The sequence below is a fragment of the candidate division Zixibacteria bacterium HGW-Zixibacteria-1 genome (genome assembly GCA_002838945.1).
Lineage (GTDB): Bacteria > Zixibacteria > MSB-5A5 > GN15 > PGXB01 > PGXB01.
In genome coordinates this window covers 115,343-203,741 of sequence record PGXB01000001.1, presented here as the reverse complement: position 1 = coordinate 203,741, position 88,399 = coordinate 115,343, and the positions used below count along the sequence as shown (strand labels likewise).

70 protein-coding genes are annotated in these 88,399 nt (G+C 49.7%); 20 read left to right on the top strand and 50 right to left on the bottom strand.

Features of this window, described 5'->3' with window-relative positions:
- Positions 1 to 194: 194 nt before the first annotated feature.
- Positions 195 to 938: a hypothetical protein gene (locus tag CVT49_00790; protein PKK85111.1), complete on the bottom strand. Its 744-nt coding sequence runs from the start codon at positions 936 to 938 to the stop codon at positions 195 to 197.
- 535 nt (positions 939 to 1,473) lie between these two features.
- Here CVT49_00790 and CVT49_00785 point away from each other — a divergent pair.
- On the top strand, positions 1,474 to 2,499 hold the full coding sequence (locus CVT49_00785; GenBank protein PKK85110.1) for a hypothetical protein: 1,026 nt from the start codon (positions 1,474 to 1,476) through the stop codon (positions 2,497 to 2,499).
- A 605-nt stretch (positions 2,500 to 3,104) separates the two neighbouring features.
- On the opposite strand, the gene CVT49_00780 is transcribed toward CVT49_00785, so the two are convergent.
- From CVT49_00780 to CVT49_00735, 10 genes are all read right to left on the bottom strand, one after another.
- A complete protein-coding gene (locus CVT49_00780; protein PKK85109.1) occupies positions 3,105 to 3,953 on the bottom strand; it encodes a hypothetical protein in 849 nt (282 codons plus the stop codon).
- 33 nt (positions 3,954 to 3,986) lie between these two features.
- The gene (locus CVT49_00775; GenBank protein ID PKK85108.1) at positions 3,987 to 4,649 is read right to left on the bottom strand and encodes a hypothetical protein; all 663 of its coding nucleotides are present in this window, start codon (positions 4,647 to 4,649) and stop codon (positions 3,987 to 3,989) included.
- A 214-nt stretch (positions 4,650 to 4,863) separates the two neighbouring features.
- Positions 4,864 to 5,331: a hypothetical protein gene (locus CVT49_00770; protein ID PKK85107.1), complete on the bottom strand. Its 468-nt coding sequence runs from the start codon at positions 5,329 to 5,331 to the stop codon at positions 4,864 to 4,866.
- Positions 5,332 to 5,472: 141 nt separating this feature from the next.
- Positions 5,473 to 6,537, bottom strand: a complete 1,065-nt coding sequence (locus CVT49_00765; protein PKK85106.1) for a hypothetical protein — start codon at positions 6,535 to 6,537, stop codon at positions 5,473 to 5,475.
- A gap of 427 nt (positions 6,538 to 6,964) precedes the next feature.
- A complete protein-coding gene (locus tag CVT49_00760) occupies positions 6,965 to 7,429 on the bottom strand; it encodes a hypothetical protein (protein PKK85105.1) in 465 nt (154 codons plus the stop codon).
- A gap of 2 nt (positions 7,430 to 7,431) precedes the next feature.
- Entirely contained in the window at positions 7,432 to 7,860 is a 429-nt protein-coding gene (locus CVT49_00755) for a hypothetical protein (GenBank protein PKK85104.1), read from the bottom strand.
- A 26-nt stretch (positions 7,861 to 7,886) separates the two neighbouring features.
- On the bottom strand, positions 7,887 to 8,144 hold the full coding sequence (locus tag CVT49_00750; GenBank protein ID PKK85103.1) for a hypothetical protein: 258 nt from the start codon (positions 8,142 to 8,144) through the stop codon (positions 7,887 to 7,889).
- A gap of 18 nt (positions 8,145 to 8,162) precedes the next feature.
- Complete coding sequence (locus CVT49_00745; protein PKK85102.1) at positions 8,163 to 9,182, bottom strand: hypothetical protein; 1,020 nt, start codon at positions 9,180 to 9,182, stop codon at positions 8,163 to 8,165.
- Between the two features lie 254 nt (positions 9,183 to 9,436).
- Positions 9,437 to 9,634 carry a hypothetical protein gene (locus CVT49_00740; protein PKK85101.1) on the bottom strand — a complete coding sequence of 66 codons (198 nt, stop codon included), beginning with the start codon at positions 9,632 to 9,634 and terminating at the stop codon, positions 9,437 to 9,439.
- Positions 9,635 to 10,133: 499 nt separating this feature from the next.
- Complete coding sequence (locus CVT49_00735; protein ID PKK85100.1) at positions 10,134 to 11,075, bottom strand: hypothetical protein; 942 nt, start codon at positions 11,073 to 11,075, stop codon at positions 10,134 to 10,136.
- A gap of 452 nt (positions 11,076 to 11,527) precedes the next feature.
- Between CVT49_00735 and pepF the strand changes: the two genes are divergently transcribed.
- The gene (pepF, locus tag CVT49_00730) at positions 11,528 to 13,438 is read left to right on the top strand and encodes an oligoendopeptidase F (protein PKK85099.1); all 1,911 of its coding nucleotides are present in this window, start codon (positions 11,528 to 11,530) and stop codon (positions 13,436 to 13,438) included.
- Between the two features lie 9 nt (positions 13,439 to 13,447).
- Here pepF and CVT49_00725 read toward each other — a convergent pair whose 3' ends face one another.
- Together CVT49_00725 and CVT49_00720 are read right to left on the bottom strand one after the other, a co-directional pair.
- Complete coding sequence (locus CVT49_00725) at positions 13,448 to 14,032, bottom strand: hypothetical protein (GenBank protein ID PKK85098.1); 585 nt, start codon at positions 14,030 to 14,032, stop codon at positions 13,448 to 13,450.
- Between the two features lie 279 nt (positions 14,033 to 14,311).
- Entirely contained in the window at positions 14,312 to 19,177 is a 4,866-nt protein-coding gene (locus CVT49_00720) for a hypothetical protein (GenBank protein PKK85097.1), read from the bottom strand.
- A gap of 416 nt (positions 19,178 to 19,593) precedes the next feature.
- On the opposite strand from CVT49_00720, the gene CVT49_00715 reads away from it, so the two are divergent.
- A complete protein-coding gene (locus CVT49_00715) occupies positions 19,594 to 22,716 on the top strand; it encodes a hypothetical protein (protein PKK85096.1) in 3,123 nt (1,040 codons plus the stop codon).
- Positions 22,717 to 22,749: 33 nt separating this feature from the next.
- Here the strand turns inward: CVT49_00715 and CVT49_00710 are convergent, their stop codons facing one another.
- The 16 genes from CVT49_00710 to CVT49_00635 all read right to left on the bottom strand — a co-directional run bounded on the left by CVT49_00710 (position 22,750) and on the right by CVT49_00635 (position 43,044).
- Entirely contained in the window at positions 22,750 to 23,448 is a 699-nt protein-coding gene (locus CVT49_00710) for a hypothetical protein (GenBank protein ID PKK85095.1), read from the bottom strand.
- Positions 23,445 to 23,978 carry a hypothetical protein gene (locus CVT49_00705; GenBank protein ID PKK85094.1) on the bottom strand — a complete coding sequence of 178 codons (534 nt, stop codon included), beginning with the start codon at positions 23,976 to 23,978 and terminating at the stop codon, positions 23,445 to 23,447. The genes CVT49_00710 and CVT49_00705 overlap by 4 nt, the downstream gene beginning before the upstream one ends.
- A gap of 201 nt (positions 23,979 to 24,179) precedes the next feature.
- Positions 24,180 to 26,831 carry a hypothetical protein gene (locus tag CVT49_00700; protein PKK85093.1) on the bottom strand — a complete coding sequence of 884 codons (2,652 nt, stop codon included), beginning with the start codon at positions 26,829 to 26,831 and terminating at the stop codon, positions 24,180 to 24,182.
- An 18-nt stretch (positions 26,832 to 26,849) separates the two neighbouring features.
- Positions 26,850 to 27,902, bottom strand: coding sequence for a hypothetical protein (locus CVT49_00695; protein ID PKK85092.1), 1,053 nt, complete (start codon positions 27,900 to 27,902; stop codon positions 26,850 to 26,852).
- Positions 27,903 to 29,168 carry a hypothetical protein gene (locus CVT49_00690; protein ID PKK85091.1) on the bottom strand — a complete coding sequence of 422 codons (1,266 nt, stop codon included), beginning with the start codon at positions 29,166 to 29,168 and terminating at the stop codon, positions 27,903 to 27,905.
- 337 nt (positions 29,169 to 29,505) lie between these two features.
- Positions 29,506 to 30,726 carry a hypothetical protein gene (locus CVT49_00685; protein ID PKK85090.1) on the bottom strand — a complete coding sequence of 407 codons (1,221 nt, stop codon included), beginning with the start codon at positions 30,724 to 30,726 and terminating at the stop codon, positions 29,506 to 29,508.
- Positions 30,723 to 31,934: a hypothetical protein gene (locus CVT49_00680; protein ID PKK85089.1), complete on the bottom strand. Its 1,212-nt coding sequence runs from the start codon at positions 31,932 to 31,934 to the stop codon at positions 30,723 to 30,725. Before CVT49_00680 ends, CVT49_00685 begins: the two co-directional genes overlap by 4 nt.
- Before the next feature lie 80 nt (positions 31,935 to 32,014).
- Entirely contained in the window at positions 32,015 to 32,650 is a 636-nt protein-coding gene (locus tag CVT49_00675) for a hypothetical protein (protein ID PKK85088.1), read from the bottom strand.
- Positions 32,651 to 32,718: 68 nt separating this feature from the next.
- Entirely contained in the window at positions 32,719 to 34,371 is a 1,653-nt protein-coding gene (locus CVT49_00670) for a hypothetical protein (protein ID PKK85087.1), read from the bottom strand.
- 39 nt (positions 34,372 to 34,410) lie between these two features.
- Positions 34,411 to 35,481, bottom strand: coding sequence for a hypothetical protein (locus tag CVT49_00665; GenBank protein PKK85086.1), 1,071 nt, complete (start codon positions 35,479 to 35,481; stop codon positions 34,411 to 34,413).
- Between the two features lies 1 nt (position 35,482).
- The gene (locus CVT49_00660) at positions 35,483 to 36,049 is read right to left on the bottom strand and encodes a hypothetical protein (GenBank protein ID PKK85085.1); all 567 of its coding nucleotides are present in this window, start codon (positions 36,047 to 36,049) and stop codon (positions 35,483 to 35,485) included.
- A gap of 22 nt (positions 36,050 to 36,071) precedes the next feature.
- Positions 36,072 to 38,150, bottom strand: a complete 2,079-nt coding sequence (locus CVT49_00655; GenBank protein ID PKK85084.1) for a hypothetical protein — start codon at positions 38,148 to 38,150, stop codon at positions 36,072 to 36,074.
- Between the two features lie 16 nt (positions 38,151 to 38,166).
- Complete coding sequence (locus CVT49_00650; GenBank protein PKK85083.1) at positions 38,167 to 39,603, bottom strand: hypothetical protein; 1,437 nt, start codon at positions 39,601 to 39,603, stop codon at positions 38,167 to 38,169.
- Between the two features lie 116 nt (positions 39,604 to 39,719).
- Positions 39,720 to 40,787 carry a hypothetical protein gene (locus tag CVT49_00645; GenBank protein PKK85082.1) on the bottom strand — a complete coding sequence of 356 codons (1,068 nt, stop codon included), beginning with the start codon at positions 40,785 to 40,787 and terminating at the stop codon, positions 39,720 to 39,722.
- The gene (locus CVT49_00640) at positions 40,787 to 41,962 is read right to left on the bottom strand and encodes a hypothetical protein (GenBank protein PKK85081.1); all 1,176 of its coding nucleotides are present in this window, start codon (positions 41,960 to 41,962) and stop codon (positions 40,787 to 40,789) included. The genes CVT49_00645 and CVT49_00640 overlap by 1 nt, the downstream gene beginning before the upstream one ends.
- Positions 41,963 to 42,285: 323 nt before the next feature.
- A complete protein-coding gene (locus tag CVT49_00635) occupies positions 42,286 to 43,044 on the bottom strand; it encodes a hypothetical protein (protein PKK85080.1) in 759 nt (252 codons plus the stop codon).
- Between the two features lie 412 nt (positions 43,045 to 43,456).
- Between CVT49_00635 and hemA the strand changes: the two genes are divergently transcribed.
- The 6 genes from hemA (at position 43,457) to hemN (ending at position 50,147) form a co-directional block, all read left to right on the top strand.
- Positions 43,457 to 44,725, top strand: a complete 1,269-nt coding sequence (hemA, locus tag CVT49_00630; GenBank protein PKK85079.1) for a glutamyl-tRNA reductase — start codon at positions 43,457 to 43,459, stop codon at positions 44,723 to 44,725.
- A complete protein-coding gene (locus CVT49_00625; GenBank protein ID PKK85078.1) occupies positions 44,722 to 45,639 on the top strand; it encodes a hydroxymethylbilane synthase in 918 nt (305 codons plus the stop codon). Before hemA ends, CVT49_00625 begins: the two co-directional genes overlap by 4 nt.
- On the top strand, positions 45,636 to 46,337 hold the full coding sequence (locus CVT49_00620) for a hypothetical protein (protein ID PKK85077.1): 702 nt from the start codon (positions 45,636 to 45,638) through the stop codon (positions 46,335 to 46,337). Before CVT49_00625 ends, CVT49_00620 begins: the two co-directional genes overlap by 4 nt.
- 87 nt (positions 46,338 to 46,424) lie before the next feature.
- Positions 46,425 to 47,732: a glutamate-1-semialdehyde-2,1-aminomutase gene (gene hemL, locus CVT49_00615; GenBank protein ID PKK85076.1), complete on the top strand. Its 1,308-nt coding sequence runs from the start codon at positions 46,425 to 46,427 to the stop codon at positions 47,730 to 47,732.
- Positions 47,723 to 48,748 carry a uroporphyrinogen decarboxylase gene (gene hemE / locus CVT49_00610; GenBank protein PKK85075.1) on the top strand — a complete coding sequence of 342 codons (1,026 nt, stop codon included), beginning with the start codon at positions 47,723 to 47,725 and terminating at the stop codon, positions 48,746 to 48,748. The genes hemL and hemE overlap by 10 nt, the downstream gene beginning before the upstream one ends.
- 1 nt (position 48,749) lies before the next feature.
- On the top strand, positions 48,750 to 50,147 hold the full coding sequence (hemN, locus tag CVT49_00605; GenBank protein PKK85074.1) for an oxygen-independent coproporphyrinogen III oxidase: 1,398 nt from the start codon (positions 48,750 to 48,752) through the stop codon (positions 50,145 to 50,147).
- Between the two features lie 17 nt (positions 50,148 to 50,164).
- Here hemN and CVT49_00600 read toward each other — a convergent pair whose 3' ends face one another.
- Positions 50,165 to 50,866, bottom strand: a complete 702-nt coding sequence (locus tag CVT49_00600; GenBank protein ID PKK85073.1) for a DNA-binding response regulator — start codon at positions 50,864 to 50,866, stop codon at positions 50,165 to 50,167.
- Positions 50,867 to 52,201 (bottom strand): hypothetical protein, encoded by a 1,335-nt coding sequence (locus tag CVT49_00595; protein ID PKK85072.1) that lies wholly within the window; start codon positions 52,199 to 52,201, stop codon positions 50,867 to 50,869.
- A gap of 320 nt (positions 52,202 to 52,521) precedes the next feature.
- On the opposite strand from CVT49_00595, the gene CVT49_00590 reads away from it, so the two are divergent.
- Complete coding sequence (locus tag CVT49_00590) at positions 52,522 to 53,187, top strand: hypothetical protein (GenBank protein PKK85071.1); 666 nt, start codon at positions 52,522 to 52,524, stop codon at positions 53,185 to 53,187.
- Between the two features lie 148 nt (positions 53,188 to 53,335).
- Entirely contained in the window at positions 53,336 to 53,527 is a 192-nt protein-coding gene (locus CVT49_00585) for a hypothetical protein (GenBank protein PKK85070.1), read from the top strand.
- A 224-nt stretch (positions 53,528 to 53,751) separates the two neighbouring features.
- On the opposite strand, the gene CVT49_00580 is transcribed toward CVT49_00585, so the two are convergent.
- Complete coding sequence (locus CVT49_00580; GenBank protein PKK85069.1) at positions 53,752 to 54,759, bottom strand: hypothetical protein; 1,008 nt, start codon at positions 54,757 to 54,759, stop codon at positions 53,752 to 53,754.
- Positions 54,760 to 55,144: 385 nt separating this feature from the next.
- Here CVT49_00580 and CVT49_00575 point away from each other — a divergent pair, with 385 nt between their 5' ends.
- The 3 genes from CVT49_00575 to CVT49_00565 are packed head-to-tail and all read left to right on the top strand — an operon-like array spanning position 55,145 to position 58,683.
- Positions 55,145 to 55,366: a hypothetical protein gene (locus tag CVT49_00575; GenBank protein ID PKK85068.1), complete on the top strand. Its 222-nt coding sequence runs from the start codon at positions 55,145 to 55,147 to the stop codon at positions 55,364 to 55,366.
- Positions 55,367 to 56,749 (top strand): SAM-dependent methyltransferase, encoded by a 1,383-nt coding sequence (locus CVT49_00570; protein PKK85067.1) that lies wholly within the window; start codon positions 55,367 to 55,369, stop codon positions 56,747 to 56,749.
- Complete coding sequence (locus tag CVT49_00565; GenBank protein ID PKK85066.1) at positions 56,746 to 58,683, top strand: hypothetical protein; 1,938 nt, start codon at positions 56,746 to 56,748, stop codon at positions 58,681 to 58,683. The genes CVT49_00570 and CVT49_00565 overlap by 4 nt, the downstream gene beginning before the upstream one ends.
- Before the next feature lie 16 nt (positions 58,684 to 58,699).
- On the opposite strand, the gene CVT49_00560 is transcribed toward CVT49_00565, so the two are convergent.
- Both CVT49_00560 and CVT49_00555 read right to left on the bottom strand, forming a co-directional pair.
- A complete protein-coding gene (locus CVT49_00560; GenBank protein PKK85065.1) occupies positions 58,700 to 60,163 on the bottom strand; it encodes a hypothetical protein in 1,464 nt (487 codons plus the stop codon).
- On the bottom strand, positions 60,160 to 60,855 hold the full coding sequence (locus CVT49_00555) for a macrolide ABC transporter ATP-binding protein (GenBank protein ID PKK85064.1): 696 nt from the start codon (positions 60,853 to 60,855) through the stop codon (positions 60,160 to 60,162). Before CVT49_00555 ends, CVT49_00560 begins: the two co-directional genes overlap by 4 nt.
- Before the next feature lie 184 nt (positions 60,856 to 61,039).
- Here CVT49_00555 and thrC point away from each other — a divergent pair, with 184 nt between their 5' ends.
- The 3 genes from thrC (at position 61,040) to CVT49_00540 (ending at position 63,379) form a co-directional block, all read left to right on the top strand.
- Positions 61,040 to 62,227 (top strand): threonine synthase, encoded by a 1,188-nt coding sequence (thrC, locus tag CVT49_00550; protein PKK85063.1) that lies wholly within the window; start codon positions 61,040 to 61,042, stop codon positions 62,225 to 62,227.
- 95 nt (positions 62,228 to 62,322) lie between these two features.
- Positions 62,323 to 62,520 (top strand): hypothetical protein, encoded by a 198-nt coding sequence (locus CVT49_00545; GenBank protein ID PKK85062.1) that lies wholly within the window; start codon positions 62,323 to 62,325, stop codon positions 62,518 to 62,520.
- A gap of 79 nt (positions 62,521 to 62,599) precedes the next feature.
- A complete protein-coding gene (locus CVT49_00540) occupies positions 62,600 to 63,379 on the top strand; it encodes a hypothetical protein (GenBank protein ID PKK85061.1) in 780 nt (259 codons plus the stop codon).
- Here CVT49_00540 and CVT49_00535 read toward each other — a convergent pair.
- The 4 genes from CVT49_00535 to CVT49_00520 form a co-directional block, all read right to left on the bottom strand.
- Positions 63,376 to 65,700, bottom strand: a complete 2,325-nt coding sequence (locus tag CVT49_00535) for a hypothetical protein (protein ID PKK85060.1) — start codon at positions 65,698 to 65,700, stop codon at positions 63,376 to 63,378. The genes CVT49_00540 and CVT49_00535 overlap by 4 nt on opposite strands.
- Positions 65,700 to 66,296, bottom strand: a complete 597-nt coding sequence (locus tag CVT49_00530; GenBank protein ID PKK85059.1) for a hypothetical protein — start codon at positions 66,294 to 66,296, stop codon at positions 65,700 to 65,702. The genes CVT49_00535 and CVT49_00530 overlap by 1 nt, the downstream gene beginning before the upstream one ends.
- 689 nt (positions 66,297 to 66,985) lie before the next feature.
- Positions 66,986 to 67,900: a hypothetical protein gene (locus CVT49_00525; protein PKK85058.1), complete on the bottom strand. Its 915-nt coding sequence runs from the start codon at positions 67,898 to 67,900 to the stop codon at positions 66,986 to 66,988.
- Between the two features lie 17 nt (positions 67,901 to 67,917).
- Entirely contained in the window at positions 67,918 to 68,793 is an 876-nt protein-coding gene (locus CVT49_00520; GenBank protein ID PKK85057.1) for a lysine decarboxylase, read from the bottom strand.
- Positions 68,794 to 68,993: 200 nt separating this feature from the next.
- Here CVT49_00520 and CVT49_00515 point away from each other — a divergent pair, with 200 nt between their 5' ends.
- Both CVT49_00515 and CVT49_00510 read left to right on the top strand, forming a co-directional pair.
- The gene (locus CVT49_00515) at positions 68,994 to 69,653 is read left to right on the top strand and encodes a hypothetical protein (GenBank protein ID PKK85056.1); all 660 of its coding nucleotides are present in this window, start codon (positions 68,994 to 68,996) and stop codon (positions 69,651 to 69,653) included.
- Between the two features lie 201 nt (positions 69,654 to 69,854).
- Complete coding sequence (locus CVT49_00510; GenBank protein ID PKK85055.1) at positions 69,855 to 72,347, top strand: hypothetical protein; 2,493 nt, start codon at positions 69,855 to 69,857, stop codon at positions 72,345 to 72,347.
- A gap of 85 nt (positions 72,348 to 72,432) precedes the next feature.
- Here CVT49_00510 and CVT49_00505 read toward each other — a convergent pair whose 3' ends face one another.
- The 8 genes from CVT49_00505 to CVT49_00470 all read right to left on the bottom strand — a co-directional run bounded on the left by CVT49_00505 (position 72,433) and on the right by CVT49_00470 (position 80,130).
- On the bottom strand, positions 72,433 to 72,813 hold the full coding sequence (locus CVT49_00505) for a response regulator (GenBank protein PKK85054.1): 381 nt from the start codon (positions 72,811 to 72,813) through the stop codon (positions 72,433 to 72,435).
- Between the two features lie 16 nt (positions 72,814 to 72,829).
- Positions 72,830 to 74,263 carry a histidine kinase gene (locus CVT49_00500; GenBank protein PKK85053.1) on the bottom strand — a complete coding sequence of 478 codons (1,434 nt, stop codon included), beginning with the start codon at positions 74,261 to 74,263 and terminating at the stop codon, positions 72,830 to 72,832.
- 23 nt (positions 74,264 to 74,286) lie between these two features.
- Positions 74,287 to 76,050 (bottom strand): hypothetical protein, encoded by a 1,764-nt coding sequence (locus CVT49_00495; protein ID PKK85052.1) that lies wholly within the window; start codon positions 76,048 to 76,050, stop codon positions 74,287 to 74,289.
- A gap of 36 nt (positions 76,051 to 76,086) precedes the next feature.
- Positions 76,087 to 76,770, bottom strand: coding sequence for a hypothetical protein (locus tag CVT49_00490; GenBank protein PKK85051.1), 684 nt, complete (start codon positions 76,768 to 76,770; stop codon positions 76,087 to 76,089).
- A gap of 10 nt (positions 76,771 to 76,780) precedes the next feature.
- On the bottom strand, positions 76,781 to 77,317 hold the full coding sequence (locus CVT49_00485; protein ID PKK85050.1) for a hypothetical protein: 537 nt from the start codon (positions 77,315 to 77,317) through the stop codon (positions 76,781 to 76,783).
- Positions 77,318 to 77,406: 89 nt separating this feature from the next.
- Positions 77,407 to 78,171 (bottom strand): hypothetical protein, encoded by a 765-nt coding sequence (locus tag CVT49_00480; GenBank protein PKK85116.1) that lies wholly within the window; start codon positions 78,169 to 78,171, stop codon positions 77,407 to 77,409.
- A gap of 200 nt (positions 78,172 to 78,371) precedes the next feature.
- Entirely contained in the window at positions 78,372 to 79,145 is a 774-nt protein-coding gene (gene xth, locus CVT49_00475) for an exodeoxyribonuclease III (protein ID PKK85049.1), read from the bottom strand.
- 28 nt (positions 79,146 to 79,173) lie between these two features.
- Positions 79,174 to 80,130, bottom strand: a complete 957-nt coding sequence (locus tag CVT49_00470; protein ID PKK85115.1) for a UDP-glucose 4-epimerase — start codon at positions 80,128 to 80,130, stop codon at positions 79,174 to 79,176.
- A 204-nt stretch (positions 80,131 to 80,334) separates the two neighbouring features.
- Between CVT49_00470 and CVT49_00465 the strand changes: the two genes are divergently transcribed.
- Positions 80,335 to 81,201, top strand: a complete 867-nt coding sequence (locus tag CVT49_00465; protein ID PKK85048.1) for a hypothetical protein — start codon at positions 80,335 to 80,337, stop codon at positions 81,199 to 81,201.
- Here the strand turns inward: CVT49_00465 and CVT49_00460 are convergent.
- From CVT49_00460 to CVT49_00445, 4 genes are all read right to left on the bottom strand, one after another.
- On the bottom strand, positions 81,196 to 84,387 hold the full coding sequence (locus CVT49_00460) for a pyruvate, phosphate dikinase (protein ID PKK85047.1): 3,192 nt from the start codon (positions 84,385 to 84,387) through the stop codon (positions 81,196 to 81,198). The genes CVT49_00465 and CVT49_00460 overlap by 6 nt on opposite strands.
- Entirely contained in the window at positions 84,384 to 86,138 is a 1,755-nt protein-coding gene (locus CVT49_00455; protein PKK85046.1) for a hypothetical protein, read from the bottom strand. The genes CVT49_00460 and CVT49_00455 overlap by 4 nt, the downstream gene beginning before the upstream one ends.
- A gap of 155 nt (positions 86,139 to 86,293) precedes the next feature.
- Positions 86,294 to 87,550: a glutamate dehydrogenase gene (locus tag CVT49_00450; GenBank protein ID PKK85114.1), complete on the bottom strand. Its 1,257-nt coding sequence runs from the start codon at positions 87,548 to 87,550 to the stop codon at positions 86,294 to 86,296.
- Between the two features lie 316 nt (positions 87,551 to 87,866).
- The gene (locus tag CVT49_00445) at positions 87,867 to 88,073 is read right to left on the bottom strand and encodes a hypothetical protein (protein ID PKK85045.1); all 207 of its coding nucleotides are present in this window, start codon (positions 88,071 to 88,073) and stop codon (positions 87,867 to 87,869) included.
- Positions 88,074 to 88,399: the final 326 nt, after the last annotated feature.

Below are 88,399 nucleotides of genomic sequence, written 5' to 3'. Positions count from 1 at the left end.
AACGCCGTCATTCGAGCCTGGGTTTTAAAAATCCAGTTGACTTCGAACGGGCGGCTACCCTATCTTAACTATGTGTCCATTTTTTTAGGGGAAGACCATCTGCCCCTTTGGCGTTGATACGATTCAGACAAAAGTCCTCAAAGTGATATTCTATTTATGAAACCAGGACAAGTCCATCCGGGTCACCGCTGGCTTTACTTCTTGTCGCCCGTCAGCGATTTGCCCAGATCCTCGAGTTTGTCCGTCGCTTCGGTCTTAATTTTCTCCATACCCTGATCCTTCAAATCGGTGAGATTCTTCCCGAATCCCTCCGGAAACAAACCGCTCCCGGCGGCCAGCGCTTTGGTGATGAGCGTCTTCACTACCGTGGCAGTTACCTCGCTTATTTTCGCCCCGTTATCACTGCCGACATCATGCAATGAGAAATTATCGAGTTTGAATGACTTCTCAGTTTTCTGTCCAAGAAGACTGAGCGAGCCGGTTACGTTTATATCACGCAGCGCGATCAACCCGATGCGGAATTTCTGGGATTCTCCCGATGATGACATATCCAGCTGCTTGATATGGTCGAGCAATACCTGATAATTTCCCTTTTTATCAATCTGTTCGAGATTGAGCGTGATACCCTCAATGATAAACGAATCGACCATGACTTCATCGTCCAGTACTGATCCGGCAACGACATCAACCATCCCTTTGCGAAGCGACAGAAAATTCTCCGCCGTGAATCCTTCCGGGTTGCTGATTTCGAGGTTGTTTAATTCCAGACTGCCGCCGCTTATTTCGAGGGAGGCCGAACCGAGGTCGGTTTCCACACCGAGGGCATAAGCGGAGCCGGTTTCAACCGCTTTTTCGACCAGCATATTGCGGCCGAAGTACGCAACCACCAGCGCGACAATTACAAGGATAACTACAGAAAGAACGATTTTCTTAAACATAGCGACAACTCCATTTATAAATTACATACCGGGCTCAAACAGCCAACGGCCCATCTACTGCAAGTAACCCAAAGCAGGTAGTGGGGCACCCGCGCTGATATCCCCCATGATTATTCAGAATTTAAATATCTTGATACAAGATAACCGTATTATAATTCAATATCAATAACCTTTGTTTTCTCCCTTTATTCGATTTCGATTATGTCAGCGGCACTCGCCGAGCGCAACAGATAGCCCACAGCCCGCCGAGGCGGGTGGGGCACCCGCGCCGTGGGGATGTCGACCTTTCCTATTATCCTGCAGTAAAGTGTGGGTTACGAATTCGCACCGCGAGCGGTGCGCCACCGGCCGAGTCTAAGTTTCAAAAATCCAGTTGACTTCGAAAGGGCAGATACCCTATCTTAACCATGTGTCCATTATTTTGAGGGAAGATCATAGGAACTATAAGTATGGCTGGGATGCCTATTGAGAAGGAGATTAAACCATTATAAAATCGGATCTGACGCGTTTTGTGTCAAGAACAGGCAGTTGCCTGTTGCTGCTGTTGGTGATTGGTGATAATGTTTGGTGCTCTGATATGTCAAGAGATTCAATTTCGGCCGGGATGATATATGTTCAAGGCGGCAGTTATGAAATGGGCGATGTATTTGGCGATGGCAGAGAAAACGAAAGGCCGGTCCACCAAGTCACGATAAATGATTTCTACATCTCGAAGCATGAGGTGACGGTTGGACAATTCAGAGCCTTTGCCGGGGAAGCCGGATATGCCACATCGGCTGAATGCCCTGATGACTCAGCAGCGCGCATGGCGATCATGGAGCAATTCTCCTCACGTGATCTAACGCCGCAGAAAAGGTCAGAACTCCATGAACGCCTATTGCAGTTGTCGGGTGCCGGATTCTGGGATGCGGGTAAGAGAGACTGGACGGGGTACAACCCACTCACCAACTGGAAGAATCCCGGCATCGAGCAGACGGAAGATGACCCGGTACTGGCAATCTCACTGGATGACGCCATATGCTATTGTAACTGGCTCAGCAAAAAGGCTGGTTTGCCTGTTGCCTACGATTTGACCACCGGAGGGATCCTGGATAAAGATGGCAACCCAACTCTTGATGTAACTGCTGTCAGAGGTTTTCGATTACCGACTGAGGCCGAGTGGGAATATGCGGCAAGAGAAGGTGGTCGCAAAGTGAGGTTCGGGAACGGCAAGGACATTGCCAAGTCCTCCGAAATAAACTTCCGCGGTGATGAAGGTGAATACAAGTACCTTGACCGCGGAGAGTATTTTGGAGGAACGAAACCGGTTGGGAGTTTCCCGCCAAACTGCTTGGGTATATACGATATGAGTGGAAACGCCTGGGAATGGGTGAGCGATAAGTACGCAGCCTATGGCGGCGAAGCTCAAGAGAACCCTTACGTGACCACCGGTAGCAAGCATATCCTGCGGGGTGGAAGATGGGGTGGTGATGCTTCCGAGGCTCGAGTATTTCATCGTAGTGCTTGGCCTAGAAACGACCGCTGTAATAATTCCGGTTTCCGAATAGCAAGATCGAGATAAGAGATGACGGCGATTCTTGGGTCTGTACGGCCTCTGGTCAGGGGAGTTTCCGATATGGCTGAATGGAGCGCTAAAGCCCAAATCAGATAATGCTCTTTCTAACACTTTTCTAACAAAACAAGCCAAAACACCCTAAAATAAAGGAAAACACCAGACACTTAGTTTCCTGTAAGTTATTGCTATTACTACAGGTTAGTGTCTGGTGCTTTCTTTTGTTCGGACACCTGAGCTGGCTCATAACCCGAAGGTCAGGGGTTCAAATCCCCTCCCCGCTACCATAATTCATTACATCGCAATTAGTTATACGTTCTCATGAGGAAACAGTCTGTCAAGGCTCCAGCCCCAAGGTCAAAATAATTTTACCTCTTGTTTTATGTTGACCTTTTTTAACTGGAAATTCTTCGCATTGTGACCTTCGGGTTCTTCATAACTACACTGAATAAAAATTTTTATCTACAAAGTGAATTGCCTATTGACGGTGAGGACCATACTGATTTGGTGGCTGGATAAAGTCTTGTGAGTAGCTTGTGATGGCCCTTTTCTTCTTTTAATCGTGAATTTATTTCATATTTCGAGGCTTTCAATTAAAATTTGGCTCAATACATTTAATCTAATTCGCGGATTTTCGCTGATGCTTTTGCCGCAATTGCACATGATTGAGGCGCAAGCTCAAAGCAGGCTCTATAATCTGCCAGAGCCCTGGCATTATCGCCACAACCTTCGTATGCCTGTGCACGTTCGTAGAAAGATTCATAGTCTGGCTCCATTTCCAAGACTTTCGAATATGGTTCGATTGCCCTGCAATATTCCCCGTTTTCAATATACGCCAAACCTCTAAAATAATAACTCCAAAAACTGTTTGGCTCCAATCGATAGGCCATATCAAAGTCCGAAGTTGCCTTATCGGTTTTTCCCAATAAATAGTAGGCTGCTCCTCGCATTGCGATAAATTGAGCCTTAGACGAGGAAATTTCTATTGCCCTGGAACAGTCATTAACAACATTGCTGTAGTTACCCAATGCCATATTGCACAGGGCTCTATTTATATATGCCTCCACGGTCTCTTCAATGGTCAAGGATTTGGTGAAGTCTTTTACTGCCAAGTCATCTCGACCAAGTTCGATATTGACAAGCCCTCGGTTGTTCAAAGCCTGGTAGCTGGATGGATTAATCGTTAACGCCTGATCAAAATCGTTATTGGCTTTTGCATATTCACCAATAAGATAGTACGTCTGGCCGCGATCAATATATGCGATCTCAAATCTGCTATCAGCAGAGATGGCATTATTGAATTGTCCTATAGCCTCTTCGAATTCACTCGTGGCAAGCAACATCTCGCCCTTGAGGCAGTATTCTATAGCCTTATTTCTGTCGGCCAGAATTAGACCGCTGTGTATCATAAGGAATACCAATATGAGAATAAGCAGTATCCCTTTCCTCTTGACGGCATTCATAGCTTTGCCCCTTTCTTTCCAAAAAGATGACTATCACTTGACTTCGGCTGTGAGTTGTATTTTAATCCATTTATAGCCGAACTGGCGTCTGGAGTCTGGCAAGTCCGACCACTTTTCGTCAATCTCATAGTCCAGAATCGTAAAAGTATATTTTACATTTTCAAATCTTACGGACTCTTGGTGCCCAATTGCCGGGCGCGTGCCTTTGGCTTGTCCAAGTCGTGTAAATGTTAAACAAGTATCTCGCTTTCTGTCGAAATCTTCACTATATGGGTGGATTTCAAGCATAAACATCTTTGCCATAGGTGCGTAATTACCATCTACCCGATCATAATCCAACCCTTGCTTGTTTTGTGGTGTGGATAAATCCGATTTGTATACCCGGACGGCATCTGACAAATCTGTAATTACCAATGAAAAGTTATATGCCCGATCATCGTCATCAATATATGTATAAATATCCTGATTTTCCAGATCATACAGTGGCTTAAGATTAGGCTCCCAGGTGCCAAGTTTTCCCTGAACAACGCCTTGAACCGTGAACTGCCTATCCACGAGAACACGCTCCTTGGAATCTGATTGAGCCGATACCATATTCGCCGGATGCAAAATCAAAATCCCAAGTAATATTAAAACGAAAAAGGAAGATACAAAATAGCCTGAAGCGTTCTTTGATGGCAAAAGATATCCACACATGATTACACCTCCTCAATTATATGGTAGATTTACTATTTCATCGCTTTGCAATGAAACCCTTGAATTTCAATCTCGTCCAACGAAATCATCATCCCAAACCTGCCAGAGATATAAAATCGTAAGCTGCGCGTATCTGAATAGGTCCATGACTGAATATATTAGGGCGGTACGATATGCATGACACCGCCCTGATCCATAAACATGGTTTATTCTGTCAATGGGTAGATAGCGTTCCAATTTTGCTTTTCCAGCCACCTCCTTCGACTTCCACGTGGTTTTGCCCAGCATCAACCCCCATCGCTTGAGTTTGGACAAGGTATATTTTATGAGTTGCATTTTCCGATGGGTAGTTTACAGTAAAGGAGACAGAAACATCCTGGTACTTTTCAACCGCAGACTTCCTGCGGACCCTGTTAAAAACGCAATCATATACTTTGTTGTTAATACAAACATAAAGCTGAGTGATAGGAGTACGTTTGTTATTCCAAACCTTCAAATCAAAGGATAGCGAGATCGTATTCTTCTTGACAGAAATATCAAGATTTTTCCACGCGTAGCCGACATTACCATCCTCTTCCAAATATTCACCCTTGCTTTTGGTGACATCTACCGAATACGAAGAAGTATAGGCATAAACTAAAGCGCTGGTCAAAAATACACACAGAAAGAATGACCAAAACATTACTCTCGATGAATTCCCTCGTATTTTGAGTTCCTCCTTTTAATAGGTTATTGTTTATAAATCATATACCCAACTAAAGATTTGGGCAAATCATCGTGACCTTGTTAGTTGACTATGATTTATATTCTGACAACATTTCCACTACCTCCCGATTCCTGACAAAAAGGAGATGATATCTACCGCGGCGAGCTGAGCGCTTTCAGGCGCTTCAGTCGTCTTCGCCTTTTCGAAAATCGGGATAAGAACATCTCGGCTAAATTTTCGAGATAATAAACTTGCTTGATTCATTCCCCCCATTTCAGCGATGCCTTGATCATGCGCGGTCAGGCCGCGCCTATATACACTTAATCCCTCACTCTCACGATTAGCATCGACCATTTCATGAGTTTGGGCAACCCAAATAAGAAGTCCCTTAAACAGAAAATCTCCCTGCTTGCGGAGATTATCTTGCGCGATGGCGTAATTGTTATAAAGCCTCCTTGAAAATCTCTCTTTCGGATCAAGTCTTATGTCCAAACCTACCAAATAATTTTCAATGGGCGGAACCATATGACCCTGATCAGCATCCGCAACGTATCGCTTTGTGGCCTCGAATCTCGCTTGGATTTCCCGCTCCATACCAGCCAAAGAAGATAGGGTTCCAAGCTTTACTTCGATTCGTCCCAGGTAATACATATATTCTTCATACCTACTTACCGCCCGATCATAATCCCTGCGGTTATTTATGGGCATAGGAACCTGTATCGCCTTTGATGCCTTTTGAATGTCGATATCTTGAGAGACTACCATTTCAGGAGTAGTATTTATAATGGCTTCATATGCTCGGATTTCAGCAGCGCTGCTCTGTTGTGACTTTCCGCTCTCCGATGATTCGACTACCGCAATAGTGAAATCGAGCATATTATTATTTGTGAATCTCAACTGTATATAGGGAGAGCCATATTCTTTTTGGAGATATATGGGGTGATCTTTACTCAATTCAAGTGAACCCGACTGGGTTGCACCTCCAACAATATCCACTCGTATTCTGTCATTTACCCAATTATCCGACGCAAGATTAACATTCAAAGCTTCAAATCTAATATCCTCGCTGGTTCCGGGGTGAATAACTATTTTATAATCCTTTTCACTGGAAAAGACTAAGGATGTAAAAACAAGAAGAATTGATAGCGAGAACGAAGCAATCAGTTTTTGATTGGCAATCATCAAACCTCCTATTGAAAATATAATTTACTGAATCCAAGGCATTTCTATTTAGAATATACCTAATCGTTTAAAATATATAGTCACAACTCCTGACTTTTGCAGAAAATATTTTATGATTGCGAACCTCAATTTAAACATATAGTCTAATATAATAATATATTAACGCAAGTCCACATTTGTCTACACCTCTTTCTAACAATTTTCAAACAGAATAAGCCAAAACCGGCAGAGGCCGGGTTTATTTAATCTATTGCCATTAAGACGGTTAGTGTCTGGTGCTTTCTACTGTTTGGACTAATGTACAGGCTCATAACCCGAAGGTCGCAGGTTCCCTTCAAAGGCTCAGGATCTTCGCTTCGCTGCGACAAATCCTCTCCCCCGCATTCTGAGTGACTGCGGGGGGGATAATATCCAATTAAATTATCTGCTAAGTTCCTGTCGTTCCGCAAATCGGCGCCGGACCGCCTTTATACAGATAACTGATCAAATAGGTCACATCCAGAATATTGATTACATTGTTGCCGTTGGCATCAGCTTTATCGCTGCAGACCGGGGCCGCTCCACCCTTATAAAGATAATTGATTATGAAAGTCACATCAAGAATGTTGACAGCATCATTGTTGTTGGCGTCACCCGCCACTTTACAGCAACCGGGACCGCCGGATTCAAATCCCTGCCAGAAACCATGGTTGAGACCATAATTTGTCGATGATCCGGCTCCGGTGGCAGTTTGAGCAACGGTGCCACTTAATTGATAATTCGTCGAAGTACCATTGATACTCCCACCAGATGATATCACCTGCCAGTTGATTTCCTCGCCGACTCTTTCGTTGGTATAGGCGATCATGGCCAGAATCACTATTGCAAATAAAATCAATATTGAGATTTTCATGATTATTCCTCACTGCGTTCCGGATGATCCTGCAAGTCTTGATGATTTATTTTATTGGTTGATTTCTCCATACCGAATCCAAAAAGTTCGGGATTCCTATATAAGCCGCGTTCATCATCAGACTTATATTCTTCGACCGATTTGCGCATATTGACTGCGAAAGCATCTTTGCGGATTCCGGTCACTTGCCATGAAACCTCGACAAATGGTTTGTCCGTTTTAATGGAGAACCGATTATCTTTTATTTTTTCACTAATGATTGCCTGGGCAAAAGTGCCCATTACCGTCAATTGATAACGGAAATCAGAATTTAAGGATTCAAAGTAATTCGGTAAATCAACAGCAGCATTTCCATCAGCATCAGTAGTAACATTGCCGTTATAAATATTCATCATATCTGGTGAGCTGACATCGGAGTGAATAAGATACATATTTTCCGGATCATCAGGGTGATCTATTATGAATTCCCCGCCGCCTTTGCTGTAGACACCGGTTGCATCCACATTACCATAGAAGTAACCACCGTAGTTTCCTGTAGAATTACCACAGGAAGCGTATATTCCATAATTATTTGTCGCAGAGGATCCCCGAGCCCATACACCATAGGCTGTTGCTCCATCCCGTCCTTCTGAGTATAAACCATAAGAAGTCCCGGTTGCAATGCTAGTAGTGAGGGCTTGTGCATAACCATAAAGAGCATATCTGTTATTACCATCTGTCGTATAGGAACCTCTTATCGCATATCCATACCAACCGTTCCAGCCGTTGTATGGTTAATCTCGCAGTCAACGCCATATAATATACCTGTACTTGAGTTACTTAAATTCACCTTTAACCCAACTCGAGAGGCTGGAATGTCATAGTCGCTCTCACGATAGATTTGACTATCAAATGTTTTGGTTCCAGTAATGGTTTGTAATGAACTTAAGTTAACCGCCGTGCCGCTTATCTTTGAAGTCGAGATGCTGGCAGAGTTACTAATGTCGGCATCAACGATAGCGCCGTCAGCAATTTCGGCGCTGTAAACGGCATTGTCAGCAATTTCATCTGAACCAACTGCGTTGGTAGCAATTTCATCTGAACCAACTGCGTTGGTAGCAATTTCGCTGGAGCCAACGGCATCGTTTGCAATATAAATTGCGGTAATGCCATTAGCGGCGACCGCTACGGTTACGCTGCCCGATGTACCGCCGCCCGTTAGACCAGAACCGGCCGTAACTCCGGTAATATCGCCACTCCCGACATCATCGATACCATCGGCAAACCCGGCCGGGACATTGGTCATATCGCCCCAATTAAGGTAGAAATCCGGCCCTTCACCTGCAAGGGTTTCAGCATTGTCGGCTAAATTGGCATAATCAGCATTTTGCGAATGAGATGCATATGGAACGGATACCAATTGAATTCGAGGCGAAATCTCCGCATCAGTTCCAACCGTAATTCCCAGGTAGCGGGCGGGTGTTGTAAACAAATTGGCGGGCATAGAAATTGATGCACCCAATTTATAATCGAATAATCCATCAGTAATGGTCACCGCCTGAAAACCGCTTGACCATAGCGAATCAGTACCTGTTGGAGAACCATAAATTTTGAATTTGATCAGGTAGGGTCCGTCAGCAACCGGATCACCGGCCGCATCTGTCAAACGACCCTGATAGTTAATTGTCTGCGGCACATCGGCCATGACAGATACGGCCAGGGCCGACATAATAAAAAGCAAAAACAGCTTTTGAAGGTTAACAAATCCGGCCATGTCATCCTCCTTATATCGTTTTTGATTAAATTATATTCAATACAGATTATTTACTCCAGGCTGTATAAAAAACTACTGAAATAATACTACTATTTCGATCGCTATTCTCGTTTTTAGACCTTGGCATATATATTCACAGTCTGCCGGATTCTGTGATGTGCTCTTATTAAGATGTTTAGAAACCAGATATGAAAATTTGGTCTATTAATGTAAATATATGAAAGCTATTGCTTTTGTCAAGGCAGAAAATGTGTTCACAGGCGGTTATATGACTCAATCATCCGCAGGTCGATCTTTTTGGTTTCCCGCCCATTATTCACCTTCTTCTCCACCCACTTCTCCACATCTTTCTCCTTAAACCGCACGAACTTGCCGATCTTGATATGGGGGATATAGCCCTGGTGTGTCCACTGGTAGATGGTCGAGGGCTGGACGCCCAGGACTTCGGCTATTCAAATGGTCTCGCAAAGCCTGCCCAGCTTATGCAAGCGGCTTAAATAAGACCCATCTAACATCGCGCAGACTAAGTGAACAAATTGATGACTTTCCTTGCCCTAAATGGTCATAAATAGACAAGGGAAATAGCAAAATGAATAGGCGTTTTAATTGCCATGAATTGGCCTTATGTACCACACATAGTAGTATTTATTTAGATCATTGTCGCCCAATGACCCGAGGGAAAGCAACGGCCTTTCCCGGATACTCTTATTTCCGCATTAACATTAAGCCGCCATTATAACAACCCTGAAAAGCGGAATATCAGCTTCCAATTTAACGAATTGCGCCGCCCCGCTACCAAAATTATTATTCCACAATCAGTTATGAGAGTGCACAGAATCCAATTACCTTAAGACTGCCAACCCGAAGGTCGGGGTAGTTTTATCTGGTATTTTCTACTATTGGGATTTTTGCATAGTCTTATAATCCGAAGGAGTGAATTGCCACCCCTCACTATATGTCGAAATACCACTCCGCTGTCTTGTCTGAGTTCAGTATCAATTTTGACTTGTTGTTGAATATTTCCGTTTGCGGTTCATACCGTTTGTCAGTTAAGGAAAACTTGATTCTGCAGATACCCGCTTGATTCTCTGATTTGGCTCGAAGAATTATCCGAATATCCGGCCCATTTGCTACGGTTAACGCCCCGTTCTGCTTTACCTGATAACCATAATTCTTAAACTCATCCAACAACTTGCTATAATCAGGATCGTCCACGGCTAGTTCGAGTTCTACAATATCCTTCAATAGCAAATCGCTTCGGTACTCCTCTTGATTATAACATTTTCGTGTGATGTCAAGAGAGTCATGGTTGCGGTCCGGATACTTGGATATCATATATTCGTTCTTATACTCCATGGCCCAGGTATTGGTTATGAAACTGAGAGTAGTATCTTCACTTAAGAAACCGAACATTTGGAACCAGGGAACTTCTTTGTCATCGATCTGTCGATACCTCACGTTTTTCCAGATATTTGTCATCCCTGAGTCGGTGAACTGTTTATGGAGATGCTCGATCCCGTTTTCAACTTCAACACCAAAGCCTATTCCGGAATATCCTTTGTTCTCATACTCTCCGATATTGAAGAATTCGATGTAGGTGTTTTCGCCCCAAACATAAGTACCGGTCCAAGATTGTCCGCTGTCGGCAGCAATTGTCTTTGTGATGCAGGCGCTAAAGATGTCTTTTAAGAAATCGGAATTACTTACAGAGGAATAGGTGGCACTGTCAAGGGTAACATATACATGGTTTACATATACCAAGGGTTTGGAATTATTTACTTCCCCGTGACTCATACCGGGCAGAATAAGTAGTATTAGGCACAAAAGCATGAAACAATATCTCATCATGATATTCTCCTTTTGTCTGATTAAGAAATTGCAGCAATAATTCATAGGCTCTCACTTGTCCGGTAATATTATTCCTGGCACAAATACTTCAATCTCATATATGAGAGGACTGAGACCGTTACAAATATAGCCAAAGCGAAACAACTAATGCAAGTCCAACATTTTTCTAACAGAATTAGCCAAAACCGGCAGAGGCCGGGTTTATTTAATCTATTGCCATTAAGACGGTTAGTGTCTGGTGCTTTCTGCTGTCAGGACTATTGTACAAGCCCATAACCCGAAGGTCAGAGGTGCCTTACCCGGACTGCTCACAGTGTTAATGGATAATTCCACTCTCTTAAATAACTCACCGCCCGGTCTTGCCGCTTACGGTCTTTTCTGTTATATTATGCCATCCGGCTTGGCCCGGCGAACCGGCAAGGGGCTGGGGGTGTGGGCAGAAGACAACTACCGCATTGGTAAATAACGGCCGCCACGGCATTAAAAGAGGACAGGTTATGCTTTCGAGGAAAAATTTATTCCCGGCTATTCGGGTTCTGGGTCTGACTGTAATAATAATGATTTTTGTCTCCGGTCTTGTTTCCGCCGAGGAGCGGATACTGGTCAGGGATTCTATCCCGGATTCATACAAGTGGGATTTCAGCCACATCTACCCCGACTGGAAGACATGGGAAAGCGACTTAGCCCGGCTCGATTCGCTGGTCGATTATTTCGCGACACTCCAGGGGACGCTTGCCGAGAACCCCGATAACCTCCTTAAGGTCTTCCGCTCCCGCGACCGGATCGATAAGCTTAATGACAGTGTTTCCTCGTATGTCGGTCTGCAATATGCCGTCGATGTGAAAAACAATGAAATAGGCGGGATATATCAAAGGGTGCGGGCCATCGGGAAAAAATACCGGATTGCGCAATCATGGTTCACACCGGAACTGCTCAATTTAAACCGGGATATTCTTCAGTCATGGATGTCTGCGAAACCGGCCCTCAAGGAATACCGGGTGGAAATCGAGAATGAATTCAGGCGCCAGGCGCATACACTCGACGCCGCGCAGGAGCAGTTGCTGTCGTATTTCTCCAGTTTCCAGGGTTCGCCGGTGCGTACTTACGATGCCCTGACCACGGCCGATGTCAAATACCCGACTATTACCACTTCCGACGGTCAGGAGGTCAAGCTGACCGAGGGGCGGTATATGAATCTGATCGTGACCGATCGCGACCCGGAAGACCGGCGAATGGCCTTCGAAAGCACCATGACGATCTACAGCACCAACCGCAATACTTATGCGACTATATATGGATCCGTGCTGGAACGTGACTGGGCGACCGCCCAGGCGCGCAAATATGCCACGACGCTCGAAAGTTATCTGGATAACGATAATGTCCCGACCGAAGTCTTCACCAATTTGATCGAGACCGTCAAAAAGGGCTCCGCGGCGATCAGGCGGTACTTCAATCTGAAAAAAGAATATCTCGGCCTCGATTCTTTTCATATGTACGATCGGTATGTTCCGATAATTGACTTCGAGAAAAAATACGAATATGATGAAATAAAAAACTGGATTACCGAGTCAGTGGTGCCTCTTGGCGAGGAATATCAATCCAAACTTCGTAACGGATTCGATGACCGCTGGGTGGATGTGTACGAAAACGACGGCAAGAGCACCGGCGGCTTCTGCTCCGGTGTTTACGGGGTGCATCCTTATATTCTTGTCAATTACAATGAAACGATGGGTGAGATGTTCACCGTGGCCCATGAAATGGGACATGCCATGCATTCGGTGCTCGCCGAAGAAAGCCAGCCATATCCGACCTCCGGCTATTCGATATTTGTCGCCGAGGTAGCTTCCACCGGAGGCGAGCAGTTGCTGCTTCGCTATCTTCTGGACAAGAGCCAGGATCCGAAAGAAAAGATTTATCTTCTGCAGTACACCATCGATGATCTTTACAAGACTTTTTATCGACAGGTTTTATTTGCCGATTTCGAATGGCGGGCGCATCAGAAGGTGGAAAAAGGTGAGCCGGTCACGGCGGAAACGCTGAACGAATTGTACCTACAGGTTGTCGATGATTTCTATGGTGATGCCATGGCCAAAGATTCGCTGCTCGGTTATTACTGGGCGACCGTCCCGCATTTTTACTTCGGCCCCTATTATGTTTATAAATATGCCACGAGCTACGCCGCTTCCACCCGCCTGATAAGTGATGTCATGTCAAACACGGGTGAAGCGAGAGAGGCGGCCGTCAACAGATATCTTGGCCTGCTCAGGGCCGGCGGCAGCGACTACCCGATGAATCTCCTGGAGCGGGCCGGTGTCGATATGGCCGATCCGCATACATACCAGGCCATCATCGATCTGACCGATGCCCTGGTGACACAACTCGAAACGGAGCTTCACAAATTGCAGTGAGCCGGGATTTCAGCTCTTCCAGCCCGAGATCCCGTCGTTCAGGGCGATTTCGTCGATAGCAGCGGCATAGACCCCGGCCAGCCCGTCCAAATCCTCCTGCGCCCGCGCCAGATCATCGTTATTGCTGATAAAAAACGACTCGCCGATGAGGCAGGGGGCCTTGGTATATTTTAAAAGATATCCCCCCCGTTCCTCGGCATTTTTGGGTTTGATGCCGCGGTCTTTCAGCTGAAGGTGCCTGACCAGATGTTTCTGCAGTATCTTTGCGGCACTTTTCCCCCGGTCGGATTTATGATAGTACAGCACCTCCGTCCCGGTCGCCTTAAGCTGGAATGAGTTGCAGTGAAGACTGATGATAAAATCCGGATTGAGTTCGTTAAGGTCATGGGGAAGCGTATCATAGGTACGGCGGTACACTCGCTGCACATCGGCCCCGGTCACCTTGTGTTCGATCATAACAGCCAGTCGATCATTAAATTCAAATTCCGACAGACCGCTGTCGGCATTGACCGCACCTCCGGAGTTTTTCTTATGCCCTATCACCAGAGCGCAAAGTCTTCTGATCCCGGTTTCGGCGTTGTCCGAACCATTCATGAGTAATCCTCCTTTGTTTCTATAATATTAAAAGTCTACAATTGGATTCCAGCTGCATGTCTTCGCCGTCCGCCATATCTTATAATCGAACTGACAGCTTCAGCCCTGATTCCTGATCTGCAAACTTATGTTTATATTCGGGATGTCGTGCCGAGTCGTGTCTTAAAATTATTATCAGAATGAGTGGATTGTCAAGGGATTCGCCAAAAAAAGTGATGGGTAATTTGGGGGATAAAAAAGGGCCGCTGATGCGGCCCTGTTAAGCACAGCATAATGATCTTACTTCTGTAAAATCATCTTTTTCGAGGAGGTGAAATCTCCGGCAGTCAAGCGATAGAGATAAATGCCGCTGGAGACATCGTTGCCGTCATTATCCCTCCCGTTCCAGATCACCTCATAATGGCCGGCCGGCTGAGACTCATCGACAAGAGTCGCGACATGACGGCCGAGAATATTGATAACGTCTACCTTCACCTGAACCGGTGACGGAAGATCATAGGCGATTTTAGTGCTGGGATTGAACGGGTTGGGATAGTTGTTATAGAGCTGGAACTGATTCGGCATGAGATGCGTAAATACCGAATAATCGGGATGATACCGTCCGACGGCACGTATAATATAATCGCGTGTCATCGACGGATTATCGATATTATCGACGTCGAACGAGAACTCGATAAATTCGTCTCTTCGGAGTTCCAGCCTTCCGGATGTTTCAAAACCCTGCCATATCTTCGGCGCCGGATTCTTAAGATTCAGCCTGAAATTATCGGCCGCCAGGGTTCTGATAAGCGGGGTCTCATCGGATGGAATGTACTGTCTAATTTCATCGGTGCTGAAGCGGCCTTCCCAAGTAATGCGGATCGTGATATTTTCAGTATTTCCGGCAAGGGAAGGATCATTCATAATGAGAGCGCCGGCAGGATTTTCCCGTGAGGGAACATCGCTGAGGACAACCCAGCTGCCGTCGGCCGTCAATTGTTCGACGACCATCGAACTGGGGGTGTAGTTGTTGACCGCGGCTTTGGGAGGATCACCCGGGTCCTCATACGGGCACGGGTTCTTGGTAACCGCGTCAATACTTATGCCGGCCGAACTTTCGATATTCGGAAAAACGACGAGCAATGCGCCCGAAATTTCCGAGGCAAACGATTCGCCGTCGCTTTCCTGAACAATCGCCGTCCAGTCGGTGCCATCCTGATCGATCACCGAAAGCGGGGCGATCGATGTTTGATAAGTAAATATCCGGCCGTCGACCGAACAGCCGACGCCGGTGGACTTACTATGATCTACCGTAATCAGCTCGAAGTTATCCAGGTAGGTAATTTCATCTTCAACTTCCTTGAGCTGGAAGGTCACTTTGTCGTTGACCGGGACGACTTCATTGTTGACATGGTAATAGTCGGTGACGATATCGACATAGCCGGATTTTTCGCAGGCAGTCAGGAGCGGATTTTCCTCGATGAATTCCCGGCCGTTATAGCTGAACAGGACCGGGCAGGAGGATCCGCCGCCATTTGTGACGACTATTGTCCAGACATCCGACCATTGACCGTAGCCGCAGCTGTTTATTGCACGCGCATGCCAGTAGTAGGTTCCGGCACTTAGGGATTGGGAAACTGTCCATTGCGATTCTGCAAGAAATGTTGGCGAAGAAATTGGCGAGCCAAAATTAGGATCATCATCTATCTGGAAATTATAGTATAAGGCAGTCGCTACATCATTACAATTCAAGGTTGGCTGGGCAGGTGCCAGCAGTACCTTGCCATTGACCGGTGAGTATAGCACTGGCGCATCCGGGGGGCCGAAATTCTTCATTACCGAAATGGTTCCATTATCGTCGATGTTGACCGTAAAGAGATCAATACTGCCTTCGCTGTCCAGATCAGCCGCGACAATGTCAACACCGCTGCAATACATTTGGGTATCGCAATAGTCATCAAGAGCATCTATGGTGAAGCTCGCACTGCCGTTGTTCCAAAGGATAGTAACACTCATGTCGTCACGATTCGCGGTAACAAGATCCATATCGCCGTCACCATCAAAATCGGCCGCATTGATGGCCTCAGGGCCGTAAAGCGGGCTGACCGTCGAGTATAACCCGAAACCGCCGTTACCGTCATTCATATGGATTGTGACCTTATTATCGGTCTTATTGCTTACTGCGAAATCCACGAAGCCATCCCCGTTGAGATCGGCAGTCGCAATTTCAAGCGGTCGGTCCCCGGTATAATAATCGACTCTGGGGCCAAAGCCTCCCTCTCCGTCGTTGAGAAAGACACAGGCTGAATCGGACCAGGCGTTAACAATGACCAGGTCAAGGGCGCCGTCATTGTTAAAATCGGCCGCCTTGGGATCAAAGGGGTTATCAAGAACCTCCAGACGAGTCAGCTGGCTGAAGGTGCCATTGCCGTTATTATAAAAAACGGCAATGTAATCGGGAGTCCCACTGCCGATGCCTATGACGAGATCAATATGACCATCCCCATTCATGTCGGCCGGGTAGCACCCGCCATGGATGTCGACCACCTGATATTCACCCTGAATCGAAAAAATGCCGTTTCCATTATTGGCGAGAATGGTGACATTATCGCTGGCATAATTCGAAGTCGCCAGATCGATATAACCATCACCTGTGAAATCAGCCGCGCAAATTCCATTGGGCCCATGACTATCGCCAAGATATATATCTGTATGGGTCGGGAAACCGCCGCTGCCATTGTTCAGGAGTATCGAGACATAATTCCTGGTCTGACTGCTTGTGGCGATATCGACAAACCCATCACCGTTGAAATCAGCGGCGGTGGCCTTATTCGGATTGGCATAGGTGGCATATTCGATGCTTGGACCAAAATCGGCGGAGGCACAGCTTGCCGTCGTGAATGACCAGGTGTAGCCGTTTTCCAGCGGCAGACCGCCGCTTGTTTCCAGACCGTCCGTCAGGACGACGGTTATTTCTTCGCCTTCCTTAAAATCGACGGTATGAGTGAACGTGGCGTATTGACTACCGGTCGCATAGAATACCGTTCCGGGATATTGTCCGGTGGTTTTGCCAATGACCTTGAATGTGGAATTGTTGAATGTCGAGCCGTCCATTTCCTGATTGAAGACGACAAATATCGGAGAGGTTTTCATGACATCCAGCGCGTTTTGGGATGGAATAACAAAGGAAATTGGCTCCTGATAGCCAATCGGCAGGGCCGCGATATATGGCTCCTGGTTGAAGGCGGTCACTGTCAGAGTGATCTCGCCGCTTGCCGGCAGGGCGATATCAATCGGAATAATCGCTATTCCCGATGAATTGGTATATGCGGATCCATGAAGGATACCATTCTCATAAAGAGCGCACAGGGCGCCTTCAATCCCGCTCACGGTGACGTCGAATGTGACCGCATAGGGTTCGATGTACGTATCATGAGATACCGCCATAACCGCCGGGGATTTAGTGAATAACTGAACCGAAGGGTCGCCGAAGATATGCCAGGTCTTGAACATCTGAACACTATTGTAATTTTGAGCGTAGGTTTCCATCATTTTACAGGAACCGTTGTAACAAATCCCGCCTATCGTCGATTTGGCTTCACTGACTATCAGGAAATTCGCCTCATCCTGAGCTTCCATGGGTTCATACCATGACTGTGATACCGATGACATATAAGCGGCGATGGCTCCGGTCGGATTGCCGTTGTTTGTAGCGCGAAGCCACGCCTCGGCAAAACAGGTTTGACCGACAAAATCGCCATTATAACAGGCGACGCTGATAATCAGTGGAAGCATGAACTCATTCGTCAGGCTGTTTACATGCGAGATATAAAAACTGGAAGTGACCCAGTGATCATAGTCGCCATGGCCGGTATAATTGACCAGACTGCGACCATTATTGAGGGCGGTCGTGACCATAGAGCTGGTCGCGGTCGGGTCATAGATCTGATCGACCAGGGTATAGCCATAGCTCAGGAGACCGGTCCTGATATTATTGAGATGCTGGTAATCATATTCGCCGTCATCGCCGGGTCCGAGATTGGAGGCAACCCCGGTCGCCTTCTGGTACCAACTGCCGCCAAACGGCGTCTTTTCATAATTGACCGTCCTTAATATCTGTGTTTCCAATTCAGTATTATTGGACGCAGACAGGCGCCCGACAAAGATTTCGGGCCAGTTGTCGGTGCCGTCAAGTCTGGAATAATAAGGATCGGAATCGCCCTGGTCATATGGAACCGCCACAAATTCGGCGTCACCGACCAGAAGGACGAAGGCCAGGTTATGGGTGTCGTAAAACTGGTCGATGTAATTGTAAATCTGTGACACGGTATTGCCGATCGTCGAGACGTTGACCAATGTCGTCTTAATCCCTTTTTGAAGTTTCCAATCGACCAAAGGCAAAACCAGATTATGAAATGCATCCGCCGTAATAATGAGTATTTCTCCCGTTTCATCTACAACCGGATATCTGCCGGTATTGTAATCATAATTAATAAAGCGGCGTTCATACATTTGTTCAAAATCGGGTATCAGTTCCAATTCGCTTCGACTTCTGGTAAATACATTGATTCCGCCGGGGCCGGTGTTGACCACCTCCAATGTTACCGAATTGTAAACACGCAGGACCGTGTCCTGGTGATTATACTGAAAGGCATTCAGTTCGACTATCAATCCCCTGTAATCCCTGAAGATAAAGGGTTCGCCGATTTCCGCCAGAGTCGCCGGGGACCAGCCCGGACTGAAATAGGCATCACCGAAGGTATAAGGAATGGTGTCCGGCAACACGGTTCGCAATAAGCTTCCTTTCGATGGTGCAACCGGGGTGCCGTGATAGTCAATAAAGTTCGATGATAAAACATTGACAGCCATTTGGGCGTCATCAGGGATAATAATACTTCTGCAGATCATCGGTAATTCCGGGGCGCCTTCATTCAGAATTTTGCCCTCTTCGCCGCAACTGATCTTGTAGTAAATATCTCCACTAATATTGACTTCTTCCCTGTCATATGCTCCGATATCAAACTTAATCACGGTTCTTGTATCGCTGGATTCCAACACCGTGACCACGATATCTGCGAGCGTGCTGTCCACTACGATGCGCTCGGCATTGGCCGTAATCGCCGCTAAAAACAGCATGATTACCGAAAAAAATAACAATTTTCTCATCTTTCCTCCTAAGGTATAAGACTTCCTAAAAGTCCTATTAATTGATCCCACGCATTAACCGGATTGCCCTGTCTCCGGGACCGACATCTGTGTGTCCTTTTAAACCTCCTTTCTTTTTAAATTTATTAAGCGATGCGGACAGCGAACTTCAGAACGTGGATTATGCTAATAAGTTTGCCCAAATGTGTTTATGGTGTTGCCGTGTGGTAGTTTTCATCCCCGGTCGTTGTCAAAGATTTCCCGTGCTCATATTATGCTCTTCATGAATCCAATCAGTTAAGCGGCCCGAATCTTACAGAAAAAAATATTGTTTGAAAAAAATATCGTAAAACGCCGGCGGTTAGAGTGCTATTGGGAAATGGTTATTATAATTTGCCTGCGATCTTTTGTCGAAAATGCTTGCATGATTCGCCTTCATGCATATATTTAAATTAAACCGGATTGGTTTGACTCACTCTGATTTTTCATCCCGGTGCTTTGGCGCACACTTTATCACACAGGATTGTGGCGTGGATAAACGATTTATATTCGCAGCAGTGGCGGTATTATGGCTGTTTTTTAACATGCCGGTCATGGCCGATCAGTGGGAGGATTATCTGAATCTGGCCGACTCACAGGCCACGGCGAGAAATTTGGACTCGGCCCGTGTTCTGGGCGCCCTGGCTTTGCAGGAGGTCGAGCGTATTTGCGGGCCGGATGACAGCCTGGTCGCTTATGTGGTGTGCAAGATCGGTTCATATCAGCTATATAATTATGACTATATTGCGGCCGAATCATCGTTTGTGCGGTCCCTTGAAATAACAAAAAGGCGCTGCGGCGAAATGCATTATGATGCCGCCAGGGCGTATCATTATCTGGGAATGCTCTGCGACGAGACCGGTCAGACCGACCGGGCCCTGGCCTTTGAGTATAAGTCCCTTGAGATCTGCGAAAATATTTTCGGAAAAAGTCACTTTCAAGTTGCCAAGGCACTGCATAATCTGGCGCTTACGAATATGAACAAGGGATTATTGGAAACGGCAGAATCTCAATATATCCGGGCACTGAATATTTTTGAAGACAATCTGGGCCAGGATGATCCCCAGACCGCGGTCTGTATTAGAAACCTGGCAGTACTATATGAAAAAAGAGGGATGTATTCCGAGGCTGAGCGGATGCACAAAAAAGTCCTTAAAATTCGTGAAGAGGCTTTTGGGCGGGAAGATTTCATAACGGCCAGTGCCATACTCAACCTGGCCAACTGCTACAAGATGACCGCGCGGTTTGAAGACGCCGAGAAATATTATCTTGAAGCGATCGATATCTGGGAAAAGACGGTCGGGCCGGAGGATCTGTATGTTGCCAAGGGTTTTTCCAGCCTGGCCGGGCTGTACATTTTCCAGAAAAAATATGATGAAGCCGAAGCGATGCTGCTGCGGGCGCTGGCAATAAATGAAAAGGTTCTCGGCCCCAACCATCCCCTGGTAAGCGATAACTTGAAAATATTGGGAATCCTTCTGGACCGGAAGGGAGAATTCGATGAGGCCGAAAAATATCTGTTGCGGGCACTTGAAATTAATAAAAATTCCTTCGGCCCGGATCATGCCTACACCCTGTATATAACCAGACAACTTGGGGATCTTTATTTGAGTTGTGGTAAACTGCAACAGGCCGATTCACTGTTGAATTACGGTTTGAAAATCGCCGAAAGCAATTACAAGAATAACTTTATGCTTCTCGTAAACTACTACAGTGTTTTAAGCAGGTTATATGCCGCCCGCCATGATTCAATAAATGCTTTTGAGTACGCCTTGCGGGAGACCGACATGAGATTTAGTGTTCTTCATGATGACATAATCACCATGTCGGAAAGGGATGCCCTGGCTTATTCTCAATATGCCCGAATGTCACTGGACGGGCTGCTGTCGCGATATTTTGACGGCCGGGAGTGGGATCCCGGAACAACCGGCAAGGCTCTTGACCTGATTCAGTTCACCAAGGGGCTGATTACCGATGGAATCTTTGAAAGACAACGCTCCACCATGATGCGAAAGGATCCGGAAACGGCCCAAATACTGGATTCTCTCAAACTCATAAAATATAAATTATCAAATTTATTCACGGCCGGGTCGGATAGAAATACGCCATTCTATAAACAGGAAATCGATTCACTTGAAAATGTAATTAAAGATTTGGAACAGACTCTGTCGATGCGCAGTGCGGATATCAGAAAGTGGCTGAATGACAAACAATTAAACCTGAGGCGCGTCATTGAATCTCTCTCGGATACGGATGTTTTTGTGGATTTCTACAAATTTAACTATAACAATGTCCTTCCCGATACTTCGGCGCCCCACTATCTGGTCATCATAGCCTCCAAAAAGCAACCGGCGAAAATAATCGATCTCGGTGAAGCCCGTGAAATCGATAACTTTATCGAGCGCTATCGTGATCACATGAATCATATCGCCGCGCTTGGCGGAGTTACTATCGATTCCGACATGAAAGAATATGCGAAAATCAGCAACTGCATCTATCGGAAGCTCTGGCAACCTTTTGAAGACTGCCTTGAAGGCGCCGGTATGATCATGATTGCACCGGATGATGCCCTGAATTTGATTTCTTTTGCCGGGCTGTCCGACGATGATGGAAAATATCTGATCGAGAAATATACGGTTCACTATTTGTCATCAGGACGGGATCTGGTTCGTCTTGAAGAACCATCCTCGTCCGGCGAGGGTCTTTTTGCTCTTGGGGATCCGGATTTCAACGCCACCGCGTCAGAGCGAATTTCGACGGGGACTTATCCAAATAACGGCGGCGATGAGTCGGCGCCGCCTGTGGCGGGAAATGTCAGGTCGGTCTGCGGGATGTTCGATGAAATAAGATTGAGCCCCCTGCCGGAGACAAGAAAAGAAATCAAAATGATTGCGGATACCTGGAAAAAATATAATGATGAACCGGCCGAAATTTACCTTGGACATGCCGCTTCGGAAGATTATTTCAAATCGTACTCTCCCGGTAACAGAGTTATCCATCTGGCCACCCACGGATACTTTTTTGACGGTGGCTGCCATCCGGATAATGCCGGCAATGGAAGCAGCTCTGAGACGCCCTATGTCGGCGAAAATCCGCTGCTTCTAACAGGTCTGTTTCTGGCGGGAGCCAATAATCGTCCTGAGAGCGCCGACAGTGCCGGCCTTGAAGACGGCATCCTGACCGCCTGTGAAGTTTCCGTGCTGGATCTGAGCGGGGTCAGTCTCGTGGTTCTGTCGGCCTGCGAAACCGGTCTCGGGCAAATTCAGGGGGGCGAGGGGGTCTTCGGATTGAGGCGCGCTTTTCAGATGGCCGGAGCGAGAACGGTCATCAGCACACTCTGGCCGGTAGTCGATAAATCAGCCATGGAAATCTTCTCCGGATTGTACCGCAGCAGCAATATGTCCCTGGCTGGAAGTGTGCGGCAGATACAACTTGATAAAATCAATGAGCTCAGAAAACAGGGTCGGAATGATCACCCCTACAACTGGGGCGGAGTGGTTATTTTTGGGGATTGGAAGTGATGCTGCTCTCCGATGTAGGGATGTCGAACAGGGTTACTGAATGCCGAATTCATATCGGCATAGCAAATGTGTGGAATCGGCGGTGGATTCCCTGATAATTAATTGATAATTCCCGTTTTTCATCAATTTCCACGGAAGGACCAGTTGGGCGGTCCCTCGTTCGTCGAATTTATCGAAATCATCAATAACCAGTACCGGAAGATTGCTTTCGGTAAGAATTTCCAGAATATAACTGTTATTTTTATCAACTCCGGGGCAGGCGATGAAAATGACTCCATCCGTTTCTTTGCCGCTTTCAAATACATTCTTAACGGGGGTCCGCGTGGGAGTGAGGTATATCATCTGAACCGGCTTAATCTCCTTTCCGTACTCATATTCAGTTATTTTTTTCAAACCCATATAAGAAGGTACCAGCAGTACCAAAATCAGAAAATATAAAAAGGCAGGTTTGAGTATGAGCGGCAATCTTGGCCAGAGATATTGAGACAGTTTTTTTCGAGACGACGGTTCCGTCCCGATATCTGCCAGTTTTTCCTGCAGGGCCTTTTTAACATCCGCCGCCCTGCCAAGCATTAGACCGCGGGGCATAAATTTCTTCACTTCAGCATAACAGTAATCACATGACAGAAGATGGGTCTCGAATCGGTCCTTTTCTTCAGTGCTCAGTAGTCCCAGTTCATAGGCATGCAACAACGTCCCGGCCGTTTCATCGATACATTTGTCATCCATCATTCGGCACCTCCGTCGAAAACACAGTCTCTCATAATCTTACGGCCCCTGTTAAGCAGCACGTAGAGATTGTTGCGGGAAATATCCATGCGGCCGCATATTTCATTAGTGTTATAGCCAAGCTGAACCAGATTTATAACTCGCGCGTATCTGGGAAATGAATCGACCAATTTCTTCAGACATTTGATCAGAATCTGCATAATTTCATTATTTTCAGCAGACGCTTCGACCAGATTTTCGAGATTATCACGATGATTTTCCGAGAAAATACGGTTTTCGACCGATTTTCGCTGAAAATAGCTGGCGATTTTGTTTTTCAGTATTTTTTGGGCCCACGCATTATATTCGAAAGGACTTTTAAGAGATTTATATTCGGTCAAGATCACGGCACAGGCCTCCTGGGCAATATCCCTGGCATCTTCTTTACATATTACTAATCCGGCCAGAACTGAAAATCTTTCAAGGAGGTGCCGAGAAAGTTTCTTCTCTGCCTCGATATCGCCCAAAGCCGCTTTTTTCCAGAGTTCTTTCAATTTGCCTTGATGGAAATTTCAACATATTCCGTTTTATTTTGAGACAATCAATTAAACCGCAGAGGCCTTATCAAGCAACACTTTTTTTGTCGGAAATATAGTAAAGCTTCGAAATCAGAATATCTTTGAAAATTTCAAAGAATAGAACCATGTAATTGCAGGCCAGGCCGGCTTTGGCACCGGGGCGGTTGTATTCAACTATTAATTGGAATACCAGCTTTTGGTTCCGTGACACTGCCCCGGCAAGCCCGAACAGGTTCCATTGTTATAGGTCCCCTGAAATGAGAAGACGACCGTCTTGACCCCGTCGACATGCACATCATTGCCGATAATGTCCTCCTGGGCATTAACCGTGGCAAAGTGGCAATTCATGCAGGCAACATCTTTATCCGTAATGTGCTTCTGGTGTCTTCCGCTGAGATCCCGGGGGTTAGAACCATCATCATGGCAGGAACCGCAGCCGGCCTGATTGGCCGCTGTCCAGATCGGTGCATTGGCAGTGTAGCCGCCGCTGAAATTGCCGTGGCAATAGGTTGAACTGCATCTGGAAGTACTTCTGTTCCATGATGACTGACTGCCGGCGAGTGAACTCCAGGTCATCTCGGCCACCGAATCAATCCCAAGATGTCCCGGTGCCGTCAGCGAATTCGGAACGAGGTGGCAGTCGGTGCAACTGAAGGCGTCGGCATAAGTGCCGCCTTCTATATGTTTCGTGTGGGCCCCGACCGCACGCTGGGTGGTCAATGTTTCGCCGCGCAGGCCGAGCGGCGGTGCACCGGTCGGATTGTCGGTGCCGCCGTGACACCTGCTGCAGGCCTCGGGGCTGAATCCGTGACAGTCGACGCAAATGGCCGCATCACGCGTGAGGGTATCGACAATGCCGTTAATATGCCGATCCGGGCCGACAATGGTCAGCGATAAATCGACCACATTGGCATGACAGTCGGCACATGCCAGGCCGCCGGTCTGGATATGATATTCATGTTTCCACAATAAATCGGCCGGTGCATATCCGATATCATGGCATGAGCTGCAATGCGCCTGGTTATTAGCCGTCCAGACCGGAGCATTGTCGGCGTAACCGCCCGCGAAATTGCCATGGCAGTAAGTGTTGCCGCATGATTCGCTGTTACGATCCCACGACGATTGATTGCCGGCCAGAAGGCCCCAGGTTATTTCGGCCACCGAGTCCGCACCGAGATGTCCCGTGTCGATGAGCGTGCCCGGCACGATATGACATTCACTGCATTCGATGCCATCGGACAGTTCGCCGCCATCCATGTGCCCGGTGTGGGCTCCCACGGCCCGCTCGCTTGTCAATGTTTCGCCGCGAAGTCCGACCGGCGGCGCGCCGGTCAGATTATCGGCGCCGCCATGACAACTGGTGCAGGCGGCCGGGCCCGATCCATGACAGACAGCGCAGACGGCGGTATCGCGAACCATTATGTCGGTTTCACCATTGACATGCAGGCTGATATCGGTGACAGCCAGAAGGGTATCAACAACGCTTGCATGACAATCGGCACAGTACAAATTAGCCGTATTTATGTGAAAAGCGTGTTTCCAGTGCAAAGTCGCCGGATTATCGCCGATATCATGACAGCTTCCGCAAACCGCTTGATCCGCCGCCGTCCAGACCGGCACATTCGAATTATCGCCGCCGTCGAAATTGCCGTGACAGTATGTATTGGAGCAAGTCTCATTATTCCTGTCCCACGATGACAGGTTGCCGGCCAGCAGACCCCAGGTTATTTCGGCCACCGAATCCGGATCAAGATGACCGGGGGCGCTGAAGGAAGCCGGTACAATATGACACTCGGAGCAATTGAAGGCATCGGCCAGGACGCCATCCTCCAGATGCATCGTATGGGCGCCGACAGCCCTGTCGCCGGTCGCCAGCTCTCCCCGCAATCCTTTAGGCGGAGCGCCGGTCTGATTATCGATACCACCATGGCATGAGACACAGGAGATGGTTCCGCCGCTGTGGCACGCTTCGCAAACCGCTTTATCCCTGGTGAGGGTATCGACCGTGCCGTTGACATGAAGAGTCGGTTGCACTATCGCCAATGAGCTATCGACAACATTGGCGTGGCACTCGGCACATTTTAGTCCGGCCGTAGTCACATGGAACTCATGTTTCCACTGCAGTCTTGAGGGATCGTCACCGGTGTCGTGACATGACCCGCACTCCGCCTGGTTTTCGGCGGTCCAGGCCGCAACATTGCCCGTGTTGCCGCCGTCGAAATTTCCGTGGCAGTAAGTCGCGGAGCAGGCCCGCGCGTTCCGGTTCCAGGCGGCACCACCGCCGTCGGAATAACCGTGCCAGACAATCTCGGCGACAGAGTCGGTTGATAGTCCTTCCGAAAGATTGTTACTGTCATAATGCGCCGAATCGAAGACAAAGGCCGGAACATTGTGACAGGCATCACACTCCAGAGCCGCAGCCAGAGATGAACCTTCCATATGAATCGTATGCGCGCCGACCGCAAGCGTTGTATCGTCGGTCTCGTCTCTCAGGCCGTATGGCGGCGCCCCGGTGCTGTTATCATACCCGCCGTGACAGCCGGTGCAGAAGCCGGTCAAATTTGTGTGGCAGTCAATACATGATACTTCCACCTTGCCGCCGTCCAGATCGCTTCCATGACACTTTTCGCAGCTTCTTGATCCGGTTGCAAGAACGACATCGCCATGAAAATCGGATGAATTACTATCCAGCCAGCTATCCGGGTGAGCCCCGGGTAGGGTTGGCTTGTCGCGATCGGAACCGCATCCGATGATAAATCCGACTATAAGAGTCAGGATTATCGCCGGATATATTCCGAACAGGCTGACTTTTTGTCTGGAAGTGACCATAAAATTTATGCCCCTGTCTTAATCTCCGGATTCATGGCAGTAACTGCAGAAGCCCCCACCGGTCGCCCGGGTGCTGGTGTGGCACTGAAAACAGAAATAACCGTCATCCCCGTGCCAGAGACCTTTACTTTGAAGAAAAGCCATATTCCCCGTATGGATGCGCGGATCGGTGCCCCTGATGCCGTCGATATCACGATGACAACCGCCCCTGGCGCAGGTCGGATCACTCGAGTCGTGGCAGGAAGCGCAGTTCTCGATATCATTGCGCGCCGCCAGGCCGTGTTCCGACAGCCAGTTCAAGGTCGAGTGTTCCAGCGGGATGCGGTTTTGTCTCTCATGGCAGGCATTGCAGAAAAGTTTTCTGTCATGACAGCGGGCGCAGTCCTTTTCCTTGCTGCCGGCATCGAGCCCGTGCGTATATTCATAATTAAGGTCGTGAATGTTCCCCTCGAGATTATCTTCGCGGTGACATTCGGCACAAAATCTTTCACTGCGGTGGCATCCGCCGCAAAATTCGGGATCGCTCGTGGCTCTATCGCCATGCTGATGCCGCCAGTCCTGCGGGTGAATATCCAGCAGCGTGATTCTCTGCCCGTGACACAGGGCGCAACTGTTGTCGGCTTTGATGCCGTCGTGACACGTCATGCACAGCGGCATGGTCGGCATGTAGGTGGTGCTCGACTCCCTGCTTTCGGCAATGCCGTCATGGCAATGAGTACATTTTATCTTTTGCTCGAAATGCTTCTTATGGTTGAATTCAATCGGTCGGTCAGGATTGGGCAAGGCCTGAGGGTCATCAATACTGCGATGGCAGGTGCCGCATCCATCGACCTCTTCGATGTCATGACAATCCCCGCATACTTCCATCGCCGGATACAGTTTATCCTGTGGGGACACACTCGTTTCGGCTCCGGCATGGCAGGTGAGACATTCCAGGTCGGTGTGATTGGCATGGGCAAACTTGATATCGCCGGGAGGAACGGTCAGTTGCGTCGATGGATAACCCCATGCCAGCCAGGCAAGAGACAGGACCGATACAATCATAACTATGATGATTTTCCAATGTTTCATCTACTCTCCATCCTCTCCATGCGAAGCAAAAGAAAATCCTTTGACAAACCTGAAATAGAAACGGGTGTCATCGTTTCTAACGGCATTGCGAAGGTACTGCCCCTCCGCCCTGACGGTTGTGCTTTTACCGAAATTTTTCTGAATTCCCAAAGTCGTCATATATGAATCGCTGAGTTCCTCCTGCATATCCTGAACGCGATACCGGCTGAAATTGGCGCTGGCGTAAAGTTCCAGAGTCGGGTAAAGCCGAATATTGGTGAAGCCGACCAGTCCGTCATTGTCACCGCCGTAGCCCGTCTTGTGCCGCCATGATAACGACCAGATGCCGCCGTTCAGGCCGAGACTGGCATTCCAGGAATCTTCTTCCGTGAAGAAATCATAATTGAACCTGGTCACAAGCCGCAAATGCTGCCATAAGGCACGATTCAATTCCAGCCTGATCTGTTTGTAGCGATTAAATTCGACCAGGGTGAATAAGGTATTGCCGGGGACCGACGGTTCACGCCAGTTGAATTCCCCCGAAATATACCATTTGGATCGGGTCCATGAAACTCGGGACAGGAACTCGGCAAGTCGTAGATTGGCCGCATTATATGAAACACGATTATACATATTCCAGGCCCGGCCGCCGCTGTTCAGATCGAAGCCGACGCGATGATACGCTATTGAACCGTCGGAACGCCGCATCATCCAGTTCAGGCCAAAAACGTTCGAGCGACCCAAAATATATGACAGGCGCATCCCGGCAACCGCATTATCCGACAATGACTGCACTTTTTCCGGCTCGGTTCCGGATACGTTACTACCGCCGTACATGTCAAATTTGAATGCACGGGATACATTATATTTGAATCGAAGACCGTCGATAAAAGCGCTCCCCGCCGCCGAATAAACAAATTGCCGTCCGAGATAAATATTCGATCCGGAAGGATACCCGGCCAGCCGGAGATATGAATCATATATATATGTCTGAGGATCGGTCGCAAATTTGTCGGACAGATCGGTTGTCCAGCGAAGGTACGTATGAAACGACAACTGTCGATACGGCTCGGGCCTCCAGGCGATTAAATCGGCCCGGATACTTTCATAAGGGCGGATATGCGAGCTGTCGCCCGCTTCCCAGAAATACATCTCGCTGGAAAGGCTTCCATTCAATTCGGCCGCATATAATGGGCGGAAAAACATCGAAGCCATTCCCAGAATCAGGAAAATGGCAATTAGAATGAAACGATGCGAGTTGGGATTGGATAAGTGTCTGTCAGTCATACGATAAAGACAGGAGAAATAAGACGATAGTAGTCTTGGTTGTGAATTCATACTCTTATTATCGTGTTTTTTTGACATAAAAGTTAGATTTTTTATTCAGGATTTATTTTTGTCGGCAAAATGGCCTGTTTTGACCCCCGTTTATTTGATATAAGATTATGCAGGAGTTTGACGTAAGAGATTTATTCATATTTCTCCAGATCGTCCTGCCCCCTGTTTTTAAGATAAGAGAAACGGTCTATTTCTGCAATATTTAAACAAAATACGAAGCAATAAAAAAACCGGCTAATATATGAATTAACTCATATTAGCCGGTTAGTGTTTTATTCCCGTTAGCTTATTTCCGGTGGCACTGGATGCAAAGGTCTCCCTTGGGATTCAGCGGCAGATACGGCTCAAAATCGGCGCCGTGGAGCCAGTGGCAGCTCCGACAGATAACCGGCTTGCCGGTTCGCTGATCGATGACATCCTCGCCGACAGGGTGCGAGCTTCTGTGTGCATCGCCGTGACAGCCGTCGCATGTCTTGATCCCATCCCCGGCCAGGTATCTTTCATTGTTCGATCCGTGCGGGGTGTGGCAGTTGGTACAGTCTATTCCCTTATGAGTAATATACTTGTTCTTGTCCTTGCCGGCATATTTTTCACCGTTGAAATGGCAGCGCATGCACAGGACCTTCTGGTCCGCCGCCAGCATAGACTGGGTCGGTGAAGCATGCGGGTTGTGGCAATTCAGGCAGGAGCGCTCGTCATCCAGATTGTGATGATAAGTCAGCGCGGTCTGATCCTTGAGACCCCGATGACATTTGAGACATAACGTCTTAACATCGGACACCAGTTCGAACGAGGATGTTGCGCCCTGGGTGGCATGGCAGGTACTGCACTTGCCGCCGCTGAACGGTGAATGTTGATTGGCCATCAGCAGGTTGGGCTGTGTCGCCGAATGAGGATCATGACAGGTAACACAATTGGCATCGCTCAGATTATACCCCTTATGGGCGGTACTGAAAGCGGCGTCCTGTTTATGGCAGCCGAAGCAGAGTTTCGGAATGTCCTGTGTCAGCAGCTTGCCGGAATTCGAGGCATGCGGAGAATGACAGTTTTGACAGTTGTCGGCGACCGGTTGATGCACATATGACCGCTGCAGCCAGGTCTCGACGTTTTCATGACACCGCAGGCAGAGCTTGGAGCCCTTCTCCTTCAATTGATCGGGCAGAGCCGAAGCATGAGGGTCGTGGCATGCAAGACATTCCCCCTGCATGGCCGGATTATGAACCGTCGTCATCTGAAGCTGCGATTTTATATCGTCATGGCACTCCAGACAAAGGTCCCTGGTGTCATCATTCAGCAGGGCGGCATGTTTCGAGGCATGCGGGTTGTGACAATCGGAGCATTTGCCGCCTTCGAAAGCAGTGTGGCGGTGCTTCTGCGTCATCAACTCCTCGATCTCGGAATGACACATCAGGCAAACCGCCGGCTCATCGACCTTCACGACCGAGGCCATGGATGGCGCCATAAAACAAAGTATCGCCGATAGTATGATAAATGATGTTGTTCTCATCGCTTGTCCTCCTGCTGATGGCAGGCATAGCAGTCGCCGCTGCCGAAGGGGTCGTGTGAATGGGCATTCATGAGGACGCCTTCATTGGAAACATGCGGATTATGGCACTTCCGGCAATCGATCTGGCTGCCGCTGAGGCTCAAATGTTTGGATTTGAATTCGGAATCATCGCCGTCATGGCAGTTCAGGCACTGGGCCGGTACATCCTCGGTCAGAAGCGATACGAATTGACTATGATGCGGCTGGTGGCATCCCAGACATTCACCGTCTTCAGCCGGTGCGTGCACCATGCCGCCTTCGGCATGCTTAAGAATATCGGCGTGGCAGGACAGGCACAATTGTTCCGGTTTATCCAGCAGAAGTCCGTTGATCTTCGACATGTGCGGCTGGTGGCAGCTAGTGCAGGAACCATTTTCAACCGGTTTATGGTTGCTGTGAGTGCCTTCGGGCGGAGTGACAACATCGTCATGACATTCGCCGCAGATTTTATTCTGATCGGCCGACAGCAGACCCTTTATATCGGAGCCGTGCGGCTGGTGGCAAAGGTCACATTCTTTTTCCTCGAAAGGCGGATGCAGGGCGAATCCTTCGCCCTCCTTAACCAGGCTTTCATGGCAGCCAAGGCATAAATCGCTGCGCGTTCCTTTCAGCAGGGCCGCCTGCGACGACGCATGCGGCTCATGACAGACATTGCACTGCCCGGCTCTGACCGGAACATGCGGACTTTTCATGACGACCCATTTGTCGATATCATCATGACATTCACCGCAAAGATCAAGGCGGTTGCTTTTCGTCAACTTCTCGAAGGTCGAACCGTGCGGGGTGTGGCAGTCAAGGCAGCTTCCATCGACAAAAGGATAGTGCGTATATTCAAGCGAAGCCGATTCCTTCACATCCTGATGGCAGTCACCGCAGAGGGTATTGATATCCTTGCTGATCAATTTATCGGCAACCTTGCCGTGCGCGGAATGACACAGGGTGCAATCCTGGCGGGCCGGTTTATGGTTGGAGCTCATGACCAGTTCATCCTGCACGTCATCATGACACTTAAGACATAGTTTTATCGGCGCCTCGGCCAGCAGGGCCTTATATTTCGAACCGTGCGGGTTATGGCAGGTCAGGCACTCGCCGTCGGCAACCGGATCATGCGTTCCTTTTTCCGGTTCATCATGACATAGGAGACACATCTCCGAACCGGCGGTAGTCACGCCGAACTGGTCCGGGCCGCCGGGCGGATTGTGGCAGCTTTCGCACGCGCCTCCCTGTACCGGGCCGTGTATCGAGGTGGTCAGCAGGCCGGGCTGATCGGAGGTATGAGTGGTGTGGCATGAGCTTTGGCAAAACCGGCCGCCCTGGTATCATGGCAGTCGCGGCATAAATCCTTTTCATCCTTGACCAGCAGACCCTTATGATCACTGCCGTGAATTTCGTGGCATGAGAAACAGCCTTTTTCGAGGGGCTTGTGTTTGTGAACGCGCTCGAAGTCGGACTGGTCATGACAGCCGTAGCAGAGCTGCGGCGACGCTTCCTTGAGAATTCCCTTGCCTTCACCGGCATGCGGATTGTGGCAGACCGTGCAATCACCGTCCGCCACCGGTTTGTGCAGAATCTTCCTGTCCAGTCCCAGAGCTGTTTGGTCGTGACATTCAAGACATATCGTTTTGATATCGTCCTTCAACCTTAAGACACCGACAATTCCATGCGGCTTATGGCAGGAAAGACACTTGTTCTCCGCAAAAGGTTTATGCTTGGTACCGCCTGCGAAGTCGGCCTCCTTATGACATTCGAGACAGTTCCCCTTGCTGGAAAAACGCTTGCCTTTTTTCACCTGAGCGGCGGCATCCTGCGGCGAAAATTGTATCAACAATCCTGCCAGCAGAAACGCCGTCAATGTCAGCGATGAAAGTAAGCTCCTGATTCTCATATCCTAAATTACCCTTTTCAGGAAAATATCCGTGTAATTATTATTTACATCGTGCAAAAAATATAACCTCATGACCCCTCACCGAAATATTTGCCTATGGCCGGCTCATTGTATTCGATCTCGGACCCCGCCTTTATCAAGGTAAGAGCCTTGTCGAGCAATTCATCGAATTTTCTCTGGAACATGATTTCCCGAATTTTCATTTCCACTTCACTCATCTCTTTTACCCGTCCGGGCCTCCTGCCGCTGACATGAAAGATCATCAATCCCTCGGATGTCGGAAAAACCCGGCTCGATTCGCCGATTTTAAGAAGTTCCAGTTCGCTTTTGACCTGATCGGGAAGTACCTGGAGCGAAATCCATTGCGTCTTTTCCTCCACGACATCGGCGGTGCGTCCGTATTCCCGCGCAATAAAATCATAATCGGCCCCATCTTTCAATCTTTTCTCGATCTCGGCGGCCGTTTTTTCATCGGGAATATCCAGTCGTCCCAGTTCAATCTCATCCGGTTCGCGGAAATCATCAAGATGTTCATTGTAATAGGCGTCGAATTCGGCATGATTGAACGTTATTTGCGAAACAACCGTCTCTTTAATGTAGGTTTCAATCAATGAACTGTCAAGGCTGTTGATATATTGAGAAACCACTTCGGGGCGTTCCAGGTAGCCGTCCTCTGATGACGCCATGGTCAGGACAAATTCATCCTTGGCCGAAATCAAGCCTATTTGCAACAGAGAGTCGAAGGGCAGGTCGCCTCGTTCCATCGCAAGGCGCGAGACTCCCGTGCGAACCTCGGCCTCGGAGTAAGAATATTGACCGCTTCCGACAAAAATCGGATCACCTGAGCCATCGGTAAAATCCGGAGTGTACAATTTTGCACTATCGGCTTTGATTCGGGCAATTACGGCTGAATCGGTCCGGAATGGATAACGCTTTTCAAGTCCGTCGATAAATTCTGTCCATTTCGCTCCGCGCACTTGTTGCTCAAGAACCGACCTGATTTTTTTGGCATACGTCGCCAGCTCCGATGTGTCGGCGGGCATGGTCTTTTCCACGCGGAGGAAAGCATACACCTGCCGATACCTGAACGGTGCCGAAATGCCGCCGGGTTTCAATTTATCGGCCTGATCCCGCAGTTCTCTCTCGACGTCCGCATAGTATTTTAGATTGTGCAGGCCGCCTTTATAGCGATACATATCCATCGATGATGCTTCGGCGATGCTGTCCATCGGTGCACCGCCCTTGATGGCGGCGATAAATGTCCGCGCCAGGGCGGAGTCCTGAACCGATATTGTCCGCAACTGAAGTTTCGCATAATACTTATTGAAATAATCGAGCACATCCTTGTCGCTTATCTCAGGGGCCGCTTTGAATTGTTCCCGGGCATAGAGACGCATGGCATTGTTTTTCCGGCTTTGCCCGAGCTTGTCAAGCAGCCGGTCATCCTGATCCAGCCCCAGCGCCGTCGCCTCCTGAATTATCAGGCGGTCATTAATCATTTTATTCAACAATTTGCGGTAATCGAAATTTTCCTTGCGCTCTTTGTCCAATTTGGAATGCAGATTCATAAATATCTGATCCATGGCCGCGACATAAATGGTGTCATCGTTTACGACCGCCAGGTAAGATTGATCACCTGGATCCTTTTCACCCGCTGATAATATGTCCGCTGCTCCCAGAAGTATTACAAGTCCGATTATTGCAGTCAGATAATATTTCATTTTAAAAAACCTTTTCCCCTTTTATCACACACCAATATATTACTTAATATCTTTTTTCACTTTTTTGACAAAATCCTCGACCGCGTCCCGTGACAGTTCCCCCAGCGAATTGGTCGATCCGGGGCGAAGCAGCGCGGCGGAATTGGTACCGCGCCGTGAATATTCATAGGCCCCGATAATTCGCCCATCCTCGGAATCCAGGCATCGTCCGCCAAACTCCACTTCGGGTCCGGAGCCTTCGACTCCCCCCGGTCCCGCTTTGAAAAGATTGACGCTGCCGGTAATAACATAATCGGCGTTCAGCCCGCTTCGCAATTCGGTTATCATATCGAAGTCGATTTCGCCGCGCAGCGCCCGATTGTGCGACCGAAACAGTTCACCCACCGTCCCCGGTTCTATTACACTCATTCCCCGGTCAACAAGTTCGGTCAATAGAATCGTCGAGATTACATCTCCGGCGAATTTTTGGGCCGACAGGTTATCGAAAGGAACGAGAGCAAATGTCGGCGAGGATTTGCCCGTCTCATTTTTCCGAATATAAGCATTGATACTTTTTTCGAAGTTTTTGAAGGCGCCGCCGACCAGCTTTTCCGCCAGTTTGTCGATCTCCCGGATTTGTCCGATTCCCAGCAACCCGGTGAAATCATTGCCGCCGGCCGCTTCGGATACGGCCCAGAATATTTTCATATTTTTTACATCCAGACACCTGGCGGAAAACCCGGTTTCGGGAAGGTCATTTTCGATGAAGACATCGATTGATCCGAGCAATAAAAAGTCAATGCCCAGCTCATCCGCTATTATAGAGGCGTCGGATGTATTGATGGCGCCGGATGAGCGGATGCGGTGCTTGCGGAGAGTCTGGCGCAATTGGGAAGAATCAACGACAATCAAATCGCTCCCGGCGACCCGGCTCTGAATCAGGGGCATCAGGACCTCTTCACCCCGGGTCTCACCCGAGAAATTGACAAAGGGAAGAATCGCAATCGTGTATTTCCGCGTGGTCTTGGCAGCCTCCTGATCGCTTTCGGGGCTGCTTTGGGCGCACGGCATGACACCGATAAACGTAATGATTAGCAGTGCAATAATATATTTAAGCCGAATAATTTTCATTCTACTTTATCAGTGTTTTCAAGGTTCCCTTGACGCAATCGCGCATGGCTTCGCTTTCGGATTTATCCCCGGTTCCGAACAGGGACGAGAAAAAGCCCTTCTTACCGGAGGTATTCGTGGCCGACCAGACCGTCATGCCGGTCTCGGTTTCGACCATGCTTACCACCATCGTAACCGTGTTGGTCGTCGAGGCGCCGCTTCTGAATGTCGAAACTTCGGTGACATTGCCAAGGATGATTCCCTGCACTTTAAGTTCCTTGCCGATATTGATGATCTGTTCTTTTGTCAACTGGCTGGTGCGCACGGTGGCATACTTCTCCAGTGCCTTGGTGACTTCCCCCGGTTCGACGACATCGAACGCCCTTTCCGACAGCAATTCCGAAATGAATATTCTTGATGCCCTGGCGCCCGCCCCCTGATCCGATGACAGGTTGTCGAAAGGAACCACGGCCACTCTTTCCAGATACTGGAAATTGTATTCATCATGGATAAAAACCGATGGCGACATGCCCCCGCAGCCCCCGATTAAAATAATTATTGCCGCCAGAAGCAATCCCGTTCTTATCATTTTATGCACCTTCCATTCATTGTCAAAATCCGGATTTCAAACCGATCTGCAACGACGTCGTCCGGGTTCTGTCAGCCAGAGCGAATTCATTCCTCGTGTAACTGAAAAACAGCAGACTACCATTACTGATTTTATAATTTATCCGCATATTGGCCCGTTCGCTTCTCACACCACTATCGCCGTCATTTAACGTCGCCAAAGCTCCAATTGTGATACGGGGTGTGAGATTCCAGCTTAAGTTATATTCCTGGTAAAAATAATCAAGGTTTTCTTCATCGTCGTATGTGAGCGATCCCCGCATTAAAATCGTCCTGGTCAGGCGATAATTCAGATCGGCGCTGTATTGCCGCCTGATCCGCGTCGTTTCGTCCGACAAGCTGTTGGTCGATTGATACAACACATTAAATATCGCATCCAGGGTGCGATGCACTTTCGCATCGGCCGACAACCTGTAGGTCCAGCTGTCGTAGGCCGTCCTCGAGTCAAATTGATTATTGCGATTGTAGCCTGCCTCAAGCGACAGATCCAGCCCGGCCAGGAGATTTCCACTGGTCTGAAAAAACAGGTTATTGGTCTCCCTGGTCTTTATTTTATCAATATAATCGGTTCTTGTCAGGGCGGCAAAGGAAAACGAGAGAGTCGGCAGCGGCGACATCAGGAGGCTGTATGACAGGGAGCGGCTGTCGTTGCGGGTGCCGCCATCCGTGAGATTCTCATACCCGGACTGGTAACGAACCAGTTGCGAAATCGCTGAGCTCGGCCGATGCCGGCCGGTCAAAGAATAAAATATTTCATCCCGGCTGTTGCCGAAACCGCCGCCCGGTTCACGGCGGAGAGTCAGGTCGGCCGAGGTCTCGAAAATCCGCGAAAAGGCATAATTAGCCGCCAGATCGACCAGGTGCGATGACGAACTCTTGCTATCCTTTACAACATTCTGCTTTTCAATAAGTGGTTGAATTTCTGTCACATAGACACTTATGACGTCGTTCAATCCGGAATTGACCGCCTTGATGTATCGGGTGGTCTGAGGCGGGAAAAATATTTCATACCGGTTAAAACTGGTATTGAATTCGGCAAAGACCGCGGAAGTAACCGGGTTCCAGATTAGATTGTCGTCGGAAACATAAATCCGCCAGCTCAACTGTGCGCCTGATGGGCGGTCGGTATATATATAGATGGCGCTGACCTCACGCTCGATGGCAAAATCGAAACCCATATTTCGATCCAGCAGGCCCTCGCCGATAGCAATCGTCGGCTGAGCCGGATCGGTGATGTTGCCGTCGGCCAGGGTGCTGACACTGTCGAGCTCACTCAGGTCGGGCGTGGGATCAATGCCATATAGGGCGCGCGAGAAAGGCAGGCTTTCGAGCAGTTTGTCGCCGCCGAGGTTTTCGGTTTTCTGGGAACGATAGTTGAAGTCATATCCGGAACTGAAACGCAGCCGATTATCGAGCCAGTATGATGATTGGTTCCAGCGGAATAGATGCTGGGTCTCGGTGATATCGAGGTTGCTGCCGGCATTCGCATTATCCCTGCGAACCAGGTTGTAATAGAAACTCTGTCGCTTAAAATTGTAATTAAGACCGGTTTGCAGGCGGCGCTCCCGGGTGTCGCGCTCGATCCGATTCTTGTCATTATAAGTGTGGTTCCAGTCATAACGCACCTCCAGCATCGGATATTTCACCGAATTGGTCGTAAAGGTTAGGCCGGAACTGTTGCGTATCAAATTGGTGGTCTCATTGCTGCTCGTGGTTTCCTGCCGCCGGATTATTCCGCCAAGGGTAAAATAGGGATGTTTCCAGACCAGTTCACCGGCCGGCTGGTAATCATAGCGCCAGACATTGGCCGACTGGCTCTGATCGATCCCGAGATTATGATAACGAAGCGAGGCCCTGGTTAAAATATATGGTGTAAAATATTTCGTCCAGTTGATCGAATATTCCTGATTGAGCGACTTGGTGGTTTGTGCTTCCGATTCCGAACTGACCCCCGTAATCTGAAGATTTCCGCGGAGATTATCGGAGATAAGAGCCTGAGCCGGCCGCCCTGCCGCCAAGATTATCAGCAGGAAAAACGATATCATTATTGTATGGTGCTTCATATATTTCAAAACTTTATCACTCCGGAACTATTGCCATATACGGCCGCTCCCCGACCTCGATTTGTGCCATCACTTCCCTGCTGACAACATTGATTACCACCAATTTGTTCTCCTCCGGCATGACGACCAGCAAGAACCTGTTTTCCGGATCGAGCGTAATCAACCCGGGGCGGCCGGGAACGAGAATCTGCCCGAGCTTGAGCCCGTTTTCCGGTTTTATTATGGCGATTTCGGAACAGTCGGCCATCGCTGTGTAGAGTTGACGCGAGCCGCGATGATAGGCCAGGCCGACCGCCGGGGAGCAAATATTAAGCGTCCCCAGATTGTTTCCGGTGCGCAGGTCGATAAAAGATATTTTTCTTTGTCTGTCGAAAGCCAGGTACAAAACCCTGTCACGATCATCAAGGGCAATTTCGGACGGCGATCCGCCCACGGCCAGCGTTGTCGCGACCGCTTGCTCGATCGGCTGGTAAACCGAGACATCCTCCGAACGCAGGTTGCTGATATAAACATTGCCGCTGAGCCGGTCGGAGACTATCGCCGCCGGCGCAGTTCCCAGAGTCACTCGATCCATTTCCTGGAAGGATTGGGTATCATAGACCGACATCGTGTTGGAACCATGGTTGACTACATACAATTGCTGCTCATCAGGCGACAGGGCCATACGGCCCGGCTCGTCGCCGTACCGGAGCAAAACCGTCCGCAACGTCTGGCGTGTGTTCAAGTCGATGACAACGACGCTGTTGTCTTCCGAATTGGCCACATACAATTGACGATTGAGACGCGAATAAGCCATTCCGCGCGGGGCAGTACCGGTTCTGATGACATCGACAATGCGGTAGTTGAACCGGTCTATAACCGTCAGATTATCCGAACCTTCATTGGCGACAAAAATCAAGCCCCCTGAAGGTGGAATGTCATTCGGCAGCAGCTTGAAACGCGGGCTAAAAACCACTTGTTCGTCATCATTGACATGCAATTCCGGCGACCATTGAAGAAAGATGGTTTCCGCCGTTTCTCTGACAATATGCACATCGATAGCGACAGTAACGCTTTCGGGCGGATCGGGCAGCTCCACCATCCCGCCTTTGATCATAACTTTAACTTTCTTAAATGCAAAGATAAGAGAATTATAGTGGCCCGGCGGTATCGCGGCTTCCGACAGGAGCACCTGTTGGCCGGAGCCGACCGGGATGTTCAGTGAGGCATGTCTCACCGGCAGCTCGACCATGCCCTGATTGCCGGACAATCGAAGTGAGGCCAGTTCTGTTTCCACCCGGTCGGGAAATGATTCTCCCGTCTCGATATAAACAACAATCTGGGAGTCGTCAGAAACGCCGGATGTTTGTGAAAAAGCGGATAGCTGCAAGATAAGAAAAGGGGCGCCGATCAGCAGAAATGCAATAAACGACCAGGCAAACCCTGCTGTCGATGTTTTTTTAATGAACCGCATTCTTAATCCAGACCCCTTTTTCTCGCACGAAACGCCCGAGTGTAAGACTCGGGCGTCGCGCGAATAAAACAGACGAAAAGAATAAATCAATGATTCCGTCGTAAGCGTGTCGCACCTTACGGAACAACAACAGTAACGATTTCGTCATTGACGTCTTTGACGTGACACTTGTTGCACAGCGAGCGCTGGTTGGGGCTGTTGTAGGGATCAGGAATCGCATAGGAACCTGATTCCACACCATCCTCTTCGAGAAGAGTGACGGCAAATTCCCAACGGCCGGCATTCGGAGCCGACGAAGCGTGCGCGCGATGGCAGCTCAAGCACATGACCTTACTGGTGGAAGAAGGACCGGCAGTCGATGTGGTCGTCGTGGCCGCATCTTCGAACGGAACGTCCGCCAGGTAAGCGGTCGCCGCAGCACCACCAGTGATGTCTTCGGTGCCATTGTAAAGGTTGTAATTGGTCGCAATGGTAGCGCCGAGAGTATGATCGGTCGGGTGCTTCATGGTGCTGCCGACATTGTGGAAATCACCGTGGCAGTTTCCGCACCAGGCGCTCATGCCGCTGTGGTAAGCGGTATGATTCGAATTGGACTCGACGCCGCCGGAAGAACCGGTGGACAGACCTTCGGCATCAGGAGCGGCATTGGTAAAGGTGAACAGGCCGTCCTGGATGGAACCGGCGCCATAGAGCAAACGGAAATTGGTATTTCCGTGCGGATCATGGCAGCTGGAGCAACCCAGTTCGGATGACGGGAAAGCGCCGCCCGGTGAGGACAGCAGGGTTCCGTCGCCGGCAACGCCTTTGGACGGAGCGTTGAGATTGTGACCTGCGGCATCACCATTGATAGGATTGGTAGCGCCGCCGTGGCCGTCGTTAAGGTTGTCTTCCAGAAGGAAAACAAAGTTGCCGCCGCCCTTGGTGGTCGGCGGGGCCAGCGGGTCGGCCGTGAAGACAGCGCCGCGGCTGGTGGCATGGCATGAAAGACAGACATCACTGGGTGTCGCGTCTTTCAACAGCCAGTCATTGCCGTTCGGGCTGTCGGGATCGACCAGCGCGCCGTCCTTACTGTTGTGCATAGTGTGGCAGCCGGCACAGTATGCGACGCCGGCATCGTGGAAGGCATAAGCACTTCCGCCGAAAACGAAGCAGATGGCTGCTACAAGTAGAAACATTCTGCGCATTAGTGAACCTCCTTAAGCGCATTAGAGTTGATTCCGGGCAGGTCTAGATCCTGCCGGTGTACAGAATGTGATGAAAAAAATAAGTGTTGTTGTGTTCCAGGTTCCATCGCTGTTCCGTTTGAGAGTTCAGGATCCGGTTCCAAATGAATCTTTTGGCCGCCGGTTGCCATTTGTGGATCAACCTCGCGGTTTGAATTATTGCTGTGTATCTGTAAATGTCGGTCCACAATAAATTGCGGCAGCCGACAGACCTGGACCATATTATTGTAAGTTTGGCCGATATAAATTTCGTTTTCCGGACCGATCGCCAGCCAGGTGGGATGATAAAACCATCCGGCGCGCATTCCCTTGCCGCCGAATTCTCCCAAAAACCGGCCGGATTCGGTGAAACAAACGACATTGTAACGGTGCTTATTGAGAACTGCAATGATACCGTCATCGGAAACACTAACCGATACGGGAAATCCCAGCTCGCCGACACCGCTTCCTTTATAACCCATGGACGGCAGCTTCTCGCCGCTGATATTAAAACGGAGAATTTCACCCTGCGAAGCGGCCGGCAGGTAAATCACCTCATTCTTTATGGAAAGCGAACCGAAAAAGAGCTCTTCCCGCAGCGTTTCATCCATCTCGTTTTCAATCTTTATTTCCGACTCGAGGTTACCATTGAAGTCAAAACCGAGAAGGCGCGGCCCGGAAAGATCCAGTACATATAGTTTGTCTCTATCACTGATGGCGAGACTGCCTGTATTAATTTTTTGCCCGTCAGACAGCGCCGGATTGAAAACCTTGATAAATTTTCCATCAAAATCATAAATGAATATCTTTGGCCCTTCCAGCGTCGTGCCCAAAACATATATATACCCCTGGGAATCGACGGCCAAATCGGTCGGCGCCCCGCATTGATCGACCGTGGAAAATTCATATAAGAAGATACCCTTGGAGTCGAAAATTGTCACCCGGCTGTTGCCCGGATCGGCGACATATATCTCATTTGTATTGGCTTCGATTAGAATTCGCCCCGGCCGTAAAAGGTGATTTTCGGTCCCGGGAACGGTCAGAAATCGCACAAACTGAGCCGGCACCGAGAGCGATGTTTCGGACTGCGCCATAATAGAAATCGGAGAAAACAGGCCCAGCAGCCAGACAGTAGCTGTTATCATTATGCGGTTCATCAATTTAGTCCTGCCTTCCTGACAGACATTATTCGGCGCAGTAGCCCTGTGAATATTTTCACAATCTTTCATGGTCTAACTTAACGGCGAGTAAATTGCCCTAATATGTATCTCTTTTATCCACGCTGGGCCAAATCTAATATATAATCTGGAAAAAGCAAGTCTTTTTTGTCCGGTTTGTCAAAAAAAAGATAAATTCAGTATATTTTGCACCTATCCTGGACAAATTCAGTACATTTATAGATTATTATAAAGTACAGATTATTATGTCAAACTGTACTTTTTCAAGAAACGTGCAGTGCAAAGCACTTATAATGTACTAATCAGTGGGGATGACACACCCGGCAGGTTTCGCCGGGATATTCGAATACGGCCAACTCGCCGTTTTTGGGGTTCTCGAATTCATGACATGACTGGCATTCGATCCGGCCTTCATATAAAACGACCTTCTCTTCATTTATCTCAACTCCTCCCGCTTTGGCGGAGACCCCAAACGGATGGCTGGCATGTTCGTCGAAAGAAGGCGGGTTCAATCCGGCCTTCACCAGGTCGGGGAAGGCATCGGAGCGGGTCGAGTGGCAGATAAGGCATTTTTCCGATGGGGATAAGAATGTCAGGGCCGGGTTATCGGAATGGTACACCGCTGCGGCCGTCTTGTGTCCAGCCGACAGATTATCGAGACTTACCGAATCATTATGGCAGGTAAGACATTGAAACAGTTGTGATTTTGAGTCGAAATCGAGCGCAAACACACGGGAGCCTGCCTTGATCATAGCTTTTTTATGAAATTGATGGCAATCCAGGCAGTTGCCGGCGGCACTATTATGAAAATTTAGGGGATATGCCGAAGGCTCCAAAGTGGAAAGCGTATGGCATCCGGTGCAATTGTCACTGCGGTTGCGGCTTTCGGCGGTCGCGTCGGCTTTGGTTTCTGCAAATGAGTGGCACTGCGGGCAGCTTACATTATTATGATCAGCCTTCTCCTTCTTCTCATCATCCTGCGGTGCGGCCGCAGAAAGTGTCAGTAACGCCAGAAGCACCATGCCGATACCCGAAATCCGTAATGCCGTCCCGATACTCATATGGTCATTATCGGAACGATCTCCGGCGACTATTTGTTATATATCGCGGCTTGTGGAAAATCAGATGTCTCAAGGCTGAATTTGGTCAATTATTGCACCCGCGATGGATCTGCATGAGAAAATTGTCCTCAATTATATGGTGCTTTTTCAAAATCCGAATACTGTACGATAATGTATATATTATAATTCTTGTTGCGGCTATATTGGATTAAGTTTGTCGATCATAATATATTGAATCGTAAGGCAATACAATCTCCTGCGGAGTCGAAAAAGGAGTCGCCCGGTTAATAATTATGTGAAAAAATTCATTTTTTTCGATTCTGTGACAATTCCATGACAATTCTAATTGGATTTTATTTACTTTTGGCGCAAGTAATGACGAAGCTAAAATAAAAGATCGGGATGTAAGAAGATGGAATTCGGAATAATCGGCTCATCAGTCTGGCAGCAGAACCTTCCACTGCTTGAATGTCTGACCCTTGACCGTGACGAGAAAATCGATAAGCTTCATCAGTTGAAATCATCGCTTGAGATAAGCGAGCTGATTTATCTGGCCACCTGCAACCGGGTCGAGTTTATATATGCCTCAACCGGTAAATATTCCAGCAGCCAGATTTTTTACCGTCTGCTGGATTTCTTTTTCTCGGGCGGCCATGCCATCAGCTTTTTCCCGAATGATTTTTATCATTATGTCGGCCGTGATGCCATCACGCATCTTTTCCGGACCGTCTCCTCGCTCGAATCGCTGGTGATGGGTGAAGCGCAAATCGCCGGCCAGTTCAAGAATGCCTACCAGGAAGCGATCGAAGCCGGTCTGGCCGGGCCTTTTCTGAGCCGCCTTGGTGATGAAGCGCTCAATGTCTCCAAAAAGATCAAGCGCGAGACCGAGATCGGCAAAGGGGCGCAGTCGATGGCTTCGCTGGCGTTCGCCGAACTCGAAAAACATCTCAAGAAGAATAAAGATGCCGTTATCGCCCTGGTCGGGGCGGGTGAGATGACCAATAAATTCGCCAAATACATCCGGAATGCAAACCTGGGAAATATTTTGTTTGTCAATCGTTCGCTGGATAAGGCCGAGAAACTGGCCGCGGAATTCGGCGGACAGGCGGTGGCTCTGGATAAGTTCAAGCAATCACCGGCTAATGTCGGAGCGATTGTCTCCGCGACTGCCTCGCCCGATCCGATTTTCGGCGAATCATTCCTGGCGCTGTTGCATGCATCCGAAACTCCGGTGCTTTGCATCGATCTGGCGATTCCGCGCGACTTCGCGCCCGAATTCGCCGCTGATGAAAAAGTCAGATTGATCGACATTCCGTATCTTAAAGCCAGGTCCAACGGTAATCTCAGGAAGAAATTTGTCGAGACCAGCAAAGCCAATGATATTCTCAAGCAGTCGGTTCATCAATTTCTGAGTGATCGGATGGAAATCTCGATAAAGCCGATCTTCCGCGAAAGTTTTAATGAATCCATAGAGCTGGCCCAGACCGCGCTCGAAGATCTCTTCGCCAAGAAAGTGACTTCATTGAGCGATGAGGAAAAAGAAGCGGTCCTGAGACTGGTCACCAAGCTCATCGGACATTCCGCCTTTCAGCCGGCACGCAAACTGTCCGACCATCTGGCGCAAATGTACTCCCAAATGAATCTTAAGGATTTCGTCTTCCCCCAGAAGAGCGCCGTTTGAAACCTGTCAATATTACCATCGGGACCAGAGGCTCGGATCTGGCGTTATATCAAGCTCATTTCATCAAAAAGATTCTTGAAGAGCAGTTTGGATGCTGTGTCGATATTAAGATCATCAAAACTTCCGGCGATAAAATCGACGATCTCGCATTCGACAAAATGGAAGGCAAGGGCTTTTTCACCAAGGAAATCGAGGACAGCCTTCTCAATGGAGAAGTCGATCTGGCGGTACATTCGCTGAAGGACCTCATGACCACCCAGCCCGAAGGTCTGAAATTGGGCGCGGCCGGTTATCGCGCCGACCGCCGCGAGATGCTTCTAATCAGAAAAGGCTCAAATGCCGGTGAAGGTGTTGTTCCCGTCAGGCCGGGCGGTATCATCGGCACCAGTTCGGCCAGGAGAAAATGCCAGATTGCCTTTTATAATGATTCCCTCGAAATCAGGGAACTGCGCGGCAATGTCCCGACCCGGATCAGAAAACTTCGCGAAGGCATGTACGACGCTATTGTCATCGCCGCCGCCGGTGTCAAAAGACTTGAACTTGATTTGAGCGACCTTAAAGCTATCGAGCTGGATCCGGAAGATTTCCTTCCTGCCCCCGCGCAGGGCATTCTGGGGCTCCAGATTCGCCATGATGATCCAAAAACCGAGGCGGTTGTTTCGAAGATGGGTTCGCCGGATGCATTGATCGAAGCCTCGCTGGAACGCGGACTGCTGGCCAAATTTAATTCGGGGTGCTCGCTTCCTCTCGGCGTCTATTCGGAAATCAGGGGGGAACAGCTCAGGCTGAAAGCAGTGCTGGGGATTCCGAAAGATGACGGCTGGGATGGAATGGTCGGCGTCGATCTTACCGGCAATAATGTCAATGAACTGGTCGAAAAAGCCTTCATGGCTTTGTGTAAGGAGCAAAAATGACGCGCCTTGCCATCACCAGACAGCCGGATCAACTTGATGAAATTACCCGGATGGCTCATGCCCGCGGGGTTGAGATTGTCCCGCTGCCGCTCATGAATACCGAATATATTAAATTCAATATTAATGATGATGTTATCAATCGACTGGACTGGCTCTTTTTTACCAGCGCCAATGGTGTCAGATCGTTTCTCGACAGGCTGGAAAAGCTTAATATCCCGCTGTCTGATAAAACAAAAATAGGTGTTGTCGGAAAAAAGACCATGGAAGCGCTTGAGGAATATGGATTGAGCGCCGACTTTGCCCCGGCCGAACCCTATGGAAAAAATCTTTTTCTTGAGTTTGTGACCAATATCGCTGCCGGAAACGAGACGGTTCTTTTCGCCCGCGCCTCGAAAATTGTCTATGATCCGGAATATTTATTCAATCTGGCCGGGCTAAGATATTATTCCATCATATGTTATGAAACGACCGAGGGCGCCGTTCCGGCGGGTAATGTGATCGGTTTATCCGAATCCGATTTTATTCTTTTCACGGCTCCGTCGGCGGTAAGATCATACCATAAAACATTCGGAGTGCCGCTGGCCCGAACGATTGCCATCGGCCGGACAACGGCTTCCGAAATGAGTCTGCACAACTGGCAAATTTTCAAAATAATGGATATTCCTGACGTAGATATGGTGTTGGATTATTTATATTAGTATAATTTATGGAAACAATCCGGCGCCGGAAATGTTATTAAAATCGGCTGGGATAAACCGGGAAAAATAGTAGAGGGATTGATAATAATGGACGGCAAAAAGTTCAGCACCGAGAAATCGCAGGAGCTTCTGGAAAAATCTTCCAAAGTCATCCCCGGCGGCGTCAATTCGCCGGTTCGGGCCTTCAAATCAGTCGGCGGAATTCCGCGTTTCATCGAAAGAGGCGAAGGGGCCTATCTTTATGATGTTGACGGTAACCGCTATCTTGATTTCTGCTCTTCCTGGGGACCGCTGATTTTGGGGCACGGCGATCCGGATGTGGTCGCCGCCGTCAAGAAACAGGCGGAGAGGGGAATGACTTTCGGCGCCTCGACGGAACTTGAATACAAGCTGGCCGATTTTATCGTCAGGCATGTCGAATCAATCGAAAAAATTCGTTTTGTCTCTTCCGGAACCGAAGCGGTTATGTCGGCCATCCGCACCGCCCGCGGTTATACCGGGCGCGACATGATTCTTAAGTTCGAGGGCTGCTATCATGGGCATTCGGACCATCTGCTGGTTAAAGCCGGTTCCGGGCTGGTTACTTTCGGGCAGCCGTCATCGGCCGGGGTCCCGGAAAGCATTACCAGCCAGACAGCGGTATTGCCGCTCGATGATGAAGAAGCTCTGGAAAGTTTTTTCAATGAACATGGTGATAAACTGGCGGCGGCCATTATCGAAGGCATCCCCGCCAACAACGGCCTGCTGGTTCAGCGGCATGATTTCATGCGTTTGCTGCGCGCCCTCACCGAAAAGCACGGCGCCCTGCTGATTCTCGATGAAGTCATCACCGGTTTCCGGCTGGGACTTGAAGGCGCCGCGGCCTATTACGGGATATTCCCCGACCTGATCACCTATGGCAAAATTATCGGCGGCGGCATGCCGGTCGGCGCCTTTGGCGGCCGGGCCGATATCATGGATGTCCTCTCGCCGCTCGGGCCGGTCTATCAGGCCGGCACCTTGTCAGGTAATCCAATGGCCATGACGGCGGGATTGGCGACGCTTAATAAATTAGCCGATGGCAAAATATACAGCGATCTGGAACGAAAAAACCGCTTGTTTGTCAGCGAATTGACCGAGAAACTCAAGGGCTATACTATCAATGTTGCGGGAGTGGCTTCGATATACTGGATTGTCTTCCAGAATGACCTGCCGCGCCGCGCCGACCGAATCGACTCCGACGGTATCTCGCATTATAACCGTGTCCATGAAAAAATATTGAACAGCGGCATTTACCTGCCGCCATCGGGGTATGAAGTCTGCTTCATTTCGGCGGCGCATACCGAAGTGATGCTCAAGGATGCCGCATCGACTCTGGCCGATGCCATCCGGCAGGAGGCGCATAAGTGGCAATAGCCGACAGCAACTTTATCAAAGCCTGTTACGGCCGCAATGACGGGCCGATTCCGGTCTGGATCATGCGCCAGGCGGGGCGTTATTTGCCCGAATACCAGGCGATTCGTGACAAAGTTTCGTTTCTGGAGTTGTGCCGGACACCGGAACTTATCGCCGAAGTTGTCAGGCAGCCGATCGCGCGATTCGATCTCGATGCCGCCATTCTCTTTTCCGACATTCTCACGATTCTGGAACCGATGGGCGTCAAGATTGATTTTCCCGACGGCGGCCCCGAAATCGAAGCGCCGATAACCAAACCGGAAGACATCGACCGCCTGATCGAATTCGATATTGCCGCCGAAATGCCTTATGTGCTGGACGGCATCAGGAAAATAAAAGAGATTCTTCCCGATAAACCGCTGATCGGTTTTGCCGGCTCGCCCTTCACGGTAGCCTGCTATCTTATTCAGGGCAAAGGCTCCAAAAATTTCGATATCGCCAAAAAGTTTATACATCAATATCCATCGGCGGCAAAACGATTGATCGATTTTCTTTCGAAAATCACCGCCCGTTATCTCGAGGCACAAATCGAGGCCGGTGCCGATACGGTGCAATTGTTCGAAAGCTGGGGCGGGGTGCTTTCCCGCGATGATTTCAAGACCATGTCGGTCGATGCCGTCAATAAAATATTTAGTTCAATCGCCGGGAAGAATGTCCCGCGTATTTTATTTGTGAATAATATCGCGCCATATATCGATATGATTAAAGATGTCGATTGCGAAGTGGTCAGCATCGATTACCGCATGAATCTGGCGGCCGCGGCCAGGATGCTGCCCGGTAAAGCGATGCAGGGGAACCTGGATCCGGCGGTGCTCTTCGGTTCGGTCGAGCATGTGCGGGAAAAAACGAAGGCGCTTCTGGACAGTGTCGATGATCTCTCGCGGCTGATTTTCAATCTCGGTCATGGCATTATGGTCAAAACCCCCATCGAATCGGTTCATACCATGGTAGAAACAGTGCGCAATTACAGGAAATGATATGTCCGACAACAATGGTTCAATAAAGGTGCCGGTCGAGTTGCTCCGTAAGTACGACCGCCCCGGCCCCAGATACACGAGTTATCCGACGGCGCCGGTGTGGTCGGACAAGGTAATCTCCGAAAATTATGCGGCGGCCCTGAAAACGGCCTCGAAGCAGACCGACCAACCGCTAGCGGCATACGTGCATATTCCCTTCTGCCGCAGGCGATGTTATTACTGCGGATGCAACACCTATATAACCAAAAGTTCCGATCGTGTAAAAAAGTACATCGATGCCCTGATTACCGAAATAAAGCTGACCGCCGAATTGCTCGGCGGGCGGAAAAAAATCAGCCAGCTCCATTTCGGAGGCGGAACGCCGACCTATGTCGAGATCGATGATTTCAATCGCATTCTCGGTGCTCTCGAAGAAAATTTCGAATTTATTCCGGGATGTGAGAAATCGCTGGAGATCGATCCGCGCGTCACCACTTTCGAGCAGCTCGATTATCTGGCGGGCCGCGGTTTCAACCGTATCTCGGTCGGGGTGCAGGATGTCGATCCGACCGTCCAGGAGGCCATCGGCCGCATCCAGTCATTCGAACTTGTCAGCGAAGTAGTCGAATACTGCCGCCAGCTGAAATTCAAGGGTATCAATATTGATCTGATTTATGGGTTGCCGAAACAGACCATTGAGCGGTTCGACGGGTCACTTCTAAAAGCCGTCCAGCTTAAACCGGATCGGGTCGCTCTTTACAGCTTTGCTTATTTGCCGGATGCCAAAGCCAACCAGAAAAAAATCAGCCCCGATGATCTTCCCGCCACCGAGATCAAGTACCGCCTATTTGCCGATGCCGTCAAAATATTCACCGGTCACGGTTATCGCCAGATCGGCATGGATCATTTTGCGCTTCCCGAGGATGAGCTGTCGATCGCGCAGGAGGACGGCCGCCTGTACCGAAACTTTATGGGCTACACGGTGCAGTCATCGCCCGATATGATCGGTCTGGGGATGTCGTCGATCGGCTATATCAATCATTCTTTCTTCCAGAATCATTCGAGCCTTGACGCCTATATGAATGTCATCGGTGAAGAGCGTCTCGCGACTTATCGCGGGATGATACTATCCTATGACGACCTCATCCGCCAGAACGTCATTATGTCATTGATGTGCAATTTCCGCCTTGATTTCAATGATCTCAAGGAAAAATTCGGTATCGATTATCATACTTATTTCACGGATGAACATCAAAAACTGGCCGAGTTTTTTACCGATGATTTCCTCGAAATGCACAACGGCGGTATCAAAGTCACGCCGGTCGGCCGGACCTTTATCCGGAACATCGCCATGACCTATGACAACTACCTTGGCGGCCGACTTCCCGGCAAAAAACCGACTTTCTCAAGAACAATTTAATCCGATTAGCAGCCCGGTCATTCGCCGTCGGGAGTGAATTTATACCCGGCTCCGCGAATGGTGTGAATATATTTGGGATTGGCCTGATCCGGCTCGAATATTTTGCGCAGCCTGACGATAAAATTATCGACCGTCCGGCTTGATGGATAAACATTGTACCCCCAGACGGCGTTGAGCAGCATGTCGCGCGTGACGACCTCATCGGCGTGTTCGGCCAGAAATTTCATGATCATGACTTCTTTCTGGGATAGCTCGATCTCGCCGTCGACGCCGGATGCTTTGTAGGTGTTGGTATCGACCCAGAAATCACCGAATTTGACCTGGTTATCATCGAGCGGACTGGTGCTGTACCATACCTGTCGGCGGAAGATGGCCGCTACTCTGAGAATCAATTCCTTGAGATTGAACGGTTTGGTCATGTAGTCATCGCCGCCGGCCAGCAAACCGGCGACACGATCATCCTCGCGGTCGCGGGCCGACAGAAACAGCACCGGAACGCGCCCGGCCTCTTTGCGAATGGTCCGGCACACTTCGAGCCCGTCCCTGCCCGGAAGCATGATGTCGAGAATTATCAAATCGAAACCGCCCTGCCGCCAGTAGTCCAGCGCCATCTGGCCGTCGGAGGCAATGACCGTCTCATACCCCTCCGCTTCGAGATTCAACTGAAGCCCGTCGGCGATATGCTCTTCGTCCTCGACAATCAAAATCTTTTTTTTCATCTATTGCACCAGGGGCAATTTAATCGTGAACACCGAGCCGTGGCCGATGCCTTCGGATCTGATTTCGACCGTGCCGCCATGCGCCTCGACCGCCTGGCGCACCAGGTACAGCCCCAGCCCGGTTCCCTTGACCGTTCGGGTCGATTCATCACCGATACGGTAAAAACGGTCGAAAATATATTTTTGTTCTTTTACCGGGATGCCGACGCCGTTATCGGTGATGTCGATGCAGGCAAAGGCGCCCTGCCGCGACAATGATACGCTGATTTTTCTATTTTCCGGCTTCGAATATTTCAGGGCATTTTCGATAATGGCCCGAACCGCTCTTTCGAGCGCCTGATAATCGGCTCTGACCGTGATATTCGGCTCGAGATGCCGCTCGATTTTTCCGCCCAACCCGTCAAGCAGCGGCTGGAGATTGTCGAGATATTCACCGAGGTCGCCGGTCAGATCGGTTTTTTCCAGATTAAGGCGGTAATCCTGCCGGCCGGAGCGGCCCGCCTCGAGAACATTATCGACCATGCCTTCCAGCCGGTAGCAGTCATCAAGCATCTTACCGTACAAATCATGCTTCTTGTCGTCATTCAGTTTTCCCGACTGAAGCGTCTGGATGTACAGCCGCAGTGAAGTCAGCGGCGTGCGAAATTCATGCGTCACGGCATGGATAAAATTCTGCTGGCGAAAAGTCAACTCCTCGGATCGCTGCAGCGTCCGGTATATCAGGAAGGCCCCGAATAATGTAATCAGGACAAAAAAACTGCCCTCGGAAGCGAACATCATTATCCGGCCATGAGTCGATCGAGTCAGTTCTTCCTCCACCTCGGGAAGAACCGCGAACATGGCGGGATCGACCCAGGTCATATTTTTGCCGCCATGTTTTCCGGAAGGATTGTAATCGATGGCGTCCTTTGCGTCTCCAAGCAACTGTCCCGGGAATTTCGGATCGAAGAAAATAGTTGTCCCGCCGCCGATATCGGCATAGAAGGTCGAATCAGCCCGCCCGGAGTTTTTCGCGGTTCCCGCCGGAACCCCGCTTGACGAATATCCGATTATGATGCTGTCGGCCAGCAGGCTGTCGAAAAATTTTCCCTGATCCTGCGCCATATTCATGGCATATGTAATCACGCTTATTCTTTGCTGAAAACAGCGGTTGGCGGTCAGTCCGATGATTTCGATGCGCTGATCCAGGAGTTCCGTCTGGTGACGGCTCAGCTGTTTGCTTAAATCGATCTGATAAATTATCCACCAGGATAATTGGGCGACGCAGAAAATAATCAGCCCCACAAAGATATAGAGGGCGAATCTGGTCGGCTTGATATCCCGTCTTGTTTTCATCCTGATCCCTTCGCTAAACAACTAAGCGGCCGTGAAATTTATACTTATACGCATCGATTCCCCGTCCCACGCAAACGGCCCGGTGTTTAAGTTATTACTAAACCGATTTGTTGTCAACAAGAGGAGTTTACTCCTTCGGGTGCTTGGCTTTATTCTGGAACTTTCTGTTAATTTTCGGTAAAATTAATTAGTGGACAAATGTCGAATTCCTTTGTATGATTGTTTTGTGATTATTGGGAAGTGAGAGTGAAATTCATTATCCTCAATGATTTAACCGGTCCGCGCAAAAGGGCTAAAGCAACGGGGAGGTTATTTATACCATGAAACGTCTGTTAATTATCCTGCTGGCCATTTTAATCTGTGTTCCCAGCGTCTTTGCCCGGAAGAAATCAAAAAAATCGGGCGATCTCGAAAATAATGTTTATACCGATGCCGCGTATGATTTCCAGATCACTTGTCTTGGTAACTGGAAACCGGAACTTCAAAAACCGGACAAGGAACTTCGCCTGGTCTTGACCCAGCAACAGTATGAAATCCCGCCGGAACTTATGCAGTATCCGGCCATGGCCAGGATTCCGATTTTGAATATTCATGTCGATGAAGTCGAATTTACGCCGGCTGTGTATGTTGATTCCCTGATCAGGAACTCTTATTCGTCCAAAGTCAAAAAAGAAGTTTTGAAAGATCTTCAGCCTCTGGAGGAAAACCTTTCTCTCGAAGGGCTCAAAACAGTCGCCAAGGATTTTATCAAGGTTGATGACTATGAGGCCAGCCAGTGGCAGGGAACCGTCCATTATCTCAAGAAATTGGGTATGGGCGAGACGATCCCGAGAACCTACAGCGTCGGTATTGTGGCTATCAAGAAAGATAATTTAATGATGACCTGCCTGCTGTCATGCGAAAGTGTGTTCTTCCCGAAAATATTCAAGGAAGTGCTGGAGATGGTTAAAACCATCAAGTGGCAGGATATTCCCGAGGGCGAATAAAACTGTTTTTGGCAGGCGGGGGTATTAACTCCCGCCTGTTTTATATCAAAGAATAGTGTTGCCTCATTCGTAACTTTAATACTGTGCTGTAAATCAGCAGGAGAATTAAATGAATATCAGTATAAGATACTGCGTTGAGTGAAATTACCTGCCACAAGCCGCCGGTCTGGCGGAAGCGATAAAGGCCAAATTCGGACTTAAGGCCAAATTGGTTGACGGCCACAACGGGATTTTCGAGGTATCGATTGACGGAAAAGCGGTTTATGACAATAAAGCTGAATGCGGGCGTTTCCCGACCCATGTAGAGATTTTTGAATTGATAGAAAAGAGTAAACGTTAATGAAGGTTATAACTAATTGAGATTGCGTTTTATTAAATGGCTATCAAAAAACCGATAGATAAAAAAGAATGTGCCTGTAAGAGCAAGTCGAAAAAAAACATCCCGGAAGCGATCCAAAAGTCAAATAAGCCGGAGGGTTTGAAAATCCTGCCGCTTTTGAATAACTCCTCCTGTTCCTGCGAATAGAAAATTTCCCTCTATTTTCGATGTCGGGGCAAAGTATTTCAAATGTCGCTTTGCTTTTTCACGTCGGCAATCAGTTTATCCCGAACGTTCTGATATTTGGCGTTGTCTTTATCCCAGTCGCGGGCGTCAGCGATTACCTTTTTGACCACATCCGCCTTGCGTTCATGCTCCCACTTTTCGAAAATATAATCATCAATTCGCACCGGGAAAAGGACATCAGTCTCGCCGTCATATTCACCCTTGTTTTTCCGCCCGATTAATTCCCGCTCTTTTTGAATAGCCCGCTCGATCTCATCGCCCACATAAGGGCTCTTCAGTGATGATTCGCTCGCAATCAGCACCAATTTATTGAATTGTCTAATTGCATGATCTATCTCGCCCCAGATACTCTTGCCGGTTCGGGCATCTTTATCCCATTTCCAACATCTGATTCCGGCTCCCTGGAAATCATTGTACAAGCGTGTTGCGAATTTCTCATCGGCGGTGCTGTAACTGATAAAGCAAGTATAGAACCTTATCGGTTTCCCCACCTGCGCCCGGAAATAAGCGATTTCTTCATCACGCAACCCACAGCCTCGAAGAAATTTTTCCGGCAGATCGCCTTTGAATTTAAGCAAAGAGTTTACGTCAATAAATGACTCAGCATCGTGCATTGTCTCATCCAGACCAATTGCCTCTGATAGATCTGATGACAAGATAGTATTGCCCAATTGCGCCCTAATAAAAGTGGTTTTTGAAAGTAATGTATTTTGAAATCTTGTGTAATATATAATTGCACCGCTGAGATTGGCATTTCGTAAATCGGCGTTTCTAAGATCCGCAATTCTGAGATCAGCATCTCTCAAATCAGCACCTCTTAAATCAGCCTTCCAAAGGTCAGCTATTCTGAGATTTATACGGCTGAGATTAGCATTTCTGAGAATGGCACTTCTGAGATTAACATCCAAAAGGTTTGGTACATTTTCGCCCTCTACCCTCCTCCTGTTCCACTCCTCAATCCCCTTCGGGCCACCCCGTAGTAATTTCACCGCCTCGTCTCTATCCATTACTGCCTCCCGATTATTTTTAATAAATATCCACCGACAAACTGAACCCGCGTTCAATTTAAATTTGTAAACCCTTACGCATAAAATAAGATATTCCCCGCCATAAAGCAACCTTTGCCAGATTCGGGCGTATTTAATACCATAATATTAATGGTATGCACGTCTATAAATATAAATAGGCGCCAATAATACAAATAGGCGCTTGACAGAAACGGAAAAGATTATATAATCACTGCGCCCGGTGTGAATGGGCAGGAGAATTGAACCAGTAGATTACTTACGAAGCTGCTGTTAATACTTGCCGCGATGCCTCACCGCCAAACCACCGATCGTGAGGGCAACAAATAGCTGCGACTGTCGTGAGTGGGACGAAGCGAGGTTGTGGATGATTGTCGTGAAAAAAATCGTTGAATTGTCGGTTATTTCGATATTACTAATCTTCATTTTTACTCCGCGGGCCAACGCCTATATCGATCCGTCATCGGGAAGTTACTTCATACAGATCCTCATGGCCGGTGTGCTGGGCGGAATATTCGCCGTCAAGATGTCGTTCGGCAGAATCAGGGAGCGCGTCTCCCGTCTCCGCCGGAGAGACAAGGCCGAATAAATGCGCGCACCAGCCGACAGCCGGGTGGCCGGATCTTTCCGCGACCCCGCCGGTTTTATTTTCAGCCATGGAAGCGCGCTCTATCGCCAGGTTAACCTCTCTTACCGCGATAACTATGACCATTTGATTGATTCCGGGCTGTATCGCAGGCTGGTGGAGGCGAACCTTCTGGTTGCGCACGAAGAAACCGATCATCCGCCAATCGAGCCCGAAGCGGCCTATAAGGTCATCAAACCGCGCCGGATAGAATTTATCTCGTATCCGTATGAGTGGTGTTTCAGCCAGCTCAAGGATGCCGCTCTGGCCACCCTCGAAATACAAAAACAGGCTCTTGAGTGCAGCATGACCCTCAAGGATGCCTCTGCCTATAATATCCAGTTCGACAACGGCCGCCCGATTCTGATCGACACCCTTTCTTTCGAAAAATATATCGAGGGCGAGCCATGGCTCGCTTATCGCCAGTTCTGCCGGCATTTCCTGGCGCCGCTGGCTTTGATGAGTTACCTCGATATTCGCTTCGGGCAGTTGATGCGGGTGCATCTTGACGGTATCCCGCTCGATATGACCGCCGCGCTTCTTCCCTGGCGGACATGGCTGTCGCTCCCGCTGCTGGCCCATATTCATCTTCATGTCCGGAGCCAGCGCCATTTCAAATCGAAAAGCATACATAACGGCGGCGGTATGGTGAGCCGAAACGCCATGTTGGGATTGATCGACAGTCTCGAATCGGCTGTCCGAAAACTGAAATGGCGCCGAAAGAAAACGCTCTGGGCCGATTATTACGATAACAACAATTATGATTCCGCGGCGCTGGAGCACAAGCAACAGCTTGTCTCACAATATATTGATATGACCATGCCGACCCGTCTCTGGGATCTGGGCGCCAACAACGGCCGTTTCAGCCGTCTGGCGGCCGAAAAAGGCGCCTTCACGGTGGCTTTCGATCTCGATTACGGCGCGGTCGAGGAAGATTATATTGAAAATATTCGCGCCGGCGAAAGACGGATTTTGCCGCTCGTGCTCGACCTGGTTAATCCCAGTTCCGGGACAGGTTGGGCGCACCGGGAACGGATGTCTCTTCTCGAGCGGGCGCCGGCCGATACCGTTATGGCCCTGGCCCTGATACATCACCTCGCTATCGGCGATAACCTGGCCTTCGGGCAGATAGCCCATTTCTTTCGTGCCATCGGACAGAATCTCATCATCGAATTCGTACCTAAGGATGATTCACAGGTGCAGCGGATGCTGGCCAGCCGCCGCGATATTTTTGATGATTACACTCAGGAAGCCTTCGAGAAGGCCTTCGCCGAGCATTTCAATATCATAAGGTCCGAGCCGATTATCGACACCAGAAGAACTCTCTATCTCATGTCCGGCAGATGAAATCGCGCGGCAGCCGTCCATACATCCTGCACCCGTTTTTATTCGCCCTTTTTCCGGTTTTCTTTCTCTACGCCCTTAATGTCGGACAGACGTATTTCAGCGACATTTTTTTTCCGGCGTTTCTGATTATTATAACTGCTTCGGCCGTCGTGTCGATTTTCAATCTAATACTAAAAGATTGGCTCAGGGCCGGATTGATTACTTCAGTCATGACGCTTTTCTTCTTCTCCTACGGTCATCTGGCCCGCTCGCTTAATAATTATATCTCGCCGTGGCTGCTTCTGGTGATTTGCACGTTCGTACTGCTGATAATTATCTTCGTCATCATCCTGAAAAAGCCGAAACTGAATCAAACGACAAGAATTCTGAATATAGTTGCGGCAGCACTGCTGCTTATTCAGATAATCCGAATTGGAATCGTGTTTATTTCGAGCGTTTCCGCGCCGGACATAATATCGGAAAATTCGCAAAGCATCAAACAAAGTGAAAATCTTCCCGATGCTTATTTCATTGTCCTCGATGGCTATGCCCGCGCCGACGTGCTTTCCGAAATATACCAGTACGACAATTCGGAGTTTATCGACTTTCTCAGAAACCGCGGTTTCACCGTTGCCGACAGCAGTCATTCCAACTATGGACAGACCCTGCTGTCATTGGCTACGACATTCAACATGGATTATGTCCCGAATCTGGTTTCATTGGATTCGCTCTCGAGCGATCGCTTGCGCTTGTATGAGAGATTGCGCCATAATAAAGTTCTGGAACTGTTCAAAAGAGCTGGTTATACGACTTCAGCTTTTTCATCGGGATACGGCCTTTCGGAGATACGCGAGGTGGATAATTACATCAGCGCTTCATGGATGCCCGGTGAATTCGCCAACATGCTGTTATCATTCACACCGCTGCCGGTGATCCTGAGCCGCATCTATTCGCCGTTCGAAATTCATCACAACCGCATTATGCATATCATAGCGAATCTTGCCGATCGCAAAAAAGCCGCCGCGCCGCAATTTGTCTTTGCCCATATCATCTGCCCGCATCCGCCGTTTGTCTTCGGCCCGAACGGCGAGAGCCTTCGCCCGGAGCGGCCGTTCAACATGGAGGACGGCTCGCATTTCCTCAATGAGGGCGGGACAGTCGATGAGTATCGAAACGGCTATATCAATCAGGTGAAATTTATCAATGGACAAATGGAAGCGGTCATTAACCACCTGCTTTCCATCGATCCCGAAAACCGGCCGATCATCATCATACAGGCTGATCATGGGCCCGGCTCGGAATTAAGCTGGGTCGGATCGGCGGAGACCAATCTTAAAGAACGCTTTTCCATTCTCAATGCCGTCCTGCTTCCGCAAAGTGACAGCGCTTATGTTTATGATGCCGTCAGTCCGGTCAACACCTTCCGGGTCATAGCCAATATCCTGTTCGACTGCCGCTATGATCTGCTCCCTGACCTGAGTTATTACAGCACCTGGGAGCACCCTTTTGGCTTTATGCCGATTACCAACGACAGCGGCCGCATATATGAATATTTGCTTGATTACTATTTGTCTCTGTCGCCGGGAAAAATTAAGTACCTCCATGTCAGTCATCCGTTGCCTGCAGGGACCAATCCCAATTCCGGGCAGTGCATACGGATGACTCCTCAGGGTCTGTGCATCGATCTTGAAAGAATGTATCATTCGACATTGATGGAAATAACCGCCGATCGCAATGATGAGTACCTGGTACGGTTCCGAAAAGGCGATACTGATCTTGTCGAGATGATGCTTCCCGCTCTGAATGTCACCGGCGATGCCCTGCGTATCGATACCTTGGCCATTCCGCAGGAGACGGCCTATGCCGGCTATGACAATATTTTGATTATTCCCCGCAATGGCGACGGCCGTTATGCGCTGGGCCATATCCGGCTCGGCGTCCCGGCCAGACGATAATATCGATTAATGATTTCTATTCGGTGCGAAGGGCCTCGACCGGATCGACTCGTGCCGCCCGCGAAGCGGGATAAAATCCGGCCGCAAGACTGACAAGCAGGCCGAATAATAGCGCGGTCAGTATTAGCCATGGCGGCAGGGCGAACAGCTCCATTTCGGGTATATCCTGTTTCTGCATGATAATCTTGATCACCATGGATGCCACCCTCGTGATAACCCACCCGAAAATAATTCCAAACGAGGCTCCAATGGCGCCGATCAAACCGGATTCGGCCAGAAACAATAGCCGGATATCGCGCTCATCGGCGCCGAGCGATTTGAGAATGCCTATCTCACGGCGGCGTTCGATAATCGACATCACCATGGTGTTGACAATACCCAACGAGGCCGTGATCAGCGCAATCAAGCCAATAACGCCGAGGGCCATATCGAAATAGATAAAAAATTTCTGCATTTGGGCGAATTCCTCGGCAAAGCTGAAGGTCCGGTATCCGAGTGCTTTGATGGTATCGCGAACCGAGGTATACGGTATATTCGGTTCGAGATCGACGGTTATTTTCGGGTATGACCGGCCGTCCTGATTGCCGTCGGCGGTCAGCAACGTTCCGCTCTGAAGCGAGGCAAACAATGCCGTCGGGTCATCGGTAATGCCGCCGGCACTGAATCGGGCCGCTGTCGCCGCTGGAATAATCAGCGGGTTGACGCGAATCGGGCCGCCATGACGGCTCTCCAGTACTCCCCTGATAATCAATGTATCGCTGACCAGCGCTTTGGCATTGAAGAAACCATCCAGAAACCTTCCCATGGCATAGCCAAGTTCCTGTCGAACCACCCTTTTGATATAGGCGGCGTGAATCAGCGAATCGAATTGTATCTGATTGATCCTCTGCTTGAGCGTGCTGTCCATTTTGGGAATGATGTGCACAATGCCGCTGTCGATACTGGCCACGCTGACCGATATAATCAGCTGTTTCCCGATCAGCGAGTCGGCCTTGTCGATGTCGAGCATTCTGAGCAGTTCTTCGGTAACGACAACTTCTTTGGCGCTGTCGTTTTCGAATGCCGAGCCGGCGGCGAAATTCGAGTATGCTTTGGTTTTCATGGCGTCGATCGGGAGCGCCTGCGCCGAAAGCGACAACTGCGTGTCGATAATGCCGGCCGTTACCGTGAATGAATTAAACGGATAGACCAGCCGTACACCCGGGATTTTGGAAATAGCTGCGACCGCTTTGCTGTCGAGAATAACTGCCCCCGTGGAATCGGAGGGCTGGTTGTCTTTCGGCGGAAAGACCTGCATGGTCGTTAACAATCCCAGCTTTTGATACTGCTCCGATACGTTTTTCTGCATTCCGGCGCCGAAGGAAAGCATCGCCACGAAAGCGGCGATGGCAATGACCACGCCGGATATGGTCAAAAAGGCCCGCAGTTTCATCCGCCACAGGTTGCCGGTCGAGATGGTCAGGAAGTCGTGCAATTTCATTTTGCCGCCTCCGAATCATCGATTACCCGGCCGTAATTCATACGTACCATCCGTGCCGCATAGCTGCCGGCCATATCGAGATCATGCGTAACCATGACTATGGTGAGCCCGCGACGGTTGAGATCGGTTATCAAATCGGCTATCTGGATACTGTTGTCCCGGTCGAGATTGCCGGTCGGCTCATCGGCGAAAAGTATTTCCGGATTCTTGACCAGCGCCCGCGCCACCGCCACCCGCTGCTGCTCGCCGCCGGAGAGATCGGCCGGGTGATGATCGATACGGTCGCTCATGCCCAGCCGGTCAAGAATCTCAAGAGCCATTTCTTTGCGCCTGCGCCGTGGTGTATCATTGAAAAAAAGCGCCCGCTCGACATTTTCCAGCGCCGTCAAATGCGCCATCAGATTAAAGGACTGAAATATCATGCCGACTTTATGGGCGCGATATGATGCCAGCTCCTTGCGGCTGAGACTGTTCAAAGCGATTCCCTCGAATTCGATCCGGCCCGCCGTCGGGCTGTCAAGCCCCGCAATAAGATTTAACAGCGTCGATTTTCCTGATCCGGAAGCGCCGACAATCGCCAGGAACTCCCCCTTCTCCAATGAAAGGCTGACATTATCCACCGCCCGAACCTCGTAACGCCCCCGCGTATAATAGCGGCAGAGATCAATCGTCTTAATCCAGCTTGAACCCATGATCTATAATACCTTATTATTCCTCAAAAAGTTACTTCAGGTTTGACGGAAATATCAGATATTCTTGTGAATGCCCGCAAGTCTTTTTCGATTTTTATAAATTTGGTGGTGGATACATTCCCCGCTTCATATTATCTTGGTGATGGACCGTTATAGCCTTGACCCGTAATAAGTGAGGATAGAAATGCCGTCAACCAATACCGCCGTCAAAGATCTTTACTGTTCCAAATGCAACGCCAGACATAATATGGATGAGATTCACACCCTGTGCCCGTGCGGCGGACCGCTTATGGTTGATTATGACTACCGAATGGCCGCCGAGCTGATCAATCCTGACAGCCTGCGGGCCCGCCCGTCGGTCATGTGGCGATATCTGGAAATTCTCCCGGTCAAAGATATGTCGAATATCGTGACGCTTGGTGAAGGCGGCACGCCGCTTCTGGAATCGGTCAAAATCGGCGATGAACTCGGGCTGAAAAATTTGTTCTTCAAAGACGAAACGGTTAACCCGACCGGCTCATTCAAGGCGCGCGGGCTGGGGATGGCGGTTTCCCGCGCCAAAGAACTGGGCATCAAAAAGCTGATTATCCCCACCGCCGGTAATGCCGGATCGGCGGTGGCGGCGTATGCCGCCCGGGCCGGGATACAATGCATGATTATTATGCCGAAAGATGTCCCGGCGCCGTTCCTGGTCGATGGAGTCTATCACGGGGCGCAAATAGAACTGGTTGACGGCAGCATCAAAGACTGCGGCATCAAAGCGGCCGAAAAAGTCAAGAAAGAGGGCTGGTTTGCCCTGGCTACACTCAAAGAACCATACCGCATCGAGGGCAAGAAAACGATGGGTTATGAACTGGCCGAGCAGTTCGACTATGATCTTCCGGATGTCATCATCTATCCGACCGGCGGCGGGACCGGGCTGATCGGGATGTGGAAAGCCTTCGACGAAATGCAAAAAATGGGCTGGATCGGCCCGAAACGGCCCAGAATGGTTGCAGTGCAAGCCGATGGGTGCGCACCGATTCCGCGCGCCTTCGAGGCCGGCAAAGAAGCGGCGGATGAATGGCACAACCCGCATACGCTGGCGGCCGGACTGCGCGTTCCGGGAGCGGTCGGCGATTTCCTGATGCTCAGGGCAATCCGCGAAAGCGGCGGGACGGCGGTAGCGGTCTCGGATGATGAAATCATGGCCGACACCCGCGCGCTGGCTTCGCACGAAGGAATCTTCTCTTCACCCGAAGGAGGCGCCTCGCTGGCGGCCCTGAAAAAACTTCTTAGATCCGGTTTTATAAAAGCTTCCGACAAAATTGTCATCTTCATCACCGGCAGCGGCTATAAGTATCTCGATGTTTTACAGGAGCATATGAATTGATCTGCAGATTCAATTAAAATATATAATAAGTGATTGCTAATTACCGGCATTATCATTAAGATGATGCGCAGATAAGAAATTAATATGAATTAAATATGACGACTCACAAAGACACACCCCAATTGCCCAAACTGGATTGGAAAACCGCCACCTGTGATGTCTGCGGCCGCTCCTTTGAATATATCGGCAAGAAGAGACCGCATATTTGCAAGGATGGCGAGTGTATCTATAAGTACCAGCACCAGATCGATCCACACAAATGGGCCTCTTATCAGCCGACTCTGTTCGATTAACAATTTTTATCGCTTGCTCGATCACCCTTATCTGATGACCTTCTTTTTCAAAATAATTCGATTGGCGAGGTTCTGAAATTTGGAGTGGTACATTTATCCCCTGGTTATCGCGGCCGGATTTGCCTGCGGTTTTATTAATACGCTGGCCGGCAGCGGCTCTTTGATCTCTTTGCCGCTGCTGATATTCCTGGGCCTTCCGGCCAATATTGCCAACGGTACCAACCGGGTAGCCATCCTGCTGCAAACCGTCGTCGCCGTGAGCGCTTTTCGTAAAGAGAAGAAACTTGACCTCTCCAAAGGACTTACCCTGGCCGCGCCGGCCGTGATCGGGGCGGTTGTCGGGGCGCAGATCGCCGTCAATCTCGATGAACAAATGATGCGTCACGCCATCGGAATCCTGATGGTGGTCATGTTTGTCGTGATCCTGATCAGGCCGAAACGCTGGCTGGTCGGCCATCCTGATCTGATGACCCAAAGGCCGGGAATAATACAGCTTGCGATATTCTTCGGCATCGGCGTCTATGGCGGTTTTATTCAGGCCGGGGTCGGTATTTTTCTGCTGGCCGGGCTGGTGCTGGGGGCCGGTTATGAACTGGTGCGGGCCAACGGTATAAAAAATTTGATCATCATGCTGTTCACCATCTTCGCCCTCGCTGTCTTTGTTTACAACGGCCAGGTTCGTCTTGAGATCGGTTTGATCCTTGCGGTCGGCAACATGCTGGGCGCCTGGGTCGCGACCAAAATGGCGGTGGAACGAGGGGCGTCATTTGTACGATATATTCTTATCGCGGTCGTAATTGTTTCGGCCCTCGCCCTGCTGGGCGTGGTCGATGTGGTAAAAAAGCTGTTGGGATTTTAATTCAACTGCGAACGGCTGATTAAACGATCCAGGCGCAGCCTGGCATCATCCAATTCGGTCCAGGTCGAATCGGCATCTTTCCATATCTCGAGAAATTTGTTGTAATAAGCGGCGGCCTTCTCATAATTGCCGGTTTCCTCATAGGCGATCCCCAGATAATAGAATGCCTTCGAATCCTGAATACCATAGAACATCCGCCAGATGGAAACTTCGTAAGAAAGCTTTTCAAAAATCGGGATGGCCGCCTCATATTGCCCGGTTTTGATAAAGGAAAGGGCCAGCATATATCCTGTCAGGTATGAGAAGGTATCCCGTACTTTCTGGGATTGCTCGAATTCCGTGATGGCTTTTTCATAATTGCTGCGCTCGAAGGCAATGGCGCCGCTGCAATAATGATAACGAGCCAATCTTAACTCGAAGCCTTCTATGTCCTTGGCGTAGTTTTCCAGCATTTTTTCGGCCTCGGCGAAACGCTTCCCTCTGGCCAGATACTGAGTCTCAAGGTGTCGATAGGCCGCAGTAACATCCGGATTATTCAATAAGGAGACCTCTCTGGCCTTGCGAATATTATCAATCGCCTCATCGGCGCGGCCCATTTCGTCATATATCGCCGCCTTGAGATAATACTTGTCGCCGAGAAGCATATAATCTTCCTCTTGCATATCCTCTTCCAGATATTCATCAAGTGTCTTGAGCGCTTTTTGAGCCATGCCCTGATAACTGTAAACGATGGCATGGTAGAAATTGCTCCTCGATTCGGCATTTGTTACGCCGCTCTCTGCAAACACATCGGCATAATGGTTCGCTTCGGCATAATTTCTATGGAACAGATTAAGATAAATAAGGGCCATTCCCGAAGCTGCAAAATCAGGCTTTATCTGAAGCGCCTTTTTTAATGACTCGATAGCTTCCTCCGTCCGGCCTATTCGTGCCAGAATATCTCCTCGAGTATCATAGGGGTTGGCTTCATCCGGCGCAACCGCAACATATTTGTCCGCATTTTCTATGGCTTTATCATAGTCGCCGAGGGCGTAATAACAGTAGGCAAGCATATTGAAGGTAAGTTTATTGAAAGGATCCAGACCGATTACCTTCTCGAAATATTCGACGGCCTTTTTATATTCCTGCATCGTATAGTAATTAGTTCCAATTAAGTACAGCGCATCCTTTTCATCCGGATAACGATCCAGTATTTTCTCGAGATAGTTTACGGCCATTTTATAATCGACATTATCCGATGCTTCTTTGGCCAGAATATAATACCGCTCTTTCTGATTTACTTTATCGAGATACTTCAGGGCCATATTCATATACTTCTCGCTCAATGCGGTCTTGGAAGCAACCGCATGTGACAGATAATAATATGCCATGGCAAAAGTGGAATCTTCTTCAATAGCCTTTTCCAGGTATCTTTTTGATTCTTCTGCATATAACTTTCGATAATATTCGACGCCCTGAAGATAATCCCGGTAGGCTTCCGCCGAATGTGTGGTAACATCGGCCACCATCGGGTCGAGCTCATCACCCGCTTCCCGTGGCAGGGTCAGATCATTTTTTATTTCGGCCGACAATTTGTCGACAATGGCGAAGATATTCTCGCCCGGTTCCCCGGCCGTCAGTTGTGACGCAATGACATCGCCGGTGGCCACATCCACCAATTGCCCGGCAATCGAATAATATGGTTCCGACTGGTGAATGCTGCCAAGCAGCATCCATTTGGCATCGGCGCGCCGTGCAATCTCCAGAGCTGTTTCCTTATCCAGACCGACGTGGCTCTCTTTGCCCATGGTCCTGGCAATGTCATAAAGCCTCTGGCTGGAAATCACATTGACATATTCCGATTCGGACAGGTCGGTAATCAAAAGGCTGGTGATGATATCCCCCAGGCGCTGCTCATCCTGAGGATCGGTCAGGTTTTCAAAATACATGATGGCCAGACGGCTTTGAGTGGCCACAGCCTCCTGGGTCGGATGGATATCCACCTGCCATGGCTTCATCAAAAGGACTATCAGGAAGCCAACTACGACCAGCGTGGGCACCAGCGACGGCCAAAGACGTTTATGGAAAAAGGATGATTTCTTTTCGGACAGGTCGGTCTCTTCTTCAGCCTCTTCGGTCTCTATCGTTTCTTCGATGGTCGTCCTGATTTCCGGGTCGTGCCGCACGATATGGCTCACCACGGCCAGTTTCTGAACTCTTTCGAAACAGAACCGGCAATCCATCATGTGCATTTCGAATTCTTCACGATCAACATCGGATAGCATGCCCAATTCGTAAGCGTGAAGCATTTCTTCGAAATGCTTGTCGCCGCAACCCGCCACTATTTTATATCTCCTTTTTCAAGACAATACTCAAGCATCGATCTGGCTCGAGACAAGACTGAATACAGATTATTGCGCGTCAACCCCGTTTTCTCACAAATTTCCTCGGTGTTGAACCCCTGGTAATGAAGGTTCAAGACCCGTGCGTACCTTAGATTTGTGCTGGCCACTTTACGCATACATTGCATCAGCTTTCGTTTCAACTCCAGTTTTGGATTGTCTCTGTCAGTGGCAGGTAGATTTTCGGCCTCGGATACCGAACTAATTCGACCATTGTGTCGTTTCTTGGTCTGGATATAGCCCAGAATCCGGTTATCGAGGACCTTATAGGCCCAAGCTGAGAAGCTGGTTGTGAAGTCAATTCCTCTGTACTCTTTACATATAGTCATTAGGGCGTCCTGCACAATTTCTTCCGAGTCCAGTTCGTCCCATATTCTTTGGCGCGCGAATAAACGAAATCTTGCAGTTAACGCCTTGAATAATTCTTCTTCGCCGGCTTGATTTCCGTCGCGAGCAATAGTGTACAAGTTGTTGATATTCAAATTATTTCCTACCGGCTGCAATAATAATATAGTCTTTTTGCCCAATTCACACAAATAATTATTCCTAAATAATCGCTTTTAAAGTCTGTTGTCAACAATGAACGACCGTTCAAAAGGGCCATTTTAAAGAAAACCTTGTTATTATTTACATGAGGATATTTTCCAATTGCCTGCCATCCCTCTACCACGCCAATCAAACCCGACTTAAGGTGGGAGATAAATATACCGCTGGGTTATGATACGTTCATTTATTCATGATGTTTCCTTATTTATCCTTAAACGCAAATTATGCTTTCTTTTATCCATTATTTTTCCTCGCTCCCCCCACTAACCACATGAACGGCATGAGACTAATCGACCATAAATTCTTAATCAAACCTGTCAAAAAAAATTGATCCTGCTTATTCCTGCAAGAAACGAATGATTTACCCACCAAATAAATCGAATGTCTATCATGTTGTAAGGATTTTCGATATTTAAGCCGATTTTTTGCAAAATATGGGTGACTGCCCGAGGAGGTCAATGTCGTGAACTCTCCAACGCTGCCTGTGGAGAGTACGATGTGGGATTTTGGTGACGGTGATTCCACTTCCAGTCAGTCACCCAAAAAAATTTGAGTCAGAAGCATTTGTCCGTGGCCGGTATTAAGTTCGGCCGGCAATGCCTTGAAAAGACTTTTTCTCCCCCGGCCCTGATTTGTCGCCGACGATGATGGGCCGGAGTCGTTTAATTCCGAATAATTATTATATTGAGGGAACTCCCTCTTTCTTTGACAGCCGGTTTTTTAGGATCGATGTGGTCGGCAGCCCGGATATAATCAAGGCCGTGAATATCAGCAGGCCGCCGAGGGCACGCCGGGTTACAAATACTTCGTCACCAAGGGTCCAGGCAAAAATGGCCGCAAAAACCGGCTCAAGAGCAAATATGAGGGAAACGCGCAGCGGCGATCTGATTTTCTGGGCGAGCAATTGAATAATAAAAGCGGTCAGTGATGGAAACAGGGCCAGAAAGATAATCACCCGTACCGAGACCGCCGTTTTTACCGTAAAAGGAAGATCGATGACCAGGGCCGCCAGCAGGGAAAGAAGCCCGACAATCAGGAACTGCTGGCAGGCCAGAATATATGGATTCATGCCGGCTTTCATATATTTATCGGAGTACAAAACATGCAGGGCATAGGTCATCGCCGCCGCCAGCGTCAGAATATCGCCGATATTGACATCAGCCATTCCGCCCGTCAGGACCCACAATCCCAGCAGCGAAACAGCCGACGCGATAATTTCCACCCTGGTCGGCTTCTTCTTGAAAATGGTCAGGAGAAAGAGCGGTATAAAGGCCACAAACAGGCCGGTAATAAAACCGGAATTGGAGGCGGTTGTGTATTTCAGTCCCAGAGTCTGCGGGATATAAAGAAACCAGAGAAGCAGCCCCAGAACCATCGCCCGGCCAATCCCCTCGAAAATGTCCTGCCGCTTGAACAGCAAATATATTAGAAGAATAGCTCCGGCCAGGGTAAAGCGGTAGCCTACCATCACAATCGGGTCGACATCGGCCAGCGCCCCCTTGACCATAAAAAATGTCGCCCCCCAGACGGCCGCGGCATAGAACAGGCCCAGGTCGGCCAGCATCAGTTTTTTCCTGGAAATATTCGGCAGCATACTTGTAAAGGGATAGATTATTTTTTTCTTTTGCTGGGTGGCGCCGTCAGATAATGTCTGGTCAGTTCGACTTTGAGATATTCGAAAGCCTTATCGACATCATCAAAAATGCGAAACAGCCTGAGGTCCTCTTTGGCGATAGTACCCCAGTACGCCATCTTTTCCAGATTAAGGACTTCCTTCCAATACCCGCTGCCGAACAGCACCACCGGCATTGTTTTTTTGGATTTTCCGGTCTGAATAATGGTCAGCAATTCGAAAAACTCATCAAGTGTGCCGAAACCGCCGGGAAAAACAACCAGGGCCTTGGCCAGATAGAAAAACCAGAATTTGCGGATAAAGAAATAATGAAACTCAAACGACAACTCTCTTGTCTGGTACTTATTGGGATTTTGCTCCATCGGAAGGCTGATATTCAGTCCTACCGAACGCCCCCCCGCTTTCTGAGCGCCGCGGTTGGCCGCCTCCATAATACCCGGGCCGCCGCCGGTGCAAATCGAAAAACTCCGGCCGTGTTGCTGTTCGACCTCCGTAAACCACCGGGTCAGTTTCTCCGATAATTCTGCCGCCTCTTCATAATATTCCGACATTATCAGCGCCTTTTTGGCTTCTTCGAGGTCGGCTTTCGACTTGGATGATATTTTACCCGATTTCCTGATTTTGGCTTCTATTTCAAACAAATTTTTGCGTGCCTCTTTTCCCGGTAATGTCCGCGCCGATCCGAAAAAAACCACCGTATTCCAGAGATTGTTTCTCCTGAAACGATCGGCCGGCTCGACCATCTCGGTCATCACCCGAATCGTCCGGGCCGCCGGGCTGTTTAGGAAATCGAGGTTTTTATATGCTTTGATCGGCCATTCTTCTTTCTGCTTTTTCTTCCCTTTTGCGGACATTTTGACCCTTTCTGTTATGCGCCGGTAAAAAACTAATTCCATATTAGAGCTTACGATTCCGATTTGCAATACAAAAGGAAAGCGTATAACATTAAAATATCTGACCTTATTAATCCCATTTGGTTTGCAATTACTCAGGGGGGCAGGTATATTAACTTTTTTGTGGGGCTGCTGATGTCAATTTATGAGCAGGATTGATAATGACGAAATTGAACCATCTTCCGCCGGACATCGATAAGATAGATCCGCCTGACCTTGCCGCTGAAGCCGGTGAAGACCAACTTGTAGTCGTGAATGACGGCAAAAACAACGGTCTGATGTCGATACTGCTCACGGCCGGAATTATTATTGCCGGTATTGTCATTGTCGCCATCTTTAAAGAAGACATTAATAACATCGGCCTTTATCTTATCAATCGATACGGACGTCAATATATCGATATTATTCTGTTTGTCCTGACCGCCATCAGCAGCAGCCCGATTTGCCTGCCCGTGTGGCAGTATGTTCTGATTGGGACGACTATGGGATATTCGGTTATCCGCCTGGCCCTGATTATGGCTTTCGGTTCCGCCCTCGGCTCGCTGGTGACGTATTATACGGGACGTTTTTTCGGCAATTCGAAATTTTTCAGAAAACGCTTCCCCAACGCCGAAAAAAATCGCTGGGTTCATGGCCGCTCCAGATTATATGTGACCCTGGCCCTCTTTCTCGGGACCGCCTCCCCGATTCCTTTCGATATCCTCTATTTTGCCTGCGGCGTAAAGAAATACCCCCCGCTGCTGCTTTACACGGCCAATACCCTCGGCCGGCTGATTCGATATATTTACCTCGGCTATGGATTTTATCTGATTAACAGTTGATATCGCCGGCAATCTCTATACATCTCAAGTCCGACAAAATAATCTGTCGAATCTGTTTCATTTAAGCACCTGATTAATAGAATCGTCTATTGTAGAAAGAGCGATATTCTTTGTTACGCTTATTGACGATGATCCGTGATTCAATATATATTCCGGCGGGCTTTATTTTAGTATGAATTTCGCTCCCGGAAGGAGGTGTCCTTGAAATCAATCGTTAAATTCCTGATAGTCTGCGCCGCATCGATTTTTTCGCTCCCGATTTGGGCCGCAACTCTTGAATTGCCGCCGGTTTTCAACCTGCGCGACGTTGACGGCGCCAATTATGTCTCCGGCATTCGCAGCCAGCAGGGCGGCACCTGCTGGACCCATGGCGCTATGGCATCCATGGAAAGCAATCTGCTCATGACCGGCACCTGGGCGGCCGCCGGAGAAAGCGATGAACCTAACCTGGCCGAATATCATCTCGATTGGTGGAACGGCTTTAATCAATATAACAACGATGATATCACGCCTCCCTCCGGGGCCGGGCTGGTCGTTCATCAGGGCGGCGATTACCTGGTCACCGCAGCCTATTTATCCCGCGGCGAGGGTGCCGTGCGCGATATCGACGGCCAGTCATTTGCCCAGCCTCCGGCGCGGCATGACGACAGTTATCATTATTACTATGTCCGCGATATCGAATGGTATCGGATGGGCGAGGACCTTGATCGAATCGATTTGATAAAAAACAAATTGATGACCGAAGGGGCGATCGGAACCGCCATGTGCTATCTGGATTCTTACACCTTTTGGAGCGGCACTAATTTCTATCAGCCGCCTTCCGACAACCATGATCCGACTCATGCCGTCGCCATCGTCGGCTGGGATGACAACCACGTGACACAAGCCCCGCTGCCCGGCGCCTGGATGGTTAAAAACAGCTGGGGCGATGCGTGGGGCGAAGACGGTTATTTCTGGATATCCTATTATGACAAACATTGCGGCCGGCATCCGGAAATGGGGGCGGTCTCGTTTCAGAATATCGAACGGATGCAATACGATAAGGTGTACTATCATGATTATCATGGCTGGCGGGAGACTTTCACCGGAATAACCGATGCCTTCAATGCGTTCACCGCGGAGTTCAACGAGAATCTGCAGGCGGTCAGTTTTTATACAGCCGCAGACAGTGTTACTTTTGAAGTCAGGATTTATGATACTTATGCAGCCGGGGCATTATCGGGCGAGTTGATCAGTCAAACCGGCTTTATTGAATACTCCGGGTTTCATACTATCAGTCTTGATAACCCCGTTTCCATGGAGTCGGGCAATGACTTTTACATTTATCTCGGCCTTGATACCGGCGGTCAGGCTTATGATCATACCTCGGATATCCCGATTCTTCTCGGCGCCGATTACCGCGTTATGGTCGAATCGAAATCAAGTCCCGGCGAAAGCCACTACCGGTATCCCGGGGGGGAATGGCTCGATCTTTATGATACCGATAACAGCGCCGATTTTTGCATCAAGGGTTTGACCGTCGTTCAGAGTATGAAAGTCGGCCCCTCGGAGGGATTAGAGTCGGAAGGGCCTTCGGGCGGCCCGTTCCTGCCGGGTTCCAAAGCATATCGTTTCTCACATAAGTACGACCAGCCGATTAAGTATGAGATTTCACTCGACTCCGAAATCGACTGGCTGTCTCTTTCCGGCGATATCTCGGGAGAACTGGCGCCGTATGACACCGCTATCGTAATGGTGGAAATTAACGATATGGCGGGACAGCTATGCGAGGGATTACATACCGCTGACCTGCATTTAAAAAATCTCGATAATTCTCTGGATAACACGACCCGCTCCGTGCAACTGATCGTCGGAACCCCGCGAACATTGTACATGGAGATGCTCAACACCGATCCGGGCTGGACCTGCGAGGGGGACTGGGCGTTCGGTCAACCGACCGGCGGCGGATGCGGCCCGTTCAACTTCGGGTGCGATCCGGTCGGCGGCTACACCGGCGATTATGTGTATGGGTATAATATCGACGGCACCTATACGGAGTTTCTTGATCCCACCTGCCTGACAACGACCGCACTCGACTGCTCGATGTATCTGAAAACCCAGCTCAGGTTCCGGCGCTGGCTGGCATCAGATGGTTTCGGTCTCGGTTCCGTCCAGGTCAGCGCTGACAAAACCGACTGGACCACTGTCCGGTCGGGGTACGACGGCTATGATGTGACCTCCTGGTCCGAAACCATTATCGATATTTCGGACATTGCCGACAAACAGCAGACCGTGTACCTGCGCTGGGTGATGGAAGTCGAATATGCCAACAACCTGTTCGGCGGATGGAACATCGATGATATCGAATTGATCGCCGTCTATGACTCGGCCGATACGCCGACCGATATCGGTGAAAATGAAAATGACATTCTGCCAAACAGATTTGTACTGGAACAAAACTATCCCAATCCTTTCAACCCGGCGACACGAATAGACTTTTCGCTGGCACGGGCGTCTGATGTGAAACTGGAGATTTTCAATATTCTAGGCCGGAAAATAATTGCACTGGTTGATGAAACCGTTCCGGCCGGCAGATATTCAGTACTGTGGGATGGTCGTGATGCCGCCGGCGGCCGGGTGGCCAGCGGAATCTATTTCTATCGCTTGCAGGCGGATGATTTTATCGATACCAGGAAAATGATACTGCTGAAATAGACCGAAATCAAAGCATCGTAAAAAAGGGCCGGTTGTTATTATCGGCCCCTTTTTTTGGACGAGTCTCTCTTAAGTGGCAGCTTCCCTATCCGATCAGCCTTTTGACCGTCTCGAGAAGTTTATCTTTATCGACCGGCTTTTCGAAATACCCGGCCGGCGGATCAACCTGTTTTCTGCGTTCGATGAAGCCTTTTAGCTCCGGCGAGACACCGCTTATAATGATGACCGGGATCTTATTCGTTTCCTCCGAATCGTGCAGCTTGCGGTACATCTTGATACCCGATTCTTTGTCCATGCTGATATCAAGCGTAATCAGGTCGGGCTTTTCCGCCAGTGTTTTTTCGAAACCGTCGAATCCGTCATGAGCAAAACTTGTTTTGTAACCGTTGTCTTCGAAGAATGATGTCAGCCATTCCACCATATCCGGTTCATCATCGACTATTAAAATATGCTTATTATTACTCATAGCCGTCCTCCCGCATTTATGTATGATTATTCTCTTTCTTAAGTTTGGTCGGCCGCTTTCGCGGCAATTCGACTATAAACCGCGAGCCCTCGCCCTCCTCCGACTCGACGATTATTTTGCCACCATGCGCCTGGGCGATCTTGTTGGATATGAACAGACCCAGACCGGTTCCGCCCGCCCCCTTCGAGGAGAAAAAGAGGCTGAAGGCCTTCTCTCTGGTCTCGCGATCCATGCCGCCGCCGTTATCGGAAATTTCGAAGACGACGCTGTTCGCGGTTCCGTGAAGCAATGCCTGAACCTTATGATCCGGTTTTTTGGTATCGATCCGACAGGCATCGATGGCATTCTCGACCAGGTTGGTCAAAAGCGCGCGCGCCGCCTGGGGATCGGCTTCGAATTCACCGATATCGCCGTCGATTTCGCAGGTGCAGCTTATTTTCAGTTTCTCGGCCTTATCCTTCAATATTCCGCAGACGTCCTGCACCAGGTCCGCCGCCGATATCTGCTGCCAGTCCGGCTCGCGATCCTTGGCATAGTACAGGATATCCATCACCATGGTTCGAATGCGGTCGACATTGCGCAGGGCAATTTCCCAGCCGCGGTCGATGCGATCCCGGTCGTCCTTCTTCAGGCCGGTGTTGACCAGGTAGATGCCGCCGTCGAGACCGTTCAGGAGCCCCTTGATGCCGTGGGAAATGGAGCCGATCAGCAGGCCGACCGAAGTCAGCTTATCCTGGAGCTTGCGTATCTGGGTGATATCGGTGCTCATCTCGACTACCTTTTCGATCTCGCCGTCACCGTTCCGGATCGGCGCCGTGCATACCAGGACATTCATCTGCTCATCGTTCTGCGACGTCACCACTTCCTCATGGGTGCGGATCTGCCCGTCGGCAAAGGTCTGACGGACCAGGCAGGGCTGACATTCACCGTCGCGGTGCTTATAGACCTCGTAGCATTTACTGCCGTACGAAGTGCCGAATGCCTCGCGGTGAAGACGGTTGGCATCGACAATGCGAAGATCCCTGTCCTGAATGGAAATAAAGCAGGGCACCTCTTCGAAAAGGATGCGGTACCTCTCATGGCTTTCCCGAAGCTGCTTGTGAAGCACTTTGATATCGGTGATGTCGGTGGACATCTCCATGACGGCGACAATATTGCCCGATTCGTCTCGTATGGGAGTGGTATTGACAATCACCCAGACCTCGCGGCCGTCGATCGTTGTTACCAGTTCGTCGCTGTGATAGGCGCGGCCGTCGCGGAAAGTTCTCTCCACCGGGCAGACCTCGCATTTTTCAGGCCGGTGTTTGTAAACCTGGTAGCAGTACCGCCCCTCATAGTCGCCGAAGCATTCTCTGAACATATTGTTGGCATCGATTATGCGAAAGTCCTTATCCTGGACCGTCAGGAAGCAGGGCATCGACTCAAAATATGTTTTGAAAAGATTCTCCATCGGACGAATCCCTCTTTCTTAACTTATGTTTGTTTCTTACTCTCCGCTTTCTCCTGGTGATGATGTATTTTCAATAATTGTTTGATATTAAAGAGCAATCCCTCTTCGGTTATCGGCTTGTCCATATATCCCTCGGGGGGAACCGGACGGTCATAGATGAGCTTTCTCAGCTCCGGCTTGCCGGTGATGATAAAGACCGGTATCCTCTGCAGTTCTGGATCCTTCTTCAGGAATTCGAAAACCTCTATTCCTGATTTACCCGGCATGGTAATATCCAGCGTCATCATATGCGGTTTTTCTTTCCGGGCCATAGTGATGGCGCTGTCGCCGTCATAGGCTCGAATGACCGTGGCGCCGTTATCCTCGAGAACAGTCGAAACGAAGGTCACGAAATCAGGTTCGTCATCGGCAACCAGAATACGATAGCCGGAAAGATCGGCGGCCGGCTCGGGAATCTCCTCGACCGGTACCATCACCTTCTTCTCGAGCACCAGCGCATTGGCAACCAGGTTGACCAACTGTGTCACCGGCATGCCCAGCTTGTAGTGCCGAATCAGGTCAGATAAACCGTCGACACAGTTATGGCAGGAAGTGACAACTATCTCGGCCCCGGTCGCCTTGAGCTGATCGGCCTTGATTTTGGCCGACTTGAGCCGGCGCGGAGTGTATTCCGACATCGACATCGCCCCGCCGCCGCCGGTACAGCAATAATTCTCGGAGCGGTTGGGATACATCTCGCGGAAATCGGAACAGACCAGGTTCAGCAATTCGCGCGGCTCCTCATACAAGCCGCAGCTCCGGGCGTTGTTGCAGGAATCGTGGAACGTGACCGGCGTCGTATTCTTCGATTTATCGACTTTGATCCGGCCCTCTTTGATATAACGGAGCATGGTGATCACCGAGCTTTCCATCGGGAAGCTGACATCGGTTTTGCCCCAATTCGGTCCTTCGCAGCGGGTCGAACGATACCCGTGACCGCATTCCGAAATAACCAGCTTTTTGCCGTTCAGTTCTTTGACTTTTTCATACAACCGCACCGCCACGGCACCACCCAAATCATCATCGCCGGAAAACAGGCCGAAATTGGTCATATCCCAGCATTCGCTGGGCATGGTCCAGTTCTCTCCGGCGGCATAGAAAATAAGCGCGGCATCGGAAATGGTGCGCGGATCATATTTGACCTCGCGGGGATTGATGGAATAGACCACGTCGGCATCCACCTTGTCGATCGGGATGGTCGCCGCCGGATCTTCCCATTCCCCCTGCAATTCCTCGGACAGCCATTCCAGGGTATCGACATAGTCTTCCCTGAGAACCCCCATCTGGTTCCCGATTTCCCACTGGTCCTTGCTGACCACGGCCACCCCCTCGGGCATGACCCCGACCGAGACCAGCAGTCCCCGGGCCATCCGGTTGAACGTGGCATAATCCACGCCCATCGGGCAGTTGATGGAACAGCGCCGGCAGTTGGTGCATTTCCCGAAAACGGTATCTTTCAAATCCTCCAGTTCCTGGTCGGTGTAAAGACTTTTTGCCTTGACCCACCAGGGCAGGACACGCCCGGTCCAGTCATAATGTTTCTTGAAAAACTTGCGAATCTGATCCGCCTTGTAGGCCGGAGCGTACGTCGGATCATCGGGATTAGCCAGAACATAGTGGCAGGCATTAGTGCACATTCCACAGTGCACACAGGCCACCAGCGAACCGACAATCTGCCGGTTCAGCTTTTTGCCCATTCTCTCGATTACTTTTTGCGCTTTGTATGATCTTGTATTTGTACTGCTCATTATTTTCTCCAAATTATCTGGTCCGCCGTTAAATGGCTATTCCCTGGGTTGCGGGACATGGCGTATCGGATATACCCCGCGATGTCCCATGGTCTTGCCAAAGTAGTATCTGGTAAAAGGATAGTACAGGTAATGCGATATCTTGCTGAACGGGACATAGACCAGGAAGAAGGCGGTCAGGATGAAATAGGTCAGCAAATGCCATTCACCCCAGGCGGTACTGTTGGGCACGGCCAGAAAAGCGAAGGCGAACCAGACCGTTAGAAGCAGCAGTGAAAAATAATCGTCCGGCGAACTGATAACACGCATATATTTGTCCGTTATACGGCGGGTCATCCGCATCACTCCCACCAGGAAGGCGCCGCCGATGATGACCATCAATATCACCACCGCTACCCGGGAGTTGAGAAGCTCCGGGGCGTAAGGAATGACAAATGAGAGCCCGATCGCCGCGGTTACACCCAGATGGAATATTATAAACTGGACATACATAAAAGGCTTGGTGCGGGTGCTCTCCATCGCCCAGGGCATGGCAATATTAACCCATGAATACAAAATGCCTTTGGCCGGCGTCGTACCCTCCACACCGGTCGGGGCCTGGCGGTCGCGGCCCGCTTTGAAATGAAGCAGCCAGATCAAACGCGTGGCGTAAACCAGCGCCATAAGGACCAGGGCCGCTTCCTGCAAAGTATGCTCGGAAAAGTGCAGTAATTCGCTCATCATTCCTCCTTTATGCCGGCGCCATATGTGACAGTTGGGCTTCATACGGCTTGAAATCCCGCGAGTCGAGCGGGCATATGACAACATCCTCGAGGCCGGTTTGGCCCGACAGGTAGTCGACAATCGTGCCGATCGTCACCCGGGCCGAGACATCAAGCGGAATCCCGTAAAAACCGGTGCCCATGGTCGGGAAAGCAATTGCCTTTATCCCTTTTTCATCCGCCTTTTCAAGCGCATTGAGGATGGTCACCCGGAGCTTATCTTCGAGATTCTCCTCCTGGAATTTCGGCCCGGCGGCATGGATGATGTAATTGGCCTTCATCTCGCCGGCCGAACTTATCACCGCTTCGGTCGTTTTAATCGAGCCGAATTCCTCCAGCTCTTTCTGGATGGTCGGGCCGCCCCGAACCGAAATGGCATTGCCGAATCCGGCGCCAAGAGCCAGATCCTCACGGGCATAGTAAACGAAAGATTCGATTTCGAGGTCCGTAATATCACACTTGATTAACCTGAGCGTACGACCTCCGACAGTTATCTTGTCCGGCATAACACAGCTCTCCCCAAGAGTTTGCCTTAGTTCAAATGTCAGTTATCAAAGGGGTCCGCAGCTTCGGTCCCCTTCCGCCAGCCCCTAAATCAAGCCGTCCCCTCAATGCAATTTTTCAACTGCTCAATCGAAAACGGCTTTTTGATCCATCCAAACACCTCTTTATCACAATAATCACTCAGCTTCTTGGTCTTCGATGACAGAATCAGCCGTACCACCGGGATCCGCGGATCATTGAACAGGCTTTTGCACACGATCTCGGTGCGCCTTTTCCCGAAAGTGCAATCGACGACGATAAAGTCAGGTCGGAATTTTTCGATCATCATGGCGCATTCGTATTCGCTTTGGACAAAACGAATATGCAGTCCGTTGATATCGATATCATCGTAGTCGGTGATTATTCGGTTGCTCTCCGCCAATACCAGGACATTCAATCCCTGCTCGCTGACCATCTTATAATAGTCACATTCGGTGCAGGTCGATTTGCAGTACAGGCGAAGGCAGCCGAGACCATCGGGCAGATTGCGAAGTTCATAACAGCGGCGGGAACGCGACCGGTACGTAATACACTCATGACACTCCCCTTTTATCTCGCCCCCCTTGGACAAGTACTCCCAGCAGTACTGGAAGGTCGATTCGCGCCGCGTGATTTCTTCGGTCTCGAGAAGACCGGACTTGTCCCCCGACAGCGCATCAAGCGCGCTCATCGGAATCCGGCAGTGCCCCCCCAGTGTCCGGAAAGATTCTATTTTACCCGCCTTGACCCATTTTAAAACAGTATCCGGTGATACCGACAAAAGCCGGGCGGCTTCCGTCGTAGTCAGATAATCCTTATTTTTCGACAAGTCAACCATTTCTGACATTTCTGAGAATTCTGAGTTTTCTTAAAGATATCGGTTTTCATTAACCTGTCAATACCCCCAAAGCAGTTTTTTTGAAAGATTTTTCTAAGCCAATGAATAACAACGAAATAAATTTTAGAAAGACAACCGGAATGACCAAAAAAAAGGCCGAATTTTGACTCGGCCTTAAGAATCTCACAATTTCAAAGGGTCTATATTTGAAGGTCGATGGCTGTCGGGCAATGATCCGAACCGGCAATTTCCGGGAAAATGTGGGCTCTTTTAATCCGCTTTTTAAGCGACTCGCTGACAAAAAAATAATCAATTCTCCAGCCGACATTCCTCTCCCTGGCCCGGCTTTTCACATCCCACCAGGTATATTGCCCCGGCTGATCATTGAACATCCTTAAAGTGTCAATATAGCGGTGCTTGATCAGCTTATCCAGCCAGGCCCTTTCTTCCGGCAGAAAGCCGGAAGTTTTCTCGTTTTCTTTGGGGTGGGCCAGGTCGATTTCCTTGTGAGCCGTGTTGACATCACCGCAGACAATAATATCCTTGCCCGCTTTTTTCATGGTCTCGGCATGATCCAGGAAAGCATCATAGAACTCCAGCTTGTATTTCAGCCGCTCCTTTGAAGCCTTCCCATTCGGGAAATAAATGTTGTAAAGAAGAAACTTGCCGTAATCACAGATTAATATGCGGCCCTCGGTATCGAATCGGGCAATCCCGAATCCATGTTGAACATTACGCGGTTTAAGCTGGGAAAAGACAGCCACCCCGCTGTAACCTTTTTTTTCTGCGGCTGATGAATAGTTATGATAACCGTCTGATTCGGTTAATTCCGAAGGGAATTGCTCGGCGGTTGCTTTGGTTTCCTGAAGACAGAGTATATGCGGCCGGGCCTCGAAAAACCAGTCGAAACCGTTTTTACGCTGAACCGCCCTGATCCCGTTGACATTCCAGGAAACCAGTCTGATTACTTTCATGCTCGTCGCTCTGTCTCGATTACGGTTTCTATGGCCGGTTGATTTTTTTGGCCAGTTTTTCCAGCATGTCGCTTGTCATGGTCTCGAGGTTATAGGTTGGGTTCCAGCCCCATTCTTCGCGGGCGGCCGAGTCATCGAGGTAATTCGGCCATGAATCGGCAATAGCCTGCCTGACCGGATCAATTTTGTACTCGATTTCGAAATCCGGAATATGTTTTCTGATTTCATCCGCGATCTGCTCCGGTGTGAAATTCATGGCCGTAACATTGAAAGCGTTGCGGTGAATCAATTTATTCGGATCGGCCTCCATCAGGTCGATCATCCCCCTGATGGCGTCGGGCATATACATCATATCCAGACGGGTGTCGGCTCCGAGATAACAGGTGTACTTCCCGTGCCTCAGGGCCTCATAATATATTTCGACCGCATAATCGGTGGTGCCGCCGCCCGGCTCGGTTTCATATGATATCAACCCGGGAAAACGAAGGCCGCGCGTATCCAGCCCGAACCGCTTATGATAATAGTCGCACAGAAGCTCCCCCGCCACTTTGGTGACGCCGTACATCGTGTCCGGCCGCTGTATCGTATCCTGAGGTGTGCCGTTCTGAGGCGTACCCTTGCCAAAGGCGCCGATCGAACTGGGGACGAACAGGGCGCAGCGATACTGTCGCGCCGCTTCCAGAATATTATATAAGCCGTTTATATTTACCTGCCAGGCATGATTCGGCTTGGCTTCGCCGACGGCCGAAAGCAGAGCCGCCAGATGATAAATGGTGTCGAAATTATAAATCTGCATGGCCCGGGTAATATGATTCGGATCGAGACAGTCGAGAAACTCGAACGGGCCGTCATTGTGCGAATCGAAACCGGCCGGCGTTCTGATATCGCTGGCGACGACATTCTCTTTTCCATACCGTTTTTTGAGGGCGGTCGTCAACTCCGAACCAATCTGCCCGACCGCTCCCGTTATTAAAATTTTCTTCATTTTTTGCTCACCTCTAAATCTGCAAAATTTCCGAAACCATATATACATCAGATTCTCGCAGGAAGCAACTGCCGGAATGAGAATTACGGCCGGCTCCATCATTTTTTAATTTTTGAGGGGACAAGAATCGGTAAAATCAGTATCTTGATAACCGATGGTAACGGGGCCGGGGATTTTTTATCTTGAAAATGGCTGGGAATTGCAATGAACTGTTTTTTTGTTTCCGATCTGCATGGCTCAGAGACTCGGTATAAAATCCTTTTCGATAGAATCCTCGAAGAACGCCCGGCCGCCTTATTCCTCGGCGGCGATATTATGCCCTCCGCGGTGGCCTCGATCACCTCGCTTGACCCCGGACACCGGGATTTCATCAATGGCTTTCTTGTCCCCGGTTTTATGAAACTGCATGAGCGGCTGGCCGGCGGCTATCCGCGTATTTTCCTGATTCTCGGGAATGATGACGGCCGTTTTGTCGAAGCGGCGGTATATGATGCGGCCGGTCGCGGCGTCTGGGAATATATCCATGACCGCGAAATCAAGTTCGACAAATATCATGTCTATGGTTACGCCTATGTGCCCCCATCCCCATTTCAACTGAAGGATTGGGAAAGGTATGATGTTTCGCGTTATGTCGATCCGGGCTGTATTTCGCCCGAAGAAGGCTGGCTCAGCATCCCGGTTTCCGCTTACGAGCGAAAACATGCCACCATTGCCAAAGATCTGGAAAGACTGACCGCCGATGCCGGGATGGAAAATGCCATATTTCTATTCCACTCACCTCCGTATAAGAGCCAGCTCGACCGCGCCGCGCTGGATGGGAAAATGATCGATCATGTCCCGATTGAAATCCATGTCGGAAGCATGGCTGTCAAAAATTTTATAGCCGAAAGGCAGCCTTTGCTGACGCTTCACGGCCATGTACATGAATCGGCCCGGTTGACCGGCGCCTGGATGGAAATAATCGGCCGGACGGTGGCCCTGTCGGCGGCCCATGACGGCGATGAGTTGGCCCTGGTTCGCTTTGATCCGGAAGATCCCGGCCGGGCCGTCAGGGAGCTGATCAAATCATGAGGGCAGGTCTTTTTTCAGTTTGAGCGGACGGGCGGCATCGGTCACGGCCCCTATCTTGGCCGCAAAACTGGTTCGCCTCATAATATCTTCGTCGGTAATAATGTGCGCATCAAGGATGTTTTTCGTGCGATAACCCGTCCTGAGATAATTGACCTCCGATAGACAATTGCCGCAGCCTTCGAAATAATGCTGAAGTGCTTTCATCTGCGAAGGCGTCCCCCGGAAATGCACCAGAATATCGATGTCGCTGGCCGGTCCGGCCGTGGCATTCTTGGTGCTCCCGATCAGATATAAACCGACGACACCGTATTTATCCATATCGAAATTGGCCGCCAAACACTCAATCATCTTGGTCCGCCACCGCCAGAAATCGTCCTTGTGATGATCCTTGCCCTCGATCCTGATCACCGGCGATTCGTATTGCGACAATGGCTCCGCCAGGATGCCCATGGCTTCCTCGAGGTCCGAGTTCATCAAGACCTGCAACACCTTGCCTGAGGTGCTCTGGGGGACATCGATCAATCTGATGGTTTCTGCCAGACGGGCATAGTCCGGCAGAACTTCGGACAGAATATTCTTGGAGTTCTTCAAAAAGACCTCGTTGAAGACAATGCCCTCGTCATCCGGGTAGAGCGGCAGGTACCTGATCCCGGACTCGACCAGGTCCTGGAAAAAGTGGGTGCCGAATGAAAGATCGGGAACATAGTTCCCCTTCTTTCGCGCAATTTCTATCAGCATCGCCGAGTTATTGATCTCCGAATAAGTTACATTGACGCCCAGTTTGATATCGCCGCGGCTTCCCCAGCGCCCCGGACCCATCAGGAGAAATTGACGTTTGGGCAGAAGCTTATTCAATTTGCCGACCGCTTGCCCCACCGCCAGCATGTCGTCACGCTCGTTCAGGAGGCCGTAGTTTTCCGGGTCCACATAGACAATATGGGTTATGTCGGGAACGCGCCCGTTGGAGATATACTTCTCGGCGGTGAAAATAATCTGTTTTTGAGGAACATCTTTCGGAATCGGCGCCGGCCGGCTTTCTTCCGAGTAACTTTGCGGGCGGCACTGCAAAATGTAAAAATACTGTCCGTCCGAGGCGAATTCGATATCGACCGGTGTGTTGAGCGTCTCCTCGAGCGTCTTGAGAATCAGTTCCATCTTTTTCACGAATTGTGTTCCACTGATAAGTCCCTCGAAATTGGCAACCAGTTGCTCTTTGTCAAAATCGACACTCATCGCAATCGGCTTGCTGATGTGACCGTCTTTGTAAATCGAGACAATATTGTTGATTCCCGGCAGCTCGAAACCGAATTCCTTCAGGAAATCACTTATTTCGATAGACTTGAAACTGTTCGACTCCACGTCGATGACGTCCATTTTCTTTGGCGAATAACGGACCACTTCTTCGGGATCAATGTTGACTCTCAGCCCCGGTTGCCCGGGCGCCAGCAGGACCGGGTAATCATCGCTAAGTCGATCGACGGCACGTGTGCCCAGACCCGGCACCAGCCGCACCAGTCCATCCTCGCGTTTGATGCGCGGCGACCAGCGGAATTCGTTGCGGCTGAAAGCCACCCCCGCATAGGCCGGCATAAAGTATTTGCCCACCCTCGAGCCGACCACTTCCTGGATCATGATGCCCATCTCCTCGCCGAAATCGATCAGGCCGCGCTCGGCCCGGTATTCGATGGGATCGGGGCTGAAGGTCGAGGCATACACTTCGGCGATACCGTCGAGCAGTGCCTCCAGCCGCTGTTGTTTGCTCCCCTGGTTGGCCAAAAACAGGCTTTTGTACTTACCGGAAAAGGCCGCGCCCATGCGGTCCTCGAGAAGACTGGAACTGCGGACAATCAACGGATGCTCGCCGAAATCATCGAGCGCCACCGACAATCCCTGGATAATATCAGCAGGGAACCTGGCCCGCTTGAAGGTCTGAACGACCGCCGGATATTCCAGGCGCACCTGGTTGATTTCCTTGTATTTCTGCTCGACGACTTCCTCGAAATCGTTGTACGTCATAAAATGCAGGAGAACGTCGGAACTTATGTACCATGTTTTGGGCGTCCTGACATCACGCAGCAGGCTGTTATCCTTCGCCTTTTTCTTGAGAATCTGGGCCGCCAGGTACATTCCGGCGCTCTTGCCCCCGAGTTTGCCGTGACTCTCGGTACTGAAAATGACTTTTTGCAGGAGATGGTAAAAATCCCGGATGCCTATGAAATTTTTGGCGACATTGATATACTGGAGTTGATCCGACAAAAACCTCCGAATCAGCGAAACCTGAATACCGCGCTTGTTGGGCGATGATGCCTCCGGGTCATCGGCCACAAGATCATAGTACTTCCGGATGGCATCAGCGACAGCGGAAAGCGACAGGTTGCGGTTGACAACCTGAACCAGAAAACTCAGCCGGTCTTCCTGTATCCATTTCTGGAGCAGGCGGACGATTTCGTGATCGCTGAGATATTTTGTGGCAACCGCGAAAGCGGCCGATGAGAAATCGACCGGGAAGTCATGCACGTTTCGACGACGCGGCTGGTTCCAGGTTTCCGGATCGCCGTCATCATAGGTAACATCCTCGGGGCTGAACGTCTGGATCAGTTTCTCCGCTTCCTGTATTCCGCTCCAGCAGAGGAAGTTCAATATTTTCCTGGAAACGCTCAGGTACAGGTTACTATCGGTCTGGCGAAGCAGTTCGAGAATAACCGGCCATTCACCGCGGCCCGGAGTATGCATCGTCCGATCGGTGCTCTGAAGTTTTTCGATAACCTGCTTTAGCCGCTGGTGCATGACAAAATGCCCGAGTCTCTCGGCAATGGAATGGAGAAGTTTTATTTCCTCCTTCAGGAACGGCCCGTTATCGTGCCGGGGTATCTCCTCGGTGTAGTACACCGTTATGGCCCCCACGACCATTTCCTGTGCGATAATATCGACGCTGAAGCACCAGCTTGTTTCTTCGAAATCCGATGATTTAAAAATTACATTATCTATGGTGACTTTGGCTTCGCACTGCTCGGGATACTGAAAACCGGAAGGAATCACGTAAGCGATCTGTATCATTATCTCATCAAGAGTATCGTCCTTCAGATTGCTCAGTATTTCCTCGATCTGATAGATGCAATTCAGCTCCTTGGATCTTTCCTGAAGATCCTGCGCCAGCCGGTCCATAAAATTCTTGTTTTCACTCATATCAGGATCACTCCCCTGCCTTTGCGGCCATCGACCTTTATCCGCAGCGGTTTTGCCAATGTTACATGCCGAACATATTCGGCTTCCTGGACGGTTTTCTGTCGATTCAGCCAGTCCCAGTTGATACGGTATGGGCCGGCATGGTTTATTGCAAAATAAAAAATCTGGAAAGATGTCAGGTTGTGAAAGAAATGCGCCCCCTGACTCAATTCGACATTCATCTCCGGTGTCGTCGCTTCCACGATAACCGCCGCTCCCGAAACCTGGCTCCACTCCACCGGTATTCCCAGCCACGGATCGGAACTGCCCCAGCGCCCGAAACCGATTAACAGATACGGTCGCTTTTTTTCGGTCAGCCCGTGATTCATCTCATCCAGCTCGCCCGCCACCTGCCGGGTTCTGGCCGCATTAAACTTCTCCGGCATAACATAGACGACGTCGCTTATGCTGTTTACCTGACCGTTGCCGAGCGCATGATCCGTCGCCGCCAGAACATTAGCACCATTCATCTCCCCATCGACGATATCTATCCGGGCGTCCGAGACAACCATCGGCCGCACCTGCAAAAACCCGAATCGCACCGCCGCCTCAGGTCTCTCCTGAAAAGTCATCGCGAATTCGATCTCGACCGCACTGCCGACCGCCTCCTCGCACAGCTTCATCAATTTTACAATCAGACCATTCAGCTTGACCGTCTCCGCCTGCAATACCGGTGCGAATGTCACCACCCGCGGCCCGGCGCTTCCCAATCCCATGACCAGCCGGTCGTCGGCCAAACGATAGGTGGAAGCGGCGTGGCGAAGGGTCCCGTCGTACTCCGCTTCGGCCAGGTTCCCCTGTATCAGATATTCAGTTTCCCTGACCGGATCATGCTCCGGCGGCTTGCCCATGTTGACCGCCCAAAACAAGCTTTGTGTTTTCTTGATCAATTCCCCGGCCGATGACACCGGCAGATTGGCCCGCGGATGCGCCGGGGAATAGCTCCAGCACAGGCCGCCGTCAACAATGGTCTTCCCCAGCCCGAGCGCCAGATCGACCACCCCTTCCTCCGGCGCCGAGCGCCCCATCGGATAGAAATTGTACGACCGCGCCACCCCCGAAAGGTTGGGATAAAAACGCTCGTAGTGCCTGAGACCGACCACCTCCTGCACAATCACCGCCATTTTTTCTTCCTCGGTCGGATGGCCGGTGAACCGATGATAATCCCGCGCCGATTTGAAAAATGTCGAAGCGTAAACGAACTTGATCGCCTCGATAAATCTTTTGAACCGGGTGTCGGCGTCGGGCTGATTGTTGGGTATCATCTTGGTGGCATAGACCCCGGCGAACGGCTCGTAGAGATCATCCTCGAGCAGACTCGATGAGCGGATGGCCAGCGGCGCATGCACCGATGCGATCAACGCCCTTAAATCGCCGATTATGTCGGCCGGAAGCTCACCCCTGTTGAAAGCATGGGCGATATATTCGTCGGGCTGCCCCGAAAACGCGACTTCATGAAGCTTATTATGTTCCATGAAGCGGTCGAACAAAGCTGTGGTCAGGACAACCATCCTCGGAATGCCCAACATGATCCCCTCAAAACCATCTTGTCCAAATTGGTTGTGCAGGGCATCCTTGATGAAAGCCAGTCCCGAAGCTTTACCGCCGATCGCGCCGCTCCCGATGCGACTGATGGCACTGTCCGATTCGAAAAACCTTCGGTCGAATGCGGGCAGACTATCGGGCGAAATTTGAAGGCGCTTGTGCGTCATAACTGCTGCCGATTTTCTTTATTAAAATATCCCAACCGGTTGAAACCCTTGTTTATCTAATTATTCGGCATTAATCCTCGGAAGTCAATACAAGAAACCGCCGCGGCCCCAAACAGCCGCGGCGGATTTATATAAAAAACGGGTTTTCCTGGTTCTTAAACCCAGCCGCGGTCATGGCAGGCCTGGGCGACACGCGCGACCGAAATCACATAGGCCGCGTCACGCATATACAATTTCCGTTTCCGGGCAATATCGCTGACCGCCAGGAAGGCCGAGGTCATCTTGATATCGAGTTTGCCGAGAACCTCATCCTTTTCCCAGAAGTAGTTCATATTGCTCTGAACCTGCTCGAAATAACTGCAGGTAACCCCGCCGGCATTGGCCAGAAAATCGGGAATCAGGAATATTTTGCGCTCTTCGATAATCTTATCCGCTTCCGGAGTGGTCGGGCCGTTGGCGCCTTCGGCGATAACCTTTACTCGCTTGCTCATTTTCGGAGCCGTTTCGGCCGTGATTTGATTTTCGAGAGCCGCAGGTATCAGGATATCCACATCCTGCTCGATCCAGGCATCGCCCGGAAGAACTTCATATCCCAGATCTTTGGCTTTGGCCTTGTCGATACCGCCGAATCGATCGGTTATCTTCAACAGCGCGTCAATATCGATCCCGTCTTTCTTCTTGAAGGAATACGAGGTCTGATCATTTTGATCCCAGCAGGAAACACAGATCACATTCCCGCCCAACTGGGTGTACAGCCTGATAGCATACTGGGAGACATTGCCGAATCCCTGCACCGATGCAATCGTGTCTTCCGGCCTGATATTCAACTGCTTGAGCGCCTCGCGCATCGTGTAAACCACGCCGAAACCGGTCGCTTCGGTTCGTCCGAGCGAACCCCCCATGCCGACCGGTTTGCCGGTGATGAAACCGGGGAATTTATTGCCGTGAATATGTTCGAATTCATCAAGCATCCAGAGCATGTGCTGTGATGAGGTCATCACATCAGGCGCCGGAACGTCGGCCAGCGGGCCGACCACCTTGGCCAGCTGCCTGACCCATCCGCGGCAAATCTGTTCCTGCTCGTTCGCGCTCAGGTTGTGCGGATCGCAGATAACACCGCCCTTGCCGCCGCCCAGAGGAATGTCGACCACGGAACATTTCCACGTCATCCACATCGACAACGCCCGCACCGTATCGATTGTCTCCTGCGGGTGGAACCTGATGCCGCCCTTGCACGGGCCGCGCGAATCATTGTGCTGCACCCGGAAACCTCTGAACACTTTGTATATGCCGTCATCCATACGAATGGGAATACTGAATGAATATTCACGCATCGGTTCTCTCAGCAGATCGCGCGTCGGGACATCCAGTTGAAGAATATCGGCGACCTTATCGAACTGAGCCTGAGCCATCTGAAATGCATTGAAGCCTTTTAAAGTCACTTAAAAACCCTCCGAAGCTTATAGCTTCGATTGATAGTATTGATCTAGCTGTTCGCAATTTGAAGCGGCGGTGCCATCCGGCGGTAAATCGTTTCTGTCTGCGTCCTCATCGGCAATTCGGACATTCTTTATCATTTTTCCTTCAACCTGCCACTTCGTTACTTTTTTCACAAGCAGGATATGCTAAAGGTCAATTATTGTCAAGCCCATTTTATAAAAAAAAGAACTATTTGGTTTACAATTAACCCTTTTCGCCCCAAAGTGTTAAAAAATAGGAGAAAATTGTTTAATAATAATCTTTATGATTTATATGTATTTTCCCGCTCGTCCGCCAGTATACCCCATTCCCGCCGACCTGATTTTCCCTTGCGGGCGACTGGGTGGCCGCGCCAAACTTGTTTGGGGCGGATCCTTGCTTATGTTGCGGCGGGTCTTGTCCCCGATTCTGATCGGGGATGTGACCTGCCGCCAAAACCAACTTTCCCCTTGCCATTTCCTTTTGTGGTGTCGGGTCTCTGCACCCGACACTTCCCTAATTTTCCCCTTGCCATATTCTCAAAATGGTTTATCTTGCCTAAGTGGATGACCACATCTTTGAATGACAGCCAGAATGGTCAGGAGCCCTGTCGAAGATCCCGAGCGATGTTCCTGAGTATTGCGAAGGAAGCGAGGGAGGTTTCGACATCTCCCTGACACCGCTGTCCGACATCTCGGCAAAAGTCCACAAATGATAAATAATGTTTTGATGGTAGGTCGGTGTTCCGAGCGCATGAGCCCCGGCGAATAAGCGAGAAACCCGACATTTGTCGAAAAAAAATA

What these genes read in the sequence shown, in the direction of transcription:
- CVT49_00790 (PKK85111.1), bottom strand. Translation starts at nt 938, where the DNA reads ATGTTTAAGAAAATCGTTCTTTCTGTAGTTATCCTTGTAATTGTCGCG.
- CVT49_00780 (PKK85109.1), bottom strand. Translation starts at nt 3,953, where the DNA reads ATGAATGCCGTCAAGAGGAAAGGGATACTGCTTATTCTCATATTGGTA.
- CVT49_00775 (PKK85108.1), bottom strand. Translation starts at nt 4,649, where the DNA reads ATGTGTGGATATCTTTTGCCATCAAAGAACGCTTCAGGCTATTTTGTA.
- CVT49_00770 (PKK85107.1), bottom strand. Translation starts at nt 5,331, where the DNA reads ATGTTTTGGTCATTCTTTCTGTGTGTATTTTTGACCAGCGCTTTAGTT.
- CVT49_00765 (PKK85106.1), bottom strand. Translation starts at nt 6,537, where the DNA reads ATGATTGCCAATCAAAAACTGATTGCTTCGTTCTCGCTATCAATTCTT.
- CVT49_00760 (PKK85105.1), bottom strand. Translation starts at nt 7,429, where the DNA reads ATGAAAATCTCAATATTGATTTTATTTGCAATAGTGATTCTGGCCATG.
- CVT49_00755 (PKK85104.1), bottom strand. Translation starts at nt 7,860, where the DNA reads ATGTATCTTATTCACTCCGATGTCAGCTCACCAGATATGATGAATATT.
- CVT49_00750 (PKK85103.1), bottom strand. Translation starts at nt 8,144, where the DNA reads ATGGTAATAACAGATATGCTCTTTATGGTTATGCACAAGCCCTCACTA.
- CVT49_00745 (PKK85102.1), bottom strand. Translation starts at nt 9,182, where the DNA reads ATGGCCGGATTTGTTAACCTTCAAAAGCTGTTTTTGCTTTTTATTATG.
- CVT49_00735 (PKK85100.1), bottom strand. Translation starts at nt 11,075, where the DNA reads ATGAATTATTGCTGCAATTTCTTAATCAGACAAAAGGAGAATATCATG.
- pepF (PKK85099.1), top strand. Translation starts at nt 11,528, where the DNA reads ATGCTTTCGAGGAAAAATTTATTCCCGGCTATTCGGGTTCTGGGTCTG.
- CVT49_00725 (PKK85098.1), bottom strand. Translation starts at nt 14,032, where the DNA reads ATGAATGGTTCGGACAACGCCGAAACCGGGATCAGAAGACTTTGCGCT.
- CVT49_00720 (PKK85097.1), bottom strand. Translation starts at nt 19,177, where the DNA reads ATGAGAAAATTGTTATTTTTTTCGGTAATCATGCTGTTTTTAGCGGCG.
- CVT49_00715 (PKK85096.1), top strand. Translation starts at nt 19,594, where the DNA reads ATGCATATATTTAAATTAAACCGGATTGGTTTGACTCACTCTGATTTT.
- CVT49_00710 (PKK85095.1), bottom strand. Translation starts at nt 23,448, where the DNA reads ATGATGGATGACAAATGTATCGATGAAACGGCCGGGACGTTGTTGCAT.
- CVT49_00700 (PKK85093.1), bottom strand. Translation starts at nt 26,831, where the DNA reads ATGGTCACTTCCAGACAAAAAGTCAGCCTGTTCGGAATATATCCGGCG.
- CVT49_00695 (PKK85092.1), bottom strand. Translation starts at nt 27,902, where the DNA reads ATGAAACATTGGAAAATCATCATAGTTATGATTGTATCGGTCCTGTCT.
- CVT49_00690 (PKK85091.1), bottom strand. Translation starts at nt 29,168, where the DNA reads ATGACTGACAGACACTTATCCAATCCCAACTCGCATCGTTTCATTCTA.
- CVT49_00685 (PKK85090.1), bottom strand. Translation starts at nt 30,726, where the DNA reads ATGAGAACAACATCATTTATCATACTATCGGCGATACTTTGTTTTATG.
- CVT49_00675 (PKK85088.1), bottom strand. Translation starts at nt 32,650, where the DNA reads ATGAGAATCAGGAGCTTACTTTCATCGCTGACATTGACGGCGTTTCTG.
- CVT49_00670 (PKK85087.1), bottom strand. Translation starts at nt 34,371, where the DNA reads ATGAAATATTATCTGACTGCAATAATCGGACTTGTAATACTTCTGGGA.
- CVT49_00665 (PKK85086.1), bottom strand. Translation starts at nt 35,481, where the DNA reads ATGAAAATTATTCGGCTTAAATATATTATTGCACTGCTAATCATTACG.
- CVT49_00660 (PKK85085.1), bottom strand. Translation starts at nt 36,049, where the DNA reads ATGATAAGAACGGGATTGCTTCTGGCGGCAATAATTATTTTAATCGGG.
- CVT49_00655 (PKK85084.1), bottom strand. Translation starts at nt 38,150, where the DNA reads ATGAAGCACCATACAATAATGATATCGTTTTTCCTGCTGATAATCTTG.
- CVT49_00650 (PKK85083.1), bottom strand. Translation starts at nt 39,603, where the DNA reads ATGCGGTTCATTAAAAAAACATCGACAGCAGGGTTTGCCTGGTCGTTT.
- CVT49_00645 (PKK85082.1), bottom strand. Translation starts at nt 40,787, where the DNA reads ATGCGCAGAATGTTTCTACTTGTAGCAGCCATCTGCTTCGTTTTCGGC.
- CVT49_00640 (PKK85081.1), bottom strand. Translation starts at nt 41,962, where the DNA reads ATGAACCGCATAATGATAACAGCTACTGTCTGGCTGCTGGGCCTGTTT.
- CVT49_00635 (PKK85080.1), bottom strand. Translation starts at nt 43,044, where the DNA reads ATGAGTATCGGGACGGCATTACGGATTTCGGGTATCGGCATGGTGCTT.
- hemA (PKK85079.1), top strand. Translation starts at nt 43,457, where the DNA reads ATGGAATTCGGAATAATCGGCTCATCAGTCTGGCAGCAGAACCTTCCA.
- CVT49_00620 (PKK85077.1), top strand. Translation starts at nt 45,636, where the DNA reads ATGACGCGCCTTGCCATCACCAGACAGCCGGATCAACTTGATGAAATT.
- hemL (PKK85076.1), top strand. Translation starts at nt 46,425, where the DNA reads ATGGACGGCAAAAAGTTCAGCACCGAGAAATCGCAGGAGCTTCTGGAA.
- hemN (PKK85074.1), top strand. Translation starts at nt 48,750, where the DNA reads ATGTCCGACAACAATGGTTCAATAAAGGTGCCGGTCGAGTTGCTCCGT.
- CVT49_00600 (PKK85073.1), bottom strand. Translation starts at nt 50,866, where the DNA reads ATGAAAAAAAAGATTTTGATTGTCGAGGACGAAGAGCATATCGCCGAC.
- CVT49_00595 (PKK85072.1), bottom strand. Translation starts at nt 52,201, where the DNA reads ATGAAAACAAGACGGGATATCAAGCCGACCAGATTCGCCCTCTATATC.
- CVT49_00590 (PKK85071.1), top strand. Translation starts at nt 52,522, where the DNA reads ATGAAACGTCTGTTAATTATCCTGCTGGCCATTTTAATCTGTGTTCCC.
- CVT49_00580 (PKK85069.1), bottom strand. Translation starts at nt 54,759, where the DNA reads ATGGATAGAGACGAGGCGGTGAAATTACTACGGGGTGGCCCGAAGGGG.
- CVT49_00575 (PKK85068.1), top strand. Translation starts at nt 55,145, where the DNA reads ATGATTGTCGTGAAAAAAATCGTTGAATTGTCGGTTATTTCGATATTA.
- CVT49_00570 (PKK85067.1), top strand. Translation starts at nt 55,367, where the DNA reads ATGCGCGCACCAGCCGACAGCCGGGTGGCCGGATCTTTCCGCGACCCC.
- CVT49_00565 (PKK85066.1), top strand. Translation starts at nt 56,746, where the DNA reads ATGAAATCGCGCGGCAGCCGTCCATACATCCTGCACCCGTTTTTATTC.
- CVT49_00560 (PKK85065.1), bottom strand. Translation starts at nt 60,163, where the DNA reads ATGAAATTGCACGACTTCCTGACCATCTCGACCGGCAACCTGTGGCGG.
- CVT49_00555 (PKK85064.1), bottom strand. Translation starts at nt 60,855, where the DNA reads ATGGGTTCAAGCTGGATTAAGACGATTGATCTCTGCCGCTATTATACG.
- thrC (PKK85063.1), top strand. Translation starts at nt 61,040, where the DNA reads ATGCCGTCAACCAATACCGCCGTCAAAGATCTTTACTGTTCCAAATGC.
- CVT49_00545 (PKK85062.1), top strand. Translation starts at nt 62,323, where the DNA reads ATGACGACTCACAAAGACACACCCCAATTGCCCAAACTGGATTGGAAA.
- CVT49_00525 (PKK85058.1), bottom strand. Translation starts at nt 67,900, where the DNA reads ATGCTGCCGAATATTTCCAGGAAAAAACTGATGCTGGCCGACCTGGGC.
- CVT49_00520 (PKK85057.1), bottom strand. Translation starts at nt 68,793, where the DNA reads ATGTCCGCAAAAGGGAAGAAAAAGCAGAAAGAAGAATGGCCGATCAAA.
- CVT49_00515 (PKK85056.1), top strand. Translation starts at nt 68,994, where the DNA reads ATGACGAAATTGAACCATCTTCCGCCGGACATCGATAAGATAGATCCG.
- CVT49_00505 (PKK85054.1), bottom strand. Translation starts at nt 72,813, where the DNA reads ATGAGTAATAATAAGCATATTTTAATAGTCGATGATGAACCGGATATG.
- CVT49_00500 (PKK85053.1), bottom strand. Translation starts at nt 74,263, where the DNA reads ATGGAGAATCTTTTCAAAACATATTTTGAGTCGATGCCCTGCTTCCTG.
- CVT49_00495 (PKK85052.1), bottom strand. Translation starts at nt 76,050, where the DNA reads ATGAGCAGTACAAATACAAGATCATACAAAGCGCAAAAAGTAATCGAG.
- CVT49_00490 (PKK85051.1), bottom strand. Translation starts at nt 76,770, where the DNA reads ATGAGCGAATTACTGCACTTTTCCGAGCATACTTTGCAGGAAGCGGCC.
- CVT49_00485 (PKK85050.1), bottom strand. Translation starts at nt 77,317, where the DNA reads ATGCCGGACAAGATAACTGTCGGAGGTCGTACGCTCAGGTTAATCAAG.
- CVT49_00480 (PKK85116.1), bottom strand. Translation starts at nt 78,171, where the DNA reads ATGGTTGACTTGTCGAAAAATAAGGATTATCTGACTACGACGGAAGCC.
- xth (PKK85049.1), bottom strand. Translation starts at nt 79,145, where the DNA reads ATGAAAGTAATCAGACTGGTTTCCTGGAATGTCAACGGGATCAGGGCG.
- CVT49_00470 (PKK85115.1), bottom strand. Translation starts at nt 80,130, where the DNA reads ATGAAGAAAATTTTAATAACGGGAGCGGTCGGGCAGATTGGTTCGGAG.
- CVT49_00465 (PKK85048.1), top strand. Translation starts at nt 80,335, where the DNA reads ATGAACTGTTTTTTTGTTTCCGATCTGCATGGCTCAGAGACTCGGTAT.
- CVT49_00460 (PKK85047.1), bottom strand. Translation starts at nt 84,387, where the DNA reads ATGAGTGAAAACAAGAATTTTATGGACCGGCTGGCGCAGGATCTTCAG.
- CVT49_00455 (PKK85046.1), bottom strand. Translation starts at nt 86,138, where the DNA reads ATGACGCACAAGCGCCTTCAAATTTCGCCCGATAGTCTGCCCGCATTC.
- CVT49_00450 (PKK85114.1), bottom strand. Translation starts at nt 87,550, where the DNA reads ATGGCTCAGGCTCAGTTCGATAAGGTCGCCGATATTCTTCAACTGGAT.
- CVT49_00445 (PKK85045.1), bottom strand. Translation starts at nt 88,073, where the DNA reads ATGGCAAGGGGAAAGTTGGTTTTGGCGGCAGGTCACATCCCCGATCAG.